Origin of the sequence: Streptomyces sp. RKND-216, from assembly GCF_004795255.1 — a bacterium.
Taxonomy (GTDB): Bacteria; Actinomycetota; Actinomycetes; order Streptomycetales; family Streptomycetaceae; genus Streptomyces; species Streptomyces hazeniae.
This window is the reverse complement of record NZ_SSBQ01000002.1, coordinates 1,180,001-1,295,343: the sequence shown is the minus strand read 5'-3', so window position 1 is coordinate 1,295,343 and position 115,343 is coordinate 1,180,001. Positions and strand designations below refer to the sequence as shown.

Sequence of the window (115,343 nt, the reverse complement as noted above, 5' to 3'; positions counted from 1 at the left end):
CCTCGTCCTCCACGCGGGCGCCCACCAGCCGCACCCTCCGGCCGCCCGGAACGCCGCCGGGCTCCGGCATCAGGCGCTCGCGAGCCAGTGCCAGCCGCGTCTCGTCCGGTTCCACGCCCGTCACGGACGCGCCGCGGGCCGCGGCGAGGAGCAGCGCCAGCCCGGAACCGCAGCCAAGGTCCAGGACATGGGCGGCGGAGCCGACCTCCAGCCGGTCGAAGACCGCCTCGTAGAGCGGGACCAGCATCCTCTCCTGGATCTCCGCCCAGTCGCGGGCGCGCTGCGGGTGGTGGACCAGCGTGGGTGTCATCAAGGCGCCTCGATCCGTCGATCCGTCCGATCGGCCGCAGGGGTCGGGCCGTCGCCGTACGCCGCGGCACCTCGCCGTCCGGGCCCGGCATCCGGATCGCGGGGCACTGCCGTAGCATGCGCCGGGCGGAGGGCCGCGGCGCGAAGTCATGCTAATCGGGACATATGGTCGTGGCATCCGGGAGGGGCGGGGGAACCGCGAACGGCGGTGCGTGCGTCCCAGCGAGCGCGGGGGAGCGTGCGCTCGCCCGCGCAACGGCCCGGCGCACCGAAGGCGTACGAATCGGAACTACGTCCGGGAATGCGGCGACTACGCGTCTTCTCCGCAGATCGGCGCACCCGTCCTCGTCAGGGCCCATCGGAGTGAACTGACCGGTACGGGAAAATTATTTGGGATGGCCCCGAATCGGAACACCCGACCCCCCTCGCTCGTTGTTCACGACGTGAGCACGACACCACCAGTTCTCGCCGCCGAGCTGGCAGCCGCCTGGGCCGACATTCAACGGCACCATCCCGAGCTGCCGGATCTGGCCGCGCCCGAATCACTCATCGGAGAGTCCTCGTCCGCCTGCGGCGCCGAGCTCTCCTTCGAACGGCTGCTGCACGAGGCCGTGCACGGGATCGCCGCCGCCCGCGGTGTCCGCGACACCTCGCGCGCCGGTCGCTACCACAACCGCCGGTTCCTCGCGATCGCCGAAGAGCTGGGGCTGGAGCACGCGGAAGAGCCGCATCCGAGCAGCGGCTTCTCCCTCGTGACCCTCACCCCGGCCACCCGTCGGCGCTACCGCTCCACCGCCGACCGTCTGCACCGCGCCCTCAAGGCGCACGACGCGGCCACCACCACCGAGAGCGGGCGCAGCTTCCGCGGGCCCGCGGCCCGACACGGCTCCTCCGGGGGCGGGGTACGGGTCAAGGCGGTCTGCGACTGCGGGCGCAACGTCCGCGTCGTCCCCTCCGTGCTGGCGCAGGCGCCCATCATGTGCGGAGCCTGCGGCAAGCCCTTCCGCATCCCGGACGCCGCGCCGTCCAAGGAACCGATGGCCGTCGCGGGCTGAATGCGCCGGCGGCGGCCACACCTCACCGGCCCGGCCCCCGGTTCGGCCGGACCGGTGAGGTGTGGCATCATGGGCGGCTGTACTCGGCAGCCGTCCAGGACCCCTCTCTCCTCCGGCTGACGCGTCCGTCGGGCGCCAGGACACCACAACCCCACGTGGCACTCCGCCGCGCCCCACCACGTCAAGACCAGGAGACACCACACCCGTGGCAGTCAAGATCAAGCTGAAGCGACTGGGCAAGATCCGTTCGCCGCACTACCGCATCATCGTCGCCGACTCGCGCACCCGCCGCGACGGCCGCGCCATCGAGGAGATCGGCCTGTACCACCCGGTGCAGAACCCCTCCCGCATCGAGGTCGACTCGGAGCGCGTCCAGTACTGGCTGGGCGTCGGCGCGCAGCCGACCGAGCCGGTCGCGGCCATCCTCAAGGTCACCGGCGACTGGCAGAAGTTCAAGGGTCTGCCGGCCCCCGAGCCGATGAAGGTCGCCGAGCCGAAGGCCGACAAGAAGGCCCTCTTCGAGGCCGCGGCCAAGCAGTCGGCGAACGAGCCCAAGGGCGAGGCCATCACGCCGAAGGCCAAGAAGTCCGACAAGGGCGAGAAGAAGGCGGACGAGGCCAAGGCCGAGTCCGCTGACACCGCCACCGAGTCGACCGAGGCCTGAGGATGCTCGAGGAGGCCCTCGAGCACCTCGTCAAGGGCATCGTCGACCACCCCGACGAGGTGCAGGTCGCGGAGCGCACCCTGCGCCGCGGGCGCGTGCTGGAGGTCCGGGTGCACCCCGACGACCTCGGCAAGGTCATCGGCCGCAACGGCCGCACGGCCCGTGCGCTCCGCACCGTCGTGGGAGCCCTCGGCGGCCGTGGTGTACGCGTCGACCTCGTCGACGTGGACCAGATCCGCTGAGCGGCAGCACGCTGAGCAGTACCACGCACCACCGGCAGCGGCCGGGGGCGGCTCCGGCCGCACCCGGCCGCTGCCGCTGTTCGCACCACCCGCCCGGCGGAGGACACGCGAGAAGAAGAAGGGGAACCCGAGACCGTGCAGTTGGTAGTCGCCCGCGTCGGCCGCGCCCACGGCATCCGCGGTGAGGTCACCGTGGAGGTACGCACCGACGAGCCCGAGCTGCGGCTCGCGCCCGGAGCCGTTCTGGCCACCGATCCGCCGGACGTCGGCCCGCTCACCATCGAGACCGGCCGGGTGCACAGCGGACGCCTGCTGCTGCGTTTCGCCGGCGTGCAGGACCGCACCGGCGCCGAGGCGCTGCGCAACACCCTGCTGGTCGCCGAGATCGACCCGGAGCAGAGCCCGGACGACCCCGAGGAGTTCTACGACCACCAGCTCCTCGACCTGGACGTCGTCACCCGAGACGGGCGCGCCGTCGGCCGCGTCGAGGAGATCGCCCACCTGCCCGCGCAGGATCTGCTGGTCGTACGGCGCCCCGACGGCGGCGAGGCGCTGATTCCGTTCGTCACCGAGATCGTCCCGGAGATCGACCTGTCCGCGCAGCGCATGGTCGTCGACCCGCCCCCCGGGCTGCTCGACGAGGAGGAGGGGAAGGGCGCGTGAGGCTCGACGTTGTCACGATCTTCCCGGAGTACCTGGAGCCGCTGAACGTCTCCCTGGTCGGCAAGGCGCGCGCCCGCGGGCAGCTCGACGTCCGGGTGCACGACCTGCGCACATGGACCCACGACCGGCACCACACCGTGGACGACACCCCGTACGGCGGCGGGCCCGGCATGGTGATGAAGCCCGAGCCGTGGGGCGAGGCGCTGGACGAGATCCTCGCCTCCGGCGCTCCGGACCAGGGCGAGCCCGTCCTCGTCGTCCCCACGCCCAGCGGGCGGCCGTTCACCCAGGCCCTCGCGGTCGAACTCGCCGCCGCACCCTGGCTCGTGTTCACCCCGGCCCGCTACGAGGGCATCGACCGCCGCGTCGTCGAGGAGTACGGGTCGCGTCTGGACGTGCGCGAGGTCTCCATCGGCGACTACGTGCTCGCCGGGGGCGAGGCGCCGGTACTGGTGATGGTGGAGGCGGTCGCCCGCCTGCTGCCCGGCGTGCTCGGCAACGCCGAGTCCCACCGCGACGACTCCTTCGCCCCCGGGAGCATGGCCGGCCTGCTGGAAGGCCCGGTGTACACCAAGCCCCCGCAGTGGCGCGGCCGGGAGATCCCCGAGGTGCTGGTCAGCGGCCACCACGGGCGGATCGCCCGGTGGCGCCGCGACCAGGCGCTCGCCCGCACCAGCACCCACCGGCCCGACCTGATCGAGGCGTGCGATCCCGTCGGGCTCGACGCGCACGACCGGGCGACGCTCTCCGCCCTGGGCTGGGAAGTCGGACCCGGGGGCCGATTTGGGCGCACGACGAGGCCCGTGGAAGAATAGGCCGCTGCCTCGCGTCCGGCGCGCGACCCTGCCACAGGGGGATCAACGCCCGACCGGAGCGGCGGCAACCGTACATCCGTTCACCATGTTCCGCTGATGACCTGTGGCATCGGCGAGGAAAGCAGACGATCATGTCTCACCTGCTCGACAACGTCGACGCGGCTTCGCTGCGCGAGGACGTCCCCCACTTCCGCCCGGGCGACACCGTCAACGTCCACGTCCGCGTGGTCGAGGGCAGCCGCTCCCGTGTGCAGCAGTTCAAGGGCGTCGTGATCCGCCGCCAGGGCTCCGGCGTGCGCGAGACCTTCACCGTCCGCAAGGTCAGCTTCAGCGTCGGCGTCGAGCGCACCTTCCCGGTGCACACCCCGATCGTAGAGAAGATCGAGGTCGTCACCCGCGGTGACGTCCGCCGCGCGAAGCTGTACTACCTCCGTGACCTGCGCGGCAAGGCCGCCAAGATCAAGGAGAAGCGCGAGAACTGATCTCGTTCGTGCGAACGGAGCGCGGCCGCGCGGAGGTCCCCGAGCAGGGGCACCGGCGTCGGCCGCGCTCTTTTCGGCTCACGACGGGCGCCGCGGCCGTTCTCGTGGCGGTCTTGCTGGTCGGCGCCTTCGTGGTGCAGCCTTATTCGATCCCCAGTTCGTCGATGGCGCCGACCCTGAAGGTGGGGGACCGGGTCCTGGTGAACAAGCTGGCCTACCGTTTCGGTGACCGTCCTGAACGGGGGGAGGTCGTGGTGTTCGAGGGCAGGGGGTCCTTCCTCCCGTCCGGCACCGCCGGCTCGGGGGCGCTCTCCGGTCTGCTCCGCAGGTTCGGTTCCGCCCTCGGCCTGTCGGACCCGGCGGACACGGAGTACGTCAAGCGGGTCATCGGCGTCGGCGGTGACCGCGTCCGGTGCTGCGACCAGCGGGGGAGGCTTGCGGTGAATGGCGAACCGCTGACCGAGACGTACTTGCACCCCGGCGACGAGCCCTCCGTGGTCCGCTTCGACATCCGTGTTCCGGAAGGCCGGCTCTGGGTCATGGGCGACCACCGCTCAGCCTCCCGCGACTCCCGGGACCACCTGGGGCTGCCCGGCGGCGGCACCGTCCCGCTGGACCGCGTCATCGGCCGCGCCGACTGGATCGCCTGGCCCCACGCCCGCTGGACCACCCTGTCCGCCGGTACGGAACGCGCCGCTCGCGAGGCGGGGGCCCATGGGTAGGCGCGGCAGACCCGCCGGGCACCACCGGCGTTCCGACGCGACACCCCCGCCGCAGCCCTCCGCAGACCGGACCGCCACCCTGCGCGGCCCCGGCGAGGGCCGCGCCGACCGTCGACGTGCGGCCAAGCGCATCAAGCGGCGCCGCAGGCTGTCGGTGACCAAGGAGATCCCCATTCTGATCGGCATCGCGCTGGTGATAGCGCTGGTGCTGAAGACCTTCCTGGTGCAGGCGTTCGTGATCCCCTCCGGGTCGATGGAGCAGACCATCCGGATCGGGGACCGCGTCGTCGTCGACAAGCTGACCCCGTGGTTCGGCGGCAGGCCCGACCGCGGCGACGTCGTCGTCTTCCAGGACCCCGGCGGTTGGCTGGACGGCGAACCGCAACAGCAGCAGCAGGGGACCGATCCCGTCGGTGTCAAGCAGGTCAAGGACCTGCTGACGTTCGTCGGCCTGCTCCCGTCGGACGACGAACAGGACCTCATCAAGCGGGTGGTCGCCGTCGGCGGCGACCGCGTGCGCTGCTGCGGCTCCGACGGCCGGATCACGGTCAACGGCCACCCCGTCGACGAACCGTACCTGTACCCGGGCAACGCGCCGTCGAAGATCGAGTTCGACGTCACTGTCCCCGAGAGCCGGTACTTCGTGATGGGCGACCACCGCGGCAACTCGGCGGACTCCCGGTACCACCTCGATTCACCCGGACGGGGTACGGTTCCGGAGGAACTGATCGTCGGCAGGGCCATGGTCGTAGCCTGGCCGGTGGACCACTGGCGGCGGCTGTCGGAGAACGAGACCTTCGCCGCGGTGCCGGACCCCTCCGGCACGGAGGCGACCGCACAAGCTGCCGAGGAGAACCGAAGGAGTGGGCTTCCGAGCCCCTTGGAACTCTCGCTCGTTGTCACAGTGGTGGGTCTGGCCCGGTACCGGGACCGACGAAAGCGCAGTGTGAGGAGTGAGAGTGGGGGACATGGGCTACGGCGCGCGGTCCGGTCACGACTATCCCGAGGGACCTGAGGGAGACGGCCGCGGACCGACGCCGCTGATGAGTGACGAACGGCCCAGCCCGCAGGGAGGCGAGACGGACACCGTGGGCGTGTCGCACACAGGGGACGACGGAGACGGCGCCCGTGACGACGGCGAGGCCGGACGCGACCGCAAGAAGAAGCAGGCACGGCCGTTCTGGAAGGAACTGCCCCTCCTCGTCGGCATCGCGCTTGTGCTGGCGCTGGTCATCAAGACCTTCCTGCTCCAGGCGTTCTCCATCCCCTCGGAATCGATGCGGGACAGCCTCAAGATCGGCGACCGCGTTCTCGTCGACAAGCTGACGCCGTGGTTCGGCTCCGAGCCGGAGCGCGGCGAGGTCGTCGTCTTCCACGACCCGGGCGGATGGCTCCCCGACATCCCCAACGAGCAGAATGCCCTGCAGAAGGCGTTCAGCTTCATCGGGCTGATGCCGTCCGCCGATGAACAGGACCTGATCAAGCGCGTCATCGCGGTCGGCGGCGACACCGTCTCCTGCCGTAAGGGCGAGCCGGTGAAGGTCAACGGCGCCGCGCTCGAGGAGTCGTACCTGAAGCCCGGCAGCACGCCGTGCGACGACAGGCCCTTCGGGCCCGTCACCGTGCCCAAGGACCACATGTGGGTCATGGGCGACAACCGCCAGAATTCCCGGGACTCGCGCTACCACCAGGACGGCCCCGACGGCGGCATGGTGCCCGTCGACGAGGCCATCGGCCGCGCCGTGGTAGTCGCCTGGCCGCTCGACCGCTGGGCGACCCTCCCGGCGCCGGAGACCTTCGACCAGAAGGGCGTCGCCGCCAAGGCCGCCGGTGCCGCACCCGCCCTGATGGGCGTGGCTGGAGTGGCACCGTTGGCCCTGTGGCTTCGCCGGCGCCCGGAGCGGTCAGACGTTTCGCACCGAGCGGAGCGGATCACGACGGGCGGCTGAGCGCCGCCCTAGGTAAGGACCGACGTGTGGCCGGGCCCCGGAGGGCCCGGCCACACACGCGTCGCGGCTCAGCCCCGCGTGGTGACCGGCGAAGGAGGCCGAGGCGTCCCACACGTGGACACCTCGCCCTGCCCGCCGCCCTCCGCACTCCCGGAGAGCGCGCGGTCGCCGGTAGGGTTCGCCCAGACCTCCGGGCAGGTCGGGCGACGCCCCGTGGCCGTCAGCGTCCCGGCGGTGCGAGGGCGGCGAGGCGGCGACGGACCGGGAGCGCAGGGATGGGAAACGCAGTACGGACGACCGGTGCGGCACGCCCGGGCGGCACACGGCCGCGCCGTGGGCTGGGCGACACCCTCTCCGGCGTCGCGGTGGCGATCGGCTGTGTGCTGTTCCTCGGCGGCTTCGTCTGGGGCGCGATCGTGTACCAGCCGTACACGGTTCCCACCCGCTCGATGGCACCGACCATCCAGGCCGGCGACCGGGTACTCGCCGAACGCGTCGGCGGTGACGAGGTCCGGCGCGGCGACGTCGTCGTCTTCTACGACTCGGTGTGGGGGGACGTCCCCATGGTCAAGCGCGTCGTGGCGGTCGGCGGCGACACGGTGGCCTGCTGCGACGCCGAAGGGCGGATCACTGTGAACGGCGAACCCGTCGACGAGGAGTACCTCGGGCCGGACGACCGGAAGGCCATGACCCGCTTCGGCGAGCGGGTCCCCGAAGGCCGGCTCTTCCTGCTGGGCGACCATCGCACGACCTCCCAGGACTCCCTGATGCGCCTGGAGGGCGACGCCGACCACTGGGCCGTGCCGCGCGACGCCGTGCGGGGGCGGGTGGACGCGACGGCCTGGCCGCTGGAAGGTTTCGGCATGGTCGAACGCCCCGAGGGTTTCACGCAGCTGCCGGGCGGAGTCTCCCGGCCCGGACCGCTGGTCCCCATGCTGATCGCCGTCGGCGCGGGTACCGTCCTGATCATGGGAGGGGCGGCACACGGGCCGCTGTCCCGCCGGTCGGCGGCAGCCCCGCACGGCCGGCGCCGGAGCTGACGCACAATAGGGGCACGCACGGCTGAAGGGGAACACGCCATGAGCGCCGAGGACCTCGAGAAGTACGAGACCGAGATGGAGCTCAAGCTCTATCGCGAGTACCGCGACGTCGTCGGGCTGTTCAAGTACGTGATCGAGACCGAACGACGCTTCTACCTCACCAACGACTACGAGATGCAGGTGCACTCCGTCCAGGGCGAGGTCTTCTTCGAGGTGTCCATGGCCGATGCCTGGGTCTGGGACATGTACCGGCCGGCGCGGTTCGTGAAGCAGGTGCGGGTGCTCACCTTCAAGGACGTGAACATCGAGGAGCTCAACAAGAGCGAACTCGACCTGCCCGAGGACTCCGGCTTCAAGGGCTGACCTGGGCTGGACCTCCGGGCCGCGGCCCCCCGTCACCCCTGGGGGTGACGGGGATATCCCCAGACCGTCACCGGTCCACAGATCCGGCCCGACATCCCCGCTCCAGCACCACCTCCGTCACAGTCGGTGACGGAGGTGGTCCCACATGAATGCCCGAGAAGCACTCGGCCGCTACGGCGAGGACCTGGCCGCGCGGCGGCTGCGTGCCGCCGGCATGGCCGTACTGGAACGCAACTGGCGCTGCGCCGCCGGAGAGATCGACATCGTCGCGCGCGACCGTGACGCCCTGGTGGTATGCGAGGTCAAGACGCGCCGCGCCGGCGGGTGGGAACACCCGATGGCCGCCGTCACCCCCGCCAAGGCCGCGCGGCTGCGCAGGCTCGCGTCCCGCTGGCTCACCGAGCGGTGGATCGCCCGGTACGGCAGGCCGCCCACCGGGGGCGTGAGGCTGGACGTGGTGGGCATCTGGCTGCCGGACCGCGGGGCCCCGCTGGTCGAGCACGTCCGGGGGGCGGCCTGATGGGGTTCGCCCGCACCTGCTCGGTCGCGCTGGTCGGCGTCGAGGGCGTACCGGTCGAGGTACAGGCCGACCTGGAGCCGGGCGTCGCCCACTTCACTCTGGTAGGGCTGCCCGACAAGTCCCTGGTCGAGAGCCGCGACAGAGTCCGTGCCGCCGTGGTCAACTCCGGCGCGGAATGGCCGCAGAAGAAGCTCACCGTCGGCCTGAGCCCGGCCTCCGTGCCGAAGGGTGGCAGCGGCTTCGACCTCAGCGTCGCCTGCGCCGTGCTCGCCGCCGCCGAGCGGATCGACCCGCGCACGATCGCCGGCCTCATGATGTTCGGCGAACTGGGCCTCGACGGCCGCGTCCGCCCGCTCCGGGGCGTGCTCCCAGCCGTGCTGGCAGCCGCCGACGCCGGATACCGGCACGTCGTCGTGCCGGAGCAGGCCGCCGCCGAGGCGTCCCTGGTCCCCGACGTGACGGTGCTCGGCGTCCGCAGCCTCCGCCAGCTCATCGCCCTGCTCTGCGACGAGTCGGTGCCGGAGGAGGACGAGGAAATTGCCGCGGCCCGCCCCGATCCACTGGGCCCCGCCCCTGCCGGTCCGGGTCTCGGCGCGGCCCTCGCCGCGGACGACCACCCCGTCGACCTCGCCGAGGTCGCCGGGCAGACCGTCGCCCGCACCGCCCTGGAGATCGCCGCGGCCGGCCGCCACCACCTCTTCCTCAAGGGCCCGCCCGGCGCCGGCAAGACCATGCTGGCCGAGCGGCTGCCCGGCCTGCTGCCGCCCCTGACCGCGCAGGAGGCGCTGGAGGTGACGGCGGTCCACTCGGTCGCCGGGACACTGCCCCCCGGGCGCCCCCTGGTGGAGCGGCCGCCGTACTGCGCCCCGCACCACTCGGCCACCATGGCCGCCCTGGTCGGTGGCGGCAGCGGCCTGCCCCGGCCCGGCGCCGTCTCCCTCGCCCACCACGGCGTGATGTTTCTCGACGAAGCCGCCGAATGCAGCGGGCGGGTACTGGACGCGATGCGGCAGCCGCTGGAATCGGGCCACGTGGTGGTCGCCCGCGCGGGCGGGATGATGCGCATGCCGGCTCGCTTCGTTCTCGTCATGGCGGCGAACCCGTGCCCGTGCGGACGGCACGGGGTGCGGGGGGCCGACTGCGAATGCCGCCCCTCGACGGTCCGCCGCTACCGCGCCCGGCTCTCCGGCCCGCTGATGGACCGGGTCGACCTGCGTGTGACCGTGGAGCCGCTGGCCCGCTCCGAGCTGAACGCGTCCGGCACCGGGGAGAGCACCGCCACCGTCGCCGCCCGGGTGCTCGCGGCCCGGGAACGCGCTGCGGCCCGCTACGCCGGGACGCCGTGGACCACCAACCAGGAAGTCCCCGGCCATGCCCTGCGCACCCGCTGGCCGGTCGCGCTCGGCGCTCTCGACCGCGCCGAGGACGACATGGAGCGCGGACTGCTCACCGCCCGCGGCCTGGACCGGGTGCTGCGCGTGGCCTGGACGGTCGCCGACCTGGCGGGGCGCGATCGGCCCACCCACGTGGACGTGGACCGCGCACTGGAGATGCGCACCGGCATCCGCCGTGGCGTCGCCGTCCCGGAACCCGCCCGATGAGTACCGGACCGGCGCGCGCGACCGCAGCCCACGCGGAAGCCGGACCGGACTCCGACGAGCGGCGCGACCGCGCCCTGCTCACCCGGGTCGCCGAGCCCGGTGACGAGACGGTCGGCCGCTGGCTGGAGGACTACGGGCCGGCAGAGATTGTGCGACGCCTGCGCGGCGGCCCCCCTCCACCGGGAACCTCCGCACGGCGCTGGGAAGGCCTCCGGCTGCGCGCCCACGGGGTGCGGCCCGGGGCGGACCTCGCCGCGGCCTCCACCCGAGGCGTCCGCTTCGTCTGCCCCGGCGACCCCGACTGGCCGGTGCAGCTCGACGACCTCGGCCCCTGCCGGCCCTACGGTCTGTGGGTCCGGGGCGCGCCTTCGCTGCGCTTCTGGGCACTGCGCTCGGTGGCGGTGGTGGGCGCCCGTGCCTGCACCGACTACGGGGTGCACGTCGCTGCGGCCCTCGGGGCCGGACTGGCCGCGCGCGGCTGGACCGTGGTCTCCGGCGCCGCCTACGGGGTCGACGGCGCCGCCCACCGGGGAGCGCTGGGCGCGGGAGGGGCGACCGTCGGGGTCCTGGCGTGCGGCGTCGACGTCGCCTACCCGCCCGGCCACAGCGACCTCATCCGGCGCCTGGGCGAGTGCGGCCTGCTCGTCGCCGAGCTGCCACCGGGCAGCCACCCCACGCGCGGCCGTTTCGTGCTGCGCAACCGCGTCATCGCGGCTCTCACACGCGGCACGGTGGTCGTCGAGGCGGAGCAGCGCAGCGGCTCCCTGGTCACCGCCCGCCGGGCCCGCGACCTGAGCCGCGTCGTGATGGGTGTCCCCGGTCCGGTCACTTCCGGGCTCTCCACCGGCGTGCACAGGCTGCTGCAGCACGACGCCGCCGCCGTCGTCACGGACGCGGACGAGGTGATCGAGATGGTCGGCGCCATAGGAGAGCTCGCGCCCGAGCAGGAGGTACCCGTACTGCCACGCGACCTGCTTCCCCCCGAGGCCGCACGGGTGCTCGAGGCGCTCCCGGCCCGGGCGGCGGTCACCGTCCCGCAGCTGGCCGCGGCCTCCGCCACGCCGACCGACCGGGTGCTGGTCCGGCTGCACGAGCTGAGGGCCCTCGGGTTCGTCGGCTCCGCGGGGGACCGCTGGTGGCTGCTCGCCCCCGTGCCCCGAGCGAGCGAGGGCTGCGGGCGGCCGTCACCGCAGCCACAGTGACCCGTGCGACGCGGGAGACCTGTGTGACCCGTGGGCGCCCCTCCCGTGCTTCCAAGGCACCCCATCGGGTGACGCGGCGGTCCTTGAACTGCGACTCCCGGGTGAAAGGGTGACAGTGGCGCGCAACACGCTCCTGCCGGATCCGGGCATCCCCAGGGCCGTCCCGCCAGCGACATCACCCCAGGGTGCGGGCAGCGGAACGTATCTGCGCATACCGCAGCCCGACGGTGCTCGCACTACGCAACCTCACCGTCACGCTACGCTCACGAAATTCGGAAGATCTCTCAGAACGGCTCAAGGCGACGCATGCCCCAGCACAACTCCGGGCTTGACCGCGCGGCCACCGGCTCAGGTCCGGTCGCCGTCGAGGACGCTGCACCCGGACCCGTCCCCGGTTCGCTCGACGAGCTGTGGCGGTCGTACAAGGGGACGGGCGACGAACGGCTGCGTGAGCAGCTCATCCTCCACTACTCCCCCTTGGTGAAGTACGTGGCCGGTCGGGTCAGCGTGGGCCTTCCCGCCAACGTGGAGCAGGCCGACTTTGTCTCGTCCGGTGTCTTCGGCCTGATCGACGCGATCGAGAAGTTCGACCCCGGCCGCTCGATCAAGTTCGAGACGTACGCGATCACCCGCATCCGCGGCGCGATGATCGACGAGCTGCGGGCCATGGACTGGATCCCGCGCTCGGTGCGCCAGAAGGCCCGTGCGGTGGAGCGCGCGTACGCGACGCTGGAGGCGTCGCTGCGCCGCACGCCGTCCGAGGCGGAGGTCGCGGCCGAGATGCGCATCCCCGTCGACGAGCTGCACGCCGTCTTCAGCCAGGTCTCCCTGACCAACGTGGTGGCCCTGGAGGAGCTGCTGCACGTCGGTGCGGAGAGCGGCGACCGGCTCAGCCTCGTGGACACCCTCGAGGACACCGCCGCCGACGATCCCGTCGAGGTGGCAGAGGACCGCGAGCTCCGGCGCCTCCTGGCCCGGGCCGTCAACACCCTGCCCGACCGCGAGAAGACCGTGGTCACGCTCTACTACTACGAAGGGCTCACCCTCGCCGAGATCGGGCAGGTGCTGGGCGTCACCGAGAGCCGGGTCAGCCAGATCCACACCAAGTCCGTGCTGCAACTGCGCGGGAAGCTGGCCGAGGTGGGTCGCTGAACCGGTCCTGCCGTCCGTAGAGTGGACGGGTGCCCAGGATTCGAGCAGCCTCCGTGGCCGAGCACCGGACGATGCAGCGTGCGGCCCTGCTGGACGCCGCACGCTCGCTGCTGTCCGAGGGAGGCACCGACGCGCTCACCTTCCCCGCCCTCGCCCGCCGCACCGGCCTCGCCCGCTCCTCGGTGTACGAGTACTTTCGCTCCCGCGCCGCCGTGGTCGAGGAGCTGTTCGCCGTCGACTTCCCCGAGTGGGCAGCCGAGGTGGAGGCGGCCATGGCCGCCGCGGACGGTCCCGAGGCGCGAGTCGAGGCGTACGTCCGCAGCCAGCTCGCCCTGGTCGGCGACCGGCGGCACCGGGCCGTGGTCGCCATCTCGGCCGGCGAACTGGACGCGGGTGCCCGCGAACGCATCCGAGCCGCGCACGGCGGGCTGATCTCGATGATCGTCGACGCCCTCGCCGAGCTCGGGCATGCGGAGCCCCGGCTGACGGCAATGCTGCTCCAGGGCATCGTGGACGCGGCGGTGCGCCGGATCGAGCTGGGCGCCGCCGAGGACCCCGCCACCGTCACCGAGGTCGCGGTCGCCCTGGCCCGCCACGGAGTACGGCGGTCCTGACCGCCCCATCCCGCGGCGGCCGCGCCCGGGGAGCGGGCCCGGGCACCGGGTACGGGAACGCCCGCGTGCGGCAGCAGCCGCACGGCTCCCGTCCGCAGCATCCACTCCGGCAGTACGGACAGCGGGTCGAGGTAACGGTCGTCCCGCAGCAGTCCCCAGTGCAGACACGGGCGGTCGCAGTGGTATCCGTCCGGGTCCAGCCGCCCCACCGTTTCGCCGGCCCGCACCGAGTCACCGGCCTCCATCACGGCCCGCACCGGCTGGAAGGTGACCCGTAACGGCACCTCACCCGTGCCCCGCAGCGCCACCGTGACCACTCCGCGCCCCGCCACCCGGCCGGCGAACGCGACCCGGCCCGCCCCGACGGCGCGCACCTCGGCGCCTGGCGCCGAGGCAAGGTCGACCCCGCGGTGACCGGCCGCCCACGGCGCCGGCGGCGGGTCCCACCCGCGCAGCACCACCGGCCGCGCCTCTCCGCCCGCGCCCGCCACGGGCCAGCTCCACCCGTCGCCGTCGCCGTCGCCGTCGCCCTCCGCTCCGTGCCGTCCCTCCTCCGTTTCGTGGCCCCTCTCCGCCCGCGGGACGGCGTCCGTCCCCTGGCCCTTCGCCGCCTCCGGGCCCGCCGCCGCTCGCGCGCCGGCGGGCGCCCGCAGGAGCACCACCGCACCCATCACCGCCACGATCAGTGCGGTCACCACCCACGCCCTCGTCCTCATGCCGCCAGCGTGCCCCGCGTCCTCCGCCTCCGGCACAGACCGCCTGGAATCCGTGGACGACCGCACACCTGTGCACAACTCGGTCACTCCGCTCAGCTACCGAGGACGTGGTCGCAGGCAGTTCCGGAGGTCCCGTACACTTCTGGTGGCGATCCGGGTCACCGGGTCGACTTCGCACGCCCCGCCACCCTCACCCGGTGGCCGCGTATCTCGGTCCTCGGAAGACCCCTCACTAGGAGCTTCCCGGGCACAACGCGTCCGGGGCGTCAGGCGCGACGCCCATCCGGGCCGTCGTGGGACAACCGAGACACGAAAACAAGGAGAACGGCCATGGCCGTCGTTACGATGCGGGAGCTGCTGGAGAGCGGCGTCCACTTCGGGCACCAGACCCGCCGCTGGAACCCGAAGATGAAGCGCTTCATCTTCACCGAGCGCAACGGCATCTACATCATCGACCTGCTCCAGTCGCTGTCGTACATCGACCGCGCCTACGAGTTCGTCAAGGAGACCGTCGCGCACGGCGGCTCCGTCATGTTCGTCGGCACCAAGAAGCAGGCCCAGGAGGCCATCGCCGAGCAGGCCACCCGCGTGGGTATGCCCTACGTGAACCAGCGCTGGCTCGGCGGCATGCTGACCAACTTCTCGACCGTCTACAAGCGGCTCCAGCGGCTCAAGGAGCTGGAGCAGATCGACTTCGAGGACGTGGCCGCTTCCGGCCTGACCAAGAAGGAGCTGCTGGTCCTCTCCCGCGAGAAGGCGAAGCTGGAGAAGACCCTGGGCGGTATCCGCGAGATGCAGAAGGTGCCCAGCGCCGTCTGGATCGTGGACACCAAGAAGGAGCACATCGCCGTCGGTGAGGCGCGCAAGCTCAACATCCCGGTCGTCGCGATCCTCGACACCAACTGCGACCCGGACGAGGTCGACTACAAGATCCCGGGCAACGACGACGCGATCCGTTCCGTCACCCTGCTGACCCGCGTGATCGCCGACGCCGTCGCCGAGGGCCTCATCGCCCGTTCCGGCGCGGCCGAGGGCAAGGGCGAGAAGGCCGTCGGCGAGCCGCTGGCCGAGTGGGAGCGCGAGCTTCTCGAGGGCGACAAGGCCGAGGGCGAGAAGCCGGCCGCTGATGCCAAGGCGGAAGAGCCCAAGGCGGAAGAGCCCAAGGCTGAGGAGGCCGGGGCTGAGGAGGCCAAGGCCGAGGACAAGTCGGCCGAGGCTCCCGCCGAGGCCCAGGCCGAGCAGGCCTGACGCCCGCTCGGGCCTCAGTGCCCGGCTCGGATCGGCACCCCTGGCGGGGCCGTTCCGAGTACCACGCGTCCACGGGGAGTGAGGCGGCGTCCCCGGTGTCGACGACACCGGGGACGCCGGGCCTCACTCCCCGTGCACCACCACCCTCATCGACTTCGAGAGAGATTCACCGACATGGCGAACTACACCGCCGCCGACGTCAAGAAGCTCCGTGAGCTGACCGGCGCCGGCATGATGGACTGCAAGAAGGCGCTGGACGAGGCCGAGGGCAACGTCGACAAGGCCGTCGAGATTTTGCGCGTCAAGGGCCAGAAGGGCGTCGCCAAGCGCGAGTCCCGCACCGCCGAGAACGGCGCGGTCGTGGCCCGCATCGCCGACGACAAGGCCTCCGGCGTGCTCGTCGAGCTGAAGTGCGAGACGGACTTCGTCGCCAAGGGTGAGAAGTTCCAGGCCGCCGCCGACGCCGTCGCCGCCCACGTGGCCGCCACCTCCCCGGCGGACACCGCCGCCCTGCTCGCCTCCGAGATCGAGGCCGGGAAGACCGTCCAGGCCTACGTCGACGAGGCCAACGCCAACCTCGGCGAGAAGATCGTCCTGGACCGCTTCGCGGAGTTCTCCGGCGGCTTCGTCGCCTCCTACCTGCACCGCACCAGCCCGGACCTGCCCCCGCAGGTCGGCGTCCTGGTCGAGCTGGACCAGGAGAACGCGGAGATCGCCAAGGACGTCGCCCAGCACATCGCGGCGTTCTCCCCGAAGTTCCTCTCCCGCGAGGAGATCCCGGCCGAGACGGTGGAGAACGAGCGCCGCATCGCCGAGGAGACCGCCCGCGAGGAGGGCAAGCCCGAGCAGGCCCTGCCCAAGATCGTCGAGGGTCGGGTGAACGGCTTCTTCAAGGAGAACTGCCTCCTGGACCAGCCGTTCGCCAAGGACAACAAGAAGTCCGTCCAGAAGGTCCTGGACGAGGCCGGTGTCACGCTGAAGCGCTTCGCCCGCTTCCGCGTCGGCGCCTGAGCGCGGTCCGTCGGGCCTGCGGGCCCGGGACACGCCCCATGACGCCGCACCGCCCGCCCGCCTGTCCCGCAGACGGGTCGCTGACCGGCTAGGGTCGGGCACACGGCAGCTGAACACGAGGAGGCCATTGCCTGAAGGAGCCGAGAGGATCCCACCGGCAGTGGCCTTCTTCGTATGCACGAGGAGATCTCCACCATGAGCAATGACACCGACACCGACAAGGACTCCCGGCGTCGCTTTCTGCTGAAACTGTCCGGCGAGGCCTTCGCCGGCGGGGGAGGTCTCGGAGTCGACCCCGACATCGTGCACAAGATGGCGCGGGAGATCGCCTCCGTGGTCCGCGAGGGCACCGAGCTCGCCGTGGTGATCGGCGGCGGCAACTTCTTCCGCGGCTCGGAGCTCCAGCAGCGCGGAATGGACCGCGCCCGCTCCGACTACATGGGCATGCTCGGCACCGTCATGAACTGCCTCGCTCTCCAGGACTTCCTGGAGAAGGAGGGCATCGACTCACGGGTCCAGACCGCCATCACGATGGGCCAGGTGGCGGAGCCCTACATTCCGCTGCGGGCCATCCGGCACCTGGAGAAGGGGCGCGTGGTCATCTTCGGCGCGGGCATGGGCATGCCCTACTTCTCCACCGACACCACCGCGGCCCAGCGGGCGCTGGAGATCAACGCGGAGGCGCTTCTGATGGGCAAGAACGGCGTGGACGGGGTGTACGACGCCGACCCGGCGAAGAACCCGGATGCCGTGAAGTTCGACGCGTTGGAGTACGGCGAGGTCATCACCCGTGACCTCAAGGTCGCCGACGCCACCGCGATCACCCTCTGCCGTGACAACGCGCTGCCGATCTACGTCTTCGAGCTGCTCGCCGAAGGGAATATCGCACGTGCGGTGAAGGGTGAGAAGATCGGCACCCTGGTGAGCGGCCAGGGCAGCCGCGGCTGACGCCCGGCGGCCCAACTCACCGGCCGTGCCGTGCCGTTGACCTGCGGGTTCGGCGGAACGGCGCTCGATGGACATATCAGGCTTCACACTTCCGAAACCAGGAGCACGTGGTGATCGAAGAGACCCTCCTCGAGGCCGAGGAGAAGATGGAGAAGGCGGTCGTCGTCGCCAAGGAGGACTTCGCCGCGATCCGCACCGGCCGTGCGCACCCGGCGATGTTCAACAAGATCGTGGCGGACTACTACGGCGCGATGACGCCGATCAACCAACTGGCATCGTTCTCGGTGCCGGAGGCCCGGATGGCCGTGGTGACCCCGTTCGACAAGAGCGCGCTGCGCAACATCGAGCAGGCGATCCGCGACTCCGACCTGGGTGTCAACCCGTCGAACGACGGCCACATCATCCGGGTGGTCTTCCCCGAGCTCACCGAGGAGCGCCGACGGGAGTTCACCAAGGTCGCCAAGGCCAAGGGCGAGGACGCGAAGATCTCCATCCGCAGCGTCCGCCGCAAGGCCAAGGAGACCATCGACAAGGCGATCAAGGACGGCGAGGTCGGCGAGGACGAGGGCCGCCGGGCCGAGAAGGAGCTTGACGACACCACCTCCAAGTATGTGGCGCAGGTCGACGAGCTCCTGAAGCACAAGGAAGCCGAGCTGCTCGAGGTCTGAGGCTTGAGTTCCGTGAACGACTCCTCCTGGGGTGCTCCTTCGCCGGGCGCCGGTTTCTCCGGCCCGCCCGGCCGGGCCCCGGCACCGGCTCCTCCGGCGGGCGCGCCGTCGCCCGCCGCGCAGGGCTCCGCACCCGTCGGCCACCCGGCCGCGACCAGGCCCATGCCCGTGGTCGGTGGCCCCGCTGCCGATCGCCCTGTCCCCCGGGAGCCGGGCGACCCCGAGAACGGTGAGGACGCAGTGGGTGGCTCCAGTTCCCGCGGTACGCCCGGCGACGGCCCGGGCGGGCCGGACGGCGGACAGCAGCCGGTCGAGCCGGCGCACTCCGGCATGCCGGGTGGTCCGCCCCCGGCGAAGGGCAAGAAGCGTGCCGGCCGCGACCTGCGCGCCGCGATAGGAGTCGGCCTCGGCCTCGGCGCGTTGATCATCGCGTCCCTGTTCGTCTACAAGCATCTTTTCGTCGGCGTCATCGTCCTCGCCGTCGCCGTCGGGCTCTGGGAGCTGACCTCCCGGCTCTCCGAGCGCAAGGGCATCCGCGCCCCGCTGGCCATCCTGGTCGCCGGGGGAACGGGCATGGTCGTCGCGGGATACGTGTGGGGTGCGGACGGCGCGTGGCTCGGCATGGCCTTCACCGCGCTGGGCATCCTGCTCCAGCGGATGACCCGGTCCCCCCAGGACTACCTGCGGGATGTCTCGGCCGGCATCTTCGCCGCCTTCTACGTCCCCTTCCTCGCCACCTTCGTCGCCCTGATGCTCGCGGCCGACGACGGGTCGTGGCGCGTCCTGACGTTCCTCGTGCTCACCGTCGTCAGCGACACGGGTGCGTACGCCGTCGGCTGGCGCTTCGGCAAGCACAAGCTGGCTCCCCGCATCAGCCCGGGCAAGACCCGCGAGGGCCTGCTCGGCGCCGTCTCCTTCGCCATGGCCGCCGGCGCGCTCTGCATGGAGTTCGCCGTCGACGGTGGCGCCTGGTGGCAGGGCCTGATCCTCGGCTTCGCCGTCGCCGTCAGCGCCACTCTCGGCGATCTCGGCGAGTCCATGATCAAGAGGGACCTCGGCATCAAGGACATGGGCACGGTTCTTCCCGGCCACGGCGGCATCATGGACCGCCTCGACTCCCTCCTCCCCACCGCCCCCGTGGCCTGGCTCCTCTTCGTCCTCTTCACCGGCACCGCCTGACCGCCGACCCGTAACGGCGCCACTGGCCGGTCACCGTCCCCGGCTCCGCGGCCTGCGGCCCGCCACCCGGAGTGCTGAGGCGGGGATCAGGCGTACAGCGGGCGACGTGGCCGAGCGCGTCGCATGCGTTCCAGACATGTCATGCGTGCTGGCGGAGTCTCCGGTTGGGCCGTGCGGGGCCGTGCGGGGGTGGCCGAGGCTGACTGGGGGTGCCGGAGGGTGGCAAGGGTCGCAGGTGCTGGGCGGCGGGAACGGCCCGGGAATCTGCGACACTGGAGCGGTTATGCCTGCACCTGGAGAGCTCACGTTCGTGGCGCCGCGCGGGGCCGCGAAGCCGCCGCGGCATCTGGCCGACCTTTCGCCGAAGGAGCGGAAGGAGGCCGTGGCCGCGCTGGGGGAGAAGCCGTTCCGCGCGAAGCAGCTGTCGCAGCACTACTTCGCCCGGTACGCGCACGACCCCGCGGAGTGGACCGACATCCCGCAGCAGTCGCGGGAGCGGCTGGCTGGCGAGCTGCTGCCGGAGCTGATGAGCGTGGTGCGGCACATCAGCTGTGACGAGGACACGACGCGCAAGACGCTGTGGCGGCTGCACGACGGCACGCTGGTCGAGTCGGTGCTGATGCGGTATCCGGACAGGGTCACGATGTGCATCAGTTCGCAGGCCGGATGCGGGATGAACTGCCCGTTCTGCGCGACGGGGCAGGCGGGCCTGGACCGCAACCTGTCGACGGCGGAGATCGTGCACCAGATCGTCGACGGCATGCGTGCGCTGCGCGACGGGGAGGTGCCCGGGGGCCCGGCGCGGCTGTCGAACATCGTGTTCATGGGAATGGGCGAGCCGCTCGCCAACTACAAGCGGGTGGTCGGCGCCATCCGCCGCCTGACCGATCCGGAGCCGGACGGCGTCGGGTTGTCGCAGCGGGGCATCACGGTGTCGACGGTGGGTCTGGTGCCCGCGATGCTGCGGTTCGCCGACGAAGGGCTCAAGTGCCGCCTGGCGGTCTCGCTGCACGCGCCGGACGACGAGCTGCGCGACACCCTCGTGCCGGTGAACACCCGGTGGAAGGTGCGCGAGGTGCTGGACGCCGCGTGGGAGTACGCGGAGAAGTCCGGGCGCCGGGTCTCCATCGAGTACGCGCTGATCCGGGACATCAACGACCAGGCGTGGCGGGCCGATCTGCTGGGCCGGCTGCTCAAGGGACGACCGGTGCACGTCAACCTGATCCCCCTCAACCCGACGCCGGGGTCCAAGTGGACCGCGTCGCGGCCGGAGGACGAGCGGGAGTTCGTCCGGGCCCTGGAGGCGCACCGCGTACCGGTGACCGTGCGGGACACCCGGGGCCAGGAGATCGACGGGGCCTGCGGCCAGCTGGCGGCCACGGAGCGCTGACCGGCAGCGGCGGAACCGCGGCAGGACAGCGGTGGAAGGGCGGCGGGGCACGCGAGACGGGCGCCGCCCGTGCCCCGACGGAGGCCGGGCCTGCTCGCCGTGAGAGCCCGGCTGGTACCGTACAACGGTATTTCCATCCGACAGGGGAGCGCGCGCAGCGCTGAGAGTGCGGCACCGTCCGGCCGCAGACCCTCGAACCTCGCCCAGGTCATGCTGGGTAGGAAGATCGGTTCACACCTCTCGTGCTGCCCGCGTGCGCCCACCTGGAGGTCCGCCGAGGACCCGGGAAGAAGGCTGCACGATGAAGCACACCGCCACCACCCTCCTCGCCGTCACGCTGGGCGTCTCGCTGCTCGCCGGGTGCGGCGGCTCCGGTGGGTCCGGCGACTCCTCTGCGGACGGCGGGGACGCGGAGAAGGTCACCCTGGTCACGCACGACTCCTTCGCCGCCTCCGAGAAGGTGCTTGAGCGGTTCACCGACGAGACCGGCTACGAACTGGAGATCCTGCGCGCCGGCGACGCCGGATCCACGGTCAACCAGGCGGTGCTGAACAAGGGCAACCCGCAGGGCGACGTCCTCTTCGGCGTGGACAACACCCTGCTCTCCCGCGCGCTGGAGAACGAGATCTTCACCCCCTACGAGGCCCGCGGCCTGGAGAAGGTCCCGCAGGAGTACCGGCCGGCCGGTGGCGGCACGGACGTGACCCCGGTGGACACCGGCGAGATCTGCGTCAACTACGACCGCGAGTACTTCGAGAAGAACGACCTCCGGCCGCCCCGCACGCTCGGCGACCTGACGAAGCCGGCGTACAAGGACCTGCTCGTCACCGAGAACGCCGCCACCTCCTCGCCCGGTCTGGGCTTCCTACTCGCCACCGTCGCCGAGTACGGGAACGGCGGGTGGAAGGACTACTGGAAGAAGCTGGAGGCCAATGGCGTCGAGGTCGTCGACGGCTGGGAGCAGGCGTACTACGACCGGTTCAGCGGATCGGCCGGCGGCGAGGGCAAGGGCGACCGGCCGCTGGTCGTGTCGTACGCATCCAGCCCGCCCGCCGAGGTGCTCGGGAAGAAGCCGATGCCCGAGCATGCGCCGACCGGCGTCGCCGAGGGCACCTGCTTCCGGCAGGTCGAGTTCGCCGGCCTGCTGGAGGGCGCGGACAACCCGAAGGGCGGCAAGGCGCTGCTGGACTTCCTGATCGGCACTGCGTTCCAGGAGGACCTGCCGCTCCAGATGTTCGTCTCCCCGGTGCGCGAGGACGCCGCACTGCCTGAGGTGTTCACCGAGTACGGCGCGGACGTCGAGAACCCGGCCACGATGGCGCCGGAGCGCATCGCGGACAACCGGGAGCAGTGGGTGAAGGCGTGGACCTCGCTCGTCGTGCGGTAGACACCGAGGCGCGGCCGGCGCTCCGGCGGGCGTGGACGTACGTCCCCGCGCCGCGGAGGGAGCCGGTGCCCACCCCCGGACTGCAGCCGGGCGGCGCACGCGACGCCGCCCGGCGGCTGGCCCTGATGGCCCTGCCGGCCGCGTTCTTCGCCCTCTTCTTCGCCTATCCGGTCGTCGCGATCACGCTCCGCGGCCTGCACGACGGCGGCCGGTGGCAGTTCGCCCGCGCCGCCGAGGTCCTCACCGACCCCGCGGTGCTCCAGGTGCTGCGTTTCACGCTGTGGCAGGCTGCGGCCTCCACCGCGCTCACACTCGTCGTCGCCCTGCCCGGCGCGTACGTGTTCGCCCGCTTCGACTTCCCCGGCAAGCAGGTGCTGCGGGCGGTCGTCACCGTGCCCTTCGTGCTCCCCACGGTCGTCGTCGGCTCGGCGTTCCTCGCCCTGGCCGGGCGCGGCGGCACTCTCGACCAGCTGTGGGGAGTGCGGCTGGACACCGGCGTGTGGGCGATCCTGCTCGCGCACGTCTTCTTCAACTACGCCGTCGTGGTGCGGACCGTGGGCGGGCTCTGGGCGCAGCTGGACCCGCGGCAGGAGGAGGCCGCGCGGGTGCTGGGCGCGACCCGGTTCGGGGCCTGGCGCCGCGTCACGCTCCCCGCGCTGACACCGGCCGTCGCCGCCGCCGCACTGATGGTCTTCCTCTTCACCTTCACCTCCTTCGGCGTGATCCAGGTGCTCGGCGGTCCCCGATACGCGACTCTCGAAGTGGAGATCTACCGGCAAACCGCCGCGCTGCTCGACCTGCCAGCCGCGGCTGTGCTCACCCTGCTCCAGTTCGCCGCGGTGGCCGCGCTGCTGGCCGTGCACGCCTGGACGGTGCGGCGGCGGGAGTCGGCGCTGGCGCTCGTCGACGCCCGGCACACCGCGCGCCGCCCGCGCGGCACCGGCCAGTGGGCGCTGCTGTGGTCGCATCTCGTCCTGGTCGCCGTGCTGCTGGTCGCCCCCCTGGTCGTGCTCGCGCTCCGCTCGCTGCGCACCAGCGACGGCTACGGATTCGCCTTCTACCGTGCTCTGACCGAGCACGGCAGCGACAGCACCTTCCTGGTCGCCCCGGTCGAGGCGATCGGCAACTCCCTGGCGTACGCGGCGGTCGCCACCGGGGTGGCCCTGGTCGTCGGGGGCCTCGCGGCGGCGGCGCTCACCCGGAGCGCCGGGAGGCTCGTCCGCGGCTTCGACGCGCTGCTGATGCTTCCGCTGGGCACCTCAGCGGTCACCGTCGGCTTCGGCTTCCTCATCGCGCTGGACGAACCGCCGCTGGACCTGCGCGCGTCGTGGATCATCGTGCCGCTCGCGCAGGCGCTGGTCGGCGTGCCGTTCGTGGTGCGCACCCTGCTGCCGGTGCTGCGCGCGGTGGACGTGCGGCTGCGGGAGGCCGCCGCGGTGCTGGGAGCCTCGCCGTGGCGCGCCTGGCGGGAGGTGGACCTTCCGCTGGTACGGCGGGCGCTCCTGGTGGCTGCGGGCTTCGCGTTCGCCGTCTCGCTGGGCGAGTTCGGCGCGACGGTGTTCATCGCCCGTGGCGACAACCCCACCCTGCCGGTGGCCGTCGCCCGCTTCCTCGGGCGTGCGGGGGAGCTGAGCTACGGGCAGGCCATGGCGATGAGCACCGTGTTGATGGTGCTGTGCGCCGCGACCCTGCTGGCCCTGGAACGGGTGCGCACGTCCGACGACCGCTCGGGAGAGTTCTGATGCTGCGACTGGACGGCGTGACCGTACGCTTCGACGGCCACACGGCCCTGGACGCGGTCGACCTGGAGGTCGCCGACCGCGAGATCGTGTGCGTCCTCGGCCCCAGCGGCAGCGGCAAGTCCACGCTGCTGCGGGTCGTGGCCGGGCTCCAGCACGCCGACGCCGGGCACGTGCTGCTTTCCGGACGCGACCAGCACGGCGTCCCGGCGCACAAGCGCGAGCTCGGGCTGATGTTCCAGGATCACCAGCTCTTCCCGCAGCGCGACGTCGCCGGCAACGTCGGATTCGGCCTGCGGATGCGCGGATCGGGCCGCGCCGAGCGGGCCGCGGCGGTCGCCGAACTCCTCGACCTGGTCGGCCTGCCGGGGGCCCAGCGCCGCGAGGTGCTGTCGCTGTCCGGCGGGGAGCAGCAGCGCGTGGCGCTCGCCCGCGCACTCGCGCCCAGCCCGCGGCTGCTGATGCTGGACGAGCCGCTGGGGCAGCTGGACCGTGCGCTGCGTGAACGCCTCGTCGTCGAACTCCGCGCCCTATTCCGCCGGTTGGGCACCACGGTGCTTGCCGTGACGCACGACCAGGGGGAGGCGTTCGCGCTCGCCGACCGCATCGCGGTGATGGACGGCGGACGTGTCGCCCAGGCGGGCACGCCGCTGGAGGTGTGGCGGAGCCCCGCGTCGGAGTTCGTCGCCCGCTTCCTCGGTTTCGAGAACATCGTTCCGGCGACCGTGCGCGACGCGACCGCCGACACCCCGTGGGGCACGGTGCGGGTGCCGGACGCCTCCCCGCAGGGGGAACGAAAGGTGCTGGTCCGCCCGTCCGGCGTCCGTCTCACCGCCCCGGGGGAGGGGCTGCCCTGCACGGTCACCGGCCGTACCTTCCGCGGCGGGCCGACGTCTGTCGTCTCGCTGCTGCTGCAGCCGGCGGACGCGCCGCCGCTGGAGGCGACCTGCCCCCTGCCGCACGCTCCGGAGGAGGGCGGACGGGTCGGCGTCGCCTTCGATCCGGACGGCGTCGTGGTGCTGCACGAGGGTGGCGCCGCCCGGTAACGGCATCCTCACGCCTGCTGGAGCCGGGCCAGGGTCGCGGGGGCCTCCTCGACGGAGTCGACCAGCGCGATCCGCGCCTCCATCGCCCGCTCCTTGGCGAGTGACTTCAGCAGCGGCCACACCGGTAGCCGTTCGGTCCAGTGCGCGCGGTCCACCAGCACCATGGGGGTGGGCTCGCCGCGGGACTGGTAGTAGTTCGGCGTCGCGTTGTCGAACACCTCCTGGACGGTGCCCGCCGCGCCCGGCAGGAACACCACGCCTGCCCGCGCCCGTGCCAGCAGACCGTCCTCACGCACCGCGTTCACGAAGTACTTGCCGATGTGCCGAGCGAAGACGTTGGGCGGCTCGTGGCCGTAGAACCAGGTCGGGATCCCGACCGACGGGCCGCCGTCAGGGTGGCTCTCGCGCACGTCGAAGGCGGCGCGGACCCAGTCCCCGACGGACGGCTCGAACGAAGGTACCTCCGCGAGGACCTGAAGGGCCTTGTCCAGCATCGGGTCCTCGAAGGGCGCCGCGTACGCGCCGAGATTGGCCGCCTCCATCGCGCCCGGCCCGCCGCCGGTGGCCACGGTCATGCCCGCACGGGCCAGCCCCCGGCCGAGCCGGGCGGCGCCCGCGTACGCGTCCGAGCCGCGCCGCAGCGCGTGCCCGCCCATCACGCCCACCACCCGGTGACCGGCGAGGAGTTCGTCGAGGGCGTCGGACACCGCGTCGTCGTGCACCGCGCGCAGCATCGAGGCGAACACGTCGCCGTCGGCGCGGGACCGGCGGAACCACTCGTACGTCCGGCCGTCGGGGGTGTGCGCGTAGCCGCCGCCGAGGCCGTCGAACAGTTCCTCCGGTGTGTAGAGGGATCCCCGGTAGGGGTTGAACGGCAGATCCGGAATCGGCGGGAACACCAGCGCGCCGCCCTCCCGAGCGCGTTGGGCCGCCTCCGGGGGCATCGTGCAGCCGAGGAACACCGCGCCCGAGGTGTCGGCGGCGGCGAGGGCGTCCGTACGGCCCGTCAGGTCGAGGGACTGGACACGCCAGCCCTGGAGCGAGGTGTGGCCCGCGACGACCCGGTCGAAGGCCTCGAGCGTCTCGACCTCGCGATCGGTGCGGTGGGGGACGGATGCGCGGCGGTCGGCGTCGTGAGGCGGCATCCGGCAAGCGTAGGCGCCTCCGGCGCGGAAGCCGACAGGTGTGCCTGCCCGTGCGGGGCGGTGCGCACGGGCCGCCGCGGCCGTTCGCCGCGAGCGGCCTCCGAAGCGGTGGAGGTCGCGACGTGCCCGCCCGCGGTTGGTCTTCCCGCGGCGCTGTCGGGGCCGCCGTGCTCGCGGTCACGCCTCTCCGAACGCACGTGCTCCGCGGACTTCTCCGGGAACCCCGGCCACTGCCGTGCCCGGCGCACACGACGGCGCGGGCGCCCCGGAGCCGGGGCGCCCGCGCGGAATCGGGTGTGGGAGGCCGGGTGGTGCGGTCAGGTGGTCAGCGGCAGGGCCACGAGGCGGCCCACGGCCCAGGCGATCGGACCGAGCACGGCGACGACCACCACCGCGCGCAGCGCGGCCGCGTTCCGCAACAGCGACCGTGGCGCCCCGAGTTGCAGCAGCGAGGCCGTGGCCGGGGCCCGCAGGGCACGCGACTCCGCCGCGGCCGCGAGCGCGCTCGCCGTCGCGCAGCCCAGCACGAGCACTCCGCCCAGCAGGGTGAGCGGCCCGAACACCGCCCCCGAAGCCGCTTCGCCGCCACGAGCCGGACCGTACAGCTCTCCGGCCGCGAGGGCTCCGGAGGCGACCGCGCACAGCACGCCGAGCGGACGCCCGACGCGTTCGGCGTCGTCCTGGAGAATCCGCCCGGACAGCAGGCGCAGCGCGCCTGGGCGGCCGAGCGTGATGAGCCGGCCACTCAGGTGCGTCAGGCCGGGTCCGGCCAGCACCAGTCCGATCGCGGTGAGCACCCAGCCGGCGAGCGCGCCGGGCGGGCTTCCGGCGAGCGTCCCCGGCATCGGCAGCAGCGCCCCCGCGGCGGGGTCGCCGGATCCCCTGCCGGCCAAGGTCTCCAGCGCGAGCCCGGTCGCGGTCAGGGCGACGCCCCACGGCAGGCCAGGGGGCAGCGCGGCTGGAGGGGCGTCCGCCAGGGTGGCCGGTTCGTTCCGGTCCCCCTCGCGGCGGCTGGGCGGCAGCGGGCGGGGTCGCAGCGCGACGAGGCAGGTCGCCGCGGCGGTCAGCGGCACCAGGAGGAAGAGCAGCAGGACGGCGCCGAGCGGCAGCGCCGGCCCGGCGCCGAGGACGTCGGCCGCCGCTCCGGCGAACGGCAGACCGCCCAGATGTCCGCGCAGCAGCAGGAAGAGGAGCAGCGCGACCACGCTGCCGAGGAGGCAGGAGGCGGTCGTGGACACGGCCGCCAGCAGCGGCATCCGGGACGGACCCACGCCCGCCGCGTCCAGTCCGGTCAGCGCACGTCGGCTGGTCTCGGTCCGTGCGACGGCGACGGCGAGCTGCAGGGCGGCGGCAAGCGGAACCAGGCACCACAGCATCCGGGTGGCGCCGTCCCCGGCGGCCTCCGGATGGCCCGCGGCGTGGCCGACGGCCCCGAGCATCAGGAAGGTGACGCCTGCCGCCGCGGCGGCCAGCAGAAGGCGTCGGAGCAGGGCGAGCGGCGGGGCGCCGCGGACTAGACGGAGAGCGAGCACGCGGTGCTTCCCTCCGTCTCCCGGGGCGCCGCGCCCTGCACACAGCGGCCGTCCAGCAGGGCGATGGCGCGGTCGACGATCCGGCTGCCGATGAGGTCGTTCCGTGCGGCTGTTACGGCGGAGCCCGCAATCGCCGGAACGCTGGAAGCGGGAGCCGTCTGCGCGTCGCCCGGACCGATCGGGGAGGCCGTGCCGCCGTAGGCGGAGGCGTAGGCGTCGGCCGGGCCGACGGGTCCAGCAGGCACGTCGTCCCCGTCCTCGTCCCCGGCTGTGCCCTCGTCCCCCGCGACCGCCGGCACGGGCACGACCACGGGCGCCGGCACCGGGGAGGGTGTGTCCGCCGTCGGGACGGGCCCGTGGCTGCTCAGCACCACCGTGATCCCGTGGGTGCGGGCCGCCGTGGTGAGGGTGCGCAGCGCCTGGACCCGGTCGGCCTGGTGCAGCGGCGCCGTCGGTTCGTCGGCGAAGAGGACCGTGGGGGAGTGGACCAGTGACCGGGCGATGGCCACCCGCTGCCGCTGCGCCTGGAGCAGCGCGGTCGGCCGTTTGCGGGCGCAGTCGCCGATGTCGAGCCGCTCCAGCCACTCGTGCGCCGCCCGGCGGGCGGCACGACTGCCGACGCCTGCCAGCAGCAGTGGCAGGGCCGCGTTCTCCCAGGCGTTCAGCTCCGGGACGAGCTGCGGTTCGCTGCCGATCCATCCGAACCGTTCGCGGCGCAGGCGTTCCCGTGAGTGCAGGCCCAGCGTGTGGACGGGCACGTCCTGGAACCACACCTCGCCGCCGTCCGGCAGCAACCGCCCGGAGAGGCAGCTCAGGAGGGTCGACTTGCCGCTGCCGCGCGGGCCGGTCACGGCGACGATCTCACCGGTGCGGATCCCCAGGGTGACGTCCTGGAGAGCCGGGGAGCCGTCATATGCGTACGTCAGTCCGCGTGCCCACAGCACGTCGTCGTCCGGCGGGGCCGTCATGGATGGCACCTCCACTCGCCTCTGCTCCGAGGGAACACCCCTGAGGGATTGAACGACCGTCAGGGGCTTCGGTCACTCGCACCGTAGGGACAGCGACGGGCGGGGAGAGGGGAGGCTCGGCGCGGCACGCGCCGAGGACCGTCCATATGGACTCATTTACGGCCCGGGTCGGCCCGGCCCGTTCCGGTCGCGGGTGCCGGCACCGCCCGCGCGCGGCGGCACCCGCGACCGGAGGAACGGACGCCGGCCGGGGCTCAGAGCTTCGTCCACGCCTCGCTCAGCACGCCGCGCAGAATCTGTTCGATCTCGTCGAACGTCGTCTGGTCGGCGATCAGCGGTGGCGCGAGCTGGACGACCGGGTCGCCGCGGTCGTCGGCGCGGCAGTACAGGCCGGCCTCGAAGAGCGCCTTGGACAGGAACCCGTACAGCACCCGTTCGCACTCCTCCGCGGAGAACGTCTCCTTGGTGTCCTTGTCCTTGACCAGTTCGATGCCGTAGAAGAAGCCGTTGCCGCGCACGTCGCCGACGATCGGCAGGTCCAGCAGCCGTTCCAGGGTGGCGCGGAAGGCGTCCTCGTGGTCGAGGACGTGCTGGAGCAGGCCCTCGCGGGTGAAGAGGTCGAGGTTGGCGAGCGCGACGGCGGAGGAGACGGGGTGGCCGCCGAAGGTGTAGCCGTGCAGGAAGGTGTTGCCGCCCTGGTAGAAGGGCTCGGCGACACGGTCGGAGACGAGCGTCGCGCCGATGGGGGAGTAGCCGGAGCTGAGGCCCTTGGCGCAGGTGATGATGTCCGGCACGTAGCCGAACTTGTCGCAGCCGAACATCGTGCCGAGCCGGCCGAACGCGCAGATGACCTCGTCGGAGACGAGCAGCACGTCGTGGCGGTCGCAGATCTCCCGCACCCGCTGGAAGTAGCCGGGGGGCGGCGGGAAGCAGCCGCCCGCGTTCTGGACCGGTTCCAGCACCACCGCGGCGACGGTCTCCGGGCCCTCGAAGAGGATCTGCTGCTCGATCTGGTCGGCCGCCCAGCGGCCGAAGGCCTTCGGGTCGTCGCCGTGCTCCGGTGCCCGGTAGAGGTTGGTGTTGACCACCTTGTGCGCGCCCGGCACCAGCGGCTCGAAGGGCGCCTTGAGCGCGGGCAGCCCGGTCAGCGACAGAGCGCCCTGCGGGGTGCCGTGGTAGGCGACGGCGCGGGAGATCACCTTGTACTTGGTGTGGTTGCCGGTCAGCTTGTGATACTGCTTGGCCAGCTTCCAGGCGGTCTCCACCGCCTCGCCGCCGCCGGTCGTGAAGAAGACCTTGTTCAGGTCGCCGGGGGCGTGGTGGGCGAGGCGTTCGGCGAGTTCGACGGCGCGCGGGTGCGCGTAGCTCCAGATGGGAAAGAAGCCCAGCTCCTGCGCCTGGTCGGCGGCCGCCTCGGCGAGCTCGGTGCGGCCGTGCCCGGCCTGGACGACGAACAGTCCGGCCAGCCCGTCGATGTAGCGCTTCCCCCTCTCGTCGAAGATCGAGGTGCCTTCGCCGCGGACGATCGTCGGTACGGGTGCGTGCTCGTACGACGACATCCGGGTGAAGTGCATCCACAGGTGGTCGTAGGCCGTCTGGGACTGGGTCTTGCTCACGGTTATCGGGTTCCCCACGCGTAGGTCTGCTTGCGCAGCTTGAGGTAGACGAAGCTCTCGGTGGAGCGGACGCCGGGTAGCGACCGGATCCGCTTGCTGATCATCTCGAGCAGGTGCTCGTCGTCCTCGCAGACGATCTCCACCAGGAGGTCGAACGAGCCCGCGGTCACGACCACGTATTCGACCTCCTTCAGCTCGGCGAGCGCGTCGGCCACCTGCTCGACGTCGCCGTCGACGGTGATGCCGACCATCGCCTGCCGCAGAAGGCCGACGGTGAGCGGGTCGGTGACCGCCACGACCTGCATGACGCCCTGGTCGAGCAGCTTCTGGACACGCTGCCGCACGGCCGCCTCGGACAGGCCGACCGCCCGTCCGATCGCGCCGTACGGCCGCCTGCCGTCCTCCTGGAGCTGCTCGATGATCGCTTTGGAGACGGAGTCGACCGTCGGTGAGCCGTTCGCGTTCTTCGAGTTTCGAGCCACGATTCGACTCTGCACGAGGTCTCGTCGGTATGGCAAGCCGTGAGCGCTGATTTTCGTTGCCGAGGGCTTCCGATGCCACTGAATCCGCAGTCGGGGAGTGGCGGGTATATCGAAAGCGTCATTCCCGTGGTTAGGCTGGATGTCTCACCCGATGGACAAGCTGAACTGGAGGGGTGCGAAGTGAACGCCGAGCTGCGTCGCCTGCGCAACTACATCGACGGAGAGTTCCGGGACGCCGCGGACGGGCGCACCACCGAGGTGATCGACCCGGCCAGGGGCGCGGCGTACGCGACGGCGCCGCTCTCGGCCGCCGCGGACGTCGACGCCGCCATGGCCGCCGCCGAGGCCGCGTTTCCGGCCTGGCGCGACGCGACCCCCGGGGCCCGCCAGCGGGCGATCCTCAAGATCGCCGACGCCCTCGAGGCGCGGCAGGACGAACTGCTGGCCGCCGAGTGCGAGAACACCGGCAAGCCGCTGGAGCTGACCCGGCAGGAGGAACTGCCGATGATGCTCGACCAGATCCGCTTCTTCGCTGGCGCCGCCCGCATGCTGGAGGGCAAGGCGGCCGGCGAGTACATGGAGGGCCTGACCTCCTTCGTACGCCGGGAGCCGGTCGGTGTCTGCGCCCAGGTGGCCCCCTGGAACTACCCGATGATGATGGCCGTGTGGAAGTTCGCCCCGGCCCTCGCCGCGGGCAACACGGTCGTCCTCAAGCCCTCGGACACCACTCCCGCGTCCACGGTCTTCATGGCCGAGGTCATCGGCGGGGTGCTGGCCGAGCTGGACCTGCCGCGCGGTATCTTCAACGTCGTGTGCGGCGACCGGGACACCGGCCGCCTCATGGTCGAGCACTCCGTGCCCGCCATGGCCTCGATCACCGGCTCCGTCCGGGCCGGTATGGAGGTCGCCGGCAGCGCCGCCAAGGACCTCAAGCGGGTCCACCTGGAACTGGGTGGCAAGGCGCCGGTCGTCGTGTTCGACGACGCCGACATCCCTGCGGCCGTCGAGGGCATCCGGGACGGCGGCTTCTTCAACGCCGGACAGGACTGCACCGCCGCGACGCGCGTCCTCGTCCACGAGAACGTGCACGACGAGTTCGTCGCCGCCCTCGCCAAGGCCGCCTCCGAGGTGAAGACCGGCGACCTGAGCGACGAGGACTGCTTCTACGGCCCGCTCAACAACGCCACCCACCTGGAGAAGGTCACCGGCTTCATCGACCGCCTGCCCGCCCACGCCAAGGTCGAGTCGGGTGGCGAACGCGTCGGCGAGAACGGCTACTTCTACGCCCCGACGGTGGTCTCCGGTCTCCGGCAGGAGGACGAGATCATCCAGAACGAGGTGTTCGGCCCGGTCATCACCGTGCAGTCCTTCTCCGACGAGGAGCAGGCGGTGAAGTGGTCCAACGACGTGGAGTACGCCCTGGCGTCCTCGGTGTGGACCAAGGACCACGGACGCGCCATGCGGATGTCGAAGGCCCTCGACTTCGGCTGCGTGTGGATCAACACCCACATCCCGCTGGTCGCCGAGATGCCGCACGGCGGTTTCAAGAAGTCCGGGTACGGCAAGGACCTGTCCGCCTACGGCTTCGACGACTACACCCGCGTCAAGCACGTCATGACGGCCCTCTGAGGCCGTCGCGGACCCGCGACGACACGAGCGGAACCCCCCGGGCGCCCGAGGCGTCCGGGGGGTTCCGACGTCCGCGGCGGAAAGTTTTCCCGCCCGGCAAAACGGACACGCTGCGGTTTCCGCACCTGCCGGAAACCCGGAACCGGATCGGGGTGTGAAAGGCCCACTGGGTGTATGGCCGACGATCCGCAGGTCCGACAGGTTCCCCAGCTGGCAAGTGAAGGCGATTCGTGTGCGCTGCAGAGATCCGCGATACGGAAAACGCACGCTCTAGCCTCCCGCGCATGGCCTCACTTCTCGACGACTCCAGCACCCCGGGCGCCGGGCTCACGGGTGCCCCGCCCTCCGCCCCGGGGCACGACGACGTACGGTCCAAGGGCCTGCGGCGCGACTCGGTCGGCCTCTTCGGCAGCGCGGTCATCGGCCTCTCCACGGTCGCCCCCGTCTACTGCCTCACCAGCACCCTCGGTCCGACGGTCGGTGAGGTCGGCCTCCAGATGCCGATGGTGTTCCTCGCGGGCTTCCTCCCCATGCTGCTGGTCGCGTTCGCCTACCGGGAGCTCAACCGGGTCGTGCCCGACTGCGGCACCTCGTTCACCTGGACGGTCAAGGCCCTCGGTCCGCGCACCGGCTGGATGTGCGGCTGGGGACTGGTGGTGGCCACTGTCATCGTGCTGTCCAACCTCGCCGGTGTCGCCGCCGAGTTCCTCTACCTGCTCGTCGGCGAGGTGCTGAGCAGCCGGGCGGTGGTGGACTTCGGCACCCGCACGGAGGTCCACGTGCTCACCGTGCTGGCGTTCGTGGCAATGGCCACCGTGATCAGCTACCGCGGCATGACGGCGACCAAGTGGTTCCAGTACGCCCTGGTCGGCCTCCAGATGGTGGTGCTGGTCGGCTTCGTCGCCATGGCGCTGGGCAAGGCGGGCGACGCGCCCGGCGTGGACGCGCCGGACTTCTCCTGGACCTGGATGGACCCGTTCTCCGTCTCTTCCTTCGGCGCCTTCACGGCCGGGCTGTCCCTGTCGATCTTCATCTACTGGGGGTGGGACGCCTGTCTGACCGTCAACGAGGAGACCCAGGGAAGCGACCGGACCCCCGGCCGGGCGGCGCTCATCGCCATGGTCGTGCTGGTGACCTCGTACGTGCTGACCGCGGTGGCCGCCCTGCTCTTCGCCGGCACCGGCACCGAGGGCCTCGGGCTCGGCAACCCCGACACCTCGGGCAACGTCTTCGCCGCCCTCGCGGAGCCGGTGATGGGCCCGCTCGGCGTGCTGCTGTTCCTCGCCGTGCTCGCCAGCGCCGCCGCCAGCCTGCAGACCACCTTCCTGCCGGCCGCCCGCACCATGTTGGCCATGGGGGTCTACCAGGCGCTGCCCGCATCCCTGGCCCACATCAGCCCCCGCTTCCGCACGCCGGGCCGCGCCACCGTCGTCGCGGGCGTCGCCACCAGCGCGTTCTATACCGTCATGACGCTGATCAGCGAGAACGTCCTGGTCGACACCATCTACGCGCTCGGCCTGATGATCTGCTTCTACTACGCCCTTACCGCCTACGCCTGCGTCTGGTACTTCCGCAACGAACTCACCCGGTCCGTGCGCGACGCGCTCACCAAGGGGTTCCTCCCCCTGCTCGGCGCGCTGCTGCTCACCGGGGTGTTCGCCAAGACGCTGGTCGACATGTGGGATCCCGCCTACGGGTCTGGCAGTTCCGTGGCGGGGGTCGGCAGCGTCTTCGTCATCGGCGTCGGCACCCTGCTGCTCGGGGCGGTGCTCATGCTGGTCATGCGGCCGCGCAGCCCTGCCTTCTTCGCGGGGCGGATACTCACCCGGGACACCCCCGCGCTGCGCGTGGAGGAGTGAGCCTGCGGGGCGTGCAGCGATCTGTCGAGGGACGAGGCGGAGCGGCTCACGCACGGCGCGGCCCGCCCGTAGGCCGCTCCTCCCCCATCCCGGTCAGGCCCGTTCCGCTCCGCTCGCGCCGCTCTGCCACGACGCCAGGTGGGCGTCGATCTCGCCGCAGAGGCGCCGCTTCCCGGCATCGTCGAGGAACGACGCCCGCACGGCGTTCTTCGCCAGGTCGGCCACCCCGCCCGCGTCCAGCCCCAGCAGGCGCGCCGCGATGGCGTACTCGGTGTTGAGGTCGGTGCCGAACATCGGCGGGTCGTCGCTGTTCACGGTCACCAGGACGCCGGCCCGCACCATCTCCGCGATCGGGTGCTCCTCCAGGTTCTCCACGGCGCGGGTGGCGATGTTGGACGTCGGGCAGACCTCCAGCGGAATGCGGTGCTCCGCCAGGTGCGCGAGCAGTTCCGGGTCCCGCACGCTGCTGGTTCCGTGGCCGATGCGTTCGGCGCGCAGCGAGGTCAGCGCGTCCCACACCGTCTCCGGGCCGGTCGTCTCGCCCGCGTGCGGCACACTGCGCAGACCGGCCGCGAGGGCACGGTCGAAGTAGGGCTTGAACTGCGGCCGGGGCACGCCGACCTCCGGGCCGCCGAGGCCGAAGGAGACCAGGCCGTCGGCGTCCAGCGACGTGTCCGTGGCGATCCGGGCGGTCTCCTCGGCGGCCGGCAGGCCCGCCTCGCCGGGGATGTCGAAGCACCAGCGCAGCACCACGCCGAGATCGCGCTCGGCCGCGCGTCGCGCGTCCTCGATGGCCTCGACGAACGCCTTGTCCGGGATCCCGCGGTTCGTGGAGCTGTACGGGGTGACCGTGAGCTCCGCGTACCGGACCTGCTGCCGCGCCATCTCCCGCGCGACCTCGTACGTCAGCAGTCGCACGTCCTCCGCGTCCCGGATCAGGTCGACGACGGACAGGTACAGCTCGATGAAGTGGGCGAAGTCGCGGAAGGTGAAGTACTCCGCGAGAGCGGCCGGGTCCTTCGGAACGGGCGAGTCCGGGTGCCGCGCCGCGAGTTCGGCGACGATGCGGGGCGACGCGGACCCCACGTGGTGCACGTGCAGTTCGGCCTTGGGAAGCCCGGCGATGAAGGCGGTGAGGTCGGACAACGGAAAGCCTCCGGGGTAGGTGTCGCAGGCATGGTAGGCGTGCCGGAGACTCCATGCGGACGCATAGCATGACGATACGAGTGGCAAGGAGGGGACATGGGGACAGACAGCGGAGGACAGTCCGGGCACTCCGGATGGCCCGCGGACAACGGGGGAGGGGCCTGGCCGGCCCCGTCGGGAGATTCGCTGAGCAAGGATGCGTCCGGCGCCTCGTGGGCGGACGCACCCACCTCCCCGGGCTCGCCCGTGGGACCACCGCCAACCGCGCCCGGAGGGCCGCAGCCCGCCCCGGTCCACGGTGCCGCGGGATACGGCCCGCAGGGCCATCATCCCGGTTACGACCCTCCCCACGGTCACGGCCCTCCCTACGGTCATCCCTACGGCGGTCACGGCGGCTATGGACAGCCCGGCCCCGGCTGGGGCGGCCCGCCCCTCCCGCAGGGCACGGCCACCGCCTCCATGGTGCTGGGCATCGTCGGACTGATCCTCGTCGTCACCTGCTGGGGGTCGTTCCTCGGGATCTTCGTCGCCCCCGTCGCGCTGGTCCTGGGGGTGAGCGCCCGTCGCAAGGCCGACCGCGGCGAGGGCGGCGCACGCAGCCATGCCACCAGCGGCTTCGTCATGGGCATCGTCGGCACCGTGTTGTCGGTGCTGGTCGTGGCCGCCCTGATTGTGGGGATCGTGCTGTCCGAGAACGCCGAGACCGGCACCGGCGGCACGTCCGGCGGCGACTACCAGGACGCACTCCGCGTCCCCGCCGCCTCCGTCGTCTCACTCAGCGGCCGCTGACCGCCCCACGCCCGGCCTGCTCCGGGCCGGGCGTGGCGTGCGTGTCCGGCTGTGCGGGACGGGAGGGGCCGGGCCCGGCCCCTCGGGGGGTGCGTCCGGGGAGGGCGGCCAGGAGGCACAGCACGATCCCGCCGAGCGCCACGCTCGCCACCACGTCGGTGGCCCAGTGGTAGCCGCGCAGCACCAGACCCAGTCCCGTGCACAGGCTGAGCAGCGTCGCCGCCACCGGCCCGCCCACTGGGAAGCGGTGCGCGCACAGCAGCGCGGTCGTCCCGTACGCGACGACCGCCGTCAGGGTGTGGCCTGACGGGTAGTAGCCGGCGTAGCCGTACAGCGGGAGCCCGTCGGGGCCGAGACGGCCGAACGCCTCCTTGAGTGGCAGCACCACCGCGGGCACCGCCACGACGGCGAGGGAGGCGACCAGTAGCGGTCGCCAGGACCGTGCGCGCCAGGCGGCAGCTGAGGCGCCGACGGCCAGCACGGCACCCGCGGCCCCGCCCCCGCCCAGGTCCGCGCCCGCCTCCGCGAGGGCCCGCAGGGTCCCGTTTCCGGAGGTCAGGCCGGCTGCCGCGTCGCGCGCCGCGAGGTCGGCGGCCAGCAGCGGTCCGGCGACCGCCACCTGCCAGCTGATCACGGCGAAGACCGCGAGGAGGGCGCCGATGAGGAGCGCATACACGACAGTCGGCCGCCCCGGAACAGGGGGGAGAGTTCCGGGGCGGCCGCAAGGACCGGACCTCCGCCCGCCCCGGGGGGTGTGGGGCGTGCGGGCGTCCGATCTGTGAGGAGTGTGCGCGAGGGCACGACCGAGCCAGCTTCGGGGAAAAAGCGGCACGGCTTTCATCTGCTGAAACCGTACGTCAGGCGGACCACGCCGGACAGGCGCCTCACGGACCCGGCATGGTGCTCGCACACATTCTTCACGTGCTCCGTCACCAGCCCAGCGTCGCAGGTGACCGCTGTGGTGCCCCGGTGCCCGTGAGGCGTGTCACGGGCACCGGGGCGAACGGCTTCGAGTCCGGGGTGCCGGGCCCGCGCAGCTCCGCGGCGCGACGGGGGTCAGAGTGAGGCGAGCGCGCCCTCGAGGATGTCCAGCCCTTCGTTCAGCAGGTCCTCGCCGATGACCAGCGGCGGCAGGAACCGCATCACGTTGCCGTAGGTACCGGTGGTCAGCACCAGCAGGCCCTCCTGGTGGCAGGCCTTCGCCAGGGCGGCCGTCGCCTCCGGGTTCGGGTCCTTGGTGCCCGGCTGGACCAGCTCGATCGCCAGCATGGCGCCGCGGCCCCGGACCTCGCCGATCACGCCGTGCTGCTCGGCCAGCTTCTGCAGCCGGGGCTTCATCACGTCCTCGATCCGGCGTGCCCGGGACGCCAGGTCCATCTCGCGCATGGTGTGGATCGAGCCGAGCGCGGCGGCGCAGGCCACCGGGTTGCCGCCGTAGGTGCCGCCCAGGCCGCCCGCGTGTGCGGCGTCCATGATCTCGGCACGGCCGGTCACGGCCGCGAGTGGCAGGCCGCCCGCGATGCCCTTCGCGGTGGTGATCAGGTCGGGCACCACGCCCTCGTCCTCGCAGGCGAACCAGTGGCCGGTGCGGCAGAAGCCGGACTGGATCTCGTCCGCGACGAACACGATGCCGTTGTCCTTCGCGAACCGCTCGATGCGGGGCAGGAAGCCCTTCGCCGGCTCGATGAACCCGCCCTCGCCCAGCAGCGGTTCGATGATGACCGCCGCGACGTTCTCGGCGCCGACCTGCTTCTCGATCTGGCTGATGGCCTGCGCCGCGGCCTCCTCGGCGCAGTTCTCCGGGCCGGTCAGCCAGCGGAACGGGTACGCCACCGGCACCCGGTAGACCTCCGGTGCGAACGGGCCGAAGCCGTGCTTGTACGGCATGTTCTTCGAGGTCAGCGCCATCGTGAGGTTCGTGCGGCCGTGGTAGCCGTGCTCGAAGACGACGACCGCGTGCCGCTTGGTGTAAACCCGGGCGATCTTGACCGCGTTCTCCACCGCCTCGGCGCCCGAGTTGAAGAGCGCGGACTTCTTGGCGTGGTCGCCCGGCGTCAGCTCCGCGAGCTGCTCGCACACCTCCACGTACGGCTCGTACGGCGTCACCATCACGCAGGTGTGGGTGAACGCCTCCAGCTGAGCCGTCGCCCTGCGCACCACCTCGGCAGCGCTGTTGCCGACCGAGGTGACCGCGATGCCCGAGCCGAAGTCGATGAAGGAGTTGCCGTCGACGTCCTCCAGCACGCCGCCGCCCGCACGCTTGGCGAACACCGGCATCACGGTGCCGACGCCGTCCGCCACGGTCGCCTGCTTGCGGGCCATCAGCTCCTGCGACTTGGGCCCGGGCACGGCGGTCACCAGGCGGCGCTCCTGCGGGAGAGCGGTGCCGCCGTGCGGATCGGTCATCGTGGTCATAGCGGTCTCCTCAGGAGGAAGTGGTGTGCGTCACCCGCAGGCTAGGTCCTGGGCCGGGGTCGAGACATGCACCGCCACGGAGTAGTCGCGTCCTCCTCTTGGCCACGACGGAGCCTTCCCGTCGCGCCCGGCCCGCCCAGCGGGGTGAGGCGCGACGGGGCCCGGCCCCCGGGCGGAGCCCCGGTTTCGGAGTGGGGCGCGGATGGGGAAGAGCGCCGTGGGGCAACTCGTCGCACCCCGCACTAAATTGGGAGCCCACACACGGCACGCGCACAGCCGCGCGCAGCGCAAAGGCAGGGGTGCAGCACACGATGGACACCGGGCCCTCCGCACGGAGCCACGGCACGAGAGGCGTCGAGCACGTGGAGAACGGCACCACCACCCCCCACGTGCCCCCGCAGCCGTCCGCGCCGCCCGTCCCGTCGGCCCCTCCGCGCGGCGCGCCCCCGCTCGCGGACTGGCTCCGCACCCCGCGGCCGGAGGCCGAACCCGGCATCTGGCGTTGCGGCCACGACCCCCTCCCGGCCGCCGACCCCGACCGCACCCCGGCGCGGCAGCTCGTCAGCGGGGCCCTGGTCTCGTTCCTGATCGGCTGGCTCGTCTGGTCCCTGCTGTGGAACGGCTATCTCGGCGACTACTGGCTCTGGCCGCTGTACGTCCTCACCCCGGACGCCTGGCGCGGCACCGTGCCCCTGGTCGTGGCCACCTACCTCTACTACGGCCTGGTCCTCGCCGGGCTGGCCGCCGTTTTCGGCCGCCTCGGTCACTGGGACGAGGTGGGGCGCCGGGCCGCGGCAGGCCTGAAGGGCCGCTTCCGTACGTCCCGGCGCGCCGCCGCACCTCCGCCGCCGGACGAGGACCCGGTCCTGTGGCCGCAGCTCCGCCGCGCGGGCGGCGGCTCCGAGGAGGCAGCCGAGCGGCTGTCCGCCGAGGTGCTCGCCGGCCGGATGAGCGACGTCGACCACGCCCGCATCGAGCGGGCCTGGCAGTCCGTGCGGTCCCGGCCTGTCGGGCTCCCGCAGTTCACCGAGGCCGTCCTGCGGGACGGTGCCGCCGCCTGCACCCACCCCTCCGGGGCGCGCGACCTGCCGTCGCGCGCCGCCCGGCACGACCTGTCCCTGAGCCAGGTCCGGATCGGCACCGCCGCCGACGACGAGCGCAATCCGCAGGACTACCGCGGCGCCGGTCTGGCTCTGGAACCCGCCCTGCTGGGCACGTCCGCGCTGGCCGTCGGCCCTTCCGGGGCCGGCAAGACGACCCGCCTGGTGCGGCCCGTCGTGGAATCGCTGTGCCTCCAGGCGCTCGCCGGGCAGGCCGCCGTCGTCGCCGTCACCTCCTCCGGCACGAAGCCCGCCCCGGACGACGCCTTCGACGTCGTGGTGCGGCCCGGCCGCCCGGAATCCGCCTACGACCTCGACCTCTACGGCGGCACCGACGACCCGGACGAGGCCGCCGTCCTCCTCGCCGAAGCACTGGTCGGCGACCTCGCCGAGGGGCTGCCGGGGGGCGACAGCCGCCGCGCCGCGACCACGCTCGCCCAGCTCCTCGGCCCCTTCCGGACCGCCCACGGCCGCTTCCCCGCAGTGCCCGAACTCCGGGAGCTCCTCGACGGCGTCCCCGCTCCCCTCGCCGCACTCCGCGAGGCGCTGGGCCGCGACCCCGCCCGGCCCGGCCATCGCGCGCACCTGCGTGAACTCGACGCCTACGAGCGGCAGCTCGGCCGTCCCGGCGACACCGGCACGCTGCTCGCCGACCGTGTCGCGCTGCTCGACCGGCCCGCCTTCGCTGACTTCTTCGCACCCGCCGGCCTCGCCCGCGGTGCTGCGGGCGGCGACCACCGGCCGTTCTCGCTGCGTGCCCTCGAACACCCGCTGCGGGTGCGCATCGACCTCCCCGAGCGTGGCCACGCCGAGGCTTCCCGGATCCTCGCCCGGCTGGTCCTCGCCCAGTTCACCGACGCCGCTCTCGCCCGCGACGACCAGTCGCTCTTCGCCTGCCTGGTGCTGGACGACGCCGACCGCACCATCACCCCGCAGGCACTCCGCGGGCTCCAGCGGCTGCGCAGCGGCCACGCCGGCGTGCTGCTCACCCTCCGGGCGCTGGACGACGTGCCGGAGCCGCTGCGCGGGCCGCTGCTCGGCGCGGTGGGCTGCCGTGTGGCCTGCGCCGGCGTCACGCCCTGGGACGCGGAACGGTTCGCCGAGGTCTGGGGCACCGAGTGGGTGCAGACCCGGGACGTGACCAACCGCCAGCTCGTCTCCGACGAGCCGCTGACCAAGCTGATGCACGGCATCCGGCGCATGGTGACCGGCCGCCACGTGACCGCCGAGTCGGTCACCGTGCGGACCGTGCAGCGCCAGCGTTGGTCCGCGTCCGACCTGGCCAACGAGCTCGAGCCCGGCCAGGCCGTGGTCTCCTTCACCACCGTCCGCGGCAGGCGCACGCCCCCGGTGCTCGCGAGGCTCGGCGAATAGCCCGGACCAGGGCCGCGGGGGGCCCCGCGGCGGTACGGTGAGGGCGTTATGCCACCCACTCTCGCCGCGCTCGTGCAGCACTCCGCACTCCGGTTGTCCGTGCTCGCGGGGCACGACCGGCTGGACACCCCCGTGCGCTGGGCGCACGCCAGCGAGCTGGCCGACCCGACGCCGTATCTGGACGGCGGGGAACTCCTGCTGATCACCGCCCTGAAACTCGACGCCGAGGATCCAGAGGCGATGCGCGGCTACGTGCGGCTGCTCGCCGGGCGGGGCGTCGTGGGGCTGGGCTTCGCGGCCGGGGTCAACTACGAGAAGGTGCCCGATGCCCTGGTCGAGGCGGCGCGCGACGCGGACATGCCGCTGCTGGAGGTGCCACGGCGCACCCCGTTCATCGCGATCAGCAAGTTCGTCTCCGCGGCCATCGCCGCCGACCAGTACCAGGCGGTCACCGCGGGCTTCGACGCACAGCGCGACCTGACCACCGCGGCGCTCTCCCAGGAGGGCCCCACCGCGCTCCTCGGGCGGCTCGCCACCCACGTCGACGGCTGGGCCGCGCTCTACGACGCGACGGGCGCCGTCGTCGCCACCGCGCCCGCGTGGGCGGCCCGCCGCGCCGCCCGGTACGCAGCGGACGCCGAACGGCTCCGCGACCGGCCGGCGCCCGCCAGCGCCGTGGTCAGCGAACCGGAGGCGGGCGACGACCGGGTGGAACTCCAGTCGGTCGGCACCGGGCGCCGCGCCAAGGCGGTGCTGGCCGTCGGCACCGCCGCCCCGCCCGGCACCGCCGAGCGTTACGCCGTGCACTCCGCGGTCGCGCTCCTCACCCTCACCACGGAACGCTCGCGCGCCCTCCAGGAGGCCGAGCAGCGACTCGGCGCGGCGGTGCTGCGCATGCTCCTCTCGGGCGAGGCCGGACATGCACGAGCCGTCGCCGGACGGCTCTACGGGAGCCTCCTTGACGCGCCGATGCGGGTCATCGTCGCCGAACCGGCGGCCGGGCCGGCGTCCCGGCGCCGGGCGGCGAACGCGCGCGCCGCAGCCGGGGGCGAGGCCGGGAGACCGGCGCCGCAGGCCATCACCCCGTCCGGTGCCCCGGTCGCCGGCATCGAAGCGGACCTGCCCGCCACCGCCCGCACCGGCGGGCCCGACGGCCTGGTCGCCGGCGCGCTGTCGGCACCGGAGAACGGCCTGCTCGACGACCTCGCCGACGCGATCGAGACCGCGGCGGCCCGCAGTGGCGAAGCCGTCCTGGTCGTGCCGGACGGCGAACGGTTGGTCGTCCTCGCCTCCGACGGGGGCGCCGCCGCCACCGCGTGCGCCCGCTACGCGGCCCGGGCCGCCGCAGACCGCGCCGAGCGGTTCGGCCGGGCCGACGCGGAGGGCGACCGCTGGGACGACCCCCCGGTCATCGGCGTCTCGGCGCCCGCCGGTCTCGCCGGTACCGGGGTCGCCCTCAAGCAGGCCGACCAGGCGCTGTCGGTGGCCCGCCGCCGCGGCTCGGTCCTGGTGGAGCACGAGGACGTGGCCGCCGGATCCGTGCTGCCGCTGCTCGCCGACGACGCCGTGCGGGCCTTCGCGGACGGCCTGCTGCGCAAGCTGTACGAACACGACGCCCACGGGCGGGGCGACCTGGTCGCATCGCTGCGCGCCTGGCTCTCCCGGCACGGCCAGTGGGACGCCGCGGCCGCCGACCTGGGCGTGCACCGCCACACCCTCCGCTACCGCATGCGCCGCGTCGAGGAGATCCTCGGCCGCTCACTCGACGACCCCGACGTGCGCATGGAGCTCTGGCTCGCGCTCAAGGTCACCGCCTGAGCGGGCGGCTACGCCGGGCACCGAACGCCCCGCGACCGCCGGGGGCCGGCCGCACCGCACCCGGTGTGACGTCCCCGGCCCGCGTGCGCGGTCGTCTCCCGACGCCGCCCGCAGCGAGCCCGCAATCCCGCGCCGCGCGCCACGCGCCAATACGGCGCACGGCCGTGCGCGATGTGGCCGCGTCGGACAATCACCCTCGCGGCGTCCTCCGCCTAACGTGTCGCTCAGAGCAAACGCACCATCCCCACCATTTCGGAAGGGCCGGGATTCACTGTGCCAGTCAAGGAAGCCGCCACCCACGCGTTCTGGCTCGCCGGCCGACAGGCCACCGGCGAGGAGACCTTCGACGTCGCCTCCCCCTGGGACGGCCGCCATGTCGGCACCGTGAGTGTCCCGACCGAGGCCCAGGTGGAGGAGGCCGTCGCCGCGGCCACCGCGGTCGCGGACGAGTTCGCCGCCACCCCGGCCCACGTGCGTGCCGCCGCTCTCGATCACATCTGCCGCCGCGTCACCGAGCGCGCCGACGAGATCGCCGATCTGATCACGGCCGAGAACGGCAAGCCGCTGCGCTGGGCCCGGGGCGAGGTCGGGCGTTGCATCTCCGTCTTCCGCTGGGCCGCCGAAGAGGCCCGGCGCTTCAACGGCGGTACCGCGCAGCGCCTCGACTCCGACGCGGGTGGGCAGGGCCGCCTCGGGCTGACCCGCCGCTTCCCGCGCGGCCCGGTCCTGGGCATCGCGCCGTTCAACTTCCCGCTGAACCTGTGCGCCCACAAGGTCGCCCCGGCCATCGCCGTCGGCACGCCGATCATCCTCAAGCCCGCCCCGGCCACGCCGCTGTCGGGTCTGCTCATCGGCGAACTGCTCGCCGAGACCGACCTGCCCGCCGGCTCCTGGAGCGTGCTTCCCGTTCCCAACGACCGGATGCCCGCCCTTGTGCAGGACGAGCGGCTGCCGGTCATCTCCTTCACCGGCTCCGGACCCGTCGGCTGGTCCCTTGTCGACGCCGTGCCGCGCAAGCACCTCACCCTCGAACTCGGCGGCCAGGGCGCGGCGCTCGTGCTGTCCGACTACTCCTCGGACGCCGACCTGGACCATGCCGCTCAGCGCATCGCGATGTTCTCCAACTACCAGGGTGGCCAGTCCTGCATCTCCGTGCAGCGCGTCATCGCCGACACCTCGGTGTACGACCGTCTGGTGCCGCGGGTCGTCGCGGCCGTCGAGGCGCAGGTGACCGGTGACCCGACCGACCCCGCCACCGAGGTCGGTCCGCAGATCAGCGAGGACGCCGCGAAGCGGATCGAGTCCTGGGTCGAGGAGGCCGTCACCGCCGGGGCCAAACTGCTCACCGGTGGCAAGCGCGACGGCGCCTCCTACGCACCGACCGTGCTGGAGGACGTCCCCCGGGACACCCAGATCGGCTGCGAGGAGGTCTTCGGCCCGGTCCTCACCCTCACCCGGGTCGACGGCGAGCGGGAGGCGTACGAGGCCGCCAACGACTCGATCTACGGCCTCCAGGCGGGCGTGTTCACGCACGACGTGCAGACGGCGTTCCGCGCGCACCGTGCGCTGGAGGTCGGCGGCGTGATCATCGGCGACGTGCCCTCCTACCGCGCGGACCAGATGCCGTACGGCGGGGCCAAGCAGTCCGGCGTGGGCCGCGAGGGCGTGCAGTACGCCATGGACGACTACACCTACGAGCGGGTCATGGTGCTCACCGGCCTGGAGCTCTGACGGCCGCAGCACCCCGAGAGGCGGGGCCGGGGGAACACTCCCGGCCCCGCCCTCGCTAGTGCTGCGCGGCACGCGGGAACAGCGCCGTGTACGCCTCGGTCGGCTCGCTCAGCCCCCGGGTGAAGGGGGAGTCGAAGTGCCAGACCAGGAAGATCAGGAAGACGACCAGCGCGCTGAACAGGCCCGCGAGCATCATCTCCCGCCGTGAGCGCTGGATCTGCAGTGCGAAGACCATCCCCACGGTCAGCGCCCCGCCGCCGATCAGCCCGCACCACACCACACCCGGCATGGTCGGCGCCGCCTGCGCCTCCCGCTGCACCCGGGCCGCGTCCACCACCGCGACCTGGTCGACGACCCCCTGGTACGCCTGCACTGCCTGCGTGCTCTCGGGACGCACGGCCTGCACGTCGCGGCGCAGTGCGCTCAGCAACCGGTCGCCGTGGGCGGTGAGTTCGCCCTGCGCCGTCATGTGCGTCCACTCGGGGCCGACGGTGTGGCGCACGTACGCCGCCACGTCCGCGCGAATCCGGCCGCGCTCGTCGGCGGGATAGACCTGAACGCGTTCGCGTATCTCGTGCAGCGCCTGCGCCTCCCGCTGCACGGTCTCGTCGGCCGCGTTGCGCGCCTCCCACACGCCGGCGATCGCCAGGCCCAGCACGATCGCGTACACCACCCCGATCATCATCGTCATGTACTCGATCACGTCCGGGGTCTCGGACGGGTCGTCCTCCTCGCCCGCCCGCCGCTGCCGGAGGAACGCCACGCCGATGACCGCCGCACACGCGACCACCAGGCAGACGAGCAGGATCAACCACTGCGACACCAAGGACTCCTAGCGGGAGGACGCGGACGAGCGGGGGCGGAGCGCGGCCGCGGCCAGCACGGCCGGCGCGATGATCAGCAGGGTGCGGGTCACCATCGACATATCCCCGGACGGCTCCTGGCGCGGCGCCGTCGCCCGGGCGGCCCCGGCGAGCGGCGGGTCAGGCGTACGACTCGGCTCCGGCGCGGGCGACGGGGGCGGTGTCGGTCTGGGAGGTGGGGGTGGCGGGGCCGTCGGCTCGGGCTCCCGCACCACCGGCTCCGGTTCCGGCACGGGTGCGGGCGGTGGCGGTGGCGGGGGAGCACACCCCGGCCCGGACACCCGCACCCGCACGCCGGGCGGTGCCGCGCCCGCCTCCACGCGGCTCCCGCAGCCGCCCACCGCGGGCGGCCGTACGGTCGTCCCCACGTCCACCCCTGGGCCGCGGACGTCCACCTCGACGCCCGCGGTGGGGTCGATGCGTACCCGCACCGACGGCACGGGCAGCGGGTCGGCTGAGGCGGTGGAGGGCGGCAGGGCGAGGGCGGCGACCGCGCACACCGCGGCAGCAGCCGTCTTCGGTATCCACGTCCACCTCGGTGTCGTCACATCGCACGAGCATGCGGAACGCGGCCGGGCGGCTGAAGAGGGCCGGGGCGAAGATCCCCCGAAGCGCTGAATCTGCCGTCCCCGGCGCATGATCCGGCGCGGTGCGGGCCAGCCGCGCCGGGCGTGGCGCGGCTGCCCGGCCCGTGCGGCCCGTCCACGGGGCCGTGTGCCGGGTGACAGGCTGTCCCGGTAGCGCTCACACGCGGGCGCGGCCCGTCCACGGTGCCCGGCCGCGCACGCCCCGGCGACGAAGGGATCGGCGATGTTCGTCTTCGCCCAGCTCAGCGACATCCACCTCGGCCACGACCGGGGCGACGCCGGCGCCCGCGCCCGGGAGCGCACCGAGCGGGTACTGGGCCACCTGGACGCGCTGCCCGGCGACCTCGACGCCGTCCTGGTCACCGGCGACCTGACCGATCACGGCACCGAGGAGGAGTACGCCGAGGCGGCCGGGCTGCTCGCCCGTTCCCGGCACGCACCGCTGCTGCACTGCCCCGGCAACCACGACGCCCGCGGGCCGTACCGCACGGCCCTGCTCGGCGGCGACCCGGCCGACGACGCGCCGGTGAATCAAATCCACCGGCTGCCCGGCGCGACCTTCCTGATGTGCGACTCCAGCATCCCCGGCCGCGGAGACGGCCACCTGGACGACGCCACCCTCGCCTGGCTCGACGCCGAACTGGCGGCCGGGCCGCACGACGTTCCGGCGTTCGTGTGCTTCCATCACCCGCCGGTGCCGCTGCACGGCCAGTACGTCGACCCGATCCGCCAGTTCGGGGAGGAACGTCTCGCCCTCGTCGTCGCCCGCCACGCGCACGTCGCCGCCCTGCTCTGCGGCCACACCCACACCCCGGCCGCCACCACCTTCGCCGATCTCCCGCTGATTGCTGCGCCGGGCGTCGTCTCCACCCTGCGGATGCCCTGGGAGGGCGATGCGGACGGGCCGGTCGACTACGCGCTGCCCCCGCTGCTCGCCTACCACGTCCACGACGGCGCGCGGCTGACCACCCACTTCCGCGTGGTGCCCTGAGCAGGCGCGCGTACCGGCGGGGGGCCGCAGAGGTGAGCCCGCTCGCGTGAGGGCTGGTAGGGATCGCCCGTTCCGGGTACATACGGTCGAGTAGCACCCGTCAGTAGTGCGAGAGTGCGAGGTGAGCACGCGTCATGACCGTTACGGAACGCGAAGCCCGGGAGGTCGCCGAGGCGGCGCGGGAGCAGGACTGGCGAAAGCCCAGCTTCGCCAAGGAACTCTTCCTGGGCCGATTCCGGCTCGACCTCATCCACCCGCATCCGGCGCCCGACCCCGAGTCCGTGCAGCGTGGCGAGGACTTCCTCACCAAGCTGCGCACATTCTGCGAGACCAGCATCGACGGCGCGCTCATCGAACGCGAGTCGCAGATCCCGGACGACGTGATCAACGGCCTCAAGGGGCTCGGCGCCCTCGGCATGAAGGTCGGCACCGAGTACGGGGGCCTCGGCCTGTCGCAGGTCTACTACAACAAGGCCCTCGCCCTGGCCAGCTCCGCCAGCCCGGCCGTCGGCGCGCTGCTCTCCGCGCACCAGTCGATCGGCGTGCCGCAGCCGCTGAAGCTGTTCGGCACGCAGGAGCAGAAGGACGCCTTCCTGCCGCGCTGCGCGACCACCGACATCTCCGCTTTCCTGCTCACCGAACCCGACGTCGGCTCCGACCCGGCCCGCCTCGCCACGACGGCCGTTCCCGACGGCGACCACTACGTGCTGGACGGCGTGAAGCTGTGGACCACCAACGGCGTCGTCGCCGACCTGCTGGTGGTGATGGCGCGGGTGCCGAAGTCCGACGGACACCCCGGCGGCATCAGCGCCTTCGTCGTCGAGGGCGACGCCGAGGGCATCACGGTGGAGAACCGCAACGCCTTCATGGGCCTGCGTGGCATCGAGAACGGCGTCACCCGCTTCCACCGGGTGCGCGTGCCGAAGGCCCATCTCATCGGCAAGGAGGGCGCCGGCCTCAAGATCGCGCTGACCACGCTCAACACCGGACGCCTCTCCCTCCCCGCGACCTGCGTGGGCGCCGGCAAGTGGTGCCTGAAGATCGCCCGCGAGTGGAGCGAGGCCCGGGTGCAGTGGGGCAAGCCGGTCGCCAAGCACGAGGCCGTCGGCGGCAAGATGGCGTTCATGGCCGCGACCACCTTCGCGCTGGAGGCGGTCGTCGACCTGTCCTCCCAGATGGCCGACGAGGACCGCAACGACATCCGCATCGAGGCCGCTCTCGCGAAGCTCTTCGGCAGCGAGATGGCCTGGCAGATGGCCGACGACCTGGTGCAGATCCGGGGCGGCCGCGGCTACGAGACCGCCGCCTCGCTCGCCGCCCGCGGCGAGAAGGGCATCCCCGCCGAGCAGCTGCTCCGCGACATGCGCATCAACCGGATCTTCGAGGGCTCCACGGAGATCATGCACCTGCTGATCGCGCGCGAGGCCGTCGACGCGCACCTCTCCGTCGCGGGCGAGCTGATCGACCCGGAGGCCACGTTCGCCGACAAGCGGAAGGCCGCCCTCGCGGCCGGCGGCTTCTACGCCCGCTGGCTGCCCAAGCTGGTCGCGGGCGCCGGCCAGCTGCCGAACGCCTACGCCGAGTTCGACAACCTCGCCCCGCACCTGCGGTACGTCGAGCGCACCGCCCGCAAGCTGGCGCGGTCCACGTTCTACGCCATGTCCCGCTGGCAGGGCCGGATGGAGACCAAGCAGAACTTCCTCGCCCGCATCGTCGACATCGGTGCCGAACTCTTCGCGATGAGCGCCACCTGTGTCCGCGCGGAGCAGATGCGCCGGGACGACGACAACGGCAAGGCCGCCCACCAGCTCGCGGACGCCTTCTGCCGCCAGTCGCGGGTCCGCGTCGAGGAGCTGTTCAGCCGCCTGTGGCACAACACCGACGACCTGGACCGGACCGTGGTCAAGGGCATCATGAACGGCTCCTACGCCTGGCTGGAGGAAGGTGTCCTCGACGCCTCCACCGACGGCGCCTGGATCGCGGACCAGACTCCCGGCCCGTCCACCAAGGAGAACGCCCACCGCCCCATCCGCTGACGTGGCCGCACACGGGTGCCGGAGGCGGGAGGGCCCGAACGGGCCCTCCCGCCGTCGCCGTGCTGGAGGCGCCGGCACCCGCAGGTGCGTCAGCCGAGTTCGGCGGCGACCAGGGAGGCGGTCTCGGCGACGAGCGGGTCGATCCGCTCCGCGTCCGGGGTGAAGCGGGTGGTCAGCACGGCCAGGACGATCGGCGGACGGCCGGGCGGCCACGTGAGGCCCACGTCGTTGTTGGTGCCGTACTCCCCGCCGCCGGTCTTGTCCGCGACGACCCAGCCGTCGGGCAGCCCGGCCCGGAACTTCGCGCCGCTGGTGGTGTTGCCCAGCAGCCACCCGGTGAGCCGGCGCCGGTCGGCGCGGTCGAGCGCGTCCCCGAGGGTGAGCCGCGCGTAGGTGCCCGCGACGGCGCGTGGCGTGGTGGTGTCCGTACGCCGCCAGGGCTCCGCCGAGTTCAGCTCCGGCTCCCACCGGTCGAGCCGGGTGACGCGGTCCCCGACGGAGCGGCAGAAGCGGGTGACGGCCCGCGGCCCGCCCAGTGCCCGCAGCAGCAGGTTGGCCGCGGCGTTGTCGCTGTACCGGATCGCCGCGTCGCACAACTCCTGGACCGTCATGCCGTGCGCGAGGTTCTCCGGCTTCCCGGTGACGGGGGCGTAGCCGGAGTCCGTGACGGTCTTCTCGTCGTAGCGCACGTGCCGGGCCAGAAACTCTCCGTGCCGGTCGAGGTCCCGCAGCACGGCTGCGACGGCGAGGGTCTTGAAGACCGAGCACATCGGGAACCGCTCCTGCGCCCGGTACCGCACGCTCCGGCCGGTGGCCGTGTCGTGGGCGAAGACGCCGAGCCGTGCGGCGTGCCGGTTCTCCAGCTCCGTGAGCCGCCGGACGAGCCGTTCCCCGCCGGCCGTCGCCGGTGCCGCGTGCGCGCTGCCGCCCAGCGGTGCCGCCGCGGCCACGAGCGCCCCGGCGCCCAGCGAGAGCGCGACGCGCCGTGACGCGTGCGCACCCGTACCCCTGACCTCCACGTGAACTCTCCCTCATCGAACCGAACGTCGTCTGTCTCCTCTGACACGCCCTCACCAGCCCGCCGGTTCCCTCACCGGCGGGTGCGCACGGATGACTTGACACTCACTATTACCTCAGAGAATAGTGCTGCACATGTCCACAGCCGCACACGTGCTGCTCGCCCTGCTGGCCGCCGGCCCGCAGCACGGCTACGACCTCAAGAAGGCGCACGACCAGCGCTTTCCGCAGGCGAAGCCGATCGCCTTCGGCCAGGTCTACGGCACGCTGAGCCGTCTCGAACGGGACGGACTCGTCCAGCAGGCCGGCCAGAGCCGCGACGGCGGCCCCGACCGCACCGAGTTCGCCCTCACCGCCGCCGGGCGGAAGAAGCTCACCGGCTGGCTCGCACACGTCGAGACGCCCGCGCCGTACATCAGCAGCGAACTGCTCGCCAAGGTCGTCGTCGCCCTGCTGGTCGCCGACACCGACGAGGCACGCGCCTACCTGTCCGCGCAGCGGCAGGCCCATGCCGCCCGCCTGCGCGAACTGACCGCCCTCAAGACCGACCCCGCGGCCCCGCTCGGCGACGTCGTCGCCGCGGACTTCGCCCTCGCCCACATCGACGCCGACCTGCGCTGGATGCAGACCACCCTGGAGCGCGTCGCCGACCTGTACCGAGAGGTCCACGCATGACCTTCCTGCTCGCCCGCGGGCTCGAGAAGTCCTACGGACGCACCCCCGCACTCCGGGGGGTGACCCTCGACATCGCGCACGGCGAGTTCGTCGCCGTCACCGGCCCCAGCGGCTGCGGCAAGTCCACGCTGCTGCACAGCCTCGCCGGCATCCTCGCGCCCGACGCGGGCGAGGTGCACTTCGACGGCCGGCGGCTGGACGACCTCACCGAGGACGTCCGCTCCCGGCTGCGCCGGACCGAGTTCGGCGTGCTCTTCCAGTTCGGCGGTCTCGTCGCCGAACTGACCGCAGCCGAGAACGTCGCGCTGCCCCTGCTGCTCGGCGGCCGGAGCCGCCGCGAGGCCCGGGCCACCGCCCTGACCTGGCTGGAACGCCTCGGTGTCGCCGATGTCGCCGACTCCCGGCCCGGTGAGATGTCCGGCGGCCAGCAGCAGCGCTGCGCGGCCGCCCGTGCGCTGGTCACCGAACCGCGTGTGCTGTTCGCCGACGAACCCACCGGCGCGCTGGACGCCCTGGCCGGGGAGCAACTCCTCGGCCTGCTCAGCCGCCTCACCCGGGAACAGGAGACCACCGTCGTGCTGGTCACCCACGAACCACGGGTCGCCGGCTACGCCGACCGCGAGATCGTGCTCCGTGACGGCGAGGTCGACTCCACGGGCCTCGGCGTCACCGGCTTCGAAACCGCGGCGACCCGCCTCGCCGCCGGGAACCGGGGTGCCGCGTGAGGGAACTGAAGCCCGCGGCCCTCCTCCGCCTCGCCCTCGCCGGCACCCGCACGGACACCCTGCGGGCGGCACTGACCGCTCTCGGCGCCGCCGTCGGCGGGCTCGCCGCGTTGTGTGCGGCGACCGTGCTGGCGATCGACCCGCCCGGACCGTTCGGCGCCGCCCAGCCGGGCTCGGCCCAGCACTACAGCAGCGCACTGCTCCGCCAGCCCGGCCTGCGGCCGGGCGTCGTCCTGGCTCTGCTGATGATGACCCTGCCGGTGCTGGCCCTTCTCGGCCAGTGCGCCCGCATCGGCGCGCCCGCACGCGACCGCCGGCTCGCCGCCGTACGTCTTGCCGGTGCCACGCCCCGCCAGGTGAGGGTGATCGCCGCGACGGAGACCGGCCTCTCCGCGCTGGTCGGCACGGTCGCCGGACTGGGTGCCTTTCTCGTCCTGCGCGCGGTGCTGCACGACCCCGGCCCCGACGGGCGGCTGCCGTTCCCCACGGACGTCCTGCCGTCTCCCCTGGCCTTCGGGGCGGTGGTTCTCGGCCTGCCCGGCCTCGCCGCCCTCACCGCCGTGGTGCTGCTCCGCCGGGCCGTCGTGAGTCCGCTGGGCGTGACCCGCCGGGCACGCCGGAGAGGCGCGCCGCGACCCTGGCCCGCGGCGCTGATCGCCCTCGGGCTCGCCCTGGCGACACTCGCCCAGTTCACGCCGCTGATCGCCCTTGACCGACCCGCTGGTCCACCGGTCGGCGTCGCTCTGTTCGCCCTGTTCGGCGGCGGGATCTGCTGCGTCCTGGGCGTGGTCCTGGGCGCGGGGTGGATCACCCACACGGCAGGGCGGGTGCTGCACCGCTACGCCCGCGGGCCCGCGGCGCTGGTCGCGTCGCGCCGCCTTCGGGAAGACCCATGGAGCGGCAGCCGGGCCTTCGCCGCCGTCCTCACCTGTGTGGTGGTCGGCGCGGTGGCCGCGGGCGTCCGGGAGCTGTTCGCGGCGCTCGTCGCCGCGCGGGCCGAGGTTCAGCGCCGTTCCGACATCCGGGCGGGACGGGAACCCACCGGACTGGGCGGCTCGGACGCGGACTTCTACCTGGGCACGATGGACCTCGTCCAGGTGGCCGTGCTGCTGTCCCTCGTCGTCGCGACACTCGGCCTGATCGCCGCCCTCGCGGAGGGCGTGGTCTCCCGGCGCGGTGCGCACGCCGCGCTGGCGGCCACGGGCGTGCCCCGGCGTGTGCTGCGGCGCGTGGTCGCCTGGCAGACCTTCGCCCCGCTCGTCCCGGCCACGGCGCTCGCCCTGACGGTGGGAACGCTCCTCGCCCGGGGCTACGGCCACGAGTACGAGGCCCTCGGCAGCAAGCCGTCCTTCCACGTGGTCCGCGAAGCGGCCGTGCCCTGGGCCGAACTGGGCCTGTACGGCGCGGTCACCCTGGCGCTCGCGGGGGGCGCGGTCGCCGTGGGGTGGGCGTTCCTGCGCAGCGGCACCTCCGTGGAGGACTTGCGCACCGGCTGACCGGGGGCCCGGCCCGGAGGGGCGACGGCGGGGTGGGGCACCGGAGGGGGGTGCCCCACCCCGCCGCTGCACGTGACGCTCCGTGGAACAGACACAATGGCCCCATGACGGACCACCTCCTCGCTGACCCGCACGCCCCCTGTCCCGCCGACCCACCCCCGTCCGGCGGCCCTCGGGACATCGTGATCCTCGGCTCGACCGGCTCCATCGGCACCCAGGCGGTGGACGTCGTGCTCAGCAACCCGGAGCGCTTCCGGGTGACCGCGCTGTCCGCCAACGGCGGGCGCGTGGCCGAGCTCGCCGAGCAGGCGCGGCGGCTGCGGGTACGCACGGTGGCCGTCGCCCGCGCCGACAAGGCCGACGACCTGCGCGAGGCGCTGCGTTCCGCCTTCGGCCCCGGCGAGCCGCTGCCCGAGGTGCTGGCCGGGCCCGACGCGGCGACCGAGCTGGCCGGCTCCGAGTGCCACACCGTCCTCAACGGCATCACCGGTTCCATCGGTCTCGCCCCCACCCTCGCGGCGCTCAAGGCCGGCCGGGTGCTGGCGCTGGCCAACAAGGAGTCGCTGATCGTCGGCGGTCCGCTGGTGAAGGCCGTCGCCCGCCCGGGGCAGATCGTCCCCGTTGACTCCGAGCACTCGGCACTGTTCCAGGCGCTGAAGGGCGGCACCCGCGGCGAGGTGCGGAAGCTGCTGGTCACCGCTTCCGGCGGTCCGTTCCGCGGCCGCACCCGCGCCGAGCTGGCCGACGTGACACCCGAGGACGCCCTCGCCCACCCCACCTGGGCAATGGGCCCGGTGATCACCGTCAACTCGGCCACCCTGGTCAACAAGGGCCTGGAGGTCATCGAGGCCCATCTGCTGTACGACATCCCCTTCGACCGCATCCAGGTCGTCGTCCACCCGCAGTCCGCCATCCACTCGATGGTGGAGTTCACCGACGGTTCCACGCTCGCCCAGTGCGGCCCGCCCGACATGCGGCTGCCCATCGCTCTGGGCATCGGCTGGCCCGCACGGGTGCCGGACGCCGGGCCGGTCTTCGACTGGACGCAGGCCATGTCCTGGGACTTCTTCCCGCTGGACGAGGACGCTTTCCCCTCCGTCCCGCTCGCCTGCCACGTCGGCGCGCTCGGCGGCACCGCCCCCGCTGTCTACAACGCCGCCAACGAGGAGTGCGTCGACGCGTTCCTCGCTGGCAGGCTGCCCTTCACGGGAATTGTCGATACGGTCGCCTCTGTGGTCGAGGAGCACACCGGCGCGCCCACGGACGGCTCGCCCGGCGGAACCGACCTGACGTTGACCGGTGTCCTGGAGGCCGAAGAGTGGGCGCGGGCGAGAGCCCGCGAGCTGGCCGCCCGGGCGGTAGTGGAGGCGCGCGCATGACGACCCTGATGTGGATCCTCGGCATAGTCGTCTTCGCGATCGGCCTGCTGATCTCCATCGCCTGGCACGAGCTGGGCCACCTGACCACGGCCAAGATGTTCGGCGTCCGGGTGCCGCAGTACATGGTCGGCTTCGGTCCGACCCTCTTCTCCCGCCGCAAGGGCGAGACCGAATACGGCATCAAGGCCATCCCACTCGGCGGCTACATCCGGATGATCGGCATGTTCCCGCCCGGCGACGACGGGAAGGTGCGGAAGCGTTCCACCTCGCCGTTCCGCGGCATGATCGAGGACGCCCGCGAGGCCGCGTACGAGGAGCTCCAGCCGGGCGACGAGAAGCGGCTGTTCTACACGCGCAAGCCGTGGAAGCGCGTCATCGTCATGTTCGCCGGGCCGTTCATGAATTTGATCCTGGCCGTGGCGGTCTTCCTCGGGGTCCTGATGACCTTCGGCGTCAACACCACGACCACGACGGTGGCGAGCGTCTCCGACTGCGTGCTGCCAGCCTCGGCGTCCGTCGACGAGAAGTGTCCGGAGGGCGCCGCCGACACGCCCGCGGAGAAGGCCGGGCTGCGGCCGGGCGACACCTTCGTGTCGTTCGACGGCCAGAAGGTCACCGAGTGGGAGCAGCTCCGCGAGGCCATCCGGAAGACCACCGGCGAGGCCACCCTCGTCGTTGAGGGCAAGGACGGAGAGCGCCGCACCCTCCAGGCCGACCTGGTGGAGAACGAGGTCGCCAAGATCGGCGAGGACGGTCGGCAGGTCGAGGGCGAGACGGTGACGACCGGCTTCCTCGGCTTCCGGCCCGCGTCCGGCGTGGTCGAGCAGTCCTTCCCGCAGGCCGTCGACCGGATGGGCGACATGATGGTCGCCGGATTCGAGGCCCTGATCGACCTGCCGTCGAAGATCGACGATCTGTGGGCCGCCACGTTCGGCGACGCGGAACGACGGCAGGACTCACCGATGGGCGTCGTCGGCGCGGCCCGCGTCGGCGGGGAGATCTTCTCCCTCGACATCCCGGCCACGTACCAGATCGCGATGATGCTGCAGATGGTGGCGGCGTTCAACCTGTCGCTGTTCCTCTTCAACATGCTCCCGCTGCTGCCGCTGGACGGCGGGCACATCGCCGGCGCGCTGTGGGAGTCGCTGCGCCGTGGCGTGGCCAAGGTGCTCCGGCGACCCGACCCCGGCCCGTTCGACGTGGCGAAGCTGATGCCCGTCGCCTACGTGGTCGCCGGCGCCTTCGTCTGCTTCACGCTGCTGGTGATGGCCGCGGACATCGTCAACCCGGTCCGTCTCACCGGATAGCGCCGCCCCTCGAAGGGTGACGGCCGTACGCCCGTCCGCGGGCATCCGGCCGTCACCCTTCGTGTGGGTTTGACCGGCGCGATGTGCTGACCGCGTACCGGGTGCCGTAATCTCGGATCCGGAGCCCGCTCGACGATCTCGGGACCATGATCCACACCTTGGGGTTGCACCGCCGATGACAGCGATTTCGCTCGGAATGCCGGACGTACCGACCAAGCTCGCCGACCGCCGCGTCAGCCGGAAGATCCAGGTCGGCCCGGTGGCCGTGGGCGGCGACGCCCCCGTCTCGGTCCAGTCCATGACCACCACCCGCACCTCGGACATCGGCGCGACGCTCCAGCAGATCGCCGAACTCACCGCATCCGGCTGCCAGATCGTGCGCGTCGCCTGCCCGACGCAGGACGACGCCGACGCCCTCGCCACCATCGCGCGGAAGTCGCAGATCCCGGTCATCGCCGACATCCACTTCCAGCCCAAGTACGTCTTCGCCGCCATCGACGCCGGCTGCGCCGCCGTCCGGGTGAACCCGGGCAACATCAAGCAGTTCGACGACAAGGTGAAGGAGATCGCCAAGGCCGCGTCCGCCGCCGCCACCCCGATCCGCATCGGAGTCAACGCGGGCTCGCTCGACAGGCGGCTGCTCCAGAAGTACGGCAAGGCCACCCCCGAGGCCCTGGTCGAGTCGGCGCTGTGGGAGTGCTCGCTCTTCGAGGAGCACGGCTTCCGCGACATCAAGATCTCCGTCAAGCACAACGACCCGGTCGTGATGGTCAACGCCTACCGGCAGCTCGCCGCGCAGTGCGACTACCCGCTGCACCTCGGCGTCACCGAGGCCGGCCCCGCCTTCCAGGGCACCATCAAGTCCGCGGTCGCCTTCGGCGCCCTGCTCTCCGAGGGCATCGGCGACACCATCCGCGTCTCCCTCTCCGCGCCGCCCGCCGAAGAGGTCAAGGTCGGCATCCAGATCCTGGAGTCCCTCGGCCTGCGCCAGCGCCGCCTCGAGATCGTCTCCTGCCCGTCCTGCGGCCGTGCCCAGGTCGACGTCTACAAGCTGGCCGACGAGGTCACCGCCGGACTGGAGGGCATGGAGGTGCCCCTGCGCGTCGCCGTCATGGGCTGCGTCGTCAACGGTCCCGGCGAGGCCCGCGAGGCCGACCTCGGCGTCGCCTCCGGCAACGGCAAGGGCCAGATCTTCGTCAAGGGGGAGGTCATCAAGACCGTTCCCGAGTCGAAGATCGTCGAGACGCTCATCGACGAGGCCATGAAGATCGCCGAGCAGATGGAGAAGGACGGCGTCGCCTCCGGTGAGCCTGCCGTCTCCGTCGCCGGCTGAACGACGCGAAGGACCTCACCCGGGTGCGGCGGTGCCGTCACCCGGGTGACGGCGTCCACGGGGGAGCGCCAGCCGGACGGCGCGGCCGGAGTTAGAGTTCCCGCAGGACCCAGCGGGCCATGGCCCCCGTACCGGCGAGGTGAGGCGATTCGTGCTGACGACCACCTCGATACGGGTCCTCGAACCCGACGAGCTCGACTCCGCGCTGTCCGTACTGCACCGCGAACCAGTCAACAACGCCTTCGTCACCGCCCGCGTCCAGGCCTCCGGCCTCGACCCGTGGCGTCTCGGCGGCGAACTCTGGGGCTGGTACCGCCACGGCCGACTGGAGTCCCTCTGCTACGCCGGCGCCAACCTGGTGCCGCTCTGCGCGAGCCCGGAGGCCGTACGCGCCTTCGCCGAACGCGCCCGGCGGCAGGGCCGCCGCTGCTCCTCCATAGTCGGCCCCGCGGCCCCCACCGCCGCGCTCTGGTCCCGCCTCCAGCCGCATTGGGGCCCCGCCCGCGAGGTCCGCCCGCACCAGCCGCTGATGGTCACCGAATCGGTTCCGCAGGACGTCGCCCCCGATCCCTTCGTCCGCCGGGTCCGCAAGGACGAGATGGACCTGGTCATGCCTGCCTGCATCGCGATGTTCACCGAGGAGGTGGGCGTCTCGCCGCTCGCCGGCGACGGCGGCCTCATCTACCAGGCGCGCGTGGCCGAACTCGTCGGTTCCGGCCGCTCCTTCGCCCGCTTCGAGGGCGACCGCGTGATCTTCAAGGCCGAAATCGGCGCCGCCACCCCGCACGCATGCCAGATCCAGGGCGTCTGGGTCGCCCCCGAACACCGCGGCCGCCGCCTCTCCGTCTCCGGCATGGCCGCCGTCCTCCGCTACGCGCTGACCGAGATCGCCCCCGTGGTGAGCCTGTACGTCAACGACTTCAACACCGCAGCCCGGGCCTCGTACCGGCGCGTCGGCTTCCGCGAGGTCGGCGCGTTCATGAGCGTCCTCTTCTGACGCGCGCCCCACGGACGATCAGCTAGTAGCCTCCCCGCCATGCGGCATACTTCCGGACACCACCACCCGGACCCCCGAGCGGTGTCCATCGGCCCCCTCGACCTGGCCGCACGCGTCGACGAGGCCCTCGCCGTGCAGGCGCTGGCCTTCGGGCTCACCGACGACGAGGTCGCCGTCCGGCACCACATCGTGCTGCGCCACCTGACCATGACCGGCGCCCGCGCCCTCGGCGCCACCACCGACGAGGGCGACCGGCTGGTCGGCTTCGTCTACGGCATGCCCAACGACCGCACCCAGTGGTGGTCCACCGTCGTCCACCCCTACCTGCGCCAGGAGGGCCACGACGCTTGGCTCGGCGACGCGTTCGTGATCACCGAGCTGCACGTCCTGCCCGCCTTCCAGAACCGCGGTCTGGGCCGCGCGCTCATTACCGGGATCACCGACGGGGCCGACGAGCCGCGGTCGATCCTCTCCGCGCTCGACACCGAGTCCCCGGCCCGCGCGCTCTACCGTTCGCTCGGCTACCGCGACCTGGCCCGCCGCGTCCGCTTCCCCTCCGCGAGCAGCCCCTACGTCGTCATGGGCGCGCACCTCCCCCTCCGTCGCCCGCCGGACAGGTCCTAGCACCGGCCGGTGAGACGGAGAGGGGCGGACGGCGTGCAGGAGCCGGAGGAGCGCCCTCGTGGACGTCGGCCACCGGCGCCTCGGATACGTATTTCCGCCCGGCCGCCGACAACGGATAACCTCCTGTTTTCACCGCCTCACGCCTGCGGCGCGGGGCGGCACCGCACCTCACCACCAGCAGGAGACCCCCGATGGCAGCCCGAGTCCAGCGCATGTCCCGCACGATGCTGAAGACGCTGCGCGACGACCCGGCCGACGCCGAGACGCTCAGCCACAAGCTTCTCGTCCGGGCCGGATACGTCCGCCGCGCCGCGGCCGGAATCTGGACCTGGCTCCCGCTGGGCAAGCAGGTGCTGGAGAACGTCACCCGCGTCGTGCGGGAGGAGATGGACGCCATCGGTGCCCAGGAGGTGCTGCTGCCCGCGCTGCTGCCCAAGGAGCCCTACGAGCAGTCCGGCCGCTACGAGGAGTACGGCGACCTGCTCTTCCGCCTCAAGGACCGCAAGGGCGGCGACTACCTCCTCGGGCCGACCCACGAGGAGATCTTCACCCAGGTCGTCAAGGACCAGTGCGCGTCCTACAAGGACCTGCCGGTGATGCTGTACCAGATCCAGACCAAGTACCGGGACGAGGCCCGCCCCCGGTCCGGCATCCTGCGCGGCCGCGAGTTCACCATGAAGGACTCCTACTCCTTCGACGTGAGCGACGCCGCGCTGGAGGAGTCCTACCGGCTGCACCGCCAGGCGTACCAGCGGATCTTCGAGCGGCTCGGCCTGGACTACCGCATCGTGTCCGCCGTCTCCGGCTCGATGGGCGGCTCCGCGTCCGAGGAGTTCCTCGCGCCCGCCGCGGCCGGCGAGGACACCTTCGTCTACTGCCCGGCCTGCGGGTTCGCGGCGAACACCGAGGCGATGACGACCGCCCTGACGCCGGCCGACGGTTCCGGCCACCCGCCGGTCGAGGACCTGGACACACCTGACACCCCGACCATCGAGACGCTCGCCGAGCACCTCGGCATCCCCGCTTCGGCCACCCTCAAGAACCTCCTGGTCAAGGTCGACGGCGAGATCGTCGCCGTGGGCGTCCCCGGCGACCGCGAGGTCGACATGGGGAAGCTCGCCGAGCACCTGGCGCCCGCCGAGGTCGAGCTGGTCACCGCCGACGACTTCACCGACCGCTCCGACCTGGTGCGCGGCTACGTCGGCCCGCAGGGCGGCATGGCCGGCAAGGCGTTCCGCTACCTCGCCGACCCGCGCGTCGCCCCCGGCACCAGCTGGGTCACCGGGGCCAACAAGGCCGACACCCACGCCCGCAACGTCGTGTGCGGCCGCGACTTCGAGGTCGACCAGTACCTCGACGTCGTGGTGGTCGAGCCCGGCGACCCCTGCCCGCGCTGCGCCGAGGGCATCACCCTCGACCGGGCGATCGAGATCGGCCACATCTTCCAGCTCGGCCGCAAGTACGCCGACGCGTTCGAGCTGGACGTGCTCGGCCAGGACGGCAAGCCGGTGCGCGTGACGATGGGCAGCTACGGCGTTGGCGTCTCCCGCGCGGTGGCGGCACTGGCCGAGCAGACCGCCGACGAGCAGGGGCTGTGCTGGCCCCGCGAGATCGCCCCGGCCGACGTGCACGTCGTCGCCGCCGGCAAGGCAGCGCAGACCGAGCTGGCGCTGGAGGTGTCCGAGCAGCTCGGCGCCGCGGGTGTACGCGTTCTGGTCGACGACCGTGCGGGAGTGTCGCCCGGCGTGAAGTTCACCGACGCCGAGCTGATCGGCGTGCCGACCATCCTGGTCGCCGGGCGGCGCGCGAAGGAGGGCGTCGTCGAGGTCAAGGACCGTCGGACGGGCGAGCGCGAGGAGATGCCGGTCGCCGACGCGGTGGCCCGGCTGGCCGCGCTCGGCTGAACGACCCCCGGACGGGGCGGCGGGAGCTCCGGCACCCGCCGCCGGTTCGGCGGATCAGCCCTGGTGCGGCGGGCCCCAGCGGGCACCCTGCTCCGGGCCGAGAAGGGATTCCCCGGCTCCACACCTGCTCCACACCGGGTCCGGAACGGTCCGGCCGCGTCACAGCCAGCCGGCGAACTCCAGCAGCGCCTCGCCGTCCTGCCGGTCGCCGCGCCACACGTGGCGCACGCCGGACCGCACGGACCGGAACAGCGCCCACCCCCGGAGTCGTTCGCGATCCAGCTCCAGCGCGTCCGCCAGCCGGTGAATCCGGCGCCGGGTCGCCGCCGGTGCGCCCGCCGAGGCCATCAGGTCGTGCAGCCGGTCGCGGACCAGCCGCGCCAGGTCGTACGCCGGCTCGCCCACCAGCGGGTCCGGTCCGACCGCCAGCCACGGTGACCGTTCCGCGGAGGCGGACAGGACCGCCCCCTGCCGGAAGTCTCCGTGCAGCAGCACAGGTCGGGGCGTGCCGGACAGCAGCCCGTCCCGCAGCTCCAGCGCCTCGTCGACCAGCGGACGCGCCTCCCCTGGCGTGTGCGTCCGCATCATCTCCGCCTCCGCGGCGGTACGTTCGGCCACCTGCTCGAAGCCGTGCCCGTCCGCGGGCGGCACCCACAGGCGGCGCAGCGCCGAACTGGCCTCCAGCATCGCCTTGGACTCGGGCAGCGAACGCAGCGACACCTCCCCGTGCAGGCGTTCCAGCAGCAGCGCGCCGTCCTCCGGTGCCGCACGCACAAGCCGTACGGCGCCCAGGCCGTCCCAGCACGCCAGCGCCTCGGCCTCGCGTGCGGCCGAGGTGCCGGGGGCGGTCAGCTTGAGGGCGGCGGGCGTGCCGTCCGTCTGCCGCACCAGCACCACCAGGCTGGTCCGCCCGCCAGGGGAGACCACCCGCTCGTCCGTCAGATCCCAGCGCTTCAGCAGCGTCTCCAGCAGGCCGGGCAGCTTCTCCAGCCACTTCGCGGCCGCCGCGGCTTCGTCCCCGTCCGGGTGGCCGTGCAGGGCGCGCACCAGCCGCTGCGGTGGGTCGAGAGGCAGTACGGAGGGCATGTGCCGGACGGGGCCTTTCGCGACGGCGACGGACGGTCAGAGCGGGTGGGACTCCTTCGTCGGCCGGCCCGGTGCGCCGGTCCGTCCCGGCACCGACCGTTCGGTGAGCCCAGGGAAGGCTACGCCCGTGCCGCGCCAGCGCACCGCGCGGAGGGCCGCTTCGCGCAGCGCCGCCGCGGCGTCGCGCCGCCGCCCGTCGGCCGAGGCCCGCACGAGGTCGGCGTAGACAGCGGCCACCCGGTCCTCCAGTTCGGCCGCGAGGCGCAGCGCCGCCTCCGCGTCCGGGACGTCGAACGGGAGCGCGTAGGCGGCGGCTGCGGGCTGCGGGGTGCCGCCGAGGTCACGCACCCGGCGGCGCAGTGCGTCGCGGCGTGCCTTGTGCGCCGCGTAGGCGGCCCGCGCCGCGCTGCGGCGGTCCTGCGCGATCCGGCCGCCGACCACGCCGTAGCCGTACACCGCGGCGTGCTCGGCGGACAGCGCCGCCTGGAGCGCGGTGAGTTCGGCGGCGGAGCCGACGGCGGATCCCGGCTCCGCCTGCCGTGCGGTCGTCATGCGGCGTCGCCTTCCGTGAGCAGCAGGGCGTGGGCGCTGCCGGCCGCCGCCACCGAGGCGAGCAGGCGGGCCAGTTCGGGCGGGGCGTCGACCAGGTCGCGCATCCGGGTGGCGGCGGTGCGGCGTTCGGCCTCGGCCAGCGCGGTCAGCGCCCGCTTCTCGTCGCCCGGTACGGCCGTGCGGCTTCCTGCGGGCGGTCCGCCCGCAGGGCCTTCGCCACCGCCGCCCTTCCGGTCGTGGCCGGCCCCGCTGTCCTGGCCGCCGCCCGCCTGATGCGGTGCGGAGAACGCCTCCACGTGTCGGGCCACCGCCTCACGCAGCGGTGCCAGCAGTCCGCCGAGCGCCGGGTGCACCGCGGCCGTGCTGGTGTACCGGGTCAGCAGGTCCCGGCTGTCCGCCGCGGCCGCACGCCGCAGGCGTCGGGCGGCGTCCACGCGGCGGCGCCGCTCCTCCGGAGACTCCCCGCCGTCCGTGCAGCCGGCGGTGGTGCCGGCCACGAACGTGGCCCCGACCGCTCCGGCCAGCAGCACACGTCGCGGGGGGCCGCTACGGGGGCTGGGCGCACCGGGGCCGGCGGTCCCGCCGGGCGTCGTGGACGGCATGGTGCACTCCCAGAAGCAGTGGTTCGCGCCCGCCGGTCGCGCGGGAACGGCGCACGGGCGCGGCCCGCACCGGCTCGGCGGGCGGTGATCACGCCAGGTGAGGTTACCTGTGCGATTTCCTGCTTTCCTTCCGGGGCGCGTGTGGCGCGCCAGGGGCGCACTCCGGTGGGGCACGCGCCGTACTCCATCCGGCCGGGACGGGTCCTCACGGCGGACGTGTCGGCTCCCGTACTCCGGGTACGGGAGCCGCGGAGGGCGGGGCGTCACGCGGCGTCCCCACCCGGTCCGGAGGACCCGCCGCAGACGATAGGCTGGCCCCGGACACGCGAACTTCCCTCCACAACAGCACACGCGGCCGAGGAGTCACCCGGATGAGCACCACCCAGAGCGAGAGGCTGCGCGGGCTGATGGAACCGCTCGCCGGCAACAGGGGGCTGGATCTCGAGGAGATCACGGTGACCCCCGCCGGGAACAGGCGTGTCCTGCGCGTCGTGGTCGACTCCGACGAAGGCGTGCAGCTCGACACCTGCGCCGAGGTCAGCCGCGAGATCTCCGTGGCCCTCGACGAGTCCGACGTGATGGGGGGCGCCCCCTACGTCCTGGAGGTCACCTCGCCCGGGGCCGACCGCCCGCTGACCGAGCCGCGGCACTTCCGCCGCGCCGCCGGCCGCCTGGTCAGAGCGCAGCTCCACGAGGGCGGCGAGCTCACCGCCCGCATCCTGTCCGTCGACGAGACCGGACTGGACGTCGAGGTGCCGGGCGTGAAGGGCCGAAAGCCCACCGCGCGCCGCCTGGAGTTCGACGAGATCGCCAAGGCCCGCGTGGAGATCGAGTTCAACCGCAAGGCCGCGGAGAAGGCCGTACAGCAGAAGGCAGACCGCATGTCCGCGTCCGCCGACGACGAGAGCCAGGAGGAGGCGTAGCCGTGGACATCGACATGAGTGCCCTGCGGGGACTGGTCAGGGAGAAGGAGATCTCCTTCGACCTGCTGGTCGAGGCGATCGAGTCGGCTCTGCTGATCGCCTACCACCGCACCGAGGGAAGCCGCCGCGACGCCCGCGTCGAGCTGGACCGCAAGACCGGTCACGTCACGGTGTGGGCGAAGGAGAGCCCGGAGGACCTACCCGAGGGCGCCGAGCCGCGCGAGTTCGACGACACACCGAGCGGTTTCGGCCGGATCGCCGCCACCACCGCCAAGCAGGTCATCCTGCAGCGCCTGCGCGACGCCGAGGAGGAGGTCACCTTCGGCGAGTACGCGGGCCGTGAGGGCGACGTGGTCGCCGGCGTCGTCCAGCAGGGCAAGGACCCGCGCAGCGTGCTGGTCGACATCGGCAAGCTGGAGGCCATCCTGCCGCCGCAGGAGCAGGTACCCGGCGAGGAGTACGGTCACGGCACCAGGCTGCGGACCTACGTCGTCCGTGTGGTCAAGGGCGTGCGCGGGCCGTCCGTCACTCTCTCCCGGACCCACCCCAACCTGGTGAAGAAGCTCTTCGAACTGGAGGTCCCGGAGATCGCCGACGGTTCGGTCGAGATTGCGGCGATCGCCCGCGAGGCCGGCCACCGGACGAAGATCGCGGTGCGCAGCACCCGCTCCGGCCTGAACGCCAAGGGCGCCTGCATCGGCCCGATGGGCGGCCGGGTGCGCAACGTCATGGCCGAGCTCCACGGCGAGAAGATCGACATCGTCGACTGGTCCGAGGACCCGGCCGAGCTGGTGGCGAACGCCCTGTCTCCGGCCCGGGTCAGCAAGGTCGAGATCGTCGACATGGCGGCCCGTTCGGCGCGGGTGACGGTGCCCGACTACCAGTTGTCGCTGGCCATCGGCAAGGAGGGTCAGAACGCCCGTCTCGCCGCACGTCTCACCGGCTGGCGCATCGACATCCGGCCGGACACCCCGGCGGCGGAACCGACGGCCGAGCCGGCCGCGGGGCAGCAGGCCGGCACGGGCGCCGAGCAGTCCTGACGGGGCACCGGGTGGCACTCCCCGTGAGGGACACCCGGTGTGAGGAGGTAGACTTAAGCAGTGTCTCGCCGGACACGCGCCCGAGTATGCCCCGAACGCACCTGTGTGGGCTGCCGGGAACATGCGGGCAAGGCCGTTTTGCTGCGTGTGGTGATGATCGAGGGACGCATCGTTCCCGATCTTCGCGGTACGCTGCCCGGCCGGGGTGCATACGTGCACCCGGCACAGCGGTGTGTCGATCTGGCGGTCCGCCGCCGGGCGTTCCAGCGGGCCTTCCGGGTCCAGGGGCCGCTCGACACCGCGGAACTGCAGCATCTGCGGTTTCCGTAAGCACACAGAGCCGTAAGAAGCCTGCGCGGAACCCCGCGCGGGTCAGGTACCTCGCGAGTCGGAAGTAGGTCGAGATTGCGATGAGCACTCGATGAGTACGCGATGAGTACGCCCATGCACAAGTAGCGAAGGTCCGGCGGAGACCCACCCCCGGACCGTAAGGAGCGAAGTGGCTAAGGTCCGGGTATACGAGCTCGCCAAGGAGCTTGGAGTCGAGAGCAAGGTCGTCATGGCCAAGCTCCAGGAACTCGGCGAGTTCGTCCGATCGGCCTCCTCGACGATCGAGGCGCCGGTCGTGCGCAAACTCACTGACGCGCTCGACGCGGGCGGCACCGGTGGTGCCAAGAAGCCCGCGGCGAAGCCTGCCGCGCCCAAGAAGGCGGCGGCCAAGCCTGCCGCGCCCAAGCCGGGCGCCCAGGCCCCCAAGCCCGGTGCCCCGAAGCCGGGTGCACCCAAGCCGGGTCAGGCCCCCAAGCCGGTGGCCGAGACCCCGACGCCGGGCGCGGCCGCGCCGAAGCCCGGCCCCAAGGCCCCGGCGCCCAAGCCGGGTCCGGCTCAGCCTGCGCAGCCCGCGCCGGCTGCCAAGCCGGAGTTCACCTCCCCGCCGGGCCAGGCTCCCAAGCCCGGTGCCGCCGGCCCGCGTCCCGGTGCGCCCAAGCCCGGTCAGGGCGGCGCCCGTCCCGGTGCGCCCAAGCCCGGCGGTCGTCCCTCCGGCCCGCGCCCGGGGAACAACCCCTTCACCTCCGGTGGCTCCACCGGCATGGCGCGCCCGCAGGCGCCCCGTCCGGGCGGCGCCCCCAAGCCGGGCGGCGGCCGTCCGGCCGGGGGTCCGGGCCAGGGCGGTCCGCGTCCGCAGGCCCCGGGCGGCGGTCGTGCCACCCCGGGCAACATGCCGCGTCCGCAAGGCAGCGGCGCCGGTGCCGGCGGTCCGCGTCCGGGCGGCGGCAACCGTCCGAACCCGGGCATGATGCCGCAGCGTCCCGCTGCCGGCCCGCGTCCCGGCCCCGGCCGCGGCGGTCCCGGCGGTCGTCCGGGTGGCGGCGGTCGTCCCGGCGGTGGCGGTCGTCCGGGCGGTGGCGGCGGCTTCGGCGGTCGTCCCGGCGGTGGCGGCGGTTTCGGCGGTCGTCCCGGCGGCGGCGGTCGTCCCGGCTTCGGCGGACGCCCCGGAGGCCCCGGTGGCCGCGGCGGCACGCAGGGTGCCTTCGGCCGTCCCGGCGGTCCGGCGCGTCGTGGCCGCAAGTCGAAGCGGCAGAGGCGCCAGGAGTACGAGCAGATGTCGGCGCCGTCGGTCGGCGGTGTGATGCTGCCGCGCGGCAAGGGCGAGACCGTCCGGCTGTCGCGTGGTGCCTCGCTGACGGACTTCGCGGAGAAGATCAACGCCAACCCGGCGTCGCTGGTCCAGGTGATGTTCAACCTGGGCGAGATGGTCACCGCGACCCAGTCCGTGCCCGACGAGACGCTGCATCTCCTCGGCGAGGAGATGAACTACGTCGTCCAGATCGTCAGCCCGGAGGAGGAGGACCGCGAGCTGCTCGAGTCCTTCGACATCGAGTTCGGTGAGGACGAGGGCGGCGAAGAGGCCATGGTGGCCCGCCCGCCGGTGGTGACCGTCATGGGTCACGTCGACCACGGCAAGACGCGTCTGCTCGACGCGATCCGCAAGACCAACGTCATCGAGGGTGAGGCCGGCGGCATCACCCAGCACATCGGCGCCTACCAGGCGAAGACCGAGGTCAACGAGGAAGAGCGGAAGATCACCTTCATCGACACCCCGGGTCACGAGGCGTTCACCGCCATGCGTGCCCGCGGTGCCAAGTCGACCGACATCGCGATCCTCGTGGTGGCGGCCAACGACGGTGTGATGCCGCAGACGATCGAGGCCCTGAACCACGCCAAGGCGGCAGAGGTGCCGATCGTGGTCGCGGTCAACAAGATCGACGTCGAGGGTGCGGACCCGACCAAGGTCCGCGGCCAGCTGACCGAGTACGGGCTGATCGCCGAGGAGTACGGCGGCGACACCATGTTCGTCGACATCTCCGCCAAGCAGGGCGAGAACATCGAGGCCCTGCTGGAAGCCGTGGTCCTCACCGCGGACGCCGCTCTCGACCTGCGGGCCAACCCCGAGCAGCAGGCTCAGGGTCTCGCCATCGAGGCGCACCTCGACCGCGGCCGCGGTGCGGTGGCCACGGTGCTGGTGCAGCGCGGCACGCTGCGCGTCGGTGACACCATGGTCGTGGGCGACGCCCACGGCCGGGTGCGCGCGATGCTCGACGACAAGGGCGAGCACATCAAGGAAGCGGGTCCCTCGACCCCCGTCCTGGTGCTCGGTCTCACCAACGTCCCGGGCGCCGGCGACAACTTCCTCGTCGTCGAGGAGGACCGCACGGCACGTCAGATCGCCGAGCGCCGCGCGACCCGCGAGCGGAACGCGTCCTTCGCCAAGCGCACCCGTCGCGTCTCCCTGGAGGACCTGGACAAGGCGCTCAAGGCCGGCCAGGTGCAGAACCTCAACCTCATCATCAAGGGCGACGCGTCCGGTTCGGTCGAGGCCCTGGAGTCCTCGCTGCTCCAGCTCGACGTCGGCGAAGAGGTCGACCTGCGCATCCTGCACCGCGGTGTGGGTGCGGTCACCGAGACCGACATCGACCTGGCGACCGGCTCCGACGCCATCGTCATCGGCTTCAACGTGCGCGCCGAGGGGCGTGCCACGCAGCTGGCCGACCGCGAGGGCGTGGACGTCCGCTACTACTCGGTGATCTACCAGGTCATCGAGGAGATCGAGGCGGCGCTCAAGGGCATGCTCAAGCCGGAGTACGAAGAGGTCGAGCTCGGCACGGCGGAGATCCGCGAGGTCTTCCGCTCCTCCAAGCTCGGCAACATCGCGGGTGTCCTCATCCGCTCCGGCGAGGTCAAGCGCAACACCAAGGCCCGCCTGCTGCGCGACGGCAAGGTCGTCGCGGAGAACCTCAACATCGAGGGCCTGCGTCGCTTCAAGGACGACGTCACCGAGATCCGGGAAGGCTTCGAGGGCGGTATCAACCTCGGCAGCTACAACGACATCAAGGTCGACGACGTCATCGCGACGTACGAGATGCGGGAGAAGCCCCGCGTCTGACGCGCACGCGTGCCGGGGCCGGTCGGCGGAGCGGAATCTCCGTCGATCGGCCCCGGCTGCTGCCGTTACGATCACCGGGTGTATGTGGGGACTCTCTCTTTCGATCTCCTGCTGGGCGACGTCCACTCGCTCAAGCAGAAGCGGTCCGTCGTCCGTCCGATCGTCGCGGAACTCCAGCGCAAGTACGCCGTGAGCGTCGCCGAGGTCGGTGAACAGGACCTGCACCGCCGGTCCTGCATCGGCCTGGCGGCGGTCTCCGGCGACCCGGGCCATCTGACGGACGTCCTCGACCGGTGCGAGCGGCTGGTCGCCGCCCGGCCCGAGGTGGAACTGCTGTCCGTCCGGCGGCGCTTCCACGGCGAGGACGACACTTGACGGCACCACCCGGCAGCACACCGCACCACCCGGCACCACAGCAAAACGAGCACCACCGAGCAGAACGACAGGAGACGGACCAGTGGCCGACAACGCACGGGCGAAGAGGTTGGCGGACCTCATCCGTGAGGTCGTCGCGAGGAAGCTGCAGCGGGGCGTCAAGGACCCCCGCCTCGGCTCCCACGTGACGATCACGGACACGCGGGTCACCGGCGACCTGCGGGAGGCGACCGTCTTCTACACGGTGTACGGGGACGACGAGGAGCGCGAGGAGGCCGCGAAGGGCCTGGAGAGCGCCAAGGGCGTCCTCCGTTCCGCGGTCGGCGCGGCGGCGGGGGTCAAGTTCACCCCCACCCTCACCTTCGTGCCCGACGCCCTCCCCGAGAACGCCAAGACCATCGACGACCTGCTCGCCCGGGCCAAGGCCTCGGACGAGGAGGTCCGCAAGGCGTCCTCCGGCGCCGTGTACGCGGGCGAGGCCGACCCCTACCGTCGGCCCGCCGAAGACGCCGAAGACGCCGACGCGTCGGACGGCACGGACGACGGGGACGACGAGGGCCGGTCCGCGTGAAGCGCAGGGATCCGCTGGAGCCCGGCGGGCTCGTCGTCGTCGACAAGCCCGCCGGATTCACCTCGCACGACGTCGTCGCGAAGATGCGCGGCATCGCCCGCACCCGCCGTGTCGGCCACGCCGGCACCCTGGATCCGATGGCCACCGGCGTGCTCGTCCTCGGGGTCGAGCGGGCCACCAAGCTGCTCGGCCATCTCGCGCTGACCGAGAAGGAGTACGTCGGCACGATCCGGCTCGGCCAGACCACCCTCACCGACGACGCGGAAGGGGAGACGACCTCGGCGAAGGACGCCTCCGGCGTCACCCGTGAGGCGATCGAGGCGGGTGTGGCCGCACTGACGGGGGCTCTCATGCAGGTGCCGTCGAAGGTCAGCGCCGTGAAGATCGACGGCAAACGGTCCTACAAGCGGGCTCGCGAGGGCGAGGACTTCGAGATTCCCGCACGACCCGTCACCGTCTCCGCTTTCGCGGTGCACGGCGTGCACGAGGACCACGCCGACGACGGCACGCCCGTCGTGGACGTGCTCGTCTCCGTGGTCTGCTCCTCCGGCACCTACATCCGGGCGTTGGCCCGCGATCTCGGTGCCGGCCTCGGCGTCGGCGGCCACCTCACCGCGCTCCGTCGCACCCGCGTCGGCCCGTACCGGCTGGACGGAGCCCGGACGCTGGAACAGCTCCAGGCCGAGCGCAACGAGACCGATGCCGTCTCGCTGCTCCCCCTGGGCGAAGCCGCCGCCGCGGCCTTCCCGCGCTGGGACGTCGACGCGCGCCATGCGCAACTGCTCCTCAACGGCGCACAGATCACGATGCCCGGCGCGCTGGCCGCCCACGAGGGCCCGATCGCCGCGTTCGGCCCGGAGGAACGCTTCCTCGCGCTCGTCGAGGCACGCCGCGGCCGCGCCAAGAGCCTCGCCGTCTTCGCAGCCCCGGCCTGACACGCCCGCCGTGGGACGGGACGCGGCGCGCCTCGCGCCGTCCCGGCCCACGGCCTCCCTCCCTCGGGCACTCAGTGTCTGTCCCTCCCCGGCCGCGGAATCACCCGCGCAGCGGGGCGCGCGGAGGGATTCGGGGCGCATGCGGCACACCCGGGGGCGCCATCAGGAGCAAGCCCGCCCCGTGGCCTCGGCAGGTGTCCGCGAGAACACACCGGGTCCGCTGCGGTGGCGGGACACCGTCATGGCACCCTTGGACCCGCACCGTTTCATCAGGTAACCGCGAGGAGCAGCACCGTGCAGCGCTGGCGTGGCTTGGAGGACATCCCGGAGGGGTGGGGACGCAGCGTCGTCACCATCGGCTCGTACGACGGGGTGCACCGCGGACACCAGCTCATCATCGGCAAGGCCGTCGAGCGCGCCCGCGACCTGGGCGTGCCCGCCGTGGTGGTCACCTTCGACCCGCACCCGAGCGAGGTCGTGCGTCCGGGCAGCCACCCACCGCTGCTCGCGCCGCACCACCGCCGTGCGGACCTGATGGCCGAGCTGGGCGTCGACGCGGTGCTCGTCCTGCCGTTCACGCAGGAGTTCTCGCAGCTCTCGCCGGCCGACTTCGTCGTCAAGGTCCTCGTCGACAAGCTGCACGCGCGCGCCGTCGTCGAGGGCCCCAACTTCCGCTTCGGCCACAAGGCGGCCGGCAACGTCGACATCCTCGCCGAGCTGGGCGCCACCTACGACTACGACGTCGACGTCGTGGACCTCTTCGCGCGCGGTGAGGCCGGCGGCGGCGCGCCGTTCTCCTCCACCCTGACCCGCACGCTGGTCGCCGAGGGCGACGTGACCGGCGCCGCCGAGGTGCTCGGCCGCCCCCACCGCGTCGAGGGCGTCGTCGTCCGCGGTGCGCAGCGCGGCCGTGCGCTCGGCTTTCCCACCGCGAACGTGGAGACGCTGCCGCACACCGCGGTGCCCGCGGACGGCGTGTATGCCGGCTGGCTCACGGTCCTCGGCGAGGGCGCGCCGGAGGCCATGCCCGCCGCCGTCTCCGTCGGCACCAACCCCCAGTTCGACGGCACGGAACGCACCGTCGAGGCGTATGCGATCGACCGCGTCGGCCTCGAGCTGTACGGACTGCACGTCGCCGTCGACTTCCTGGCCTGGATCCGTGGCCAGGAGAAGTTCGACAGCCTCGGCGCGCTGACCGACCGCATGACCGAGGACGTCGACCTGTGCCGCACGCTCGTCGCGGAGGCCGACGCCGCCGGAGCCACGCCGCGCGCTTGACCCGCACGGCGTCGCCGTGGCCCGAGCGACGACCTGCCCGCCGAGAGCTCCTCGCCGTGCGCCCCGCGCGCACCCGTTGACACTCACGTTTCGCTCAGATGCCTTGCACCCAGGGAGACTTGGGTCGACCCTGCTGTGACGCGTACCGCACGGTCGGTCACGCGGGCAGAGCCGACGGGGGAAGGGGGCACGGCGATGCGGGAGCTTGCCGGCGACGCGCTGGAACTCGCGGGGCGTTCCGAACGGGACCGCGCGATACGGGAGTGGGTCCGCACCTGGTTCCTGCGCACGAAGGGAGTGCACCCCGAACTGCCCACGCTGCTCCTGCTGGGAGCGCGGGGCAGCGGCAAAACCACACTGCTGCACCACCTGCGCCACTGGGCCGCCGCCGGCCCCGTCGCCCACCTCGACCTGTCCCGGCTCGGCGACACGGAGAGCGCGAAGCCCATCGACCTGCTCGCCCGGATCGTATTCGACCTGCACGCGGACAAGCCGCGCGTCCCGAAGCTGACGTTCCCCACCTACGGTGTGCTGGCGCTCGCCCTGTCCACGCGCGTCGACCGGGACAGCCGGGCGACCGCCGTCCAGCAGATGCGTGCCGCGCTCAATGCGCGCACCGGGCGGGGCGGCGAGCACATGCGCGGTGTCGTCGAAGCCCTCGTCGACACCGCGGCGGCCATCGCCGGCAGCCCAGCCGCCGTCGGTGCGGCACTGCGGCTGCTGCCCGGCTGGGACTCCGACTGGGCCAGTGTGCGCACGCGGCGCCAGCTCGTCCGTCTCCGTCGCCGCTACGGCGGAGGCTCCCACCAGGACGTCGTCGTGTCCCTCAACCGGCTCTACAACGAGCAGGAGGAGGCCGAGCGGCGGCTCGCCGAGGCGGCGCTCTTCGACGCGTTCCTCGCCGACCTCCACGACGCCTACCGGAGCCGCCGCGGCAACCACCACCGCACCTCCCACTGCCTGCTGCTGCTGGACAACGCCGACAGCAAGCAGGGCGACGACTTCCTCCGGCTCCTGCTGGAGGCGCGCGACCGGGCCGGCCACTCCGACCCGTTGCTCGTCGTGGCCACCGCAGCCGCCCGGCCCGAGGTGCTGATGCGCCGCGAGGGCAGTACCGGGCGCGACCACCACGGCTACCAGCGGGCATGGGAGGATGCCCGCAGGTTCCGTCCGGTTCCGGTGGACGACGTGCTGCACGTCGGCCCGCTCCGCAACCTCGACGCGCGCGAGGTCGACGCGGTGGTCGAGAGCGCGCTGCGCAGCCAGGCCCGCCAGGTCGAACTGCCCGAGGTCGACAACGCCGGGCAGTGGCTCGGCTGGCTCGTCCACCAGCTGACCCGCGGCCAGCCCGCCGCCACCGCCGCCGTCGTCGGCACCCTGTGCCTGCGGGGGGACGCTGAGACGTGGCCCGACCGGCTGCGGCAGCTGTTCACGCCCGACCTGGTCGGCGCCCTGCTCGACCGCCTGCTGCCCCAGCGCACCAGCCCCGAGTTCCGCGCCCAGCTCGCCCGTGCCGCCGTCGCCGTCAACCTCGGCGACGCGGGGGCCGCGCGCGACCTGTGGGAGGAGGACGCGGGGGAAGCGCTCGGCAGCGAGTTCCGGCACTTCTCCGGCGATCCGCTGCGCACCATGCGCATCGAGACCGGCGACGACCGCACCGACGGCGCCCACGAGATGCTGCACCCCCTGCTGCGCTTCCTGCTGCTCCGCGAACTCGCCGGCGCACCGCCCGCCGACGACGGAACCGAGGCGTGGGAGGCCGCCCAGACGGCACTGGGCAACCGGGTCCGCTCGCGCCTCGCGGAAGGCCACGAGGACGACCGTTGGGCGCTCGCGTACCACGACCTCGCCTCCGGCCGCCTGGAGAGCGCCGCCCGCTACCTCGACGGGCGCTTCACACAGATCCCCGCCGCCGAGTGGTGCACCGAGCTCTGCCGTCTCCGCCGCGCGCCGATCCGGACGCGCGGCGGCGCCCCGCCCGAGCCGCCGCGCCGGCTCTTCCGCGACCTGGTCGCCTTCCTCGCCGACGACGGACGCCCGCGCAGCGCGCGCACCAAGACCGTCACCCGCCTGCTCGCCGCCTGCTGGATCAGCCCGGAACCCGCCGACGATCCGGCCACCGACCGGGTGGGCGACCCCTACCGCAACCCCCTGGGAGACCCCTTCGCCGATCTGTACGACGACATCCGCGAGGAGTTCCTCACCCTCCGCGGCATGGTCGACGACGGCACGGACCGGCACGTGCTCCTACTGAAGTCCGAGCAGTACAGAGGGAGGCCCTGGTGGTGACGGAAGAGCAGTTGGAGATCCCGCAGCCGCCCCCGCGCTGGTGGCTCCGCATCGGGCTCACCCTCGTGGTGGTCTGCGCCCTGGTGGCCGGAGGTCTCTGGGCCCACCGGCACTTCCTCGTGCGCTGCGCCGACGGCGTCAGCCGCGTCGGGCCGGACGCCGCCTGCATCGGCGTCACCGACGGCGACCATGTCTTCCACGAGGACCTGACCGAGGTCATCGGTCTCATCCGGGAGGAGAACCGTCGCGTCGAGGAGTCCGGCGAGCCGTGGGTGAGCATCGCCTACTTCGAGCCCATGACCCTGGGGGAGGGCGACAAGGGCACCAGCAGCATCGAACAGGAACTCCAGGGCGCCTACCTCGCCCAGTACGCCCTGAACCGGCCCGACCTGGGCGGCGAGGGCTCGACCCCGCAGATCAGACTCCTGCTCGCCAACCCCGGCAGCGGCTCCGCCCAGTGGGAGACGGTCGTCGAACAGATCCTCGGCATGACCGACGGTCCGAACCCGGTCGTGGCGGTGGCCGGGTTCGGCCAGAGCAGAGCGACGACGAAGAAGGCCGTGGAGCGGTTCCGGGAGCACAGGATCCCGATGGTCGGCTCGACGGTGACCGCCGACGGCCTCAGCGAACGCGGTGAGACCAGCTTCTTCCGCGCCGTCGCGCCCAACAGCGACCAGACGGCAGCAGTGGTGGAACACCTCCGCCGGAGCCAGCGCGAGGACGAGGACTTCACCGTCCGGCTCGTCGAGGACGGCAACGACCACGACATCTACAGCAGCTCCCTGCGGCAGGGCTTCGTGCGGGCCGCCCGGGACAAGGGCCTCCGCGTCGATCCGGTGACCCTCCGGTTCCTTTCCAACGAGAACAGCGCCGGCAACGCGCTGGCCACCGTCGCCGACAAGGTCTGCGACGACTCCTCCCGGGCCGACGCCGTCTACTTCGCCGGCCGCGGCCGCGCCCTCAAGACCTTCATCGAGGCCGCGGGCGCACAGGGCCGCACCTGCCCCACGACCGTGTACTCCGGGGACGACGCGGTCGGCATGTTCTTCGACCTCACCCAGTTCGAGGACGCCGCGGCCTACCGGGCGTTCCTGCGGCGCTGGGACCAGAGCGCCGTGCAAGTGCAGTACACCGCTCTCGCCCACCCGGACGCCGCCGCGACGATCTACGCCGGCGACACGAGGAACCCCTACGCAGACTTCCTGGAGTGGTACGAGGAGAGGTTCACCAGCGAGGCGGACCTGTACAGCGGGCAGGCGATGCTCGGCTACGACGCGACCTTCGCCGTCGGTCTCGCCGTCCGCAGCGCGACCGGGGAGAACACCGACAAGGAACTGTCTCCCGGCGACGTCCGCCAGATGCTCGGGTCGATCAACGGGGAGACCGCCGTCCGCGGGGTCAGCGGCCCCCTGTCCTTCGGCCGGTACGGCAACCCGGAGAACAAGCCGCTGCCGCTGGTGCGCCTCGACCCGGCGGGGGACACCCACCACTACGTGCTGGAGGACGTGCTGAGCCCCGAAGGTCCGCGCGAGGGCGGCTGAAGCGGCGGCGACGCCTGAAGGGGGAGGGACCGCACGGCGTCGCCGGCCGCCACCGTGAGGGGTGAGCGGCCCGGCGGCGCCGGCGCCTCACTGCTGGGGCGGCTGCTGTGGCCAGCCCGCGCCGGCCTGCGGGTACCCGCCCTGCTGCGGCGGCTGACCGTACGGCTGTTGCTGCGGCTGGCCGCCCTGCGGCTGCCCGTAGGGCGGCTGCGGCACCCCCTGCCCGTACCCCTGCTGGCCCCAGCCGGGCTGGGCGCCCGGCTGGCCGCCGTAGCCCTGCTGCGGGTAGCCGGGCGCACCGGGCATCGGCGGCGCCTGCTGCGGCGGCGGATTGCCGTTCGAGGTCCACAGGCCCTGCTCCTGCTGGGCGCGGGCGAAGTCCTCCGCGATCAGCGCGGCGAGATCGAAGTACGCCTCCCGCGTCTTCGGCCGCATCATGTCGAGGTCCAACTCCGCGCCGGCGGAGAGGTGTTCGTCGAACGGCACGGTCACCACGCCCCGGCAGCGCGTCTCGAAGTGCGACACGATGTCCTCGACCTTGATCATCTTGCCGGTCTCACGGACCCCGGAGATCACCGTGATGCTGCGTCGCACCAGGTCGCCGTAACCGTGCGCGGACAGCCAGTCCAGCGTCGTACTGGCGCTGCTCGCGCCGTCCACGGACGGCGTCGAGATGACGATCAGCTGGTCGGCGAGGTCCAGGACCCCGCGCATCGCCGAGTACAGCAGGCCGGTGCCCGAATCCGTGAGGATGATCGGGTACTGGCGCCCCAGGATGTCGATGACCCGGCGGTAGTCGTCGTCGTTGAACGTCGTCGAAACCGCGGGGTCCACGTCGTTCGCCAGGATCTCCAGACCCGACGGCGCCTGCGAGGTGAACCGGCGCAGGTCCATGTAGCTGTTCAGGTACGGAATGGCCGACACCAGGTCGCGGATCGTCGCCCCTGTCTCCCGGCGCACGCGGCGGCCCAGCGTGCCCGCGTCCGGGTTGGCGTCGATGGCGATGACCTTGTCCTGCCGCTCCGTCGCCAGCGTGGAGCCGAGCGCGGTGGTCGTGGTGGTCTTGCCGACCCCGCCCTTGAGACTGATGACCGCGATCCGGTAGCACGACAGCACCGGCGTACGGATCAGCTCCAGCTTGCGCTGGCGCTCCGCCTCCTCCTTCTTGCCACCGAGCTTGAACCGCGATCCGGCCTTCGCCGGGTTCTGCGAGCGCGGCTTCTTGTTCCTGCCACTCACCAGCCGGTCGGAGGACAGCTCCACGGCCGCGGTGTAGCCCAGCGGCGAACCGGCGTGCGACTGGCGGCGCGGGTCCTGCGCCGGGTCGCCCACGCCGTGCGGCTGCGGGCCCGTGGCCGTGCCGGGCGAGCCGTGCTGCGGGTGGTGCGGCGCCTGCTGCGGCGGCGGCTGGGGGGCCTGCTGGGGGGCGTTCGGCTGCGCTGCGGGAGGCTGCTGGCCCGGCTGCGCGGCGTGCGGAGCCTGCTGCTGCGGGACCTGCTGGGCGTGCGGGTAGCCGTAGCCGGGAGCGGGCTGCTGGCCCGGCTGTGACTGCGCCGGGTACGGCTGCTGCGGCTGGTGCTGCGTCGGTGGCGGCGTCGGGCCGGGGTAGCCGTAGCCACCCTGCGGGCCGGGCACGCCGGGGTGCCCGCCCTGCGGCTGCTGCCCGGGGGGCTGCGCCTGCGGCTGGGCCGGGCCGGGGTAGCCGTACCCGCTCTGCTGGGCGGGCGGCACGGCCCCGTGGGCCGGGTGCGGGTAGCCGTACCCGGCCTGCTGCGGCTGTTGCGGCTGGGGCTGCATGGGGGGCTGCTGCGGCACGGGTGCACCCGTGCCCGGCGCGTCCCCCGACGCCGCCCACGGCGCTCCCGGCGGGGGAGTGGCGGGTCCACCGGCCTGCTGCGCCGGGTCCGCGGGCGGGAACTGCGGCGGCAGCGGCGGCAGTCCGCCCTGACCGGCACCCGCTCCCTCGGGGAACTGCGGCGGGGCGGGCACGACCTGCGCGGGTCGGCCCTCGGCCCCGGGAGCGTCCTCCAGCGCGGGCGGCGCGGGTGCGGCGGGAGCCTCCGGAGCCTCGGCGGGTGCGGACGCTACGTCGGGGGCGTCAGTGGCGTCGGGGGTGAGCGGACCGGTGTCCGCGTCCATGGCGGCGGAGGACTCCTCCCCGTCGCCGTCGTCCTCGGCCTCCGCGCCCTTCGTGCCGCTCTCCGCGGAGTGCGGAGCGGCTGCGCCGTCGTCCGCGCTCTCCGGCGCGCTCTTACCGGAGGACTCCTCCGGAGAGAAGGAATTCCCGGAATCGTCGCCCGGGCCGGCGACCGGCTCGGCGACAGCGTCCTCCTCGTCCGCGGCGACCGGAGTGTCCGGTGCGGACTCCTCCTGCGCCGTCTCCCGTTCCTCGCGCTCGCGCCGGAACTGCTCCATCTCCCGCCGCAGTGCGGCGGCCGAGAAGCGGACCGTGTCCCCGCTCTCCAGGTCGCCCCCCTCAACCGGGGGCTGTCCGGTGGCCTGCTCCGCGGGCGCGTCGGTGAACGACCCCGGCCCACTCGCGCCGCCGGGGCCCTGGACCCCGGGGCCGGGCGCGGGGGCGTCCGGGGAGCCCGGAGCGTTTTCCTCCGGGCTCAACTGCGGGAACGACGGTGGCGCGGACGCAGCGGGCGGCGGGCCGGGGACGTGCGGCGGCGGCCCTTGAGCGGCGGGTGGCCCCTGCTCGGTCGGAGACCCGAACGGGCCGCCCGGCACCCCGGCGCCGTAGCTCCGCGGGTCGGCGGTCTGCGGGGGCTGCGCCGGCCCGTGCCCGTACGGTCCCTGTCCGACGGGCGGCGGCGGAGGAGGCGGTGGAGCGGGAGCGGGCGGCGGCGTCGGCTCGGCGTCCTGCGTGTACCAGGCCGGCGGCGTGTAGTCGATGGTGAACTGTCCCGTCGACTCCGGGTCGAGATCGGACTCGTTCTCCGCGTCGAAACGATCGGTGTCGCGGTTCGCACCCCCGACGCGGAATTCGTCCCGATCGCTACTCACAATGCCTCCCGCTGGTCCACACCCCGATGTGCTGCGCAGTGACCCAGCCTAGACTTCCCGACTCCGGACACGGCACCGTGGCCCCGTCGGTGCTCGGTGCCGGGGCCACTCCCACTTCACGCGCTTCGCCCCGATCGGCGCGACCCGGTCCGTCGTGGCACGTCTCGGTCCGACCCGCCGGCCGGAGGTCGTCGTCCAGTCTCGGAGCCCGCGCTCCGCCGGTCAACTTCCCTGCGGACCACGGCCGTCCAGAACGGCAAACCTCTCCTACTCCGGCATTCCACTGAAGGCGGGCACCGCGGGTGGACGGGTGGAAGACGTCCTCCGGGCCGTCCCCGGCTTCCAGGAACCGCGTCAGTCCAGACGCCGCGCGTGACCGAGCAGCCCGACCTCCGCGTCCGTCGGCTGCGTCACCGAGTAGTACCGGTCCTTGCGCGTGCACCACAGGGTCACGCCGTCGCCGAGCGTCGGCAGGGAATCCGTTTCCTCCTGCGGCAGCCGCATCTTCCGGGCCAGATGCCGCGCCTCGTCCGGCGACACCCGTTGGATGCCCACCAGCGACGACGTCTGGAGCAAGCGCGGCGCAGCAGGGCTGAGATACGGCAGCAGCGTCACCACTGCCTGCCACGGCGCCGAGTTCACCCGCCCCCGCGGCGGCTTCATGCCGCAGTCCCGGATGACCACGACCGGGCTGCTCACCGACGGACCGAGCGACGGCACGTGCCCCACGTCGTGCAGGGTGATGCACTGCTGCTCCGCGCCCGCCGCCTGCGCCAGCGGCGTCCACACGTGCGCCCGCCCCGTCTCCACCGCGACCCGCGCACCCGTGCCCGCCGCCCGCAGTGCCAGCACCTGGGCCGTCCACAGGCCGCCGATGAGCAGCAGGTCGTACGCCGTGCGGCGGCTCAGTCCCAGCACGGCCGTCTGGTTCTGCGCGTCCGTACCGATGACCACACCGTCGTCGCCCAACGGCACGCCGATCGCGGCGAGTTCCTCCGCCGCCACCCGGTGCCGCAGCGAACGCGGGCCGCGCAGCCCGAAACCGGGACGTCGCGGCCGCGGCGTTTCCTGCTCGTCCTGCCGGCCGACGATTGGGATCATCCCCGTGTCGGAGGGCGTCGCCACGTGCCGTGGCTGCGCCGGCGCCGCGCCGCCCTGCTGCGGGCGGCCCAGGCCCGCGCCGGGCATGCCGGTCTGCTGGGGCATCACCGGGCTGGTCATTCGCTGGTACCTCCGAGCGGCAGGGTGGCGAGCACACCGGGGACGTGCTCCCGGTCGAGCGGCACGAGTCCGGTCTTCGCACGACCGGCACGGCGCTGCAGTTCACGGCGCGCGTCGGACAGGTCGTTCTCGCTGCGGGTCACGATGCGGACATGGCCCGCGACCGACGCGTACCGCCCGTCGCCGCGGCCGAGCGTCAGGCTGAACACCGAAGTGAACACCGGCAGCGAGGTGAGGATCGACGCCAGGTGCGCGGAACTCACCGCACTCGGGCCGACTTGCGGCCACCGGCTGATCCAGTACGTCGCGTGCCAGCGGTCGTCGCACCGCCAGCCGCGCACCGTCTCCTCCGTGCGGCGCTGCGTACCCCGCCGGTCGGCCGCACCCGACGTCGCGTTGCTCACCCGGGGGTTGAGGCAGCTGGAGGTGGCGAGCGCCTGCACGATCTCCGCCTCGTTGAGCACCGTGGCACTGAAACCGGCGCCCTCGAGGCGGCTCGCGAGCTGGTCCGCCGCACGCACCAGCGAGCGCTGCGCGCCCCCGAGTCCGCCGCCGCGCGCCTGGACCGCCTCCGGAGTCAGCTCGGGCGTGAGTTTCAGCGCGACCCACGTCATCCGCAGCGACGGGATGCCCGACGCCTCCTTCAGCGATCCGTACGACCGCGCCACCACCGAATGCTCGGGCAGGTGCGGCGCCGGAGCCGGCTGCGTGTGCTGCACGACCTGGACGGACTCCAGCCGGATGTCGTCGGTGAGCAGCGCGTCGTGCAGCAGGTTCAGCGGAAGCGGACGCTCCACGCGACCGGGACGGCCCGGTCGCAGCGGCGCGTCCTTGCCTTCCACGGCGATCAGGGCGGTCAGGAACGTGCCGTCCCCGACCATGCCGATCGCACGGTCCTCGCGCGTCACGTACGTCGACGTCTGCACGGCCGGATCGCACTCCACCACCGGGGCCATGCCCGGGTCGGTGCCCGGCGGGGGCGGAAGCTTCGCCTCCCGCTTGCGGCGCCGCAGCGCGCGCCCCACCTCGTACCACTCCGACAGTGCCTGCTGACGGCGGTTCACCAGCGCCACCAGCGTCAAGAGTCCGGCGACCACCGCGGCCGGGACCATCATCCACGACCCCACGATCCAGGCGACCAGCACGAGTGCGGCCGCGATCTGGATGAGCACGAGTTGCTGAAGCCGCACCGGGCCGAGACTTCCCGGCCTCCGGTGCAGGCGCAGCGTCGCCGTCGTCGGGCCCTGCTGTTCCGGCGTCGTCGCCGACTGCTCGTCTGTCCGCTGGCGCGGGGCGCGCCGGCCCCGGGACCGGCTGCGGGTGGCGCTCGTCATCCCCCGTGTTTCCCCTTCGAGGTTCTCGTGACACTGCTGCGCGCAGCAGTTCGGGTGGCCGGCGCCCGGCCGCGGACCGCGCGGTCCGCGCCTCGGCGGCGCCGGCATCGTGGTGCGAGTGGCCGTCGGAGGGCGGGTGGAACGGCCACCACCACCGCACGACCCCGCGGGCCTACCGTGCGTGCGGAGCCGTCGCCCGGCTCCCCCGCAGCCCCCCGACCTGCACCGCGCGGGCGCCGGCCGGGCAGCCAGGATACTCACCGGGTACGCGTGCGGCAGCAGGGTCCACGAGGGCGTTCGTGAGGGCCTTGTGCGGATGCCGCGACCTCCCGCCTCACCCGGCCGTTTGCGTCCTCGCCGCCGGGCGGCATAGTAGTGCAGCCGAGGACGGTCGACGGGAGCGGCCCGAAGTCGCCGCCCCGGAACGGCTCAGCCTCCGGGGGACGCCCGCGAGGGCACCACCAGGCAGCACACCAGGGACGACCTGGTATCACCAGGGGACACGAAAGAGACGGGGACCGATGGAGCGGCGGGACGAGCTCAGCGCCCACACCTTCGCACGGAAGCGCACCCTTGCGGCCTTTCTGCAGCCGGAATCCAGAGTCTCCGACGAGGAGGCTCCGCGCCCGGTGCGGGCCATGATGCCCGGCACCGTGATGAGCCTCGTGCTGGTCGTGGGCTGCATCGCGTGGGGCGCCATCGCCCCCAGCGCGCCTCCCGGTTGGGACAAGACGGGCGAGTACGTCATCGTCGACACCGACTCCACCACGCGCTACGTCGTCCTCTCCGCCGAGGGCAAGGACGGCAAGAAGACCAAGCAGCTGCACCCGGTGCTCAACTTCGCCTCCGCCAAGCTCGTGCTCGACAAGGGCAAGGGCGAGGTCATCGAGGTCGCGGGCAAGGACATCGACGCCAGCGGCATCTCCCGCGGCGCCACCATCGGCATCCCCTACGCCCCCGACCGGCTGCCCAGCCCGGAGGACGCCGAGGCGGCCAAGGAGTGGGCCGTCTGCCAGAAGCCGAGCCAGGGCGGCGAGCCGCAGCAGGCCGTCTTCGTACTCGGCGGCCAGGACAAGGACGCTCTCCGGGGCAGGAGCCGCCTCGGGGACGGCGAGGCCCTGTACGTGCAGGACTCCGAGACCGGAGCCCAGTACATCGTCGACGGCGAAGGCACCAAGCTGCTGCTGGACAACGCCTCGCACCCGGAGGGGCTGCTCACCTCGCTCGTCCTGCGCGATCCGGGCGAGCCGCAGCAGGTCTCCTCCGAGTGGCTCGAGACTCTCCATCCGGGCAAGCCCATCTCGGTTCCGAGTCCCGAAGGAGTAGGGGCACCCGCGCAGTTCGACGGCGTGGAGCAGCTCCCGGAGGAGGCCAGGACGGTCGGCACCGTCCTCGAGGCCAATCCGGGCGGGGCGCCGTACTACTACGTCGTGGGTGCGGACGGCCTGCAGCGCGTCAGCGAGCTGTACGCAGCCCTGATGCGCGGTGGCCAGGGGCAGGGGGATCCGGTTCCCGTCTCCCAGCGTGATGCCACCGCGGCGGGCGCCGATCTCGACGTCTACCGGGGCGGCAAGGGCTGGCCGAAGGAGGTCCTTCAGCACGTGAACCGTGCTGCACAGGGCATCGGCGGCAGCTCCCGCATGGTGTCCTGCAGCGTCTACACCGGCACGATGACCGGCGAGGGGCCGGAGCTGGCCGCCTGGGCCGGCAGCGCGTACCCGGCCAAGGTCGTCGCCGGGACCGCAAGCGCCTATGTGAGCTCCGGTTCCGGTCTGCTCTACCAGGAGGTGAGCGGCAGCACCGGCGGTGGTGGCGGGAAGTTCCTGCTGACCGATTCCGGACTGCGCCACGGCGTGGACACCAAGGCGAGCGCCCGACTCGGCTACGAGAAGACCAAGGCCGCACTCGTTCCGCAGGACTGGTCCCAGCTGCTGCCCAAGGGGCCGAAGCTGGACACCGACAGCGCCTCCCAGGAGCAGGGCTTCTGACGAGGCGCCGGCCGTGACACGCATCACCCGGAGGACTTCCGGGTAGGCCGTAACTCCTGCCCTGAGAGCGGGAGTTAAGGCATTTCGGGGCCTACCAGCCCGGAACCTCCCGCTCCGGGCGGCGACCTGTGAACTCCCGGTGGAAAAGCGATCACGGACAGGTCGCGGCACTGTGTTAACCGCGTGACGGTAACGGGCGTGCGAACAACCGTGTCGGTGGGGCACGATATTCTTCTCAGGGTCTCAACCGGTGGTCGCCGTGCGCGTAGCCGAGTAAGGACCAGCGGCCCGGTCGGGCCACTGAGACGTTCACGCGAGGATGAGCATGGGGGAAGGTGCGCCATGGCAGGACAGTTTCGGGTAACCGAGGACGAGCTCAAGGCTCTGTCGTCGAAGATCAGCCAGGTCAACAGCTCGATTCAAGGTGAGGTCAAGCGCCTCGACGGGGTCATCAGCGGGATCGCTTCCGGCTGGCAGGGCCAGGCGGCTTCCTCGTACCACCGCCTTCAGCAGCAGTGGAACGAGGACGCGCGCAAGATGAACAACATCCTCAACGACATCAAGGATGCCGTCGACGCGACCCGCCAGAACTACTCGGCGACGGAAGAGCAGCAGAACTCCGAGGTCAGCAAGATCATGTCGGACTTCGGCTGACCGGGACGCCCCCCGATCGGCTGACGTTCCGCGCGAGTTCGCAGCTTCCCAAACCGCCAGTCGCTGAAAGAGGAGACGCATAGTGTCCGGAATTCTCGTCAACTTCCAGACCGTGTCGCAGGCGTCCTCGGACGTCCGCACCACGGCGAACAACATCAAGAGCCAGCTCGACGACCTCGAGGCGGCCGTCAAGCGCGTGGCCAACACCTGGGAGGGCTCCGCGCAGGAGGGCTACCAGAACAAGCAGCGCCAGTGGGACCAGACAGCGGACCACCTGCACCAGGTCCTCATGAAGATCTCCACCGCGCTGCAGAACTCGGCGGACAACTACCAGTCCACCGAGAAGGCCAACGCGAACGTCTGGGGCTGACCGGCAGGACGGCAACGCCCGGGCCTCGGAGTGGGCCGGCCTGACACCGGCCGGCCCGCTTCCGTCCGCCCGCACGGGCGCGGCCCTCGATGCCCCTGGGGGAGAGACACGATGTCGATGGGTATCACGCGAGTCACAGGAGAGGACCCGCACGTGGGGGTCTCGGAACGACGGCCCCGGACCGCCCGCTGCGCGCAGCGGGCCTTCGGCGTGCTCGCGACACTCGGTCTCCTCGCCCTGGGCTCCGCGGCCCCGGCAGCGGCCACCCCGACGGACGCCCCCGCCGCCGGCTCGGACACGGGCCTTGCCAGCACCTCCGAGTGCAAGTTCGGCGGCAAGAACATCAAGAGCACTCCCTGGTCGCTCCAGCGCGTCCTCCTGGACGAACTCCGGGACCAGGCCACCGGCAAGGGCGTGAAGGTCGCCGTCATCGACACAGGCGTCGATAGCGACAACCCCCAGATCGGGCCGGCCCTCCTCCCCGGTGACGACTTCGTCGGCGGCACCAAGGGGACCGAGGACGAGAACGGCCACGGCACCCGCGTCGCCGGCATCATCGCCGCCCAGCCCGTCGGCGGCACCGGCTTCTCCGGCCTCGCCCACGACGCGAAGATCCTCCCCCTCCGCTACACCGGCGGTGAGGAGGAGGGCAACTCCGAGACGATGTCGAAGGCCATCAGGGCCGCCGTCGCCGCGGACGTCGACGTCATCAACATCTCCTCCGACACCGCCGACAAGAAGCCCAACCCCGGCCTCGAAGCCGCCGTCGCACAAGCCGTCGCCAATGACATCCTGGTCGTCGTCGCCGCCGGCAACGACGGAGCCGACGGCAAGCACGAGAAGACCTACCCGGCCGCCTACGACGACGTCCTCGCCGTCGCCGCGTCCGACCGCAACAACGAACGCGCCCAGTTCTCCCAGTCCGGCGACTTCGTCGACATCGCCGCCCCCGGCGTCGGCATGGTCTCCACCGTGCCCAACGGCGGGCAGTGCCCCGCCGACGGCACCTCCTTCGCCGCCCCGTACGTGGCAGGCGTCGCCGCCCTGATGGTCGAGAAGTACCCCGACTGGACCTCTTCTGAGATCGCCGCCCGCCTCATGCAGACGGCCGACCGCCCCGGCACCGGCCCCGACGCGGAACTCGGCTGGGGCGTCGTCGACCCCGTCGCAGCCCTCACCGGCGACGACAGCCCGCAGCAGGAGCCCGTCGAGGACAAGCCCCGGGAGCGCGGCCGCGTCGCCCCGATGACCCTCACCATCGGCGAGAGCGAGGAAGAGCGCACCAAGCGCTACGCGGTCTACGTCATCGGCACCGCGACGGTCCTCACCCTCCTCGTCAGCGGCGCCGCCATCGCCACCCGCGACCGCCGCCGCAAACGCACCGCCGGTGCCACGGCCGACACCACAACTTCCACGCGGAACTAAGCAGCAGGGGGAGAGGAGACGGGGATATGGGTAACGGCTACAAGGTCGACCTCAGCGCCCTCGACGAGGTCATCAAGAAGCTCAACCAGGTCGTCGACGGCATGGGCAGTCCGAAGACCTGTGCCAGGTACGAGACGAACATCCCGACCGGATGGTTCGGCAACGCGGACTTCGAGGAAGCCGAGGGCCTCCGAACTACGCACGACGGGGTCAAGGCCGACATCGAGGGATACATCGACAAGGTCCAGGACCTGATTGTCAAGTTCAGCTCCGATACCGCACAGGTGCGCAGGAACTACGACGATCAAGAGCACCGGACCTCGGACGGGGTCAAGCAGGACACGGACTTCAGCTAGGCCGGCTGTGCGACGAGAACGGTGGGGAGTGAACTGACATGGGTACTTCGTACTCCAATCCGTCGGGCATGACGGCGGAGGAGAGGGAGCAGGCCAGACAAGAAGCCAGGGACGACAGTCGTAGCGAGGCCGTTCAGCAGCACCAGGGCGATGCAGCTCATTACCAGCGCACCAATGAGCAGTACGCCGACGAGAAGCACACGCCCTTCATGGAATGGAGCCTGGACGGGCTCAAGGGCATGCTCGCCAACGCCAACGCGGGCGGCATCGAGGCTGTGGGCGAGAACTGGAAGAAGGCCCACGACCAACTGCTCGGTAGCGACGGAAGTGGCTCGGGAGACTGCGCCTACGGACTGCTGAAGAAGGCAGTCGACAACGTCCTTGAGCATTGGGAGGGTGAGAGCGCGAACCAGTTCAGGACCAAGGCGCATGAGATCCTCCGAAACATCCGCAACACCGGAACGCACTGCGCCACCGTTTCGTCGGCAACGAAGGGGGCTGCCGAGGACCTCCGCAATCAGAAGCAGCGCCTTGATGCTCTTGAAGAACCCAGCTGGTTCGAACGCGCTGGCGACTTCCTCGGCGACATGGGTCGAGACGACAGCTACACGCAGGAAGACATCCAGAACAAGAACCTTCCCAAGGACGTTCTCGCGCAGATCGACGAGAATTATCTAAGTGAGGGTATGGAAGTCAAGCTGCAGGCAGCTGCCATCATGGAGACCCTGGGGCGTAATTACCACGCGTACAAACAGCGCATTGAGACAAGCCGTAACCGAGATGGTGGCAACGACGACATTCCTCCGTCTTCGCCGTCCGTCCCGATGCCCGCGCCCATTCCCGCCTTTTCCGGCTCTTCTCCGACGCCCGGAGGTAGCGGTCGGCGTAACTGGTCGGCTACAACTCCCGTTGGGGCCAAGACCCCTTCGACAACCGGGCCCCGCGACGTCGGGATTTCCGGTGGCAAGCAAGTGCCAGTGAGTCAGACCAAGCTCGACAGCCTGCCTACTGGTATTTCCGGTCCTGCCGCCGATACCGGCCCTACGGGCGGCGGAGCAGCGCGGAGTGGTCCCGCTACGACCACGGGGCCTACTTCTCACGGCATCCCCGGCGGGGGCATTGTCGGCGGTGCGAGGTCCGGCGGAACGAGCGGACGCGGCGCGGGAATCCGCGGCGGCATCAGTGGTACACCCGGAGGCGGTGCTGGGAGCCGCGGTACTGCTGCAGGTGCCGGTTTCCGTGGTGGCGGTGCCATGGGCGGTGGCGCCGGAGGCGGTCGAGGTGGAGCCGCTACCGGGCGTGGCCCGCTGGCCCGTGCCAAGGGAGGCGTCCTGGGAGCTCCGAAAGGTATCGCGGGCGGCCGGCCCGCAACACCAGGTGGCACCGGTCTGGGTAAGGGCCGTGGTGGCGCGTCAGGCAACGGTAAGGGCGCCCGCGGTGGCATGCTCGGCGGCAGGATGGGCTCGAACCAGCGCCCCGGCGAGGACGAGCGCGAGCAGGGACATCGTCCCGACTACCTCATCGAGGACGAAGAGACCTGGACGCCGGAGGACAGCCGTAGCGTTCCCCGAACGATCGAGTAGTAGCACCAGCAGCCAGCTGCTGGTGCCGAAGATCGCAGATGGCCCCCGTGAAAGACTCACTTCACGGGGGCCGTTGCACGAGAGCAGGAAGAGGAGCAGAAGTTGAAACTCCGACGAGCGCTACATCTGGTGGGCGCCGGAGCGTTGACGGGAGCGCTGCTCCTCGGATCCGCTCCGACCGCTGCCGCTGACGACATTCGGGACCGCCAGTGGGCTCTAGGCGCCTTCGCTGCTGAAGAGATCTGGGAGCACTCCACGGGTAAAGGGGTAACTGTCGCGGTAGTGGACACCGGTGTCGACGTTTCCCATCCTGACTTGCGCGCAAATGTACTCGAGGGGCGGGATTTCTCTCCGGGTGGAGAAGAGGATGCCCGGAAGGACACCAGCGGTCACGGAACTTCCATGGCCTCCCTGATTGCGGGCCAGGGGCACGGCTCCGACGGGAGTGCTGGCGTGAAGGGGCTAGCGCCGGGCGCTCAGATTCTCCCTGTAAAGTTCCAAGATCATGAGAGCCAGACGGGGGTCTCGTTCCATGATGGAATTAGGTACGCCGTGGATCAGGGCGCTGACGTAATCAGCATTTCTCAAGGAACGTCAGAAGACTCTCGTGACTTGCGGGCTATTGAGTACGCGATCGAGAATGATGTGATTGTGGTAGCTTCCACCGGGAATGACGGCAAGAAGCGCAAGGAGTTCCCTGCCGCATATCCCGGAGTGGTATCGGTCGGAGGGGTCGATACGAGCGGGGGCGTCTGGGAGCGGTCGTCTTGGGGCTCGAATACCACGCTCATCGCACCCGCTGAAGGGAACGTTGTAGCTGACCCCAAGTCAGCATCCGGGTACGCGATGCAAGACGGGACTTCCAATGCTACTGCGTTCGTAGCGGCTGCCGCTGCCTTGGTAATTGCCGAGCATCCCGACATCACGGCGGGGCAGGTGATCAATCGCTTGATCAAGACGGCCAAGGTCCCGCACGGCGAGAACGCGAACGCTCAGCTCCCCGATGAGAAGTTTGGCTATGGCATCGTTCGCCCATTGCGTGCTGTGACGCACGACATCCCGGCTGGTCCGAAGGAAGGGCCGCTGGCGAAGTCCTCAGAGGGAGAGACGTCGACCTCTACTGGGTCGGACGACTCGCAGGCTGCGCCTGGCGACGACTCGACGGCCTCTGAGGAGTCGAGTGGGCTTGGCGGAGTTCTGATCGGAGTCATCGCCGTCGCTGCCCTGGTAGTCCTCGGTCTCGTCGTCTACCTCGCGATGAGGGGCAAGCGGAAAAACGCGCAGCCGTTTGCGGGCGCGCCTGGTCCTGGTCCGGCGAACGGTTGGTCGGGGGTGCCGCCTCAGCAGTTCGGTCAGCAGCGTCCGCCGCAGGCAGGCCAGTATTACGGCCCCCCGGCGTCGCCGCCTCTGCCGCCGAACCAGCCGCCCTCGCCTCGGTGAGTGCCGAAGGGGGTGTTGGTGGACCGGCCGGTCCACCAACACCCCCTTCGCCTTGTCTAGATCGACTTGCGGCAGACGTAGTACTGGAACACGTAGTCGTCCTGGCGGCCCGTCGTTTGCAGAACGCTCAGCCCGGCAGCCTGTAGGTCTGGAACGTCGAGGAGCACCGGGCTGTGTCCCAGGAGCACCATCAGGCCTCCCGGCTGCAGTGTGGAGACGAGCCGCGGAAGGATTCCCCTGGCGCTTTGTGTGGTGACGACCTCTGAGTTCAGGAACCGGGAGAAGAGGATGTCCACCGTCCCGGCCTCCGGCGCCGGGCGTCTGGCGTCGCCGTGGTGAACTTCTTCGATGCGGGTCTTGGCGAGTTCTGTCATGGGGCGACTGAGGTCCTGGCCGACCGTGCGGATCCGCGCCGGGGCGATGTCGGCGAACTCCGCTAGGAAGTGCCCTGTCGAACAGGCAGGATCGTAGACCGTGACGTCTTCTGCGAGGTTCGCGAGGGTGGGCGCGAACAACGTCCTCGTATAGCGTCGAAGGTGTTCCTCGGCGACGTTCAGGGACTGGGCGCGCTCCTCGGTGACCGGCCAGCCGTCCGGTTCGCTCGCCTCCTCCTGGCCCCGTTCGCTGTGGTTCACGAACGGGTGCGTGATCGCCGTGGTGGAAGCGATGGCATCGAACACCGCGTGCCGTTCGTCGATCCCGAACGGACGGAAGGCCACCCGCACTTCGGTGTCGGAGATGCGGATCCCGTCCAGGTGACCGACCACGTTGTGCCAGTAGATGCGGCTGCAGAGAATCCCCGAGACGTCGTGGTAGACGAAGTAGTCCGAGAGCGTCTTGTAGCCGACGTACCATCGGTGGTCGACCTGGAACATGAGGATCCGGGCAGGCTCGCCGGCAGTGAGGTCTTCTTGAAGTGCGTAACCGCCGGGTCGCTGCCATCGGGAGAAGTCACCCTGCTTCAGCGCCGCTCGAATCTTCGGCTCATCGAGTACCGATCCCTGCACGCGCTCAGGACCGTCAACTCCCGAACTCTCTGCTCGCAATGTCATCCTTGGTTCGTCGTCGCTGCCGCCGCCCTGCTGAGCTGACATCGTATGGTCCCCGACTCCGTAGTGTGCAGGTCCTGCGACTGTCCGGTGGCTGGTACGCGGACATGGGGAGGGTGAAGCAAGTTGAAGAGCCGTGCAGGGTTAGCGTGTGTACGCATCTAGTGCAGGGAGGGCCCGATGACGTCGACAACGGCAATGCTTTTGGCGAGTGGTGATGAGATGTCATTCATCCAGATCATCATCTACGGCCTCATCTTGGGATTGGTGATTACGACCTTCCGATGGTTGCGCAGGCGGCGGAACGCTCCGCGCTTCCAGGCGCTCGCTGAGCGGTACGGGGGTACCTACGCACCCAAGGCGCAAGCGCGTGCGGAGAGGTTCGCCGGGGTGGAGTGGGCCACGGAACCGCGATCCCCCGACGTGCACGACTATCTGTGCGGCAACTACCAGGGACATCCCTTCTACTGCTTCGGATGGGAGTATTCTACCCGCGGTGCGATGGGGGACGGGGAAAGTGGCGGCGTGCGGGTCGTCAGGTCCGTCTACACCGTGCAACTGCCGTGCTACGTCGGATACTTCTCCGTCCGGAAGCACTCGTCGGCGCGGCGGATGTTCGGGCAGAACGACGTGCAGGTCGGGCACCCCGAATTCGACGAACAGTTCACCGTGAACGGGCACGAGCCTGTTGCTGCCCAGCAGGTGCTTCGTGGATCGCTCTTGGAGTTTCTGCTCAACGACTCCCGGAGCAAGGACTATCCATTGTGGTTCCTGGGGGACAGGCTCCTCTGCTCCTTCACGGACCGGCTCAGCCCGCCCGACGTAGAGCCGGCGTTGGAGTTCATGGCCCAGGTGGTCGGCGCTCTGGATCGAACCGAGACTCCCGCGGAGGGCCGGAGCGTACTGGAGGAGGATGTCGTCCCGCTCAGCGGGTAACGCAAGCGAAGGCCGGGGCACAAGCCGATGCCCCGGCCTTCCCCTATTGTCTGCCGCTACGTCTGACTGCCGTCCACTTCGTCCTGAGAAGCAGGGCGAACAGTGCGCAGGAATTCCTGGAAACCCTCGAGGACCTCGTGCAACTGTTCCGTCTTGGCGGTCAGAGCGATTTCGATCTCGGCGCGCTCATTCGGCCGCTGCTCGTTTTCCAGGATCAGGAAGAACTGGCTCTGCGCCAGTTTCATGGGCTGCCCGTTCACCGTGGCGTCGATGTGCAAGTTCTGCACAATGCCCGGTGTGTCGACCAGCCCGGGCGCCTCCGACGTGCCCACCTCGGATCGTTTTACCACATGCACGGTTCCAACGGCTTCCTGGAGCCGCCGAATGGACTCCTCGGCGATCCTGGTCAGGCCTGCGGCATCGGTGCGGGTGCGCCCGGTGACGGTGATGTTCGGGACGAAGCCCTCTCCCTTCGACGCCAGATGCAGTGCGACGAGGGCTGCCTGTGGGGCCCCGGCCTCGTCCGGTGGAGCCGCCTGCCAGCCCTGCGGCAACTCGCAGGTGAGGGGTACAGGCAGTGTGCCCGGCATGATGGATCATCTCCTTGTCGTGCGGATTCCCGCAGCCCGGCCCCCACAGTACGGACGGCTGACTGCGTCTGTGCTCCTGCGCCCCGGGTCGGGCCTCTTCCGGTATCGGTCAGAACAGGTCACCGATGGCATCGGCCGCATCGCCACCCCAGTCTCCGACGGTGTCCGCGGCATCGCTGACGGCATCGGTGACCTTTCCGGGATCGATCTCCACTGACACGCCCGCCTTGGCGCCTACGCCGAGGGCGGCGCCGAGGTCCCCGCCGATGACCAATTTGCCGTTCTGCATACCGGCATCGAGGTTCGCCTCGAATCCGATGCCGGCCCAAGCCTCGGCATTGCCGCCGACGCCGACTCCGGCGACGGAGGCGTGTCCTTCGACTCCGGCCTTGGCCCCGGCGAAGGCCTCGCCGCCGACGTGGACACCATCCGGGCCGACGGACCCGCGGACGTTGGCGTCGGCCCCGACCATGCCTTCGGCCTTGCCTGAGGCTTCGAAGAGACCCGCCTGGTACTTGCCCTCTGCAGAAGCTTGTGCCAGATAGGCCTTTGCGGAAGCCTGGCCCGCGAGGTTGGCGCCGTTCGTGCCCCAACCTGCCTTGGCCTCTGCGCCGAGGGTGCTCATACCCGCCTTGGCGGAGTACTCCCCGCCAAGTCCCTTCCCCCGTGTCTTGGCCTCGGCACCCCAGACTTCCGCCTTCACCTGGCCGGAGTGTCCCGCGATCGTGACGGTGCCGTCCGGCCGCGAGGCGCCGGCCCCACGGTTGCCCCAATACCGGTCCTTGAGGGTCGGTGGCAGGCGTTCACGCTCCGCAAGGGTCATTTTGGTCGAGCCCTCGCTGGTCTGAGTCGCCTGTGCCGCCCAGAAGAGCCAGTCGGGGGCGTCGGATGCGGACCCGCCTTGCTCCTTGAGCTTTTTGGCGGTCTCCTGGCCGCTGGTCTCCACGCGGGCACGTGCGGAGGCGAGGGTCATCTCCGCGTCGAGTACGGCACCGCGGGCGTAGTCCGCGATGGCCGTCTTCGCGTCGCTCTGCGCCCCCGCGAGAGTGTCCGCGTGGGAGCGAAGGGCGGTAGCCGACGCGGAAAGGGCGTCGGAAGCCTTGAACCATCGCTTCTTCTGCACGGAGAACGTGTCCCAGAAGGCGTCGCTCGCCTTGCCGGTCCATCCTGGTACGCGCACCGCGCCGAGGTCGTCGCCGACTTCCTCGAGCTTCCCGGACCACTTGGTGAGTTTGTCGGCGTCCTTGTGCAGGGCGTCCGGATCGCCCGGAATCAGTTCTTTGGGATTCTGAGTGTCACCCAGACTCGCCACGTTTCCCCCTCTGCTACATCGGTCCGAGTGCGGGTGACGTGAAGGAGTTGTCTGCCGCAGTCTCCGCCGATTCGTAGTTCGAAGCCGTGCTCTCCAGCTTTTCCGCGGAAGCTTCAGCGTCCTTCTTGAGCGTGTTCGTGAGCGCCTCGTCCCATGTGGCCATCAGTTCCGAGTACGCCTTCTGCGCTTCCTCGTGGCCGAACTCGGGAGCGGCGGCGCCGAGTTCTTTGACCTTGACGTCATCTGCTTTCGAGACGGCGTCCGTGATCTTCTTGGCCCCCGATCGCAGCGTCTCCGGATCGACTTCGTAGCCCATGCGAGGCCCCCCGATCTCCTTCCTCGCCCCGAATGCCCGGACGAGAGCCCTTGGTTGACAACCGGAGAAGGATCCCGCACAAGATCACCGGATCTCCTCTCAACCCCGCGATCTCGCTGGATCGTTACGAAGTCTTCACGGTGCGTTGCAGGTGGGGTGCGCGATGCACCCGACGGCTGCGCATCAGCCGGAGGCTGCTTTCGCTGCGGTGCTGTGGGGGCAACGCCCCTCGTGTGGCCCGGTGTTGACCGTGCCCGGGACTACGAGTCTCCAGGCGAACGAAGTGGACCGCTTCCCAGTCCGGTTCGTCGGGGTGATGCGCGAGGCCGAGCCAGCCTTTCTCGTGGGCCGGATGGGGCAGTTGCGCGTCGTGCAACGGTGGTGGCGTACGGGACTGGTCGGCTGTTCGTGAGCAGGCGCTTGCGTCACGTCGCTGTGCGGGGGGTTGCGGTCGGGGTCGGCCGCTGCTGGTCTCCTGTTTGTACCGAGGAAACGAGAGTCATGGAGAGATCCTCTCCACCTCGCCCGTCGTGGCCCGTGAGGCCACAGGCGCGTATCGGATTCTCTCGGACGGCGGGAAGCCGCGGGGAGTGGTGGGCATCGCGGGCGGCAGGATGCTGGGACAGGACGCGGCTTTCCTCGGAGGCAGCCCCAGCCCTGCCGTGGCCGCTCACGAAGGCACCCTCGTGGTGGAACAGCGGCACAGGGACGACGAGGCCGTCGACGGGGTCGGCGACACGCTCGGCGTATGGAACGCGGCCTACCTTCACGAAGGGGGGCTCTTCCTCGCCTCGGTGTCCAACAAGGGGTCCATCGGCGCGCTCGAGGACATCGGGGGGCTGGGCGAGAATCACGACTCGTCGCTGGCGGCCTTCCGGCTGTAACAGGGCACAGCCCCCGGTGGTGGGGCAGCCCCCGGTGGGGCCGCAGCGGATCTGCGGCCCCACCCTGCTTTCCTGGCCTCATGCGTGTCCCCGGGGGATGCCTGGTACTTCTCCGCAGGCCTGTCCACGCAGGACACCTCCGCTCGTATAATCAGCCACCATTGCGAGGCGTGAGCGGTTCCATCTGGGGCGTTCGACCGGTTTCGTCCCTTCCTGCCTTGCCCATCGGCTGCCTTGGCTGCGCAGGAGAGGTGTATTCATGGGGGACGGTTTCAAAACCGACACCGACCAGTTGGACCAGTTCGTGCGGACGTTGAAGGACAGCGTCGAGAACCTGGACGAGGCGCGGACGGCGCTGTCGCACGTGCGGTCCGCGGAGATCGGGACGTCGCGGCTGGACGAGGCGTGCAACAAGTTCCAGGAGCAGTGGAAGTACGGGGCCGGTCAGATGAGCGAGATGATCGGCAACATCAGTGAGGGCGTGAAAGCGAACAAGCTGAGCTACGAGGAAATGGAGAAGAACCTCCAGGAGGCCCTCAAGAAGATGGCAGCGCAGGGCACTTCGGGCGGGGGCAAGTGATGGCGAACCCGTATCCGAACCTCGGCTGGAACCCTGTTCCGGGTGTGCCGTCGGAAGTGCATTCGCTCAAGACCAAGGTCGACCGGGCTGCGAAGGCCCTGCGGTCGTCGCATCAGCAGATCGAGCGTCTCCTCGGCGAGAGCAGCCACTGGGAGGGCGACGCGGCGTCCGCGTTCCGCGACGCGCTGGACGGTGAGCTGCCCGAGTACATGAAGAAGGCCGCCGAGTCGGTCGAGAAGGCTTCGGTCCAGCTCGCGCGGTGGGACGGCGACCTCACCGCCAACCGCGACCTGGCCAAGAAGTACGACGACGAGGCGAAGGACAAGAAGAGCGCGGCGAGTACCGCGCAGGGCGACTACGACGACGTCAAGAAGGACCCGGACCTGGACCTGGGCGGCAAGACCTTCCCCAGCCAGGCGGAGGCGGACGCCGCCACGTCGCGTCTGCGGGCCGCGGAGGGCCGTCTCCGGGAGGCCGCAGGGAAGGTCGAGGCCGCCAACAAGGCGTTCGACGACGTCATCAAGAAGGCCAAGGACCTCGAGGACGAGCACAAGCGGGAAGCCGACAAGATCGCGGAAGCGCTCGACGTCGCCGACGACGGGCTGGCCCCCGAGGAGCCGGGCTGGTTCGAGCGGACGCTGAACGCGATCGGTGACGGGCTCAAGGCCGTCGGCCAGTTCCTGCTGGACCACGCGGGCACCATCGGCGCGATCGCCGGACTGCTCGCCCTCTTCCCCACTCCGCTGGCGCCGCTCTTCGCCGGTATCGCCGTCGTCGCCAGCGCCGCCTCGATGGCGAAGAACCTCGCGAGCGAGGACTTCCGGGATTCGCTCATGGGCAAACACGGCGGCATGGCCGCCTTCAGCGCCTGGGCGTCCATGGCCGGGGACAGCATGGGCATGATCCCCGGTGTCGGTGCGCTGTCCCGGGCCGGCGGAGAGGTCGGCATGCTCGCCGGCGCCGCCAGGGAGGGCGGCGAGGCGATGTCCATGGGCGCGAGAGCGACCGCGTTCGGCCGGGAGAGCGTGGAGGCGTTCAACTTCAAGGCGCTCGACGTGGCCACCGACCCCAACACGGGTCTCCTTCAGTACGGCATCAACGGCGCTAACGTCCTGGCCAACTCCGCATCCTCGCTGGAGACGGCCGGCGTGCTGCCGGACTCCGGCGCCGGCCACAACGCGGCCGAGTACACCAAGGCCGGAGCCGCAGCGTACGGCGTGCCGGGCGGCATCTCCGACCTGCAGTACGGGCTCGGTGAACTCGTGACGGGCATCCGGTTGTGAGCGCGCCGAAGGGCGCCGGGGGCATACAGCTGCCGCCGGCGTTCTGGTACGAGATCCCGCACGGCTATCTGCGGCTGGACGTCTACCCGACGGCGGAACGCCTGGACGACCTCGCACGGCAGATCCTCGCGCTGCCCGAGGAGGTGCGGGAGCGGGCGGACGAGGTGTTCCGGCTCTACTGCATCGTGATGTGGGAGATGCAGAAGCGGCTCGTGCAGGGCTGCGCCATGGGCATGCACCCCGATGACCGGGGCGGCGTCACCACCTCGGTGCTGACGCTGTTCAGCGTCGAAACCCGGAACGTCGACCCGAAGGCCGCGCTCGTGACGCTGATGGCCTCCGGAGCCGGGGAGTCGGCGGAGACCGGCATCGTCCCCGTCGAGCTGCCGTGCGGGCTGGGGTTCCAAACGGAGACGGTGCGCCGCACGATGGCGCCCGGACGTCCCGAGGGCGGTGGAGACGAGCCCGAACAGCAGCCGGTGTGGCAGGGCACCATCGCCATTCCGGATGTGCGGTCCTCGGCGATCATCGCGGTGCAGCTCGTGACCTCCTCCGTGGATCTCGCGGACGACTACCGCAACGTGCTGCGGGGCGTGGCGAGTACCGTGAGCTTCACCAATCCCGCGCTCGCCGACGGCGCGAGCGGAGCGGTGGAGCCTGAGCCGGGCTCGGCGGCCGAGGCAGTGAGGAACGATTTCGGATGACACCGGAGGACCGAGCGGACGGGGGCGCGTCCCGGACGGACGCGCGCCCGGCGCGGAGTGCCGACCGGCCCTCCGGGGGGCGACGCGTGGCCTTCTGGGGAGGGCTGTTCGTCCTCTGCTACGCGCTGACGCTGTTCGTGCTGACCGACGGCTGGTTCCTCCTGGCCATGCCGGGGATCATCGGCATGGCCGTCCTGGGCTCCTTCGCCTCGACGGCGCTGCTGGACGCCCGCCCTCCCGTCACCGGCCCCTGGCCGACGGACACGGGAGAGCCGCTCGCGCCCGTGGCGGAGCTCCGGTCCGCACTGCTCAAGCGCTACCCCGTGCTGCTGGCCGTGGTGGCCGCCCTCGTCGCAGCGGTGGTGCTCGTGCAGAGCGACTACCTCATTCCGCTGGCGCCGTTCGCCATGATGACCCTGGTGTTCGGGTCATACACCTGCCTGGGCCGTCTGGTGGCCCTGCGCCGGTGCGGGCGGGTGCTGGAGGCGTACCCGTTGGTGCTCCAGGAGCGCGTGCAGGTGCTCAACCGGGCGAGCGGGGGCCGGGGGCACATCCTCAGGCTGGGGCGGGGCGACGAGAAGTCGCCGAAGCTGCTCGGCAGGCAGGTCGGCAGGTCGCAGCCGAACTGGACGGGGAACCTCTCGCAGGGTGCCTGGTTCGCAGGCGACCAGCTCTTCGGAGGGGTTCTGCTGGTGCCGGGCAGCGGTGGCGTGGTCTGGGCGGCCCCGAACGACGGTCCGGCGCTGCTAACGGAGCGTCAGGCCGCCGCGCCGGAGCGCAGGGACAGGGCGAAGCGCGCCGGCATCGGCGGCGGGGGGCAGTAGTTCCGGCCCGTCGGGTCGGTCTCCCGCCGGAGACGAGGGCCGGTCGGACGGCGACCGGAGAACGGCCGGACAACGGTCAGAGAAGGGGCAGTCATCACGATGAACAGGTCACAAGAGCCGCCGCAGTCCACGGCGTTCGCGCACCCGGAGACGCGCGCCGCGTGGGAGGGGACGCGCAACCGGATCAGAATGCGGTTCCTGCTGTGGAGCCTGCTCTTCGTCGGCCTCTTCGCCCTCAGCGTGGTCCTGAACGCGACGGCGGAGACCGACTACGCCAAGCGCGGCAGCAACCAGCTCGGGCCCGCGATCGGGGGACTCGCCCTCCTCGGGTACGTCTTCGTGCTCTACTCCTGCCTCGGCGCGTTGTCCCGGGTGAAGAAGGCGCGGAAGGTGCTGGAGGTCTGCCCCTGGCGGCAGGTGCCGGTGCGCAAGGCCCCGGGCGGCAAGGACGGCACGGGCGTCACCGTGCAGATCGGCCTGTCCGAAAGGACGCCCCCTGCCTCCGGAGACGAGTCGGCGTGGTCGCCGACGATGGCCGCGCGGGACCCGCGGCGCTACAACCGCTGGGACCCGCAGCTGGAGCAGGGCGCCTGGTTCGCCGGGGAGCCCGGTGTGTACGGCGTCCTCGCCCTCCCCGGCGGGGCGGGCCTGATGAACGCGCAGCGCTCGCAGGCGAACCTGAGCGGCGAACGCACGACCCCCGGCCGAGACCTGGAGAACGTGCTCCGGGGCGCCGCGGGCAGCTGAGCGACGCGAAACGCTGCGCACCATGTGATTCGGGCCCCGGTTCAGGACGTCTGGACGCCACCGTTCTCCGGGGTGGGGTCCAGGTCGAACTCGCCGTCGCGGGCGCCGAGGACGAACGCGCGCCACTCGGCCTCGGTGTAGCGGAGCACCGTTTCCGGGTGCTTGGAGTTGCGCATGGCCACGGCACCGCCGGGGAGGTGGGCGATCTCGACCTTCTCGTCCTCGGGGCCGCCGGGTGCGGACTCCCAGACGGCGTCGGAGATGTCCATCGCGTACAGCTCGTCCTTCTCCTGCTGCGTGCCCATCGGCGCTCGCCTCCTTCGTCGTGACGTGTCGGGGACGGTACGAGGCCGTTGCCCTGCGTCATCATCGCACGTACGGGCTTCCGCCCGGGCGGGGATCAGACGACTCCGACCGCTCGCGACGGTCCCGGCGCCGGGCGGGGCAACGGCCGGAGCCCGGGCGGGGGAAGGGCTCCCCTGCCCGGGCTCCGGTGCGGTCGCGACGCCCGGACGCCTCAGTGGCGGGCCGGCATCCATCCCGTCTGGACGAGCTGGCCGCTGCGGCGCCGGGTGTGGAAGTACCCTCGGCCCGCAGGCAGTTGCGACGGTGAGATGCTGCCGAGCAGCGCGCCCTCGGACCGGTCGCCGGCGAGGACCAGGCCCTGTGCACCCAGCTCCTTCATCCGCTGCATCACCGGCTCGTACAGGGCGCGACTGGCGCCGCCGGAGGAGCGGGCCAGGATGACGCGCAGGCCCACGTCTCGTGCGAACGGCAGGTACTCCAGCAGCGGCATCAGCGGGTTCTGCCCCGTGGCCACCAGGTCGTAGTCGTCGATGACGACGAAGGCGTCCGGGCTGTCGTACCAGCTGCGGTTGCGCAGCTGCTCCGGGGTCACGTCCGGTCCGGGCATGCGCCGCGACATCGAACCTGCCAGGCCCTCCAGCGTCTCCTGGAGCGCCGGCGCCGCCGCGCAGTACCGCGACAGGTGGGCCTCGGGGACGCCCTGGAGGTGCGCACGCCGGTAGTCGCCGACGACGATCTTCGCCTGGTCCGGCGAGTACCGCTCGGTGATCTGGTGGATGAGCAGCCGCAGCAGCGCGCTCTTCCCGGACTCGCTCTCCCCGAAGACAACGAACAGCGGGTCCGTCTCGAAGTTGACGAAGACCGGCGCGAGCGAGGACTCGTCGATGCCGAAGGCGACGCCGTAGTCCGGGTAGTCGGAGCCCTTCGGCAGCCGGGCCGCGTCCAGCAGGGTGGGCAGCAGCCGCACGGACGGCGCCGGTTCCCCGGTCCAGTGCTCGTTGACGGCGTGGATGGTCTGCCGGGTCGCGTCCGAGAGGTCCTCCACGGTGGAGGAGCCGTCGATGCGCGGCAGCGCCGTCATCAGGTGCAGCTTGTCCGGGCTCAGGCCGCGGCCGGGCATGCCTGCGGGCACGTTCGCCGCGATCTTCCGATCGATCTCCGACTCCGACGGGTCACCGAGCCGCAGTTCGACGCGGTTCTGCAGCAGGTCCTTCAACGCCGGCCGCACCTCGGTGTAGCGGGCCGCGGTGAGGACGAGGTGGACACCGAAGCCGAGACCGCGGGTGGCGATGTCGGTGATGTCGGCCTCGAGCATGTCGTAGTCGTTCTTGAACGTCGCCCAGCCGTCGACGACGAGGAAGACGTCGCCCCACTTCTGGTCCGGCAGCTGGCCCGCGGCCCGCCGCTGGCGGTAGGTGGTGATCGAGTCGACGTTGTTGGAGCGGAAGTACTCCTCGCGCTCGTTGAGGATGCCCACGACCTCGCTGACCGTACGGCGGACCTTCTCGCCGTCCAGACGGTTGGCGACGCCGCCTACGTGGTGCAGCTCCTCCATCGCCAGCAGCGAGCCGCCGCCGAAGTCGAGGCAGTAGAACTGCACTTCGGCGGGCGTGTGGGTGAGTCCGAAGGACGTGATCATGGTCCGCAGCAGCGTCGACTTCCCGGACTGCGGACCACCGATGAACAGGCCGTGACCGGCCGCTCCGGAGAAGTCGCGGTACAGCACGTCGCGGCGCTGCTCGAACGGCTTGTCCAGCAGCGCGACCGGCACCGTGAGGCGGCCCAGTGCCGTGTAGTCGGGTGCGGTGAGGCCGCGTTCCTGCGTCGCCGCGAGGGATGGCAGCAGCTGGTCGATGGACGGCGCCTCGTCCAGTGGCGGCAGCCACACCTGGTGCGCCGAAGGGCCCTGGCCGACCATCTTCTGCACGATCACGTCGAGCACGGTGTCCGCGAGCGCGTCGTCCACCTGGTCGGAGGTGTCCTCCACCTCCGGCTCGGGCAGCACGGGCAGCGCCACCGGGGTGGCGGTGAACAGCGCCGAACGGGTCTGCGCGGAGCGGCTGACCTGCGTCGGGCCGGCTGCGCGGTAGACGCCGGACACGTAGGCGGCCTTGAACTGCACCATGGTCTCGGTGTCGTACTTCAGGAAGCCCGCGCCCGGCACGTTCGGCAGGTGGTACGCGTCCGGCACGCCGATCGCGGTGCGCGACTCGGCGGCGGAGAAGGTCCGCAGACCGATGCGGTAGGACAGGAAGGTGTCCAGGCCGCGCAGCTTGCCCTCCTCCAGGCGCTGCGAGGCGAGCAGCATGTGAACACCCAGCGAACGGCCGATGCGGCCGATCTGGATGAACATCTCGATGAAGTCGGGCTTGGCGGCCAGCAGTTCGCTGAACTCGTCGATGATCAGGACGAGGGACGGCATCGGGTCCAGCGCCGCGCCGGCGGCACGCGCCTTCTCGTAGTCCGTGATGTTGGCGTAGTTGCCCGCCTTGCGCAGCAGTTCCTGCCGGCGGTTGAGCTCACCGGTGATCGCGTCGCGCATGCGGTCGACGAGGGTGAGTTCGTCGGCCAGGTTGGTGATGACGGCCGAGGTGTGCGGCATGTCGGCCATGCCGGTGAACGTCGCGCCGCCCTTGAAGTCGGCGAGGATGAAGTTCAGCGTCTCCGACGAGTGCGTCACGGCCAGGCCCAGCACGAGGGTGCGCAACAATTCCGACTTGCCGGAACCGGTCGCGCCGACGCACAGGCCGTGCGGGCCCATGCCCTCCTGCGATGCCTCCTTGATGTCCAGCATCACCGGCTCGCCCTCGCCGCCGATGCCGATCGGCACCCGCAGCCGCTCGTGCAGCGAACGCGGCCGCCAGGTGCGGGCCACGTCGACCGAGCCGGCGTCGCCGATGCCCATCAGGTCGGTGAAGTCCAGGTTGGACAGCAGCGGTTCGCCCTCCTCGCCGCTGCCCATGCGGAACGGCGCCATCTGTCTGGCCAGCGCCTCCGCCTGCTCGTAGCTGAGCAGGTCGGGCCGTCCCGAGTACGCCGACTCGCGGCCGACGTACAGATCCAGCGCCTTCTCCCGCACGTGCACGGTGAGGCCGCCCGACATCTGGTCGTCGAGGGAGCCGGGGGCCACCTCGAGGAAGGTGACGCCCTGGAGGCCCTCCGCGCCCGCGAGCGCCGAGTCCGGCGGGATGGACCCTCCGTCGAGGATCACCACCAGGTGCGCCTGGTCCGAGACGGGGGCGCCGTCCCGGGTCCAGCGGGCGCGGCCCTCGAGCTGGCTCGACAGCGAGTCCTCCAGCTGCCCGAGGTCGTCGAAGAACAGCCGCGCCTGGCCGGCTCCGTCGGCCTGCGACGGGTGCTGCGCGTGCGGCAGCCACTTCGTCCAGTCCCACTCGGCCATCGACCCCGGGTGGGAGACGACCGCGACCATCAGCTCCTCGGGGGAGTGCAGCGACGTCAGCTGGCCGACGGCCGCGCGCACGTTCCCGTACACCTCGTCCGTGGTGCCGGTGACGACCACGTGGTAGAAGGCGCGGAGACTGACCGCGATGGGGAGATCCGGAAGGGAACGGTGAATGTCCAGAAAGGACTTCATCGCCTCGGCGGTAAGCGGCTCGAGTTCTTCCTTGGGAGCCGTTTCCGGGGCGACGAGCGGGGTGTTGAGCTGCTGCCAGCCGGTGCCGATGCGGACCGAGGAGAAGTCGTTGTCGGCCGGGCGCCGTTCCCAGAGCCGTTTCGCGTCACCGACGATCGCCCACAACTGGTCGGGATCGGGGTGCTGGTAGAGCTGCGCGTGCCGCTGCGTCTCGGCCGTCTTGCGCACGTCCTTGCGCACCTGGTCGAGATAACGGAAGTAGTCCCTCCGTTCCTGCGGCATCTGGGCGCGCCCCCCGCGCCGGGCTTTCACGAACTGCGCGACCGCCATGGCGATCGTCGAGAAGAGCATGAGCCCGCCGACGACCTTCATGTACGCCTGATCGCTGATGAAGAAGAACGCGACGGAACCGCCCATGCCCATGACCGGCAGGAGATTCATCCAGACGTCCTGGTCGCCTTCCCGCGGAATTTCCGGAGGCGATTCGAGCCGGACTTCCCCCTCTGGCACGGTCGGCGGCATGACCCGTGGCTGCCGCTTCACGATGACCACACTCACCGATACATCAATCCTTCACGATAGATTCGCAATTGCGCACCGATGCCCCCGCCTCTGCAACAGCTACCGGTCATGCAGGCGTTGATCCTAGCGGGTGAGCAGGGGCCCTCCGGGAGGAGTGACCGCCCACCGGGGGCGGTAAGGTGACCCGCGCTCTCTCCCCGAGAAGATTTTGCGGCGAGGGGCATGGGGCGGTTCAACAAGCGCCCGAGTTGTCGTGATTCAACGAGTCGCCGGACACCGCGCACCGACGTGCCGGATACCGCGTACCGAGCAAGGGGGAATATCAAGGTGGCCACGACCGCAGCGACCGGCTTCTGCCGCGTCACGGTAGTAGCTCCCGGCGGGCGGATCGATGTCGCGCTGCCCGAGGGGGTGCCGCTCAGCGACGTCTATCCGGAGATCGCCCGGCTTTCCGGCGGCGCGGCCGAGGGGTCACTGTCGGGCTACCACCTGGTCCGCCGCGACGGAGGGGTGCTCGAGGCGGGCCTCTCGCTCGCCGGCAACGGCATCCGCGACGGCGAGGTGCTGCTGCTGCGCCCCTTCGCCGACTCGCTTCCCGCCGCCGTGTTCGACGACGTCAGCGACGCCGTGGCCTCCGCGGTCCGCAGCGACCGCACGCTGTGGAACGAGAAGCTGATGCGCATCGCCGGACTCACCGGCGGCGGCGTCCTCCTCGTCCTCATGGCCTTCGCGCTCTGGTTCGCCGACCCGGTCAAGCACGACATGCACGGCCTGCCGGGCATCATCGCCGCGGCGGCCGGTGTGCTGCTGGTCGCGCTCGCCTGCGTCCGCGCCCGCGTCTACGACGACCGTGCCTCGTCCATCGCGCTCGGCCTCGGCGCCATGCCGCACATCATGATCGCCGGCTCCGGGGCCCTGCCTCTCGGCGAGGGAGACGGCATCGGCCGTCTCCAGTTCCTCCTCGGCTGCGTCGCCGTGCTGCTCGCCTCCGTCGTGCTGATCGCCATCACCCCCAGCGGCGACGGGCCGTTCGTCTCCGCCGCCGTCGCGGCGGCCGTCGGCAGCCTCATCACCTTCATCGCGATCCTGTCGGACATCGAGCCGGTGGAGGCCGCCGCCATCGCCGCGCCCCTCGCCGTCGGCACCATCGCCTTCCTGCCCGGACTCTCCGCACGCTTCGCACGCCTCCCCGTCGGCTTCGAGCCGCGCGCCGGCGGTCCCGGCGCGTCCGACCGCGAGGGTGGCCGCGAGATCCAGGGCCCGATCGACGGCGAACGCATCGCCACCCAGGCGCGCCGCGGCCATGAACTTCTCGTCGGTCTGGTCGGCGGCTTCTGCGCCGTGGTCATCGGGGCCGCGTCGGTGCTCGGCTTCTCCGACGACGGCTGGGCGCAGCTCCTGGCACTGGCCACCGGCCTGGCGATGCTGCTCCGCGCCCGCCTCTTCCGCTACACCTCTCAGGTCTCCTGCGCCCTGGTCGCCGGCCTCGGCGCCCTGGCACTGCTCGCCTTGGGCCTCTCCCTGAACCCGCCGACCGAGCTGGTCCGCGACATGCTCCTGGGCGACAGCACCGGCATGGACTTCCGCACGATTTGGATCGCCGCCTCCATCGCGGCCGCCGCGGCGCTGGTCACGGCCATCGGCCTGATCATCCCCCGTACCGGCCTCTCCCCGTTCTGGGGCCGTTTCATGGAGATCTCCGAGACCTTCGTGCTGCTCACACTGATCCCGCTGTGCCTCGCGGTGCACGACGTGTACAGCGAGATGCGCGGTCTCATCGGCTGACCCGCCACCTGCCACCCCGGCGCACGACGGACCTCCGCCCGGTCCCCTGCCCACGCCGCACGGCGTGGGCAGGGGGGCGGGTGGAGGCGTCCACGACCGCTGGTAAGCTGACCGGGCCTGTCGAGTGACCGAAGACTCCCTGTGCAGTAGACCGGGGACGCTCGGCGGCCCAACCCATGAGGAGTACGCGTGTCGTCTCTCGACGCTGCCCGGAAGAAGTCCATCATGTCCGAGTTCGCCACCAAGGAGGGTGACACCGGCTCCCCCGAGGTCCAGGTGGCCCTGCTCTCCGCGCGCATCTCGGACCTCACCGAGCACCTGAAGGCCCACAAGCACGACCACCACTCCCGCCGTGGCCTGCTGCTCCTGGTCGGCCAGCGCCGCCGCCTGCTGCAGTACCTGGCGAAGAAGGACATCCAGCGGTTCCGTGCCCTGGTCGACCGCCTCGGCATCCGCCGCGGCGCGGCCGGCGCCGCCCGCTAGCAGCGGAATACAGGGGAGCGGTTCCCGCGACACGGGAGCCGCTCCCCTCGCGTATCTCGTGTGGGGCGGAAGGTGAGTAACCTGGTCCCACAACCACACAGCACAACCGCACGACCCGAGTAAGGCCGGGCGCGTCCCACGACGCCGGTCCTCGGTAGTGGCCCCCGGACACAGTGACGCACAGCGCGCCGCACGGATCCGGGTGCTTCGATCGAAGACCGGCACCGCCCAGGGAGCGTCCGCAGACGGTCCGCCGCCACACGGGCGACGGACGCAGACGAGGAGATATCCCTGGTGGAGAACGAGACCCACTACGCCGAGGCTGTCATCGACAACGGCTCCTTCGGCACCCGCACCATCCGCTTCGAGACGGGCCGCCTGGCCAAGCAGGCCGCCGGCTCCGCCGTGGCGTACCTGGACGACGACACCATGGTGCTGTCGGCCACCAGCGCTTCCAAGAACCCGAAGGACCAGCTCGACTTCTTCCCGCTGACGGTGGACGTCGAGGAGCGGATGTACTCCGCGGGCAAGATCCCCGGTTCCTTCTTCCGGCGCGAGGGCCGGCCCAGCGAGGACGCCGTCCTCACCTGCCGCCTCATCGACCGGCCGCTGCGCCCCTCCTTCAAGAAGGGCCTGCGAAACGAGATCCAGATCGTCGAGACGATCATGGCGCTCAACCCCGACCACCTGTACGACGTGGTCGCCATCAACGCCGCCTCCTGCTCCACGCAGCTGGCCGGCCTGCCCTTCTCCGGACCGATCGGTGGCACCCGCGTCGCCCTGATCAACGGCCAGTGGGTGGCGTTCCCCACGCACACCGAGCTGGAGGACGCCGTCTTCGACATGGTCGTCGCCGGCCGTGTGCTGCCCGACGGCGACGTCGCGGTGATGATGGTCGAGGCCGAGGCCACCGACAAGACCTTCGAGCTGGTCAAGGGCGGTGCCGAGGCTCCCACCGAGGAGATCGTGGCCGCCGGCCTGGAAGCCGCGAAGCCCTTCATCAAGGTGCTGTGCCGCGCGCAGTCCGACCTCGCCGCCAAGGCTGCCAAGCCGACCGGTGAGTTCCCGATCTTCCTGGACCACCAGGACGACGTCCTCGAGGCCCTCACCTCCGCCGTCAAGGACGAGCTCTCGCAGGCGCTCACCATCGCCGGCAAGCAGGAGCGCGAGGCCGAACTGGACCGCGTCAAGGGTCTGGCCGCCGAGAAGCTGCTGCCGCAGTTCGAGGGGCGCGAGAAGGAGATCTCGGCCGCCTACCGGACGCTGACCAAGTCCCTGGTGCGCGAGCGCGTCATCAAGGAGAAGAAGCGCATCGACGGTCGCGGCGTCACGGACATCCGAACGCTGGCCGCCGAGGTCGAGGCGATCCCGCGGGTGCACGGTTCGGCGCTGTTCGAGCGCGGCGAGACCCAGATCCTGGGCGTCACCACGCTGAACATGCTGCGCATGGAGCAGCAGCTGGACACCCTCTCCCCGGTGACCCGCAAGCGCTACATGCACAACTACAACTTCCCGCCCTACTCCGTCGGCGAGACCGGCCGCGTGGGTTCGCCCAAGCGCCGCGAGATCGGCCACGGCGCGCTGGCCGAGCGCGCCATCACGCCGGTGCTGCCGACGCGTGAGGAGTTCCCCTACGCCATCCGGCAGGTCTCCGAGGCGCTCGGCTCCAACGGCTCCACCTCCATGGGCTCCGTCTGCGCCTCCACCATGTCGCTGCTGAACGCCGGTGTGCCGCTCAAGGCCCCCGTCGCCGGTATCGCCATGGGCCTGATCTCGCAGGAGATCGAGGGCGAGACGCACTACGTGACGCTGACCGACATCCTTGGTGCCGAGGACGCCTTCGGTGACATGGACTTCAAGGTCGCCGGCACGCGCAACTTCGTCACCGCGCTGCAGCTGGACACCAAGCTCGACGGCATCCCCGCCTCGGTGCTCGCCGCGGCCCTCAAGCAGGCCCGCGACGCCCGGCTGCACATCCTCGACGTGATGAACGAGGCCATCGACATCCCGGACGAGATGTCGCCGCACGCCCCGCGCGTCATCAGCGTCAAGATCCCGGTGGACAAGATCGGCGAGGTCATCGGCCCCAAGGGCAAGATGATCAACCAGATCCAGGAGGACACCGGCGCCGACATCTCCATCGAGGACGACGGCACCATCTACATCGGTGCCACCGACGGCCCGTCCGCCGAGGCCGCCCGCACCACGATCAACGGCATCGCCAACCCGACGATGCCCGAGGTCGGCGAGCGCTACCTGGGCACGGTCGTCAAGACCACCACCTTCGGTGCCTTCGTCTCCCTGCTCCCCGGCAAGGACGGTCTGCTGCACATCTCGCAGATCCGCAAGATCGTCGGCGGCAAGCGCGTGGAGAACGTCGAGGACGTCCTCGGCGTCGGCCAGAAGGTCCAGGTCGAGATCGCCGAGATCGACCAGCGCGGCAAGCTGTCCCTCATCCCCGTCCTGGAGGACGAGGAGAACGGCTCCGACGACGGTGCGGACGGGAAGGACGACGCCTCCAAGTGACGTTCGACCCCCGCGCGACGGCCCGCCCCTCCACCGAGGGGCGGGCCGTCGCCCGTACATCGACACTCCCGGACGGTGCGACCGCGCCCGGCACCGTCCGGCGCACCGTGCTCCCCGGCGGCCTGCGCGTCGTCACCGAGACGCTGCCGACCGTGCGGTCCGCCACGCTGGGCATCTGGGTGCACGTCGGTTCGCGCGACGAGACCCCCGCCCTGAACGGAGCGACCCACTACCTGGAACACCTGCTGTTCAAGGGCACGCAGCGGCGCTCCGCGCTCGACATCTCCGCCGCGCTGGACGCCGTCGGCGGGGAGATGAACGCCTTCACCGCGAAGGAGTTCACCTGCTACTACGCCCGTGTCCTCGACACCGACCTGCCGCTGGCGATCGACGTCCTCAGCGACATGCTCACCGACTCCGTCATCGACCCCGCCGAGGTGGACGCCGAACGCGGCGTGATCCTCGAGGAGATCGCGATGACCGACGACGACCCCGGCGACTGCGTGCACGACCTCTTCGCCCGCACCATGTTCGGCGACACCCCCCTGGGCCGGCCCGTCCTCGGCACCGTCGACACCGTCAACGGCCTCACCCGCGATCAGATCGCCCGCTTCTACCGGCGGCACTACGACCCCACCCGCCTCGTCGTCGCCGCTGCGGGCAACCTCGACCACGACCTGGTCGTACGCCGCGTCCAGGAGGCCTTCGAACGCTCCGGCGCACTGGCACGTACGGCCGACGCCCAACCCGTCGGCCCCCGCACCGGCGACAAGACCCTGCGCGGAGCCGGCCGCGTCGACGTGCTGGAACGCTCGACCGAGCAGGCTCACTTGGTGCTGGGCATGCCCGGCGTCTCCCGCAACGACGAACGCCGCTGGGCCCTCGGCGTGCTCAGCGCCGCACTCGGCGGCGGCATGAGCTCCCGGCTCTTCCAGGAGATCCGCGAGAAGCGCGGCCTGGCCTACAGCACCTACTCCTACACCTCCGGCTTCGCCGACTGCGGCCTCTTCTCCGTGTACGCCGCCTGCCGCGCGAGCCAGGTGCCGGACGTGCTGAAGATCTGCCGGGACGAACTCGACCAGGTCGCGCGCGACGGACTCACCGACGAGGAGGTGCGCCGCGCCGTCGGCCAGCTCTCCGGGTCGACCGTGCTGGGCCTGGAGGACACCGGCGCGTTGATGCACAGGCTCGGCAAGAGCGAGCTGTGCTGGGGGGAGCAGATGTCCGTGGACGAGATGCTCGCCAGGATCGCCGCCGTCACCCCCGACGACGTGCGGGCCGTCGCCCGCGACGTGCTGACCGCCCGGCCGTCGCTCTCGGCCATCGGCCCGCTCACCGACCGGCAGACCGCCCACCTCCACGACGCGGTCGCCTGACCGCACCCCCTACACCCCCGAGGACTTGGAAGACGCATGAGCACGCTGCGGGTCGCCGTCATCGGCGCCAAGGGAAAGATGGGCTCCGAGGCCGTCAAGGCGGTCCGGAACGCCGACGACATGGACCTGGTCGCCGCCGTCGACCGTGACGACGACCTGGCCGCCCTCACCGACGCCGGGACACAGGTCGCCATCGACCTCACCCACCCGGACGCCGTCATGGGCAACCTCGACTTCCTCGTCCGTCACGGCATCCACGGCGTCGTCGGCACCACCGGCTGGACCGACGAACGCCTCGAGGCGGTGCGCGCCCGGCTGGCCGAGTCCCCGGACACTGGTGTGCTCATCGCACCGAACTTCGGCATCGGCGCCGTGCTCACCATGCGCTTCGCCCAGCAGGCGGCACGCTTCTTCGAGTCCGTCGAGGTCGTCGAACTGCACCACCCCAACAAAGCCGACGCCCCCAGCGGCACCGCCGTACGCACCGCGCAGCTCATCGCCGACGCCCGCCGCGAGGCAGGCTGCGCACCGCAGCCCGACGCGACGTCCACCACCCTGGAAGGCGCCCGCGGCGCCGACGTCGACGGCGTGCCGGTGCACGCCGTCCGCCTGCGCGGCCTGGTCGCCCACCAGGAGGTCCTGTTCGGCGACGAGGGCGAGATCTTTACGCTGCGGCACGACTCCATGAACCGCGGCTCGTTCATGCCGGGCGTGCTCCTGGGCGTGCGGCGCGTGGTCTCCGCGCCGGGCCTGACGTACGGGCTCGACGCGTTCATGGACCTGGACTGAGCCCGTGCGCGCCCGCCTCACCTACTTCACCCTCGCCGCCGTCCTGGTCGTCTACTTCGTCCTCGTCGGCGGCCGGGGCGTGGCGCTGATCCGGCAGGGCAGGGCGATCACCGTGGCGTTCGGCCTCGCGGTCCTGGCGCTGCCCGCGATCGGCCTGTGGTTCCTCTGGCACACCACGCGCTTCGCGCGCTCCGCCAATCGGCTGGCGCGTGAACTGGAGGCGGAGGGCGGACTGCCCGAGGACGAACTGCGCCGCACCCCCAGCGGACGCATCGACCGGGACTCCGCCGACGCGGTCTTCACCCGCCGCAAGGCCGAGGCCGAGGCCGAGCCCGGCAACTGGCGCACCTGGTTCCGGCTCGCCGTCGCCTACCACGACGCCCGCGACACCCCCCGGGCCCGCAAGGCCATGCAGCGCGCCATCGCCCTGCACGACGGCCGCGCCCCGCGCGAAGGCTGACCCGGCGGAAGCGGAAGCCGCGCCGTGCGATAGGAACACCTACCGAGGTCATCCGCCGGTGGCCTGCGACGACAGGAGGACGCACATGACCGAGGCCGGACAGCCGACCGCATCCCCGACCCAGCTGCCGCTCGTCTGCGGCGTCGTCGGCGGTGGGCGGATGGGCGCCGGGATCGCCCACGCCCTGCTGCTCGCCGGCAGCGAAGTGACCCTCCTGGAACGAGACAAGGAGGCCGCCGACGCCGCAGCCGCACGCGTCGAGCGGGCCCTGCGGGCGAGTGCCGACCGCGGCAAGATCGACGACCCGGCCGAGCCGCTGAGCCGGCTCCGCACCGTCACCGCGCACGCCGACCTGGCCGGCAGCGGGCTCGTCGTCGAGGCGGTACCGGAGGACCTCGACCTGAAGCTGACGACGTTGCGCGCGGTTGAGGACGCCGTCGCCGCGGACACGGTCATCGCGTCCAACACCAGCAGCATCTCCCTGGACACCCTCGCCCAGGCGCTCGCCCGCCCGGAGCGCATGCTGGGCCTGCACTTCTTCAATCCCGTGCCCGCGAGCAAGCTGGTCGAGGTGGTCCTCGCGCCGTCCACCGCCGACGGTCTCCGCGAGCGCGCGGTCGCCTGGGTGGAGCAGCTGCGCAAGACGGCCGTCGTGGTGCAGGACGCACCGGGGTTCGCCAGCAGCCGCCTCGGCGTCGCCCTCGGTCTGGAGGCCATCCGCATGGTGGAGTCCGGCGTCGCCTCCGCCGAGGACGTGGACGCCGCCATGACTCTCGGATACGGCCACCCGACCGGGCCGCTCAAGCTCACCGACATCGTCGGCCTCGACGTCCGCCTCGGCATCGCCCGTTACCTGGAGCGGGAACTCGGCCCGCGCTTCGCGCCGCCTGCGCTGCTGGTGGAGAAGGTGGAGGCCGGCCACCTGGGCCGCAAGAGCGGCCGCGGCTTCTACGACTGGTCCCGGGAGGGCTGACCGCCGCGACGCGCAGGAGGCCCCGGCCGGTTCGCCCGGCCGGGGCCTCCTGCGCATGCCGAGACCGGCGGCGGGCGGCGACTCAGCGCGCTCCGTGCTCGCCCTGCACCCCGCGCGCCTCCGCCGACCAGCCCTCTATGACGTCGGCGGCCCGGTCGAACGCCTCCGGACGGTTCAGGAAGTCCGCGTTGTGCGTGGTGAGCTGGGTCCGCAGAGCCGAACCGCCGCGCGTCCGCTCGACCACCAGCGCCTGCCCCTGCACGGTCCGCGGTAGCCCCAGCCACTTCACCGGCTGCTGCGCGGTGCGCACCGCGGACACCTCCGCCCAGGGGAGCGTCACGGTGTACAGCGGCCCGACCTGACGCAGCCCGGCGTCGCTCACCCATACGCCCATCCGCAGCGCGCGCAGCGCCGCGGCCGTCATCAGCGCAGCCACCGCGGCGAAGGCAGCAGCGCCGGTGAGCTGCCCCGCCACGGCGAGGATGACCGCGGAGATCAGCACGTACGAGGTGAGCAGCAGCACTACTGCCGCGCCCGCGACCCGCCACGGACCGAGACGGTACGGGCGCCGCCAGCGTGCGCGCTCTTCGTGCGGGAGCGGACGGTCGGCATCGTGTGCGGGGACGACCGGGGCGTGGTCGGCCGTCAGGAAGTTCAGGGGCACGGCGGTTCCTCGGTCGCGGTCGGTCGGGGCATGCCCGGTGAGACTAGCGAGACCGCGCCGCGTGAACCACCTCGGGCCGTGGGCCGTGTCCACGGATGCCCGCATTGTCGGTGGCGGCCCGTAGGCTGAGCGCCGCCGCGAACGCGACGCAACTGGCGCAGCGATGCAGCGGCGCAGCGATGCAAGAACCTGGAAGGAACGCCGGTGTCCGAAGCCGACAGCAGCACAGCCGCCAGCCCCCGCTTCCGCAGCGACATGACCGTCGAGCTGGTGAAGCACAGCGCGTCCGACACCGACGTGCTGTGGGCCGCACGGGTCTCCACTGCCGGCGAGCAGTCCCTCGACGAGCTGACGAAGGACCCCGAGCGGTCCAAAGGGCTCATCAACTACCTCATGCGCGACCGGCACGGCAGTCCGTTCGAGCACAACTCGATGACCTTCTTCGTCAGTGCGCCACTCTTCGTCTTCCGCGAGTTCCACCGTCATAGGGTCGGATGGTCATACAACGAGGAGTCGGGAAGGTACCGGCAGTTGGAGCCGGTCTTCTACGTGCCGGACGAGGCGCGGAAGCTCGTGCAGCAGGGCCGTCCGGGCAAGTACGAGTTCGTGGAGGGTTCGCCCGAGCAGCTCAAGCTGGTCGAGGGTGCGATGACCGCGTCGTACCAGCAGGCGTACACGGCCTACCTGGAGATGCTCGACGCCGGTGTCGCCCGTGAGGTGGCGCGCGCCGTACTGCCGGTCGGGTTGTACTCCTCGATGTACGCGACGTGCAACGCCCGCTCACTGATGCACTTCCTCGGCCTGCGCACCCGGCACGAGCTGGCAAAGACGCCCTCGTTCCCGCAGCGGGAGATCGAAATGGTGGCGGAGTCGATGGAGGCGCGGTGGGCCGAGCTGATGCCGCTCACCCATGCGGCCTTCAACAAGAACGGCCGGGTGGCGCCCTGACGCCGCCGGGGGGACACGCCGACCGGGTGAGACCGCGGCATCGGGGCCGGTGTCGGAGCGGGGCATCGCCCGAGAGGTCGACTGTGTCCGTATTGCACCGTTTCGCGAAGTTCCTCTAGGGTGGTTGGACGGACCCGGCACTGCCTGAACCCCCGAGCAGGCAGTGCCGGTGTCCTCTCCGAGAGCCCCGAGGGAGCGACCAGGCGTCCCCTGCGAGTAGCGTGGGACCCATGGCTCCGACCTCCACACCGCAGACGCCCTTCGGGCGGGTCCTGACCGCCATGGTCACGCCGTTCAGCGCGGACGGCGCGCTCGACGTCGACGGCGCCCAGCGGCTCGCCGCCCACCTGGTCGACGCCGGCAACGACGGGCTGATCGTCAACGGCACCACCGGTGAGTCCCCGACCACCAGCGATGCGGAGAAATCCCAGCTCGTCCGTGCGGTCGTGGAGGCCGTCGGAGACCGTGCCCACGTCGTCGCCGGAGCCGGTACCAACGACACCGCGCACAGCCTCAAGCTCGCCCGCGAGGCCGAGCATGCCGGCGCACATGGGTTGCTCGCGGTCACTCCGTACTACAGCAAGCCGCCGCAGGAGGGGCTCTACCGCCACTTCACCGCGATCGCCGACGCCACCGAGCTGCCGGTGATGCTCTACGACATCCCCGGCCGCAGCGGCGTCCCCATCAACACCGAGACGATCGTCCGGCTCGCCGAGCACCCGCGCATCGTGGCCAACAAGGACGCCAAGGGCGACCTCGGCCGCGCCAGCTGGGCCATCGCCACCAGCGGCCTCGCCTGGTACAGCGGCGACGACATGCTCAACCTGCCGCTGCTTTCCGTCGGCGCCATCGGTTACGTCTCCGTCGTGGGCCATGTGGTGGCCCCGGAGCTGCGCGCGATGCTGGAGGCCCATCTCAGCGGCGACGTCGTCAAGGCGACGGAGATCCACCAGAAGCTGCTCCCGGTCTTCACCGGCATGTTCCGCACCCAGGGTGTGATCACCTGCAAGGCCGCCTTGGCTCTCCAGGGCCTGCCGGCCGGATCGCTGCGCATGCCGCTGGTGGAGCTGTCGCCCGAGGAGACCGAGCAGCTCAGGCTCGACCTCGCCGCCGGCGGGGTACACCTCTAGACACGCACTTCACAACTGCATACCGCACAAGTGCATACCGAGAACACAGGCAAGTGAACACATGTCGCTCGCGCCACGTGCCCTCGCGGGGTGCGTGGCGCGAGTGGTGAGGAGAGTCTTTTGAGTCATCCGCACCCCGAGCTCGGCCCGCCGCCGAAACTCGCCAAGGGTGGCCTGCGCGTCACCCCGCTCGGCGGCCTGGGCGAGATCGGCCGCAACATGACCGTCTTCGAGTACGGCGGCCGCCTGCTCATCGTCGACTGCGGTGTCCTCTTCCCCGAGGAGGAGCAGCCGGGCATCGACCTGATCCTCCCGGACTTCAGCTCGATCCGCGACCGGCTCGACCAGGTGGAGGGCATCGTCCTCACCCACGGTCACGAGGACCACATCGGCGCCGTTCCGTACCTGCTGCGGGAGAAGCCGGACATCCCGCTGATCGGCTCCAAGCTGACCCTCGCGCTGATCGAGGCGAAGCTCCAGGAACACCGCATCCGCCCCTACACCCTCGAGGTACGGGAGGGGCACCGGGAACGCATCGGCCCGTTCGACTGCGAATTCGTCTCGGTGAACCACTCCATCCCGGACGCCCTCGCGGTCGCGGTACGCACCCCCGCGGGCATGGTGGTGCACACCGGCGACTTCAAGATGGACCAGCTGCCGCTGGACGGTCGGCTCACCGACCTGCGGGCCTTCGCGCGCCTGGGAGAGGAGGGCATCGACCTGCTGCTGTCCGACTCCACGAACGCCGAGGTGCCGGGCTTCGTCCCCCCTGAGCGGGACATCTCCCAGGTGCTCCGCCAGGTCTTCGCCGGTGCACAGAAGCGCATCATCGTGGCGAGCTTCGCCTCGCACGTGCACCGCATCCAGCAGATCCTCGATGCCGCGCACGAGCACGGCCGACGGGTCGCTTTCGTGGGTCGTTCGATGGTCCGCAACATGGGGATCGCCCGCGACCTCGGCTACCTGAACATCCCGGTCGGCCTCGTTGTGGATGTGAAGACGCTGGACGACCTGCCGGACGACGAGGTGGTGCTCGTCTGCACGGGCTCCCAGGGCGAGCCCATGGCCGCGCTCTCCCGGATGGCGAACCGCGACCACCAGATCCGCATCGTCGACGGCGACACCGTCATCCTGGCGTCGTCCCTGATCCCGGGCAACGAGAACGCGGTCTACCGGGTCATCAACGGTCTGACCCGTTGGGGTGCCAACGTCGTGCACAAGGGCAACGCCAAGGTCCACGTCTCCGGGCACGCTTCGGCGGGCGAGCTGCTGTACTTCTACAACATCTGCAGGCCGAAGAACCTGATGCCGGTGCACGGGGAGTGGCGCCATCTGCGGGCCAACGCCGAGCTGGGCGCGCTCACCGGCGTTCCCCGGGACCGGGTGGTCATCGCCGAGGACGGTGTCGTCGTCGACCTCGTGGACGGCAAGGCGAAGATCAGCGGCAAGGTCCAGGCCGGGTACGTCTACGTGGACGGCCTGTCGGTCGGGGACGTCACGGAGTCCTCGTTGAAGGACCGCCGCATCCTCGGCGACGAGGGCATCATCTCCATCTTCGTGGTGGTCGACAGCAGCACCGGAAAGATTGTCGGCGGGCCGCACCTTCAGTCGCGGGGCTCGGGCATCGACGACAAGGACTTCAGCGCGGTGACGCCGAAGATCGACGAGGCGCTGGCCAAGGCGGCGCAGGACGGCGTCGCGGAGCCGCACCAGCTTCAGCAGCTGGTGCGCCGCGCGGTGGGCCGTTGGGTCTCCGACACCTACCGTCGGCGCCCGATGATCCTCCCGGTCGTCGTGGAGGTCTGACGTCCAACGACGGGCGGGGCGCCTCGATTTGCATCCGGGCGCCCCGCTCCAGTACGTTTACGGCTCCACCGCAACGGGCACCGGGAACAGACCCGGTGGAAGGTTGCAACCAGGGAATCGGACCGGGAAATCGGAACGAAAAGCTCTGGTAGGGTGGAAAACACCGAAGGGAAGCGCCCGGAGGAGCCTGTGAAAGGGTTCCGATGAAAGCGTCCGTTCCTTGAGAACTCAACAGCGTGCCAAAAGTCAACGCCAGATATGTTGATACCCCGTCCCCCTGTTTTGTGGGGGCGTGGTTCCTTTGAAACACAACAGCGAGGACGCTGTGGATCGTCGGGTTATTCCTCCGGCGGTTCCGCTCTCGTGATGTGTCGACCCGGATATCCGGGAAGCATTCACGGAGAGTTTGATCCTGGCTCAGGACGAACGCTGGCGGCGTGCTTAACACATGCAAGTCGAACGATGAAGCCGCTTC

General features: G+C 71.6%; 100 protein-coding genes, 1 rRNA gene, 2 pseudogenes and 1 riboswitch (2 of these 104 running past the window's edge). Of the genes and pseudogenes, 78 read left to right on the top strand and 25 right to left on the bottom strand.

The genetic code is table 11. The features are described from left to right. Positions 1-310, bottom strand: the 5' end (the start) of a protein-coding gene (locus E4198_RS05560) for a class I SAM-dependent methyltransferase (protein WP_136182190.1). It extends 512 nt beyond the left edge of the window; the window shows 310 of its 822 coding nt (coding positions 1-310); its start codon is at positions 308-310; its stop codon lies beyond the left edge, outside the window. Positions 311-704: 394 nt separating this feature from the next. On the opposite strand from E4198_RS05560, the gene E4198_RS05555 reads away from it, so the two are divergent. The 16 genes from E4198_RS05555 to E4198_RS05480 all read left to right on the top strand — a co-directional run bounded on the left by E4198_RS05555 (position 705) and on the right by E4198_RS05480 (position 13,393). Beyond that, a complete protein-coding gene (locus E4198_RS05555) occupies positions 705-1,364 on the top strand; it encodes a hypothetical protein (protein WP_168711373.1) in 660 nt (219 codons plus the stop codon). 205 nt (positions 1,365-1,569) lie between these two features. Beyond that, on the top strand, positions 1,570-2,028 hold the full coding sequence (gene rpsP / locus E4198_RS05550; protein WP_136182188.1) for a 30S ribosomal protein S16: 459 nt from the start codon (positions 1,570-1,572) through the stop codon (positions 2,026-2,028). A 2-nt stretch (positions 2,029-2,030) separates the two neighbouring features. Then, the gene (locus E4198_RS05545; RefSeq protein ID WP_027763869.1) at positions 2,031-2,270 is read left to right on the top strand and encodes an RNA-binding protein; all 240 of its coding nucleotides are present in this window, start codon (positions 2,031-2,033) and stop codon (positions 2,268-2,270) included. 135 nt (positions 2,271-2,405) lie between these two features. Next, positions 2,406-2,933 (top strand): ribosome maturation factor RimM, encoded by a 528-nt coding sequence (gene rimM / locus E4198_RS05540; protein ID WP_136182187.1) that lies wholly within the window; start codon positions 2,406-2,408, stop codon positions 2,931-2,933. Further along, positions 2,930-3,748, top strand: coding sequence for a tRNA (guanosine(37)-N1)-methyltransferase TrmD (gene trmD, locus E4198_RS05535; protein ID WP_136182186.1), 819 nt, complete (start codon positions 2,930-2,932; stop codon positions 3,746-3,748). The genes rimM and trmD overlap by 4 nt, the downstream gene beginning before the upstream one ends. A 131-nt stretch (positions 3,749-3,879) precedes the next feature. Further along, positions 3,880-4,230 carry a 50S ribosomal protein L19 gene (gene rplS, locus E4198_RS05530; protein WP_136182185.1) on the top strand — a complete coding sequence of 117 codons (351 nt, stop codon included), beginning with the start codon at positions 3,880-3,882 and terminating at the stop codon, positions 4,228-4,230. A gap of 104 nt (positions 4,231-4,334) precedes the next feature. Beyond that, positions 4,335-4,952 (top strand): signal peptidase I, encoded by a 618-nt coding sequence (gene lepB, locus E4198_RS05525; protein ID WP_247597566.1) that lies wholly within the window; start codon positions 4,335-4,337, stop codon positions 4,950-4,952. Beyond that, complete coding sequence (gene lepB, locus E4198_RS05520) at positions 4,945-5,967, top strand: signal peptidase I (RefSeq protein WP_136182183.1); 1,023 nt, start codon at positions 4,945-4,947, stop codon at positions 5,965-5,967. The genes lepB (E4198_RS05525) and lepB (E4198_RS05520) overlap by 8 nt, the downstream gene beginning before the upstream one ends. Beyond that, complete coding sequence (lepB, locus tag E4198_RS05515; protein ID WP_136185197.1) at positions 5,921-6,901, top strand: signal peptidase I; 981 nt, start codon at positions 5,921-5,923, stop codon at positions 6,899-6,901. The genes lepB (E4198_RS05520) and lepB (E4198_RS05515) overlap by 47 nt, the downstream gene beginning before the upstream one ends. 275 nt (positions 6,902-7,176) lie before the next feature. Beyond that, entirely contained in the window at positions 7,177-7,941 is a 765-nt protein-coding gene (gene lepB, locus E4198_RS05510) for a signal peptidase I (protein ID WP_136182182.1), read from the top strand. A gap of 39 nt (positions 7,942-7,980) precedes the next feature. Then, complete coding sequence (locus E4198_RS05505; RefSeq protein WP_023527784.1) at positions 7,981-8,304, top strand: DUF2469 domain-containing protein; 324 nt, start codon at positions 7,981-7,983, stop codon at positions 8,302-8,304. A gap of 145 nt (positions 8,305-8,449) precedes the next feature. Next, positions 8,450-8,824 (top strand): YraN family protein, encoded by a 375-nt coding sequence (locus E4198_RS05500; protein WP_136182181.1) that lies wholly within the window; start codon positions 8,450-8,452, stop codon positions 8,822-8,824. Next, positions 8,824-10,425 carry a YifB family Mg chelatase-like AAA ATPase gene (locus E4198_RS05495; RefSeq protein ID WP_136182180.1) on the top strand — a complete coding sequence of 534 codons (1,602 nt, stop codon included), beginning with the start codon at positions 8,824-8,826 and terminating at the stop codon, positions 10,423-10,425. The genes E4198_RS05500 and E4198_RS05495 overlap by 1 nt, the downstream gene beginning before the upstream one ends. Next, positions 10,422-11,627: a DNA-processing protein DprA gene (gene dprA / locus E4198_RS05490; RefSeq protein WP_136182179.1), complete on the top strand. Its 1,206-nt coding sequence runs from the start codon at positions 10,422-10,424 to the stop codon at positions 11,625-11,627. Before E4198_RS05495 ends, dprA begins: the two co-directional genes overlap by 4 nt. 306 nt (positions 11,628-11,933) lie before the next feature. Further along, positions 11,934-12,779 carry an RNA polymerase sigma factor WhiG gene (gene whiG / locus E4198_RS05485; RefSeq protein WP_136182178.1) on the top strand — a complete coding sequence of 282 codons (846 nt, stop codon included), beginning with the start codon at positions 11,934-11,936 and terminating at the stop codon, positions 12,777-12,779. Positions 12,780-12,832: 53 nt separating this feature from the next. Beyond that, positions 12,833-13,393 (top strand): helix-turn-helix domain-containing protein, encoded by a 561-nt coding sequence (locus tag E4198_RS05480; RefSeq protein WP_136185196.1) that lies wholly within the window; start codon positions 12,833-12,835, stop codon positions 13,391-13,393. A gap of 182 nt (positions 13,394-13,575) precedes the next feature. Here the strand turns inward: E4198_RS05480 and E4198_RS05475 are convergent. Continuing rightward, positions 13,576-14,064, bottom strand: a pseudogene (locus tag E4198_RS05475) (M23 family metallopeptidase); the annotation flags it as partial. A gap of 375 nt (positions 14,065-14,439) precedes the next feature. Here E4198_RS05475 and rpsB point away from each other — a divergent pair. From rpsB to E4198_RS05430, 9 genes are all read left to right on the top strand, one after another. Continuing rightward, complete coding sequence (gene rpsB, locus E4198_RS05470) at positions 14,440-15,357, top strand: 30S ribosomal protein S2 (protein WP_136182177.1); 918 nt, start codon at positions 14,440-14,442, stop codon at positions 15,355-15,357. 174 nt (positions 15,358-15,531) lie between these two features. Next, complete coding sequence (gene tsf / locus E4198_RS05465; protein ID WP_136182176.1) at positions 15,532-16,368, top strand: translation elongation factor Ts; 837 nt, start codon at positions 15,532-15,534, stop codon at positions 16,366-16,368. A 195-nt stretch (positions 16,369-16,563) separates the two neighbouring features. After that, complete coding sequence (gene pyrH, locus E4198_RS05460; protein ID WP_247597565.1) at positions 16,564-17,316, top strand: UMP kinase; 753 nt, start codon at positions 16,564-16,566, stop codon at positions 17,314-17,316. Between the two features lie 110 nt (positions 17,317-17,426). Beyond that, positions 17,427-17,984, top strand: a complete 558-nt coding sequence (gene frr / locus E4198_RS05455; RefSeq protein WP_027763883.1) for a ribosome recycling factor — start codon at positions 17,427-17,429, stop codon at positions 17,982-17,984. A 12-nt stretch (positions 17,985-17,996) separates the two neighbouring features. Next, positions 17,997-19,163, top strand: a complete 1,167-nt coding sequence (locus E4198_RS05450) for a phosphatidate cytidylyltransferase (RefSeq protein WP_136185195.1) — start codon at positions 17,997-17,999, stop codon at positions 19,161-19,163. A 283-nt stretch (positions 19,164-19,446) separates the two neighbouring features. Then, entirely contained in the window at positions 19,447-20,553 is a 1,107-nt protein-coding gene (gene rlmN, locus E4198_RS05445; RefSeq protein ID WP_136182174.1) for a 23S rRNA (adenine(2503)-C(2))-methyltransferase RlmN, read from the top strand. A 132-nt stretch (positions 20,554-20,685) separates the two neighbouring features. Next, positions 20,686-20,795: riboswitch (TPP riboswitch) on the top strand. 59 nt (positions 20,796-20,854) lie between these two features. Further along, entirely contained in the window at positions 20,855-21,940 is a 1,086-nt protein-coding gene (locus tag E4198_RS05440; protein ID WP_136182173.1) for a thiamine ABC transporter substrate-binding protein, read from the top strand. 125 nt (positions 21,941-22,065) lie between these two features. Continuing rightward, positions 22,066-23,682, top strand: a complete 1,617-nt coding sequence (locus E4198_RS05435) for an iron ABC transporter permease (protein ID WP_136185194.1) — start codon at positions 22,066-22,068, stop codon at positions 23,680-23,682. Beyond that, a complete protein-coding gene (locus tag E4198_RS05430) occupies positions 23,682-24,725 on the top strand; it encodes an ABC transporter ATP-binding protein (protein WP_136182172.1) in 1,044 nt (347 codons plus the stop codon). Before E4198_RS05435 ends, E4198_RS05430 begins: the two co-directional genes overlap by 1 nt. Before the next feature lie 8 nt (positions 24,726-24,733). Here the strand turns inward: E4198_RS05430 and E4198_RS05425 are convergent, their stop codons facing one another. The 5 genes and pseudogenes from E4198_RS05425 to E4198_RS05405 form a co-directional block, all read right to left on the bottom strand. After that, on the bottom strand, positions 24,734-25,870 hold the full coding sequence (locus tag E4198_RS05425) for an LOG family protein (RefSeq protein WP_136182171.1): 1,137 nt from the start codon (positions 25,868-25,870) through the stop codon (positions 24,734-24,736). 317 nt (positions 25,871-26,187) lie between these two features. Further along, complete coding sequence (locus tag E4198_RS05420; RefSeq protein ID WP_136182170.1) at positions 26,188-27,402, bottom strand: hypothetical protein; 1,215 nt, start codon at positions 27,400-27,402, stop codon at positions 26,188-26,190. Positions 27,403-27,758: 356 nt separating this feature from the next. Continuing rightward, positions 27,759-28,370: pseudogene (locus E4198_RS25310) on the bottom strand (ATP-binding cassette domain-containing protein); the annotation flags it as partial. 254 nt (positions 28,371-28,624) lie between these two features. Further along, on the bottom strand, positions 28,625-30,004 hold the full coding sequence (locus E4198_RS05410) for an aspartate aminotransferase family protein (RefSeq protein ID WP_136182168.1): 1,380 nt from the start codon (positions 30,002-30,004) through the stop codon (positions 28,625-28,627). Then, a complete protein-coding gene (locus tag E4198_RS05405) occupies positions 29,989-30,483 on the bottom strand; it encodes an Lrp/AsnC family transcriptional regulator (RefSeq protein WP_136182167.1) in 495 nt (164 codons plus the stop codon). The genes E4198_RS05410 and E4198_RS05405 overlap by 16 nt, the downstream gene beginning before the upstream one ends. A 165-nt stretch (positions 30,484-30,648) precedes the next feature. On the opposite strand from E4198_RS05405, the gene E4198_RS05400 reads away from it, so the two are divergent. Beyond that, positions 30,649-32,097 carry a gamma-aminobutyraldehyde dehydrogenase gene (locus E4198_RS05400; protein ID WP_136182166.1) on the top strand — a complete coding sequence of 483 codons (1,449 nt, stop codon included), beginning with the start codon at positions 30,649-30,651 and terminating at the stop codon, positions 32,095-32,097. A gap of 284 nt (positions 32,098-32,381) precedes the next feature. Then, positions 32,382-33,956, top strand: coding sequence for an APC family permease (locus tag E4198_RS05395; RefSeq protein WP_136182165.1), 1,575 nt, complete (start codon positions 32,382-32,384; stop codon positions 33,954-33,956). A 93-nt stretch (positions 33,957-34,049) separates the two neighbouring features. On the opposite strand, the gene E4198_RS05390 is transcribed toward E4198_RS05395, so the two are convergent. Next, positions 34,050-35,102 (bottom strand): adenosine deaminase, encoded by a 1,053-nt coding sequence (locus E4198_RS05390; protein WP_136182164.1) that lies wholly within the window; start codon positions 35,100-35,102, stop codon positions 34,050-34,052. A 246-nt stretch (positions 35,103-35,348) separates the two neighbouring features. On the opposite strand from E4198_RS05390, the gene E4198_RS05385 reads away from it, so the two are divergent. Continuing rightward, positions 35,349-35,891: a DUF4190 domain-containing protein gene (locus E4198_RS05385; RefSeq protein ID WP_136182163.1), complete on the top strand. Its 543-nt coding sequence runs from the start codon at positions 35,349-35,351 to the stop codon at positions 35,889-35,891. Here the strand turns inward: E4198_RS05385 and E4198_RS05380 are convergent. Continuing rightward, on the bottom strand, positions 35,878-36,567 hold the full coding sequence (locus tag E4198_RS05380; protein ID WP_136182162.1) for a phosphatase PAP2 family protein: 690 nt from the start codon (positions 36,565-36,567) through the stop codon (positions 35,878-35,880). The two genes, E4198_RS05385 and E4198_RS05380, sit on opposite strands and share 14 nt — an antisense overlap. A 380-nt stretch (positions 36,568-36,947) precedes the next feature. Continuing rightward, on the bottom strand, positions 36,948-38,297 hold the full coding sequence (gabT, locus tag E4198_RS05375; protein WP_136185193.1) for a 4-aminobutyrate--2-oxoglutarate transaminase: 1,350 nt from the start codon (positions 38,295-38,297) through the stop codon (positions 36,948-36,950). 320 nt (positions 38,298-38,617) lie between these two features. On the opposite strand from gabT, the gene E4198_RS05370 reads away from it, so the two are divergent. From E4198_RS05370 to E4198_RS05360, 3 genes are all read left to right on the top strand, one after another. Continuing rightward, positions 38,618-40,780: an ATP-binding protein gene (locus E4198_RS05370; protein WP_136182161.1), complete on the top strand. Its 2,163-nt coding sequence runs from the start codon at positions 38,618-38,620 to the stop codon at positions 40,778-40,780. Positions 40,781-40,828: 48 nt separating this feature from the next. Beyond that, positions 40,829-42,598: a PucR family transcriptional regulator gene (locus tag E4198_RS05365; RefSeq protein WP_136182160.1), complete on the top strand. Its 1,770-nt coding sequence runs from the start codon at positions 40,829-40,831 to the stop codon at positions 42,596-42,598. 273 nt (positions 42,599-42,871) lie between these two features. Further along, positions 42,872-44,329, top strand: a complete 1,458-nt coding sequence (locus E4198_RS05360) for an aldehyde dehydrogenase family protein (protein ID WP_136182159.1) — start codon at positions 42,872-42,874, stop codon at positions 44,327-44,329. Between the two features lie 55 nt (positions 44,330-44,384). Here the strand turns inward: E4198_RS05360 and E4198_RS05355 are convergent, their stop codons facing one another. Then, the gene (locus tag E4198_RS05355; protein ID WP_136182158.1) at positions 44,385-45,152 is read right to left on the bottom strand and encodes a DUF4239 domain-containing protein; all 768 of its coding nucleotides are present in this window, start codon (positions 45,150-45,152) and stop codon (positions 44,385-44,387) included. 82 nt (positions 45,153-45,234) lie between these two features. Here E4198_RS05355 and E4198_RS24800 point away from each other — a divergent pair, with 82 nt between their 5' ends. From E4198_RS24800 to E4198_RS05340, 3 genes are all read left to right on the top strand, one after another. Continuing rightward, positions 45,235-45,810, top strand: a complete 576-nt coding sequence (locus E4198_RS24800; protein WP_168711372.1) for a hypothetical protein — start codon at positions 45,235-45,237, stop codon at positions 45,808-45,810. 192 nt (positions 45,811-46,002) lie between these two features. Next, positions 46,003-46,770, top strand: a complete 768-nt coding sequence (locus E4198_RS05345) for a metallophosphoesterase (protein ID WP_136182156.1) — start codon at positions 46,003-46,005, stop codon at positions 46,768-46,770. A 134-nt stretch (positions 46,771-46,904) separates the two neighbouring features. Next, complete coding sequence (locus E4198_RS05340; RefSeq protein ID WP_136182155.1) at positions 46,905-48,806, top strand: acyl-CoA dehydrogenase family protein; 1,902 nt, start codon at positions 46,905-46,907, stop codon at positions 48,804-48,806. Between the two features lie 89 nt (positions 48,807-48,895). On the opposite strand, the gene bla is transcribed toward E4198_RS05340, so the two are convergent. Then, positions 48,896-49,825 carry a class A beta-lactamase gene (gene bla / locus E4198_RS05335; RefSeq protein ID WP_136182154.1) on the bottom strand — a complete coding sequence of 310 codons (930 nt, stop codon included), beginning with the start codon at positions 49,823-49,825 and terminating at the stop codon, positions 48,896-48,898. 133 nt (positions 49,826-49,958) lie between these two features. On the opposite strand from bla, the gene E4198_RS05330 reads away from it, so the two are divergent. From E4198_RS05330 to E4198_RS05290, 9 genes are all read left to right on the top strand, one after another. Next, entirely contained in the window at positions 49,959-50,498 is a 540-nt protein-coding gene (locus E4198_RS05330) for a PadR family transcriptional regulator (RefSeq protein ID WP_136182153.1), read from the top strand. Beyond that, the gene (locus E4198_RS05325) at positions 50,495-51,223 is read left to right on the top strand and encodes an ABC transporter ATP-binding protein (protein ID WP_136182152.1); all 729 of its coding nucleotides are present in this window, start codon (positions 50,495-50,497) and stop codon (positions 51,221-51,223) included. The genes E4198_RS05330 and E4198_RS05325 overlap by 4 nt, the downstream gene beginning before the upstream one ends. After that, complete coding sequence (locus E4198_RS05320) at positions 51,220-52,719, top strand: ABC transporter permease (RefSeq protein WP_210732782.1); 1,500 nt, start codon at positions 51,220-51,222, stop codon at positions 52,717-52,719. Before E4198_RS05325 ends, E4198_RS05320 begins: the two co-directional genes overlap by 4 nt. A 104-nt stretch (positions 52,720-52,823) precedes the next feature. Next, entirely contained in the window at positions 52,824-54,098 is a 1,275-nt protein-coding gene (gene dxr, locus E4198_RS05315) for a 1-deoxy-D-xylulose-5-phosphate reductoisomerase (RefSeq protein WP_136182151.1), read from the top strand. Further along, positions 54,095-55,405: a site-2 protease family protein gene (locus E4198_RS05310; RefSeq protein ID WP_136182150.1), complete on the top strand. Its 1,311-nt coding sequence runs from the start codon at positions 54,095-54,097 to the stop codon at positions 55,403-55,405. The genes dxr and E4198_RS05310 overlap by 4 nt, the downstream gene beginning before the upstream one ends. A 175-nt stretch (positions 55,406-55,580) precedes the next feature. Further along, positions 55,581-56,738, top strand: a complete 1,158-nt coding sequence (gene ispG, locus E4198_RS05305; RefSeq protein WP_027763919.1) for a flavodoxin-dependent (E)-4-hydroxy-3-methylbut-2-enyl-diphosphate synthase — start codon at positions 55,581-55,583, stop codon at positions 56,736-56,738. A 151-nt stretch (positions 56,739-56,889) separates the two neighbouring features. Next, entirely contained in the window at positions 56,890-57,735 is an 846-nt protein-coding gene (locus E4198_RS05300) for a GNAT family N-acetyltransferase (RefSeq protein ID WP_136182149.1), read from the top strand. 39 nt (positions 57,736-57,774) lie between these two features. Next, positions 57,775-58,359: a GNAT family N-acetyltransferase gene (locus E4198_RS05295; RefSeq protein WP_136182148.1), complete on the top strand. Its 585-nt coding sequence runs from the start codon at positions 57,775-57,777 to the stop codon at positions 58,357-58,359. A gap of 191 nt (positions 58,360-58,550) precedes the next feature. Then, positions 58,551-60,263 carry a proline--tRNA ligase gene (locus E4198_RS05290; RefSeq protein WP_136182147.1) on the top strand — a complete coding sequence of 571 codons (1,713 nt, stop codon included), beginning with the start codon at positions 58,551-58,553 and terminating at the stop codon, positions 60,261-60,263. Between the two features lie 159 nt (positions 60,264-60,422). Here the strand turns inward: E4198_RS05290 and E4198_RS05285 are convergent, their stop codons facing one another. From E4198_RS05285 to E4198_RS05275, 3 genes are read right to left on the bottom strand one after another with little or no spacing between them, the layout of a single operon-like run. After that, positions 60,423-61,349, bottom strand: coding sequence for an aminoglycoside phosphotransferase family protein (locus tag E4198_RS05285; RefSeq protein ID WP_136182146.1), 927 nt, complete (start codon positions 61,347-61,349; stop codon positions 60,423-60,425). Positions 61,350-61,385: 36 nt separating this feature from the next. After that, complete coding sequence (locus E4198_RS05280) at positions 61,386-61,901, bottom strand: DUF4439 domain-containing protein (protein WP_136182145.1); 516 nt, start codon at positions 61,899-61,901, stop codon at positions 61,386-61,388. Continuing rightward, on the bottom strand, positions 61,898-62,503 hold the full coding sequence (locus E4198_RS05275; protein ID WP_136182144.1) for a hypothetical protein: 606 nt from the start codon (positions 62,501-62,503) through the stop codon (positions 61,898-61,900). Before E4198_RS05275 ends, E4198_RS05280 begins: the two co-directional genes overlap by 4 nt. 371 nt (positions 62,504-62,874) lie before the next feature. Between E4198_RS05275 and rimP the strand changes: the two genes are divergently transcribed. The 10 genes from rimP (at position 62,875) to E4198_RS05225 (ending at position 74,900) form a co-directional block, all read left to right on the top strand. Next, positions 62,875-63,426, top strand: coding sequence for a ribosome maturation factor RimP (rimP, locus tag E4198_RS05270; protein WP_136182143.1), 552 nt, complete (start codon positions 62,875-62,877; stop codon positions 63,424-63,426). Between the two features lie 2 nt (positions 63,427-63,428). Next, complete coding sequence (gene nusA / locus E4198_RS05265; RefSeq protein WP_136182142.1) at positions 63,429-64,466, top strand: transcription termination factor NusA; 1,038 nt, start codon at positions 63,429-63,431, stop codon at positions 64,464-64,466. Between the two features lie 60 nt (positions 64,467-64,526). Further along, complete coding sequence (locus tag E4198_RS05260) at positions 64,527-64,796, top strand: YlxR family protein (RefSeq protein ID WP_136182141.1); 270 nt, start codon at positions 64,527-64,529, stop codon at positions 64,794-64,796. Positions 64,797-64,965: 169 nt separating this feature from the next. After that, a complete protein-coding gene (infB, locus tag E4198_RS05255) occupies positions 64,966-67,911 on the top strand; it encodes a translation initiation factor IF-2 (RefSeq protein ID WP_136182140.1) in 2,946 nt (981 codons plus the stop codon). A gap of 78 nt (positions 67,912-67,989) precedes the next feature. After that, positions 67,990-68,286, top strand: coding sequence for a DUF503 domain-containing protein (locus E4198_RS05250; protein WP_027763930.1), 297 nt, complete (start codon positions 67,990-67,992; stop codon positions 68,284-68,286). A gap of 82 nt (positions 68,287-68,368) precedes the next feature. Beyond that, positions 68,369-68,857: a 30S ribosome-binding factor RbfA gene (gene rbfA / locus E4198_RS05245; protein ID WP_136182139.1), complete on the top strand. Its 489-nt coding sequence runs from the start codon at positions 68,369-68,371 to the stop codon at positions 68,855-68,857. Then, positions 68,854-69,792, top strand: coding sequence for a tRNA pseudouridine(55) synthase TruB (truB, locus tag E4198_RS05240; RefSeq protein WP_136182138.1), 939 nt, complete (start codon positions 68,854-68,856; stop codon positions 69,790-69,792). Before rbfA ends, truB begins: the two co-directional genes overlap by 4 nt. A gap of 294 nt (positions 69,793-70,086) precedes the next feature. Further along, a complete protein-coding gene (locus tag E4198_RS05235) occupies positions 70,087-71,070 on the top strand; it encodes a bifunctional riboflavin kinase/FAD synthetase (protein WP_136182137.1) in 984 nt (327 codons plus the stop codon). A 195-nt stretch (positions 71,071-71,265) separates the two neighbouring features. Beyond that, the gene (locus tag E4198_RS05230) at positions 71,266-73,359 is read left to right on the top strand and encodes an ATP-binding protein (RefSeq protein WP_136182136.1); all 2,094 of its coding nucleotides are present in this window, start codon (positions 71,266-71,268) and stop codon (positions 73,357-73,359) included. Continuing rightward, positions 73,353-74,900 carry an ABC transporter substrate-binding protein gene (locus tag E4198_RS05225; RefSeq protein WP_136182135.1) on the top strand — a complete coding sequence of 516 codons (1,548 nt, stop codon included), beginning with the start codon at positions 73,353-73,355 and terminating at the stop codon, positions 74,898-74,900. The genes E4198_RS05230 and E4198_RS05225 overlap by 7 nt, the downstream gene beginning before the upstream one ends. An 87-nt stretch (positions 74,901-74,987) precedes the next feature. On the opposite strand, the gene E4198_RS05220 is transcribed toward E4198_RS05225, so the two are convergent. The 3 genes from E4198_RS05220 to eccE form a co-directional block, all read right to left on the bottom strand. Continuing rightward, on the bottom strand, positions 74,988-77,909 hold the full coding sequence (locus tag E4198_RS05220; protein WP_136182134.1) for an SCO5717 family growth-regulating ATPase: 2,922 nt from the start codon (positions 77,907-77,909) through the stop codon (positions 74,988-74,990). A 354-nt stretch (positions 77,910-78,263) separates the two neighbouring features. Beyond that, positions 78,264-79,010, bottom strand: a complete 747-nt coding sequence (locus tag E4198_RS05215) for a hypothetical protein (protein ID WP_247597859.1) — start codon at positions 79,008-79,010, stop codon at positions 78,264-78,266. 116 nt (positions 79,011-79,126) lie between these two features. After that, positions 79,127-80,464 (bottom strand): type VII secretion protein EccE, encoded by a 1,338-nt coding sequence (gene eccE, locus E4198_RS05210; protein WP_136182133.1) that lies wholly within the window; start codon positions 80,462-80,464, stop codon positions 79,127-79,129. A 521-nt stretch (positions 80,465-80,985) separates the two neighbouring features. Here eccE and eccB point away from each other — a divergent pair. The 7 genes from eccB (at position 80,986) to E4198_RS05175 (ending at position 88,280) form a co-directional block, all read left to right on the top strand. Beyond that, positions 80,986-82,452, top strand: coding sequence for a type VII secretion protein EccB (gene eccB / locus E4198_RS05205; protein WP_136182132.1), 1,467 nt, complete (start codon positions 80,986-80,988; stop codon positions 82,450-82,452). A 342-nt stretch (positions 82,453-82,794) separates the two neighbouring features. Next, complete coding sequence (locus E4198_RS05200; RefSeq protein ID WP_136182131.1) at positions 82,795-83,106, top strand: WXG100 family type VII secretion target; 312 nt, start codon at positions 82,795-82,797, stop codon at positions 83,104-83,106. An 82-nt stretch (positions 83,107-83,188) separates the two neighbouring features. Then, entirely contained in the window at positions 83,189-83,476 is a 288-nt protein-coding gene (locus tag E4198_RS05195; protein ID WP_136182130.1) for a WXG100 family type VII secretion target, read from the top strand. A gap of 153 nt (positions 83,477-83,629) precedes the next feature. Continuing rightward, positions 83,630-84,901: a type VII secretion-associated serine protease mycosin gene (mycP, locus tag E4198_RS05190; RefSeq protein WP_247597564.1), complete on the top strand. Its 1,272-nt coding sequence runs from the start codon at positions 83,630-83,632 to the stop codon at positions 84,899-84,901. 26 nt (positions 84,902-84,927) lie between these two features. Next, entirely contained in the window at positions 84,928-85,257 is a 330-nt protein-coding gene (locus E4198_RS05185) for a hypothetical protein (RefSeq protein ID WP_136182128.1), read from the top strand. 38 nt (positions 85,258-85,295) lie between these two features. Further along, a complete protein-coding gene (locus E4198_RS25670; protein ID WP_136182127.1) occupies positions 85,296-86,840 on the top strand; it encodes a hypothetical protein in 1,545 nt (514 codons plus the stop codon). A 102-nt stretch (positions 86,841-86,942) separates the two neighbouring features. After that, positions 86,943-88,280 (top strand): S8 family serine peptidase, encoded by a 1,338-nt coding sequence (locus E4198_RS05175; RefSeq protein ID WP_136182126.1) that lies wholly within the window; start codon positions 86,943-86,945, stop codon positions 88,278-88,280. Positions 88,281-88,336: 56 nt separating this feature from the next. Here E4198_RS05175 and E4198_RS05170 read toward each other — a convergent pair whose 3' ends face one another. Then, positions 88,337-89,374, bottom strand: coding sequence for a class I SAM-dependent methyltransferase (locus E4198_RS05170; RefSeq protein ID WP_136182125.1), 1,038 nt, complete (start codon positions 89,372-89,374; stop codon positions 88,337-88,339). 135 nt (positions 89,375-89,509) lie between these two features. On the opposite strand from E4198_RS05170, the gene E4198_RS05165 reads away from it, so the two are divergent. Then, positions 89,510-90,265, top strand: coding sequence for a hypothetical protein (locus tag E4198_RS05165; RefSeq protein WP_136182124.1), 756 nt, complete (start codon positions 89,510-89,512; stop codon positions 90,263-90,265). A gap of 56 nt (positions 90,266-90,321) precedes the next feature. Here E4198_RS05165 and E4198_RS05160 read toward each other — a convergent pair whose 3' ends face one another. From E4198_RS05160 to E4198_RS05150, 3 genes are all read right to left on the bottom strand, one after another. Continuing rightward, a complete protein-coding gene (locus tag E4198_RS05160; protein WP_136182123.1) occupies positions 90,322-90,855 on the bottom strand; it encodes a hypothetical protein in 534 nt (177 codons plus the stop codon). A gap of 109 nt (positions 90,856-90,964) precedes the next feature. Further along, positions 90,965-92,167, bottom strand: coding sequence for a putative T7SS-secreted protein (locus E4198_RS05155; protein ID WP_136182122.1), 1,203 nt, complete (start codon positions 92,165-92,167; stop codon positions 90,965-90,967). Between the two features lie 13 nt (positions 92,168-92,180). Then, the gene (locus E4198_RS05150) at positions 92,181-92,483 is read right to left on the bottom strand and encodes a hypothetical protein (protein WP_136182121.1); all 303 of its coding nucleotides are present in this window, start codon (positions 92,481-92,483) and stop codon (positions 92,181-92,183) included. 662 nt (positions 92,484-93,145) lie between these two features. Between E4198_RS05150 and E4198_RS05145 the strand changes: the two genes are divergently transcribed. From E4198_RS05145 to E4198_RS05120, 6 genes are all read left to right on the top strand, one after another. Next, positions 93,146-93,367 (top strand): hypothetical protein, encoded by a 222-nt coding sequence (locus E4198_RS05145; RefSeq protein ID WP_136182120.1) that lies wholly within the window; start codon positions 93,146-93,148, stop codon positions 93,365-93,367. A 259-nt stretch (positions 93,368-93,626) separates the two neighbouring features. After that, positions 93,627-93,947, top strand: coding sequence for a hypothetical protein (locus tag E4198_RS05140; RefSeq protein WP_136182119.1), 321 nt, complete (start codon positions 93,627-93,629; stop codon positions 93,945-93,947). Further along, positions 93,947-95,230, top strand: coding sequence for a putative T7SS-secreted protein (locus E4198_RS05135; protein WP_348771285.1), 1,284 nt, complete (start codon positions 93,947-93,949; stop codon positions 95,228-95,230). The genes E4198_RS05140 and E4198_RS05135 overlap by 1 nt, the downstream gene beginning before the upstream one ends. Continuing rightward, positions 95,227-95,934: a hypothetical protein gene (locus tag E4198_RS05130; protein ID WP_051308346.1), complete on the top strand. Its 708-nt coding sequence runs from the start codon at positions 95,227-95,229 to the stop codon at positions 95,932-95,934. Before E4198_RS05135 ends, E4198_RS05130 begins: the two co-directional genes overlap by 4 nt. Positions 95,935-96,020: 86 nt before the next feature. Next, entirely contained in the window at positions 96,021-96,758 is a 738-nt protein-coding gene (locus E4198_RS05125) for a hypothetical protein (protein ID WP_136182117.1), read from the top strand. 99 nt (positions 96,759-96,857) lie between these two features. Then, the gene (locus E4198_RS05120) at positions 96,858-97,505 is read left to right on the top strand and encodes a hypothetical protein (protein ID WP_136182116.1); all 648 of its coding nucleotides are present in this window, start codon (positions 96,858-96,860) and stop codon (positions 97,503-97,505) included. A 41-nt stretch (positions 97,506-97,546) separates the two neighbouring features. Here E4198_RS05120 and E4198_RS05115 read toward each other — a convergent pair whose 3' ends face one another. After that, positions 97,547-97,810, bottom strand: a complete 264-nt coding sequence (locus E4198_RS05115; RefSeq protein ID WP_027763950.1) for a DUF397 domain-containing protein — start codon at positions 97,808-97,810, stop codon at positions 97,547-97,549. Between the two features lie 212 nt (positions 97,811-98,022). Then, a complete protein-coding gene (eccCa, locus tag E4198_RS05110) occupies positions 98,023-101,964 on the bottom strand; it encodes a type VII secretion protein EccCa (RefSeq protein ID WP_136182115.1) in 3,942 nt (1,313 codons plus the stop codon). Positions 101,965-102,255: 291 nt separating this feature from the next. Between eccCa and eccD the strand changes: the two genes are divergently transcribed. From eccD to E4198_RS05075, 7 genes are all read left to right on the top strand, one after another. Further along, positions 102,256-103,713 carry a type VII secretion integral membrane protein EccD gene (eccD, locus tag E4198_RS05105; RefSeq protein WP_247597562.1) on the top strand — a complete coding sequence of 486 codons (1,458 nt, stop codon included), beginning with the start codon at positions 102,256-102,258 and terminating at the stop codon, positions 103,711-103,713. A gap of 189 nt (positions 103,714-103,902) precedes the next feature. Next, positions 103,903-104,196 carry a 30S ribosomal protein S15 gene (gene rpsO, locus E4198_RS05100; protein WP_027763953.1) on the top strand — a complete coding sequence of 98 codons (294 nt, stop codon included), beginning with the start codon at positions 103,903-103,905 and terminating at the stop codon, positions 104,194-104,196. A 294-nt stretch (positions 104,197-104,490) separates the two neighbouring features. Then, positions 104,491-106,722: a polyribonucleotide nucleotidyltransferase gene (locus E4198_RS05095; RefSeq protein WP_136182113.1), complete on the top strand. Its 2,232-nt coding sequence runs from the start codon at positions 104,491-104,493 to the stop codon at positions 106,720-106,722. After that, positions 106,719-108,098: a pitrilysin family protein gene (locus E4198_RS05090; protein ID WP_136182112.1), complete on the top strand. Its 1,380-nt coding sequence runs from the start codon at positions 106,719-106,721 to the stop codon at positions 108,096-108,098. Before E4198_RS05095 ends, E4198_RS05090 begins: the two co-directional genes overlap by 4 nt. A gap of 36 nt (positions 108,099-108,134) precedes the next feature. Continuing rightward, a complete protein-coding gene (gene dapB, locus E4198_RS05085; RefSeq protein WP_136182111.1) occupies positions 108,135-108,887 on the top strand; it encodes a 4-hydroxy-tetrahydrodipicolinate reductase in 753 nt (250 codons plus the stop codon). 4 nt (positions 108,888-108,891) lie between these two features. Continuing rightward, the gene (locus tag E4198_RS05080; protein WP_136182110.1) at positions 108,892-109,347 is read left to right on the top strand and encodes a hypothetical protein; all 456 of its coding nucleotides are present in this window, start codon (positions 108,892-108,894) and stop codon (positions 109,345-109,347) included. Positions 109,348-109,432: 85 nt separating this feature from the next. Further along, positions 109,433-110,320: a 3-hydroxyacyl-CoA dehydrogenase family protein gene (locus E4198_RS05075; protein WP_136182109.1), complete on the top strand. Its 888-nt coding sequence runs from the start codon at positions 109,433-109,435 to the stop codon at positions 110,318-110,320. 82 nt (positions 110,321-110,402) lie between these two features. Here the strand turns inward: E4198_RS05075 and E4198_RS05070 are convergent, their stop codons facing one another. Beyond that, complete coding sequence (locus E4198_RS05070; protein ID WP_136182108.1) at positions 110,403-110,984, bottom strand: hypothetical protein; 582 nt, start codon at positions 110,982-110,984, stop codon at positions 110,403-110,405. A gap of 255 nt (positions 110,985-111,239) precedes the next feature. Between E4198_RS05070 and thyX the strand changes: the two genes are divergently transcribed. The 4 genes from thyX to E4198_RS05050 all read left to right on the top strand — a co-directional run. After that, positions 111,240-111,932: an FAD-dependent thymidylate synthase gene (thyX, locus tag E4198_RS05065; protein WP_136185190.1), complete on the top strand. Its 693-nt coding sequence runs from the start codon at positions 111,240-111,242 to the stop codon at positions 111,930-111,932. Between the two features lie 230 nt (positions 111,933-112,162). Beyond that, positions 112,163-113,062, top strand: a complete 900-nt coding sequence (dapA, locus tag E4198_RS05060; RefSeq protein WP_136182107.1) for a 4-hydroxy-tetrahydrodipicolinate synthase — start codon at positions 112,163-112,165, stop codon at positions 113,060-113,062. A gap of 120 nt (positions 113,063-113,182) precedes the next feature. Further along, positions 113,183-114,868, top strand: a complete 1,686-nt coding sequence (locus E4198_RS05055; RefSeq protein ID WP_136182106.1) for a ribonuclease J — start codon at positions 113,183-113,185, stop codon at positions 114,866-114,868. 394 nt (positions 114,869-115,262) lie between these two features. Then, a 16S ribosomal RNA gene (locus E4198_RS05050) occupies positions 115,263-115,343 on the top strand (it continues 1,448 nt past the right edge of the window).

Coding starts and splice junctions, on each gene's coding strand:
- E4198_RS05555 (WP_168711373.1), top strand. CDS start 705: ATGGCCCCGAATCGGAACACCCGACCCCCCTCGCTCGTTGTTCACGAC.
- E4198_RS05545 (WP_027763869.1), top strand. CDS start 2,031: ATGCTCGAGGAGGCCCTCGAGCACCTCGTCAAGGGCATCGTCGACCAC.
- rplS (WP_136182185.1), top strand. CDS start 3,880: ATGTCTCACCTGCTCGACAACGTCGACGCGGCTTCGCTGCGCGAGGAC.
- lepB (WP_136182183.1), top strand. CDS start 4,945: ATGGGTAGGCGCGGCAGACCCGCCGGGCACCACCGGCGTTCCGACGCG.
- lepB (WP_136185197.1), top strand. CDS start 5,921: ATGGGCTACGGCGCGCGGTCCGGTCACGACTATCCCGAGGGACCTGAG.
- lepB (WP_136182182.1), top strand. CDS start 7,177: ATGGGAAACGCAGTACGGACGACCGGTGCGGCACGCCCGGGCGGCACA.
- E4198_RS05505 (WP_023527784.1), top strand. CDS start 7,981: ATGAGCGCCGAGGACCTCGAGAAGTACGAGACCGAGATGGAGCTCAAG.
- E4198_RS05500 (WP_136182181.1), top strand. CDS start 8,450: ATGAATGCCCGAGAAGCACTCGGCCGCTACGGCGAGGACCTGGCCGCG.
- E4198_RS05495 (WP_136182180.1), top strand. CDS start 8,824: ATGGGGTTCGCCCGCACCTGCTCGGTCGCGCTGGTCGGCGTCGAGGGC.
- dprA (WP_136182179.1), top strand. CDS start 10,422: ATGAGTACCGGACCGGCGCGCGCGACCGCAGCCCACGCGGAAGCCGGA.
- whiG (WP_136182178.1), top strand. CDS start 11,934: ATGCCCCAGCACAACTCCGGGCTTGACCGCGCGGCCACCGGCTCAGGT.
- rpsB (WP_136182177.1), top strand. CDS start 14,440: ATGGCCGTCGTTACGATGCGGGAGCTGCTGGAGAGCGGCGTCCACTTC.
- tsf (WP_136182176.1), top strand. CDS start 15,532: ATGGCGAACTACACCGCCGCCGACGTCAAGAAGCTCCGTGAGCTGACC.
- pyrH (WP_247597565.1), top strand. CDS start 16,564: ATGAGCAATGACACCGACACCGACAAGGACTCCCGGCGTCGCTTTCTG.
- rlmN (WP_136182174.1), top strand. CDS start 19,447: ATGCCTGCACCTGGAGAGCTCACGTTCGTGGCGCCGCGCGGGGCCGCG.
- E4198_RS05440 (WP_136182173.1), top strand. CDS start 20,855: ATGAAGCACACCGCCACCACCCTCCTCGCCGTCACGCTGGGCGTCTCG.
- E4198_RS05435 (WP_136185194.1), top strand. CDS start 22,066: ATGGCCCTGCCGGCCGCGTTCTTCGCCCTCTTCTTCGCCTATCCGGTC.
- E4198_RS05430 (WP_136182172.1), top strand. CDS start 23,682: ATGCTGCGACTGGACGGCGTGACCGTACGCTTCGACGGCCACACGGCC.
- E4198_RS05425 (WP_136182171.1), bottom strand. CDS start 25,870: ATGCCGCCTCACGACGCCGACCGCCGCGCATCCGTCCCCCACCGCACC.
- E4198_RS05395 (WP_136182165.1), top strand. CDS start 32,382: ATGGCCTCACTTCTCGACGACTCCAGCACCCCGGGCGCCGGGCTCACG.
- gabT (WP_136185193.1), bottom strand. CDS start 38,297: ATGACCGATCCGCACGGCGGCACCGCTCTCCCGCAGGAGCGCCGCCTG.
- E4198_RS05370 (WP_136182161.1), top strand. CDS start 38,618: ATGGACACCGGGCCCTCCGCACGGAGCCACGGCACGAGAGGCGTCGAG.
- E4198_RS05365 (WP_136182160.1), top strand. CDS start 40,829: ATGCCACCCACTCTCGCCGCGCTCGTGCAGCACTCCGCACTCCGGTTG.
- E4198_RS05345 (WP_136182156.1), top strand. CDS start 46,003: ATGTTCGTCTTCGCCCAGCTCAGCGACATCCACCTCGGCCACGACCGG.
- E4198_RS05340 (WP_136182155.1), top strand. CDS start 46,905: ATGACCGTTACGGAACGCGAAGCCCGGGAGGTCGCCGAGGCGGCGCGG.
- E4198_RS05330 (WP_136182153.1), top strand. CDS start 49,959: ATGTCCACAGCCGCACACGTGCTGCTCGCCCTGCTGGCCGCCGGCCCG.
- E4198_RS05325 (WP_136182152.1), top strand. CDS start 50,495: ATGACCTTCCTGCTCGCCCGCGGGCTCGAGAAGTCCTACGGACGCACC.
- dxr (WP_136182151.1), top strand. CDS start 52,824: ATGACGGACCACCTCCTCGCTGACCCGCACGCCCCCTGTCCCGCCGAC.
- E4198_RS05310 (WP_136182150.1), top strand. CDS start 54,095: ATGACGACCCTGATGTGGATCCTCGGCATAGTCGTCTTCGCGATCGGC.
- ispG (WP_027763919.1), top strand. CDS start 55,581: ATGACAGCGATTTCGCTCGGAATGCCGGACGTACCGACCAAGCTCGCC.
- E4198_RS05295 (WP_136182148.1), top strand. CDS start 57,775: ATGCGGCATACTTCCGGACACCACCACCCGGACCCCCGAGCGGTGTCC.
- E4198_RS05290 (WP_136182147.1), top strand. CDS start 58,551: ATGGCAGCCCGAGTCCAGCGCATGTCCCGCACGATGCTGAAGACGCTG.
- E4198_RS05285 (WP_136182146.1), bottom strand. CDS start 61,349: ATGCCCTCCGTACTGCCTCTCGACCCACCGCAGCGGCTGGTGCGCGCC.
- E4198_RS05280 (WP_136182145.1), bottom strand. CDS start 61,901: ATGACGACCGCACGGCAGGCGGAGCCGGGATCCGCCGTCGGCTCCGCC.
- E4198_RS05275 (WP_136182144.1), bottom strand. CDS start 62,503: ATGCCGTCCACGACGCCCGGCGGGACCGCCGGCCCCGGTGCGCCCAGC.
- rimP (WP_136182143.1), top strand. CDS start 62,875: ATGAGCACCACCCAGAGCGAGAGGCTGCGCGGGCTGATGGAACCGCTC.
- E4198_RS05230 (WP_136182136.1), top strand. CDS start 71,266: ATGCGGGAGCTTGCCGGCGACGCGCTGGAACTCGCGGGGCGTTCCGAA.
- E4198_RS05215 (WP_247597859.1), bottom strand. CDS start 79,010: ATGATCCCAATCGTCGGCCGGCAGGACGAGCAGGAAACGCCGCGGCCG.
- eccE (WP_136182133.1), bottom strand. CDS start 80,464: ATGACGAGCGCCACCCGCAGCCGGTCCCGGGGCCGGCGCGCCCCGCGC.
- eccB (WP_136182132.1), top strand. CDS start 80,986: ATGGAGCGGCGGGACGAGCTCAGCGCCCACACCTTCGCACGGAAGCGC.
- E4198_RS05200 (WP_136182131.1), top strand. CDS start 82,795: ATGGCAGGACAGTTTCGGGTAACCGAGGACGAGCTCAAGGCTCTGTCG.
- E4198_RS05185 (WP_136182128.1), top strand. CDS start 84,928: ATGGGTAACGGCTACAAGGTCGACCTCAGCGCCCTCGACGAGGTCATC.
- E4198_RS25670 (WP_136182127.1), top strand. CDS start 85,296: ATGGGTACTTCGTACTCCAATCCGTCGGGCATGACGGCGGAGGAGAGG.
- E4198_RS05170 (WP_136182125.1), bottom strand. CDS start 89,374: ATGTCAGCTCAGCAGGGCGGCGGCAGCGACGACGAACCAAGGATGACA.
- E4198_RS05165 (WP_136182124.1), top strand. CDS start 89,510: ATGACGTCGACAACGGCAATGCTTTTGGCGAGTGGTGATGAGATGTCA.
- E4198_RS05160 (WP_136182123.1), bottom strand. CDS start 90,855: ATGCCGGGCACACTGCCTGTACCCCTCACCTGCGAGTTGCCGCAGGGC.
- E4198_RS05150 (WP_136182121.1), bottom strand. CDS start 92,483: ATGGGCTACGAAGTCGATCCGGAGACGCTGCGATCGGGGGCCAAGAAG.
- E4198_RS05140 (WP_136182119.1), top strand. CDS start 93,627: ATGGGGGACGGTTTCAAAACCGACACCGACCAGTTGGACCAGTTCGTG.
- E4198_RS05135 (WP_348771285.1), top strand. CDS start 93,947: ATGGCGAACCCGTATCCGAACCTCGGCTGGAACCCTGTTCCGGGTGTG.
- E4198_RS05120 (WP_136182116.1), top strand. CDS start 96,858: ATGAACAGGTCACAAGAGCCGCCGCAGTCCACGGCGTTCGCGCACCCG.
- E4198_RS05115 (WP_027763950.1), bottom strand. CDS start 97,810: ATGGGCACGCAGCAGGAGAAGGACGAGCTGTACGCGATGGACATCTCC.
- dapB (WP_136182111.1), top strand. CDS start 108,135: ATGAGCACGCTGCGGGTCGCCGTCATCGGCGCCAAGGGAAAGATGGGC.
- E4198_RS05075 (WP_136182109.1), top strand. CDS start 109,433: ATGACCGAGGCCGGACAGCCGACCGCATCCCCGACCCAGCTGCCGCTC.
- thyX (WP_136185190.1), top strand. CDS start 111,240: ATGACCGTCGAGCTGGTGAAGCACAGCGCGTCCGACACCGACGTGCTG.
- dapA (WP_136182107.1), top strand. CDS start 112,163: ATGGCTCCGACCTCCACACCGCAGACGCCCTTCGGGCGGGTCCTGACC.